Here is a 115343-nt window from a genome sequence, read left to right on the forward strand (position 1 = left end):
ACTATAATTACTAGATCGATACATTTCAAAAGTGCCTGTAAAAACAAGTTCTTCTCCAACGAAGCTACGCACTTTGACAACCGTCCGTCCCTTATCATTCTCTACGTCTTCAACGCGCGCTTTTGCAACAACACGCTCTCCTAATTTTACAGGGCGAATGTATCGAATGGTAGACTTTGCAGTTAAAGCTAATTCTTCATCAATAACCGCAACAGCTAGTGAGTTTGCTTGCGCAAACAGATGATGCCCACGGGCAATTTGATTTCTTTTAAATACATGTTCTACCTTTACTTCAAAGATAGAGATTGCATGTCTATCTAATTCAATATCAATAATTTCTCCGACAACCTCTTCTAACGGTAAAGATTTCACATCTTCTTCATGTTGCTTTGTAGCTACATGTTTAATTCTCTCTCTTAATTCAGGAATAGACAATTCCATACGATCCAGTCGTACTGTTTGTATACTCACTTGAAATTTTTCCGCTAAATCTTCATCCGTAATAAAAGGATTTGATTCGATTGTTTGTTGTAATAATTCTTGTCTTTCTTTTTTACTTCTTCTTTTCTTCATACCGCACCATCCATTTTTATGACTAGGTACTAACAGTAGTATATAATCATTAAAAGTAGAATGCAACAAAAATTTTTGTTGACTCCCTTTAATCGAGCTTCTCTCCTTGGAACACACCTGTCCCATCAAGATACGTACGCAAGGCAGCGTACTGATCATTGTGCCAAAATGCTTCTGAATCTACTAGTATCGCCGCATCTTGCCTTGCTGTTTCTAACGCTCGATAATCGTGTACCATGTCAGCAACCTTAAATTCTGGTAAGCCACTTTGCTTACTCCCAAAGAAATCTCCAGGACCTCGTAATTCTAAATCTTTTTCTGACAATACAAATCCATCATTTGTTTCAGTCATTATGCGCATTCTTTCTTTTCCTGTTTCTGATTTAGGGTCTGCTATTAATAAACAATATGATTGTTCACTACCACGCCCGACACGCCCTCTAAGCTGATGAAGCTGCGATAAACCGAAACGTTCTGCATCATAAATAACCATCACAGTCGCATTCGGTACGTTCACACCCACCTCAACAACCGTTGTCGATACAAGAATTTGCACTTTATTTTCACTAAACTGGCCCATTATCTCTTCTTTTTCCTGAGACGATAATCTCCCATGCATCAATCCAACTTGGCATTTCCCTTGGTAATGATGCGTCAGCATACTATGTAAGTCGATAGCATTTTGCACATCAAGTTTCTCAGATTCTTCAATTAGAGGACAAATAACGTATGCCTGTCTTCCTTTTTTTATTTCCTTCTCAACAAAACCGAGGACGCGATCTAACATATCATGTTTTGCCCAGTATGTTTCAATCACCTTTCTACCTGCTGGCATCTCATCGATTATCGAAACATCCATCTCTCCAAATGCAGTAATTGCAAGCGTACGCGGAATTGGTGTCGCTGTCATAAATAATACATCTGGATTTTCACCTTTCTCCCGTAAAACTCGGCGCTGCGCTACACCAAATCGATGCTGTTCATCTGTAATAACGAGACCCAACCTATGAAATATAACTTCATCTTGAATTAAAGCGTGCGTTCCAACAAGAATATCTATTTCTCCTTGTTCTAACTTCGCTAAAATTTCTCGGCGTCTTGCACCTTTAACAGAACTTGTTAGCAGTTCCACCTTCATACCAAAATGCGAAAACGTTTCAGCAAGCGACTGATAATGTTGCTCAGCTAAAATTTCTGTAGGAACCATTAAAGCACCTTGATAATGAGCTAATTTCGATGCATAAAGGCCAATCGCAGCAACAACTGTTTTCCCAGAACCAACGTCACCTTGTAATAGTCGGTTCATCCGATAAGGAGATGTCATATCTTTTAAAATTTCATCTACAACTCGGCGCTGCGCACCAGTTAATGGGAACGGCAGTGCATCGATAAATTCTTGTAATTCTACTGACGGAATCTCTTTCTTCGTCCCTTTTGAATTTTCCCTCTCCATTTTCCTCAGTGTTTGCATTTTCAGCTGAAATAAGAAAAATTCCTCATATACAAAACGGCGACGCGCTTGCTTTAAATCCTCCTGTCCTACCGGAAAATGCAAAGCCTTAAGTGCTTCATATCTTGGTAATAATTTATACCGGCCTAACAAACCATCCGGTAACACTTCGACTATAGAATCTCCATATTCCTTTAACGCTTGAGCAATAAAACGACGCATCTGTTTTACTGTAAGTTTCCCCTTTACTGAGTAAACTGGCTCCACTTCTTGTTGACGTACAACTGGCCCAAAATGAAGTTCTGATACAGCAATTGTTTGACGATGTTGATCCCATTTACCAGTAATCGTTACCGTTTCATCTAACGTTAATTTTTGCTTATAGTAAGGCCTATTAAAACATACCGCCGTAATTAAATAACGACCGACGAGAACACGAACTGTTAGACGCGATTTCTTCTTACCATAATATTGCAGCAAAGGAGCACTATGAACCTTCCCTTCAACCGTTACACGTTCATCATGCTTTACTTCAGCAAGATCTTTCATCGCATAATCTTCATAACGGTACGGAAAATGTTCTAATAGATGAGAAACTGTATAAATCCCCATCTCATGTAGTAACTCAGATGTTTCTCCTCCGATCCCCTTTACATCCGTAACAGGAACTTGTACAACATCATTCAAGATTCTCACACCCCGTCACATTATTTTCTTTATTGCATTTTATTTGAGTACCAATTAGCATCTGTAATCGCTCTCTTTCACCTTATATATTCTATCATAGGCATTCTAAGAGAAACTACTCAAATCCCTTATATAAAACAAGTAAAAAAGAGCCTCACTATTAGCAGCAAGGCTCTTTTCTCTCTTCAATATGCTAGCCTTTTGAATAAAAACTAGTAATAAACTTCATATTACTACTTCTTATCCATTAGCAAGTAAGTAATCCATTTATTTTCAAAACGAATCTTATCTTATTCTACAGAGAAGATGAAAGAATACACTGGTTGGTTTCCAGCATGCACTTCTACTTCTGCATCTTCAAATTTCTCTTCTACAAATTCAACTAACTCCGCTACTTCTTCGTCAGTTGCATCTTCACCTTGTAGAATCGTTACGATTTCAGAATCTTCATCAATAAGCGCTTCTAGTAATTGCTTCGCAGCTCCTACTTTTTCAGCATTTGTAGATACAATTTTTCCATCTGCAATACACATGAAGTCATCTTTTTGAATTGCTACACCATCAATTTCCGTATCACGTACAGCATACGTAATTTGACCTGTTTTCACATGAGATAAAGCTTCTTGCATGTTTTCTTCATTCTCTTCTAACGTTCCAACTGGGTTAAATGCTAACATTGCTGCCATACCTTGAGGAACTGTTTTCGAACGAACAACAATAACTTCTTGATCTACAACTGATGCTGCTTGTTCTGCTGCCATTACAATATTTCCGTTATTCGGTAAAATAATGATTTTTTCAGCATTTGCTTCTTCAATTGCCTTCACGATATCCTCCGTACTTGGATTCATCGTTTGACCACCTTCGATAACTTTCGTTGCGCCGATGCTCTCAAATAAAGTTTTAATACCAGACCCCATTGCCACAGTTACGATACCATATGGTTGTTTTTCTTTCGATTGAGCTGGTTGTTCAGGAACCATAGCAGGTTCATCTAATAAAGCAGTATGCTGTTCACGCATATTTTCTACTTTAATCTTAATTAAACTACCGTATTTTTGCCCGTAGTTCATAGCGTCTCCAGGATGTTCTGCGTGGATATGAACTTTTACAATTTCATCATCAGACACAACTAGTAGAGAATCACCATATACACTAATATCTTCACGGAATTTTTGTTCAGAGAAATTATGCTCTTTCACCTTTTCAGCCTCTAATTTCACCATGAACTCCGTACAATATCCATACTTAATATCTTCTGTACTCAATTGGCTTTGTACACTACGGTGATGTTCTGCGCGTACCATCTCATTCATAGATGTTTGCGTCGGTGCATCAGAAGAAATCGTTTCTCCTTTTAAGTCAGCTAAAAATCCTTCGTATACCACTACAAGACCTTTACCACCGCTATCTACAACGCCAACTTGTTTTAATACAGGTAATAAATCTGGCGTACGATTTAACGATGCGTTTGCTTCTTTTACAACGTCTTCCATAAACAAAACAAAGTCGCGCTGTTTTTTCGCAACTGTTACTGCATATTTACCCGTTTCTCTTGCAACCGTTAAAATCGTTCCTTCAATCGGTTTCATAACCGCTTTATAAGCCGCCTCTACTCCAGCTTCTAGTGCTGCAGCAAAATCAACTGTTGTTAATTCTTCTTTTTGTTCAATGGATTTAGAGAAACCACGGAACAACTGAGATAGAATAACTCCAGAGTTACCACGAGCTCCCATTAATAATCCTTTGGCTAAACTTACGCCGACTTTACCAGCATGCTGTGAAGGATTTGCTTTCACTTCACGCGCACCTGAAGTCATAGATAAGTTCATGTTTGTACCGGTATCGCCATCTGGAACTGGAAATACGTTTAATGCATCAACAAGCTGAACATTATTTGTTAAATTATTCGCTCCTTGCATGATCATTTGTGATAAACGTTTTCCATCAATTTTTTGAATTGACACAGATTTTCCTCCTTAATGCACATTACAAGTTTATTACTTTAACTCCTTGTACGTAGATGTTTACAGAATCTACTGCTAGTCCTACAGTTTGATCTAATGTATATTTCACTTTCGTCTGCACATTATGTGCCACTTCTGAAATTTTCGTACCATAGCTCACAATAATATACATATCAATATGTACTTCATCTTCATCTTTACGAACAATAACACCTCTAGTGAAGTTTTCTTTTCGTAAAATGTCTGTTAATCCATCTTTTAACTGATTTTTTGATGCCATACCTACGATACCGTAGCAATCTACCGCGGCACCTCCAGCAATTGTTGCAATTACATCTGTACTAATATCAATTTGACCGTACTTCGTTTTAATTTCAATTGACATCTCGTTTCCCCCTTCATAAATGGTGAAAGTGAGCTAGACTACTTTAGTTACTATCATATAATCTTTTTAAAGAAAATTCCATCGTTCTTTCTTTTCACTCTCATATTTTATGTTTTAAATTACACTTTTTTATGATGAGCAAAATAGTCCATTGTTATTATACAACATGTACCACTATAATATGTCAAGCAATTTTTATGGATTTTAACTTTTCTTCATTGACATATAGTGTCAAGTAAATTTTCTTGATTTCTTTTTTCTACGGTGTTGCATTCTCTTTTTAGTTGTGTTAAATTATAGTAGTGTTTTTAGCATCGCATAAAAGACTAACATTGAAAAATTACGTATGGTAAGGTATCAAGGGAGGGAAATATAAATGGCTCGTGTTTGTGCTATTACTGGAAGAAAAGCTCGTTCTGGTAACTCTCGTTCTCACGCAATGAACGCTACAAAACGTAAGTGGGGCGCTAACCTTCAAAAAGTTCGCGTACGCATCGACGGAAAAGTTCAACGTGTTTACGTTTCTGCTAGAGCATTAAAATCTGGCAAAATCGAACGTGTTTAATAATAAAAAAAAGAGCCGATAGGCTCTTTTTTTACTATAACAATGGAAAAAGCACCGGTGATAGGTGCTTTTTTTAATCTTTTTTGAAGGTATTTAACATTGCACGAACAATTCCACCAAGAAATTTAGGTAACTTAATTGTATAAAATCTCATGGTTTCCCTCCTAATCCCCATTACTCCACTTGGTCACTATATGATGTAAGGAGCAAAATTGTTTCTTCAATCAGTGCTTCTTATCAACATTAATATGCCAGAAGTAAATGAAAAAGTACCTTTTTCCTCAACGAGTTCGTTACTAATACAAAGTGTTGATCCCCACTCTATTGTTTTATTAGTAAGAGGGTACTTAAAACCAAACAATGTAATCCCTTCCACTATTTCAGTAACTGGTACAAAAGATACATAAGGAAAATTTTTATTTTCTTCAATTATATGTGTACCCACTTTTTTAACTGTTATTTCATTTTTATTGTCCACAATACACATTTCTATCTCTACTTCTAACCCTTTTAAAAGCATTTGTATATTTGCCAAACCGTGATCAAGTCTTCCACCGGTAGCACCAAAAATACGAATTAGTGCCGGCTTCTGTCCTAATGCCCAGTTGATTGCAATTTCTAAATCCGTTTGATCTTTTTCCCGCGGAACAATATGTAATTCGTTCGTTTGCTGTCCCATCCATACTAATTCTTCTTCAGTAACTGAATCGTAATCTCCAAACGCAACAGCCGGGGTAATCCCTTTCTTTAATAGACGGTATACTCCCCTATCAACCGCAGCCCACACTACTTCCTTATTCTCATATCGAGCAAAATCTGCGCAATATTCCGAAGGTCCTCCTGCCAAAATATGAATAATCATTTTTTTCCCCTTCCATTGTAAAAAGGCAATCTGCCATTCGGTAGATTGCCTTTTTACATATTTTTACCCTATCCTATGAATACCTTACTAGGATAAAAGTTCATCACTACCCACGAATTACGCGAATTGCTTCACCGCGGTCTTTTTGATTGTATACTGCTGATCCAGCTACAAGTACATTTGCTCCTGCTTCCACACAAAGTCTTGCTGTTTCAGCATTTACACCACCATCAACTTCAATTTCTACTTCTAGATTGCGCTCTTTCACCATGTCTGCAACTTGTTTAATTTTCGGTAATACAGAATGGATAAACTTCTGTCCACCAAATCCAGGGTTTACTGTCATAAGTAATACCATATCTATATCTTCTAATACATGCTCAATCACTGAAACTGGCGTATGTGGATTTAATACAACGCCCGCTTTAATACCGTGAGATTTAATTAACTGAATTGTACGATGCAGATGTGGACACGCCTCTACGTGAACAGTAATAATATCCGCTCCCGCTTGTGCGAAAGTCGGGATATAGTTATCAGGATTTTCAATCATTAAATGTACATCTAATGGTAATGATGTAATTGGACGGATAGCTTCTACAATTAATGGTCCAATCGTAATATTTGGTACGAAATGTCCATCCATTACGTCAACGTGAATGTAATCCGCTCCGCCCTTTTCTACATCTTTAATCTCTTCCCCTAATTTTGAAAAATCTGCTGATAAAATCGATGGTGCAATTTTAATCATAACTAATACCTCGGCTTTCTCTCTCTAATTTCTTCTACGAATTGTTTATAGTTCTTATAGCGATATTCTGTAATCTTCCCTTCTTCAACCGCAGCTTTCACAGCACATTTCGGTTCAGAAAGATGTGTACACCCTCTAAATTTACAGTATTGGCTCGCTTCTTTCAACTCTGGAAAACAATATGTAAGATCTTCTACTTCTATATCAATGAAATCTAGTGAACTAAAACCCGGTGTATCTGCTACTAGTCCACTCCCAATTGCAATTAATTCTACGTGTCTTGTCGTATGCTTCCCGCGTCCTAAATGGGAGGAAATATCATTTGTTTTCAGCTCTAATTCTGGACGTAGCACATTAAGCATTGAAGATTTCCCAACACCAGATTGACCCGCAACAACAGAAACACAATTTTCTAAGTATGGTTTTAATATATCAATACTTTCTGACGTATTAATAGAAGTAAATAAAACATCATAACCCATCTCACGATAATCATTCGCATAAGCTTCAACAGTTGCTTTCATCTTTTCATCTACTAAATCCATCTTGCTAATACAAATAATTGGCTTAATGTTATGATATTCAATCAGCACTAAAAATCGATCTAACAGTCCAGGATTAAAATCTGGTTCTACTGCAGAGAACACAAGGATCGCTTGATCGACATTAGCAATAGGAGGTCTAACAAGTTCATTTTTTCGATCAAACACTTCAAGCACATAACCTTCAGTTGGATTATCTGCCTGAAAAACAACTTGGTCTCCTACAAGTGGTGTAATTTTATTTTTTCTAAATACACCTCGCCCACGACATTGCGTAACCCCTTCTTCATGCTGCACGTAATAAAACCCACTTAAAGCTTTTATAATTTTTCCTTCTGGCATAGAATTCTCCTTTTTTTGTATAAGGTGATGCTGAATTTAAAAATGAATGGATTTAAATTTTCCAAATAACGATTTCAAAACCTACCATATATACTTTCGCTAATATACATTAAATTTCCCATTAAATGCAAAAAAATATTTACAGCTGCATCACTTTACTAGCTTTTTGAATCATATATTTTTGCCTGCTATACCGTCCACTTTGTAGACAGCATAACAGGCAATAATAATAAGTAGTTCACTATTATTGAGTTGGATATGGTACTTCTTTATCAATAATCGTTACTCCATCTCGTACAATTTTATAGTGTCCCTTTGAACCTTCTTGAATTACAAATTCTAAAGAAATAGTCGCTGATTCAGTAATTGTTCTCGTTTCAACCGGTCTATCCATTTTTTGCTGCATGTCTTCTTTATAAATTTCTATTGTTTGCGGCTTTTTTTCACCTGTTACAGCAGGCTCATATGGGATAGAGATATTGTCCACTTTTACCGTTTTAGTCACTTTAGGCTTTTGACCATCAGAGATAATAATAGTTACTTTATCTCCCTCTTTTAATGGTGTACCTGGTTTTGGAAATTGCGAAATTACAAGTCCTTTTTCGACTGAATCTGAGTACTCTCGTTTTATATCTGACGTTAGTTTTCTCTCATTCAAATAACCAGTTACACTATTTTCAGTCCACCCCGAAAAGTCACCTGGTCTAATTTGATAAGGACCTTTACTTACCCAAATTTTCAGTTCTTGCTCCGCTTCTATAACCATTTGATCAGGCGTCGGAATTTGCTCTACAATTTCACCTTTCGGCTTATCATTTTCAATATAATTTACTGTAACTTGTTTATATTTTTCTTCTAACTCAGCTTTTACACTCTCAAAGTTTTGCCCTGTGAAATTCGCCATCTTACTTTTCTTTTTTCCACCTGATTGATAGATAGTAATTTTAGCGTTTTCTTTTACGACTCTTCCTGCTACAGGTTCCGTTTTTATTACATCCCCAACTTCAATATCATCTGTATATACAATATTAGGCTCCGTCACCTCAAAGCCCTTTTCTACTAACGTATTTACAGCTGTCGTGTATTTCATACCAGCCACATCAGGAACTTTCACATCTTTCGGAATAAATAATCCTGGAATAACCGTAAGCGCTAATGTTATTCCTATTGCTAAAAATAAAAATGTTGAAATTAAAACTTTAAGCCACTTGTTACTCCGTTTTTTCTTCTTATCTAACTCAGCTGCTTCTGCTCTTATCGGTTCTTCCACCTTACTCCCTTTTAAAACAATCGTTTCATCACTTACATTTTCAAATAATTGTTCTTGTTGAATAATCGGAATCGCTTTCGTCGCTTCCATATCTTCTGGTATGTAAAATGGTTGCTCATTTATCCTCTCTGGATATAGCGCAGTTTCAATATCTCGCTTCATAGCATTGGCAGATTGATATCGATGAAAAGGATCTTTTGCAGTTGCCTTTAATATAATATTTTCAACACTTTGCGGAATATTTTCATTCCATCTTTTTGGTGATGGGATTTCACTTTGTAAATGTTTTAAAGCTATAGCAACAGCAGATTCGCCAGAAAACGGTTGTCTTCCTGTTAACAATTCAAACATAACTATTCCAAGAGAATAAATATCCGATTGTTTATTTGCTATCCCGCCACGTGCCTGTTCTGGTGATAAATAATGGACTGAACCCAGTACTGAATTTGTATGTGTAATTGTTGTTGCACTTGTAGCTGTCGCAATTCCAAAATCTGTTACTTTTATTATTCCATCAGCTCGAATTAAAATATTGTGCGGCTTTATATCACGATGCACAATTTCAAAATGATGGGCGTGTGCCATGGCGGATGTTAACTGCTCCATAATATCAAGAGCTTCTCCTATAGGTAACATACCTCGCTCAATTATGTATTGCTTCAATGTTTGCCCGGGTACATATTCCATGACAAGATAATATATACCATCTTCTTCTCCGACATCATACATATTCACAATATTTGGATGCGACAACGTTGTAACAGACTGCGCTTCTCGATGGAAACGTTTAATAAACTCTTCGTTATTTGAGTAGTCGAGTCTTAATATTTTTACCGCTACATCTCGGCCAAGTATATCATCATGAGCTAAATATACATTGGCCATTCCGCCACCACCAATCATTTTCAGCAGCTTATAACGGTCATTTAAGCGTTTTCCAATCAGCACGTTGCACTTCACCTACTTTCGTTTGTCGAACCCGCATAATCAATAAGAACAAGTGTGATATTATCTTCTCCACCGCGATCATTCGCCAATTGAATGAGACGCTGCCCTTTACCTTCAAGCTGTTCATTTAACTGTAAAATTTGTTGCATATCATCAATAGAAACTTTGTTTGATAATCCATCAGAGCAAAGAAGTAATTGATCATCTTCCTCAAGCACCAACGTTTTAACATCTAATCCAACTTTTTCTTCTGTTCCTAGCGCTCTTAATAACACATTCTTTTTCGGATGATACTCTGCATCTTCCTTTGAAATTTCACCATGTCTCACAAGCTCATTTACAAGCGAATGATCTTCCGTTACAAGCGTCATTTCTCCTTCTGATACCATATAGCAACGACTATCTCCTATATGCCCTATCGTCACAAAACTTGGTGTACAAACAGCTATTATAAGCGTTGTTCCCATACCATTACATTCTACATTTTGCTGAGCGTATTCATATATGCGCTCATTAATAATCCCAACACTAGTATGTAACCATTGTTCTACTTTTTTCGGTTCATTCATATTATGCGTTTGCTTCCAATAATCATGGAATAATTGAATGGCCATCGAGCTAGCTACATCACCAGCTCGATGACCTCCCATTCCATCTGCTACTACCGCTAAAACATTTCCATCTAAATTGTGAAAAACTCCTGCACTATCTTCATTATGTTGACGAACTTTTCCTTTATCCGATAGAAATACGGCTTTCATCTCGTCACCTCGTCTCTTCTTTGCGCTCCTTCGCACGCAACTGACCGCAGGCTGCGTCAATATCATGACCTTGTTCACGGCGAATCGTTACATTCACTCCACGATCTTTTAACGTTTTCTCGAACAAGAAAATTTGCTCACGTGGTGTACGTACATAATCACGTTCAGGTACGTAGTTTACCGGGATTAAGTTTACATGACATTTTACACCTTTTAAGAGCGCAGCAAGCTCTTCAGCGTGCTCAACTTGGTCATTTTCTCCTCCAAATAATCCATATTCAAAAGTAATACGGCGCCCTGTTCTATTTACATAGTATTTAATAGCTTCCATTAAATCCGGTAATTTATAAGCACGGTTAATCGGCATTAATTTTGAACGTAATTCTGAGTTTGGAGCATGCAATGAAATCGCAAAATTAATTTGTAGTTCTTCTTCAGCAAACTTATAAATTTTCGGGATAATTCCACTCGTCGAAACAGTCATATGTCTAGCACCAATATGAAGTCCTTTTTCATGGTTAGTGATGCGTAAGAATCCCATTAAATTATCGTAGTTATCAAATGGTTCTCCAATTCCCATAACAACAAGAGAACTTACACGTTCTTCTGTTTCATCAAGCGCACGCTGAACTTCTACTACTTGCGCTACGATTTCTCCAGCTTCTAGGTTTCGTTTTAGTCCACCAAGTGTCGAAGCACAGAACGTACATCCAATACGACAACCAACTTGCGTTGTTACACAAATGGAATTTCCATATTCATGTCGCATTAATACCGTTTCAATAGAATATCCGTCATATAATTGGAATAAGAATTTAATCGTTCCATCTGAAGACGTTTGTTTTACTAACGTGTTTAAAGTAGTAATATCAAAGGAATTCGACAATTTATCACGCAATCCTTTAGAAAGGTTTGACATATCCTCATAATTTTTTACACGTTTTTTATATAGCCAGTCAAAAATTTGTCCAGCGCGGAACTTCGGTTCTCCTTGTTCCTTTAACCAATCTTGCATTTCATGAAGTTGTAAAGAGTAAATTGATGGTTTCTTCGTTTCTACATTTTTCTTTTGTTTTCTTACAGTTGTTTCCATGATGCTACACCTTCTTCCTTAAACAAGCAATATAAAAGCCATCCGTTGCAAAATAATGCGGTAAAATTTGTACTTGACCTTCATTAATATACGGACTTAATTTTTCTGGCATACGCTCTTTTATCGTAGTATCCCATTCAAATTCAGGATGTTCTTTTAAAAATTTATCTATTACTTGTTCATTTTCTATTTTCTCAATTGTGCACGTACTATAAACAAGACGACCACCTTGTTTTAATAATGGTGCTATTTTTTCTAGTATCGCAAGTTGAATCGTCGATAATCTTTCACTATCGCCTTTATCTTTTCCTAACTTAATATCAGGCTTACGTCTAATTACACCAAATCCAGAACACGGTGCATCTACCAATATTTTATCAAACGTTTCATTTGCAAAGTGCTCTTGCACTTTTCTAGCATCTAGCGCTTTTGTTTCGACATTTTCTAGACCAAGTCGCTCTGCTTGCTGTTTAATTAAACGTACTTTGTGTGCATGTAAATCAAGGGACATGACCTTACCAGTTCCCTTTAATCGTTCCGCGATATGCGTTGTTTTTCCGCCTGGAGCAGCACAACTATCAAGAACTGCATCTCCCGTATTCGGTTCTAAAGCGCGTGCTACAAGCATAGAACTTTCATCTTGAATAGAAAGAAATCCTTTTTTAAACGCTTCTGTATGCGCTACATTTCCTCTTTCAATCTGAATTGCATCATCTGACAAGTCACCACGTTTTGCTTCTATACCTTCACTTGCCAACAACTCAATCGCTTCTTCTACCGTTACCTTATCAACATTCACACGTGCTGTTGGTACAGGTGGTAACATGTTTACTTCGCACATTTTCTCTGCAGTTTCTAAGCCATATGCAGAAGTCCACTCTTGTACAAGCCAAACTGGATGACTCGTCGCAATTGCAAGACGTTCTACTGGATCCTTGATTTCATCTACAGAAGGTACACCTTCTCTCTGAATCGAACGTAATACACCGTTCACCATACCAGCAATTCCTTTATGCCCGCGACGCTTTGCAATCTCAACCGCTTCATGAATAGCCGCTCTTTCTGGCACTCGGTCTAAATAAATCATTTGATATAAAGATAAGCGAAGCAATACTCTTACCCACGCCTCAACCTTCTTTTTTAAAAAAGGCTGTAAATAATAATCTAATGTGTCACGACGTTGAATCGTTCCATATACAATTTCAGTTAATAAACCAATATCTTTTCTATCAATTGCACTTTTTTCAATTAGATTATTTAAAAGTAAGTTGCTATATGCACCACTTTTTTCCACTTGAATTAAACCATCAAGAGCTAATTCACGAACATTTTGTCTCATGCATTTTCTCCTAACTTCGTTCCAATTTCAGGTTTTGTTCCACGTAAAAATTGTGAACAACTCATACGCTTTTTACCAGAAGGTTGCAATTCAGTAATTTTAACACCTGTTTCATTACTAGTTGCTACAACAAAACCATCTTCTTCGATTGCAACAATCGTACCTGCTTCAGCCGGTTCAGTTACAGGCACTTTTTCTCCCCACCATACTTTAACAACTTGTCCTGCTAAAGTTGTATAAGCAACTGGCCATGGATTCAATCCGCGAATGTGATTGTATACTTCTTCACCTGTTTTTGTCCAATCAATTTTCTCTTGTTCACGTTTTATATTGTACGCAAACGTTACTTCTTCTTCGTTTTGTTTAATCGGTTCTAACTTACCTTGAATTAATAAAGGTACTGTTTTAGATAGAAGGTGTGCTCCAGCTTCACTTAATTTATCAAATAACGAGCCTGTCGTTTCACGCTCTTCAATTTCCACTTCCACTTGCGTTAAGATATCACCAGCATCCAATTTTTCTACCATATACATAATTGTAATACCAGTTTTTTCTTTACCTTCCATAATTGCATAATGAATTGGTGCACCACCACGAAGTTCAGGAAGTAAAGAAGCGTGGACATTAATACATCCATACTTCGGTGCTTCTAAAATTTCATTTGGTACAATCTGACCAAATGCAGCTGTTACAATTAAATCTGGCTCTAATGCCAATACTTTTTCATATTCATCTTTTTCACGAATTTTTAACGGCTGTAACACAGGGATACCATGTTTTTCCGCTTCAACTTTAACAGGTGTAGGTGTTAATACTTTTTTTCTACCTACCGGACGATCAGGTTGCGTCACAACACCTACTACCTCATAGCCATCTTCAATAAGACGACGAAGCACCGGCACTGAAAAGTCCGGTGTTCCCATAAACACTACTTTTATCATTTAAAAACCGCTCCTTTTAACACCTATTCTAGTTCGTTTTCTTCATAATATCTTGTCACTTTCGATGTAAATAAAACACCGTGTAAATGATCGATTTCATGTTGAATTGCACGCGCTAAAAATCCTTCCGCTTCTAATAAAAATACTTTCCCACGGCGATTTTGCGCTCTTACTTTAATATAATCGGCACGTTCTACTTCACCATAAAGTCCCGGGAAGCTTAAACAGCCTTCGGGACCTACTTGTTCACCACGTTTTTCTAATATTGATGGATTGATTAACTCGATTTTCCCAGTATCATCATCGACATCAACAACCGCTACTTGCAAGCTTACACCTACTTGAGGCGCAGCTAAACCGACTCCGTCCGCAATTAACATTGTTTCATGCATATCTTTCAACAATTTCACTAACTTTTTATCAAAGTTAATTACTCTTTCGCATGGTGTTTCTAACACTTCATTTGGATGCTTTATTATTTCTAAAACTGCCATATTTCCCTCCGCTACATTAACATTGTTGGATTAAAATCAATTGAGATTTGTAGCTCTTTTTGCATTTCTGCTTGATAATGTTCATTTACCATTTTGAGCACGTTCTTTAAGTTTGGTTCCCGTTTGTATTTTATCATGCATTGATAACGATATCTATCTTTTATCCTTGGAATTGCTGAAGCAACTGGTCCTAACACCATTGTTTGCTGTGAGCAATGCGTTCGTAAATACGAGGCAATTTTTTCCGTCACTTGCACCGCTTTTAATAATTCTGGATGAGATACGGTTATGAGTACAACATAGTAATATGGGGGATATTGTCTTGTTCGCCTCATTTGCATTTCTTGGTCAAAAAACACATCATATTGTTGGTTCTTCGCTAACTCTATACTGTAATGTTCTGGCGTATATGTTTGAATCACAACTTCCCCTGGCAATTCATGTCTACCCGCTCGTCCACTTACTTGCGTCAATAACTGATATGTCTTTTCACTTGCCCGAAAATCAGGTAAGTGAAGCATCGTATCTGCAGTTAAAACCCCAACAAGAGTTACTTTCGGAAAATCTAATCCTTTAGCAATCATTTGTGTTCCAAGTAGTATATCTGCTTTTTCTTCCCCAAACGCCTTTAATAATTTTTCATGCATTCCTTTTCGACTTGTCGTATCTACATCCATTCGAATGACTCGCGCCTCTGGAAATAGTTTTGTAATTTCTTCTTCTACCTTTTGTGTACCTGTACCAAAGAAACGAATGTATGTACTTTGACAAGCAGGACACTCAGTTGGCATATTTTCTTCATAACTACAATAATGACATTTTAAACGATGATTCATTTTATGATATGTCAATGAAATATCACAATGCGGACATTGTACAACATACCCACAATCACGGCACATAACAAATGTAGAATGACCTCTTCTATTTAAAAAAAGTACCATCTGTTCTTTCTTTTCTAATCGATCTGCTATTTTTTCATGCAGCGCCTTAGAAAACATTGATCTATTCCCGTCACGAAGTTCTTCTCGCATGTCAACAATCTCTACCGTTGGTAAAGCTTGTTCATTCATACGTTTTTCCATTGTTAGTAGTTCATAAACACCTTTTTTCGCCCTTGCAAACGATTCAAGTGTTGGTGTCGCACTACCAAGAACGATAGGACATTTATGATATTGCCCTCTCCAGATAGCTACATCTCTTGCATGATACCTCGGATTATCTTCTTGTTTGTAACTTGATTCATGCTCTTCATCAATAATAATAATCCCTAAATTCTCAAAAGGCGCAAAAACGGCTGAACGCGCACCAACTACAACTTTCACTTCTTTTCTTAAAATCTTACGCCACTCGTCATACTTTTCTCCAACAGACAACGCACTATGAAGAACTGCAACTTGCGAGCCAAACCTACCTTTAAAACGATCCACCATTTGGGGCGTTAGTGCAATTTCAGGAACAAGAACGATAGCTTCTTTTCCTTTCTCGAGCACTGCTGCTATAGATTGTAAATATACTTCTGTCTTTCCACTTCCTGTAACACCATATAGTAAAAATGGATTATAAGTTTCATTTGTAATTGATGATAAAATCGGTGTAATAACTTGATTTTGTTCCTCCGTAAGTGGAAATGGTTTCGTTTGTTCAAAATCATCATCGTCATACGGATTTCGGTATACTTCCACATACTTTTCTGAAATGAAGCCCTTTTTAACAAGTGCTTTTATTGGAGCATCTGTTATTTGTAACTCTTCTGTAATTATTTTCAACGGTACACTTTTATAATTTTCCACAAAATAATAAAGTACATCTTGTTGTTTTTTACTTTTCAGTTCAAATGCCGCTAATTCCAATTTATCTTCTGGCAACTCCGGCTGAACAACTCTTTGCTTCTTCTTTTGTACTTTATCTTTCACTTGATAAACGACTTCAACCGTACCATTTTTAATTTCTTGTTGAATAGTCCGGTATAAATGTGGCTGCTGCTCGATTACTTCAAAATCAATTGCTTCTTTATCCTGAAATAAATATAGTATTTCAGATGCTATTTCTTCATGCTTACAAATTTGTAGACGTTTTTTATACGTTGCTTTTATCGCAGTTGGAAGCATCACTTGAAAAGCTGAAATCATGTAGCATAACGTTTCACTTGTAAGCCAATATCCAAGCTTTAATAATTCATCATTTAAAACCGGTGTTACATCTAATATTTCATGGATTGTCTTTAACTTCTTACTTTCTACATCCACCGAATCTTTAATCCCAATAATAAAACCTTGTAATTTCCTTGGCCCAAACGGAACTACTACACGCATTCCTGTCTGTACAATATCTTCCCATTTTTCAGGGATAATGTAATCAAATGGTCGATCTGTCTGACGGGCAGGTACATCAACAATTACACTTGCAAATTTCATAAACGATCATCTTCTAACATCATTTCAATTTGCTTTAATATTTCACGAGCTACCTCTTTTTTCAGTAAAAGTGGTAACTCAATAACTTTTCCATCTTTTCTATACATTGTTACAATATTCGTATCCGTGCCAAATCCAGCTCCTTGCGCTTTTACATCATTCGCGACAATCATATCTGCATTTTTCTCACGTAGTTTTTTCGTTGCATATTCCTCTACATTTGTCGTTTCAGCAGCAAAACCGATAAGTAACTGTTTATCCTTTTTCTGACCTAACGTTTTTAAAATATCCACCGTTCTTTCGAGTTCAATGACAGCATCACCATTTTGCTTTTTCATTTTATTATCATGAACATATTTCGGACGATAATCTGCAACTGCTGCTGTTTTAATGACAACGTCTACGTTTTGATAATGTTGAAGAACTGCTTCTAACATATCTTGTGCAGATTCCACTTGCACTGTCGTTACATGTAACGGTGGATTTAATGCTGTCGGTCCTGAAACGAGTATAACATCAGCGCCTAAATTCGCCGCCACTTCTGCAATCGCATACCCCATTTTTCCAGAAGAAAAATTCGTCATAAAACGAACTGGATCAACTTTTTCACGTGTTGGGCCAGCAGTTATTAATATTCTTTTTCCCTGCAATGGTTTGTGTTCTGAGAAAGCTTCCTCTAACCGTGCAATAATCGCTTCAGGTTCTTCTAGTCGTCCCTTCGCTACATATCCACATGCTAAAAAGCCTTCCCCAGGCTCAATAAATGTATATCCTAGCGTTTTCAATGTCATCATATTTTTTTGAACAATTTTATTTTCATACATATGCACATTCATAGCAGGCGCAATCCATACCGGGGCTGTAGTAGCTAACAGAGTAGTTGTAATCATATCATCCGCAATACCACCAGCTAACTTTCCAATACAATTGGCAGTAGCAGGTGCGACAAGTACAACATCCGCCCAATCTGCTAAATCAATATGAGCAATAACAGCCGAGTCTTTCTCATCAAACGTATCCGTATATACATCATGGCGAGAAAGCGCTTGGAATGTAAGAGGCGTAACAAACTTCATTGCCGACTCACTCATCATTACTTTTACAATCGCGCCAGATTGTGTCAATTTACTCGTTAACGCAGCTGCTTTAAAAACCGCAATGCCTCCTGTTACACATAGAAGTATCTTTTTCCCTTTTAGCATATGACTCGTCCTCTTTCTTTTTCAAACTTATAATACTGAAATAGAATTCCCAGCTCGTCAGTACCAATATTTCATTCCTTTCGTAAAAAAATAACAACCTACTTGTAAATAGGTTGTTACCGTTACATAGAAAATTATAAAGTCTATGTTTTATTTTGTCGAAGGCAAAGGCTTATTCAGCTACTTTATCTTCACTTGGTACGTAGCTTAATGCTTCTGCATCGATTTCTTCTAATGCTTTACCTACACATTTATGAGAAACAGGTTGCTCTACAACACAGTTATTAGCAAGTTGCATTTCACGTGCGCGTTTTGCAGCCACTGTTACTAATGTGTACTTAGAATCGATTTTTTGTAGTAATGAGTCAATTGATGGATTTAACATAATTATAGACCCTCCGTCATTTCTTTATAATATTTTGCTACCCTTTCGCGGCGGCAATGTTCGCCAACCACAATTGCTTTAATTCTATCACAAGCTAATTCAACTTGATCGTTTTCTACTACATAGTCGTAAGCGTCCATCATCTCGATTTCTTCTTTCGCTACAGTTAAACGATTTTCAATAACATCTTCAGTCTCTGTACCACGTCCGACAATACGGCTCTTTAGTTCAGATAAACTTGGAGGTGCTAAGAAAATAAATACACCTTCTGGGAAAGCTTTCTTAACTTGAATTGCTCCTTGCACTTCAATTTCTAAGAATACATCTTTTCCTTCTTGTAATGTTTTTTCAACATAGTCAATTGGTGTTCCGTAATAATTACCTACGAACTCAGCCCACTCAAGTAATCTTTCATTACGAATCATTTCCTCAAATTCTTCTCTTTCTTTAAAGAAATAATCCACACCATCTACTTCACCTTCACGCGGCTTACGTGTCGTTACTGAAATAGAGTACTGAAAACGTGTATCCTCATGGCTAAACAGCTCTTTACGAACCGTTCCTTTTCCAACCCCAGAAGGCCCTGAAAGAACGATGAGCAATCCTCTTCTACTTCTCATAAATATGTAAAACCTACCCTTCCTCACTTAAATCTTCTTTATTATTCAAACGATGTGCAATCGTCTCTGGTTGAATTGGACTTAATACAACATGCCCATCATCCATAACAATAACCGCCCTTGTTTTTCTCCCATACGTAGCATCAAGCAAAGCATTATGTTCGCGTGCTTCTTGTACTGTTCGTTTAATAGGAGCTGACTCCGGACTTACAATAGCAATAATTCGATGAGCAGATACAATATTTCCGTATCCAATATTTAAAAACCGCATGGCCATAGTTTGCGCCTCCTAGTAAGTCTATCCGATTTCTCCACCACGTATAACTTTATATATTTTTTGAAAGCTACTCAATATTTTGTACTTGTTCACGAATTTTTTCAAGGTTATTTTTCATTTCTACAACATATTTTGAAATTGTTAAGTCATTTGCCTTAGAACCAATCGTATTAATTTCTCTATGCATCTCTTGCACGATGAAATCCATTTTCCTTCCAACAGGCTCTTCAATCTGCAATGTTTCACGAAATTGCTCTAAATGACTTTGCAAACGGACTAACTCTTCATGAATATCACAACGCTCTGCAAAGATTGCGACTTCTGTTAGCAATCTTTGTTCATCTAACTCTTGATTATGTAATTCTTTTAAGCGATTTTCTAATCGTTCACGATATTTTTGTGTAACAATTGGTGCATGTGGAATAATTGCATTTACACAATTGCTAATCTCTTGTAAACGATACGCTATATCTTTATGTAATCGTTCTCCTTCGTCATCTCTCATCGTTTTCAACATATGAGCAGCTTGACGAACAGCCTCATATAAACTGTTCTCAAAATGTTCATTTACATTTTCTATTTCTTCAATTGCTGTTACTTCTGGCATTGCCATTAATTGCTCGAGTGTAATAGAATCTTGTAATTGAAACTTTCCTTTTATATCTTCCATCATCGATTGGTACTGCTCAAGAAGTGACCAATTCACACTTAATTTTCTTTCAACAAGTCCTTCACCTGCTATACTAATAGACACTTCAATGCGTCCACGTCGAACTTGCTGTGCAATTATTTTACGAATTTTGTCCTCAAATACCATCATTTGCTTAGGAAGTCGAATACTCATCTCTAAAAAACGGTGGTTCACCGATTTCATTTCTACTGTAATTTGAAAAGTATCACTTTCTACTTTCGATCTTCCAAACCCTGTCATACTAGAAATCATTTTTATCACATCCAAGCCATAAAATAACTCAATGAAAAAGGTAATAGAGACAAGGCTCTACTACCTTCTGTAAATTATATCACATTTTCATAACATTGACTATTTCAAGTTTAATCCCTTCTTATATAACATTGGCTTTTTCTTTTTCGCCTTTTTCCCTGTTAATAAAGAACCTACTAGTAAGAAAGTCGGAATTGATGACAAACCTCCAATTAATAACCAATCTCTTGCTTGTATCGGCATTGTGCTAAAAATCGGTTGTAACGGTGGATAATATATCACCACTAGCATGAGTAGTAATGAAATGATAACCGCCCCTACTAAATACACGTTCCCAAATGGATTACGATGAAAGACAGAATGCTCACTACGACAATCAAATACATGAATAAGCTGAGCAAGTACCAACGTCGCGAACGCTACAGTTTGTGCATATTTCAGTTCATTTGGATGTTGGTTATACGCAATAATAAACGCTACTAACGTCACTGCCCCAATTAAAAAACCTCGACTTATTATTTTCCACGCAAGCCCTCTAGCGAATACCCCTTCTTTCGGGTGGCGCGGCGTTCTCTTCATCACATCTCCTTCAGCCTTATCCAAACCTAATGCCATCGCTGGTAAACCATCAGTAACTAAGTTCACCCATAAAATTTGAATAGGAACCATCGGCAGGGGTAATGCAAGTAACATCGCAAATAACATAACTAAAATTTCTCCAACATTTGATGCTAATAAATATCGGATGAACTTACGTATGTTCTCGTATATATTTCTTCCTTCTTTAATCGCTGACTTAATTGTAGCAAAATTATCGTCTAGTAAAACAAGTGAAGAGGCTTCTTTTGCAACATCTGTCCCTGTAATCCCCATCGCTATCCCAATATCCGCTGTTTTTATAGCTGGAGCATCGTTCACTCCATCACCTGTCATCGCTACTATATGCCCTTGATTTTGCAGTGCCTTAACAATTTTTAATTTATGTTCAGGTGATACACGAGCGAATACATACGTATCTTCTACAACATTTTCTAATTCCTCCACATCCATATTCGCGAGTTCTACTCCTTCAACAACGCGTCCATCTGGTGGCAAAACTCCTAATTGTTCAGCAATCGCCATTGCTGTCACTTTATGATCACCTGTAATCATTACTGTTCGAATACCAGCTTCTTTACACTCTTTTACCGCCTGCGCCACTTCTGGTCTTGGTGGGTCAATCATACCTTGTATCCCAACCAACATAAAATCTTTTTCAACGTCTCTTTCATGTTCAATAGAATCCGTTATTTTTAAAGGTTTAAACGCAACTGCAATTGTTCGAAGCGCTTGACTACCTAAGCTATGAATAGCCGCCTGTACTTCTTTTCTATATAGCTCACTTAACGGCTGTTGCTTATCCCCCCATAAAATCGTTTGACTCATTTGTAAAAGAACATCCGGTGCTCCCTTCGTAACAATAAACTTTTTCCCCTCTCGATCTCGTACAATAACACTCATCATTTTTCGAGTTGAATCAAATGGAAATTCACGAATAACTTCAAATTTCCCTTTCAATGCCTCACGTGTTATCCCAGCTTTCATTGCTGCAGCTACAAGCGCTCCCTCTGTTGGATCTCCATCTAATACGTACGCCTTTTTCTTTTGAATAATATTTGCATTGTTACATAGTGAACCAAATGTAAGTAGCTGATAAAGTGCTTTTGTCTTAGCTGGATTCACTTCTTTTTCACCTTTCATAAAAGAGCCATTAGGTTCATATCCTTGCCCTGTCACTTTCCACAATTCTCCGCCTGACCACATATGTGTTACCATCATTTTGTTTTGCGTCATTGTTCCCGTTTTATCAGAACATATAACAGAAGCACAACCTAACGTTTCTACGGCTGGTAACTTTCGTACAATTGCTCTCTTTTTTATCATACGCTGTACACCAAGTGATAAAGCTACTGTAACAATTGCCGGCAACCCTTCTGGAATAGCCGCAACAGCCAGAGACACACCAGCTAAAAACATATGATATACTTCATTCCCTTGATACACACCAGCTAATACAACGAGTGCTGTCAAAATAAGAGCCACAATAATTAATATTTTTCCGAGCTGTTCTAACCTTCTTTGCAGTGGTGTTTCCATTTGCTCTGCATTTTGTAACATATTTGCAATTTGCCCCATCGCTGTATTCATACCAGTTGCTACAACGACTCCTGTACCAGATCCTCGCGTAATCATTGTCCCCATAAAAGCCATATTTTTTTGATCACCAATTGCAACATCTTGCCCTTGCAATGCTTCTACCTTCTTTTGTACAGGTACGGACTCCCCTGTCAAAGCAGACTCTTCAATATATAAACTTGATGCTTCAACAAGACGCACATCAGCCCCAATACGATCACCACTGGAAAACTTAATAATATCACCTAAAACAAGTGCTTTAGATGGTGCTTTTACCCACTTTCCATTCCGCATTACAGTAACTTGTGGAGCGGCTAGTTCCTTTAAAGCTTCCAATGATTTTTCAGCTTTTCTTTCTTGAAAAAATCCGAGAATACCATTGATAATAACAATGGCAACAATAGCAATAGAATCAATGTATTCACCTAAAAACGCAGAAACAATTGTTGCTCCAAACAAAACGAGTACCATGAAATCTTTAAACTGTGCTAAAAATACCATTAGTGCAGAAGGCCTTTTTGCTTCTTCTAATTCATTAGTACCAAATTTCTTTACGCGCCCTTCTGCTTCTTTCTCTGTAAGTCCAACCTTTACATTCGTATTCGTTCTTTCTTCCACTTCATGTGCCCGCATTCCATACCAGTTCATCCTGCCATCGACCTCCTGATTCCAGACATACTCTATTGAAAGCTTATTCAGCCTCGTCCAAAAAAATGCTATAATTAACTTTTAGTTAGAAAGGAGTGTTCATTTATGGCATTCGATGGATTATTTACAAGAGCAATTACACATGAAATTGCAAATTCTCTTTACACAGGAAGAATTTCCAAAATATATCAACCTTCAAAGTATGAGATTTTATTACATATTCGAGCAAACGGAAAGAACCAAAAACTAATTCTTTCGTCTCACCCTACATATGCGCGTCTGCACTTAACGAATCAAAACTACGATTCACCAGCAATACCGCCAATGTTTTGTATGCTTCTTCGTAAACATTTAGAAGGTGGGTTTATTGAAAAAATTGAACAAATTGACTTAGAACGTATTATTCAAATTACAGTTCGCAGTCGGAATGAAATTGGAGACGAATCATTAAAAACATTAGTAATCGAAATAATGGGCCGACATAGTAACATTATCTTAGTAGATACGAAAACAAACGTTATTTTAGATAGCTTAAAACACATATCTTTAGCGGTAAACCGCCATCGTACTGTATACGCTGGAGCTGAATATATTGCACCACCAGCACAACATAAAATTAACCCACTTCAGATTGAAACAAATGATGAATTTATTAGACCACTAGACTTTCTATCTGGAAACATGGATAAACAGCTTGTCGGCACCTTTACGGGAATATCCCCGTTATTCGCAAAAGAAGTAGTGAAAAAAGCTGGTATGGTAAATGAAAAAGCATTAGCGGATGCATTTTTCTCCATACAAAAACCATTATTAACTCATACATATTCACCAGCGATGACTACTTCAAATGGGAAAGAATTCTTTTATCTTTTCCCTCTTGCACACTTGCAAGGAGAAGATAAGACGTTCTCATCTGTTAGTGAATTGCTTGATCGTTTCTTTTTCGGAAAAGCAGAGCGCGATCGTGTAAAACAACAAGCTCATGATTTAGAACGCTTTATGCAAAATGAAAAAAATAAAAACGAGAAAAAACTCATTAAACTCGAAAAAACACTGCAAGATGCTGGAAAAGCAGATAAATATCAACTATTTGGAGAGCTACTTACAGCTAATATGTACGCTTTGAAAAAAGGCGATAAAGATATTGAGGTCGTTAATTATTACGATGAAAATGGCGGAACTGTAAAAATCACATTAGATCCTTTAAAAACACCATCTGAAAATGCACAACGCTATTTCCAAAAGTATCAAAAAGCAAAAAATTCAGTTGTTGTTGTAGAAGAACAAATTGAAAAAACCAATGAAGAAATTCTTTATTTTGATAGCTTACTTCAACAAATGGAAGCTGCTTCTTCAAAAGATATTGAAGAAATTCGTGAGGAATTAGCTGAAGAAGGTTATGTACGCAATCGCAAAACGAAAAACGCAAAGAAAAAGCCTACTAAGCCAGTATTAGATAAATATTTAGCAAGTGATGGCACAGAGATTTTCGTTGGTAAAAACAATAAACAAAATGATTATTTAACAACGAAGTTTGCCCGCCGTGATGAAATTTGGTTACATACGAAAGACATACCTGGCTCTCACGTTGTCATTCGTTCTTTAGAGCCTGCTGAAGAAACTTTACTAGAAGCTGCCAAAATTGCCGCTTATTACAGTAAAGCGAAAGAGTCTAGCTCTGTACCTGTTGATTTCACTAAAATACGCCATGTGAAAAAACCGAGTGGTGCAAAACTTGGTTTTGTTACGTACGACAATCAGCAAACCGTATATGTAACACCAGATGCTGATATTGTAATGAAATTAAAAGCGTAAATACAAAAATGCGTTGCTTATAAGCAACGCATTTTTTATATTCGTTCACACTAGTTCATATACCCATTTACTAATTCATAACATCTTGCTTTTGTCATCTTATATTTCTCTTCTGAAGCTTCTATACGCCTCATCGTTCCGTTATTTGTATCAGTACCAATTGCTTTAACTTTACTTTCTTTTTCTTTAACCCACGCAATTTGTTTCGTTTTTAACGACTGAAACGCATCAGGTGACATCGTACTTTTTAATGTACTGTAAATTTCATTTAGTTTATTATCCCACAGTTCATAATTTCCTTCTATTTCATTTACTATGTCATTATCTGACGCAACATTTGCATGTGTTTCTTGATTTTCTAGAGCAGCTAACTCATTTAAAACCTTAGTTTTGCCTATCGCTGACGAAGTTTCTTTTTTAGGTTGCTTCTCTTCTTTAGATGTAACTTGTGAACTCACACTATTTGCCTTAACCGTTTCTTGATCTTGACTATTATTTTCTCTTGCTACCTTTTCCTGTTTTTGCTCATCTAAATTATATGTAATAACCGATGTTTTTGCATCTACAGCAATTAATCTAGCATTTTCTTTAAAAATATATTTTTTGTCACCACTGTCTTCTTCTTTAACAAAATCAACATTCTTAAAGCCTTGAATTTTCAGAAATTCACTAGCTTCTTCCTTCGTAAGTTTTAAATCGCTAGGTATATGCGATGACCATTTATCTATTAACCATTTTCCATCTTTATAAACGAAAATAAATTCCCATATCTCTGCTTCATTTCCCATATCATTTGAAGGTGTGATAGTCTCAATCGTTAAAATATCTTTTTTCTGTGAATATGTTAATCTCATGTTCGGTTTAATATTAATAGGGAATGGTAACATATCCGTCTCTCTTGATCGATTAAATGTTGCAAGCGACTTAGGAAGCTGATTCTCTACAAACTTTTCTGAAACAAATCCTTTAACTCCTTTTTTAGCTGTCTCTAAATCCCCAGGATTATTTCGGCTCCATCCATTTTCTTTTTCCATCTCACTAAACGCATTTGCTATTCCATCTACACTCTTTCTTACAATCTTTTTCGCTTCTTTTTCTGTCACTTCTGGCGCTTCATCAAGCTGTTCAATCGTTTCATTTACTTGAACTTTGTGTTCGCTTGTTTCACACCCCGTTATAACAAGCATACTAGCGGTCAAACAAAATGACATTACTTTACTTAATTTCTTCATACACTCACATTCCTTAACCCAGTTTTTTTCGTTACATCTCTTTACCTATAAAAAACGTAACAATCCCTTATTATACCAATTAACTTAATTTATTTATACAAAAAATATAATATTTAAATTAAAAAGATTTTCGTTTGCGAGTTTATATTATTGTTCAGTCACATAAAAACTTACTGTAAAAATTTTATATATATTTATTTTACATTCGTCTAGTTTTTTTGACACACAGCTACCCTCTTCTCTTTTATTCTAAATAAATATACTGGCACAATTCTTGCTTTATTAATGTAAAAAGGAGGAATTAAAATGAATGTAAGAATAACTAACATCCAAAAACAACTACATAATTACGGAATCGACGGGTTACTTATTACAAAAAAAGAAAACCGTCAATACGCAACAAACTTTACAGGTAGCGCAGGCGTTGTCTTAATTGCTGCGCATAAAGCTATTTTCATTACTGATTTCCGTTACGTAGATCAAGCAAAAACGGAAATAAAAGCAGCAGAAATTATTATGCATAAAGGAAATTTAGAAGAAGAAGTTGCAAATCAAGTATCAAAATTAAACATTCAAAAACTTGGTATAGAAGACAATAATATGACTTTGCAACAATTTAAGAAACTACAAAAATATATACATACAGAAATGGTTCCAGTGTGTGAGATCATTGAAGATATTCGACTTATTAAAGACACATCTGAAATAGAAACAATGAAAATCGCAGCTACAATCGCTGACGAAGCATTTCACCATATTGTTACATTTCTAAAGCCTGGAATAAGCGAGACTGACGTTCGAGATGAGTTAGAATTTTTCATGCGAAAAAAAGGGGCTACATCTTCTTCATTCCAAATCATTGTAGCCTCAGGCGTTCGTTCTTCACTTCCCCATGGAGTTGCATCAAATAAAATAATCGAACGAGGCGATATCGTTACATTAGACTTCGGTGCACTTTACGACGGATATTGTTCCGATATAACACGTACCGTAGCAATCGGGGAACCATCGGAAGAATTCCAAAAAATATACAATGTTGTACGAGAAGCGTTAAAGCGTGGGACTGAAGCAATTAAGCCTGGAGAAACTGCGAAAAGTATCGATGATATAACGAGGAATTACATTACAGAACATGGATACGGTCAATACTTTGGCCACTCTACCGGGCACGGTCTTGGGTTAGAAATACATGAACCACTTCGCCTATCCCAAGAAAGCAAGGCAACTTTACAAGAAGGTATGGTTGTTACAGTTGAGCCGGGCATTTACATACCGAACTGGGGCGGTTGTAGAATCGAAGATGATATTGTCATCACCAAAGATGGTTATGACGTTATTACAAAATCAAATAGAGAACTAATTATAATCCCTTGTTAATATTATGAAGGTTTAAACAAAACTTTTTTTGCACATAGAATTCCTTCTCTGGAGTATTCATTTAAAGAGGGGGAATTTTAATTGAATTTTGTAATTGATAAATTGGAGGGTTTACATGTAGAATTTTCAAAGCTTGTTTCCATGATGAATTACGCTCGCTATACAACAATGCAAGCAGTGGAAAGTTTAACAATTGAAGAACTTGATTATTTATATGATAAAGAAGCAAATTCAATTGGCATGTTATTGTATCATATGGCTGCTATTGAATTTTACTACCAGATTCATACTTTTGAAGACCGTGAACCAACGGAGGCTGAATTAGAACGCTGGTTACCTGGCATTGAATTAGGCGATCTTGGACGTGAGAAAATAAAAGGAAACGCTATAGAATTTTACATAAATACATTACAAGAAGTACGTTCCAAAACAATCGAGACTTTTCAATCGTTATCTGATGAATGGTTATTTAAAACGACAGACTTTTGGTATGACAAACCAGCAAATAACTATTTTAAGTGGTTTCACGTTTTTGAAGATGAAATCAATCATCGTGGACAAATTCGTTTAATTAAAAAGATGCAAAAAGCTCATGCAGTAAAATGAGGAAATGCCACCGAATAAGGTGGCATTTTCTTTTATTCATTAACGAATAGCTTTTCGTTTACTATTTTAGTGACTACCACTGCCAACATTAAAATGCATATTAAATATAGCATTTTCGCAATAAACAACCACCCTTGAAACATTACAATTCCATCTATTATCTCATTTCCTTTCCATAACAAAAACGGAATTGTGCTGATTATAATGACAAATTCGATGCTGAAAACCATTTTCTTTTTTCGACTATATGCTTTCCATTCATTCCAGCGATACATAGGAGCAAAAATCAATACTCCTATACATAATATAACTGGTACCCATTCACTGTTAAGAAATTGTCCTGAAATAATTGATAATAGTAAACAAACTAGCACACCATAATATCCTATTTTTTCTCTCATTCGTACTCCCCCATTCTACTTCTCCTTTAATATGTAACTTGCTATACTTATAACAATTCTTAGAAAAATAACAACTATAATTACAAGATAAAGACCGTTTGCAGAAGACATCCATTCTTGAAAAATAGACATTTTCTCCATTTGTTTCTGACCCTCTATTAAAATAACCCCTGCGAACAATGAGCAAACAACGATGATACCTATCATAATTCCGATACTTTTCTTACTATATTGTTTCATACCATCCCAGTTATATAAAAGTATAAATACAAACCCGAAAACAGGTATAATACTTATCCATTCATTGTTTGTAAATAGCTTTAAAATGATTAATAGACTACAAGATATGATAAATCCCAAAAATCCAATTTTTTTGTGCATAAGCCCTCCTCTAATTCCATTTTTAGGATTAATTGTATTGTAACATCCATTTTTTATCCTTACCATTGCAGTACATGAAATTTTACCTTTTTTTCTGTTTCTTATACTCACATACTTTCCCTACTTTCATACAATAAACTACACGATTGCCTAAGGATGTGAATGTTATGGGAGTTGAATTAACGCTATTACACGCTCTCTATGTTATTTGTTTACTCACTATTATTACCTTTTTTATTCTCCGGAAAGATACTACAATTATTTGTATCGTTTTTATCTTTTTATTAGCATTAACTGCTACAAGTTCTATCCCTCTTGCCGTTAGCGGCATTTTTCAAAGTTTTATTTACGCCATTACTGAGCTATTACCAACTATATTAATCATTTCTATTATTGTATCCATGAGCAATTTACTCGTTCATACCGGTATAAATGATACAATGATTTCACCATTTACAAAGATGATCCGTACCCCTACCCTCGCCTACTGGATTATTGGCCTTTTGATGATGACAATTTCTTTCTTCTTTTGGCCTTCTCCCGCTGTCGCCTTAATGGGAGCTATTTTATTACCGGTTGCTGTACGCGTCGGTCTCCCCCCAATTGGAGTAGCAATTGCTATGAACTTATTCGGTCATGGGATTGCTTTATCCGGCGACTTCGTTATACAAGGCGCACCAAAATTAACCGCAGACGCTGCTGGTCTCCCTGTTTCCAGCGTCGTATCTGCAAGTGTTCCACTCGTTATCGTTATGGGCGTTGTGACAACTTCCGTCGCTTTTTTCTTCTTACGAAAAGAGTTTCATACAGGCTTAGCTATACAAGAATCTATTCTATCAACTGAGTCTTCTAAAACGCTCACTTCATTATCTCCTCGCACAAAGAAATGGCTCGCTATTTGTATCCCTATCGTATATATCATTGATATCCTTTGCATGATTCAATTTCAACTACAAGGAAGCGACGCAACTGCACTTATCGGCGGAACAACTGTTATTATGATTATCATCATTTCTCTCATCGCCTACAAAGGTAATGGACTGAATAAAACGACCGATTATTTCATAGAAGGGCTCCAATTTGGCTTTAAAATTTTCGGACCAGTTATTCCTATCGCTGCACTCTTTTATTTAGGAGATAGTGGCTTTGTGAAAATTATCGGAGACTATTTACCGAAAGGTTCACACGGAATCATTAACGACTTAGGCATCGCTTTATCTCAAACTGTTCCTTTAAATCAATATGTATCGGCAGGGACATTAACCATCGTGGGTGTCATTACCGGCTTAGATGGATCAGGTTTTTCAGGTATATCACTTGCTGGTTCCATTGCCAATCTTTTTGGAACAGCACTTGGCCATGGAACAGCTACATTAACAGCACTCGGGCAAATTGCAGCTATATGGACCGGGGGCGGGACGTTAATCCCTTGGGCACTTATCCCTGCTGCTGCGATTTGTAAAGTCGATCCATTTGAACTTGCACGCCGAAACTTTTTACCGGTTGTTATCGGTTTAATTGTCACCACGATCGTTGCGATGTTTATCCTATAACGTAAGCAAGTGTTCTCTTGCTTACGTTTTTTGCTTGTAAAATTCATCATGAATTATCAGTTTTCAAGAGGGATTCGTTATTACTTAGCGAAATTATATTAGGAGAGTAATTATTTCAAAACGTTTACGAGAAACAGATTACTGCAATTAGAAAAGGGGACATACCTATGAATGAATTGATTTTCGTCTTATTAATTTGTCCATTATTTATCTTTATCGTATCTGTTATTGGAACACGCAAAACGAAAACGTATTACGTAATGCCGATTGTAACGTTTGCTAGTTTTTTAATAATAGGTGTTATCGCCTTTACTCCAAAATTTTTCTTTTGGGTTGGCATGTACAGCATCTTCTCGTTTATCGTTTCTTATATGACGCTATTGTTTGTGAAAGGATATGAGGTTGCTGAAAACGCTAAATAGTTGTTAGCAAGGAGACAGCAATATGATTTTCTTTGATATTGATGGAACTTTACTTGATTATGAGGCTGCTGAAAGAAATGGTATTATAGATTTTTTTCAAATATATAATACTATTTTTTCAGGCAATGAATTAGAGGCAACGAAAGTCTGGCATGAATTATCAGAAGAATATTTCAACAAATTTTTATCCAGGGAATTATCTTTTCAAGAACAACAAGTAATGCGAATGTATCATTTATTTAAAACATATGGAGTAAACCTATCTACCAAAGAATCTCAGCATAGATTCAATCAATATATAGAACTATATAAGAACAACTGGACCGCGTTTGAAGATGTACACTATACATTACAGAACTTGCAGCAAGGCGGTCACTCATTAGGTATCATTAGTAATGGTGACTATGAACAACAAGTCGAAAAATTAACTGCCCTAAACATTTTAAAACATTTCAAATATATATTTACTTCTAGTGAACTTGGTATATCGAAACCAGATCCTGAAATTTTTCACAGAACCGTATTACAATCGAACCTTGAAATGAAAGATTGCTATTATATTGGCGATCGATTAGAGACTGATGCGATTAGTAGTACAGCAGCTGGGATGCAAGGGATATGGTTAAATCGAGATAACTCACAACTCAAGTACGATATTCCTACTATCTGTTCTTTACATGAAGTTTTAACAATAATATAAAAAACGACCGCGTTCCCCCGCGGTCGTTTTTTTCATGTTACGCTGTAATCCAAGCTTCGTTAGCTGGATTTTTACGCCACTCTTGTAATTTTTTCGTTTCAGCTTGTCCGATCATACCTTTTTCTGCTGCAACTTCAGTTAATGCACTGTAATCACTTAAAGAATATGATGCTACGTTAGCTGCTTCTAGCTTTTCTTTTCCTGCTTCTAGCTCGTATGTGAAGATTGATACGATTCCTAATACTTCACAGCCAGCTTCGCGAAGTGCTTCTACACATGTAATTGCACTTCCGCCAGTTGAAATTAAGTCTTCTACTACTACAACTTTTTGACCTTTTTCAGCTTTTCCTTCAATTTGATTCCCTTTACCGTGGCCTTTTGCTTTACTACGTACGTAGCACATTGGTAAATCCATACGATCGCTTACCCATGCAGCGTGCGCGATACCAGCAGTTGCTGTTCCTGCAATAACTTCTACAGTTGGGAAGTGCTCTTTAATTAACTCTTCTAATCCAGCTGCAATCGCTTGACGTACTTTTGGATAAGATAAAGTTAAACGGTTATCACAATAAATTGGTGATTTCATACCTGAAGACCATGTGAATGGATCATTCGGTTGTAAAAATACTGCTCCAATTTCTAATAAATGCGATGCGATTTCTTTTTTCATACTGTTACACCTTCCCACTGTTGTTTTACTGTTTTATACGCTTCAAGCGGATTTTCTGCTTTTGTAATGCTACGTCCAACTACGATGTAGCTTGAGCCAAGTTCCCTCGCACGTTTCGGTGTTGCTACGCGCACCTGGTCATTTACATCATCGCTTGCAAGACGAATCCCCGGTGTTACTGTTACAAATTCATTTCCGCATACTTCACGTAATTTTGGAACTTCAAGCGTTGAGCAAACAACGCCATCAAGTCCACTTTCTTTCGTTAGTTTTGCATAATGAGCAACCGCTTCTTCTAACGTCTTCTCAATGCCGATCTCTTTTTTCATCATAGCTTCCGAAGTGCTTGTTAGTTGTGTAACTGCAATACAAATCGGTCTCTCTTTTCCTTCTTGCTTACCTTCCTCTAATCCCTCAATCGCAGATTTCATCATGCTGCTTCCCCCAGCAGCATGAACATTTACCATATCAACATCTAGACTAGCTAGGCTACGCATAGCGCTTTTTACTGTATTCGGAATATCATGAAGTTTTAAATCTAGAAAAATCTTATGTCCTTTTTCTTTTAAGTACGTAATAATTGCAGGGCCTTCTTTGTAAAATAACTCCATACCAACTTTGACAAATAACTCTTCCCCTTCAAAGTGGCGCAAGAATTGTTCTACATCTTGTTTCCCTGGAAAATCTAGTGCAACGATTAACGACTGTGACATGTTTGCTTCCAGCTCCTTCCTTGACATTCCGAAATGTGATCAAATCCTAATTCATCTAGTAATGCTGGTAACTCTTCAATAATTGTCGGACATACGAACGGATCGATAAAGTTCGCTGTACCTACTGCAACTGCGCTTGCGCCAGCGTAGAAGAATTCAATTACATCTTCCGCTGTTTCAATACCACCCATTCCGATAATTGGAATGTTAACCGCTTGGCTTACTTCATGTACCATACGAATTGCTACTGGCTTAATCGCAGGACCTGATAATCCGCCTGTACGGTTTGCTAAAATTGGTTTAGCTGTTTTTAAATCTAAACGCATACCAAGCAATGTATTAATCATCGTTAAACCATCTGCACCTGCATTTTCAATTGCTTTTGCAATTTCCACTATGTTTGCCACGTTTGGTGACAACTTCACGTATACAGGTACTTCAGAAACCTCTTTTACTCGCTTCGTTAAATCAGCAGCAATTTCAGGATTTGTACCAAAGGCGATACCACCTGTTTTTACGTTCGGACAAGAAATATTTAATTCTAGTGCATGGACATTAGGCGCTTTAGAAATTTCCTTTGCAACCGCTACATAATCCTCAGCTTGTGAGCCTGCAACGTTCGCAATGATTGGAAGATCAAATTGTTCTAACCATGGTAATTCAGAATTCATTACTTTTTCTAACCCTGGGTTTTGAAGTCCGATCGCATTTAACATGCCGCCCGGTGTTTCAGCAACACGAGGCGTTGGATTTCCATAGCGTGGTTGTTCTGTCGTCGCTTTAATCATGATTGATCCTAGTACACTTAAATCGTAAAACTGTGCATATTCACGACCAAATCCAAAGCATCCAGATGCCGGTATAATTGGATTTTTTAATGATAATCCTGGTAATTCAACTTGCAATCTGTTCATAGTACAACCTCCCCGATTGGAAATACTGGTCCGTCGCTACACACCTTCTTGTAAGAATGTCCACTTGGATCTTCTTGTAAGTGGCATACACATGCGAAACAAGCTCCAATACCGCAGCCCATACGTTCTTCTAATGAAATATAGGCTTTTTTCTCTTTGTAACGTCCTTCTAATGCACGAAGCATCGCTAACGGACCACATGAATAAAGAATATCAAAGTCAATTCCGTAATTATCAATTACATCTGTGACAAATCCTTTTGTACCGTGTGTACCATCTACTGTCGCAACGTACGTATCACCAAGTTCTGCAAATTTTTCTTCATAGAAAACTACATCTTTCGTTTGAAAACCTAAGATGTGAATTACACGTACACCTTTTGCAACGAGGCGCTGTGATAGTTCATAAAGTGGTGGTACACCAATCCCCCCGCCTACTAGTAAAGCTGTTTGACCAGCTTCTGCTTCTTCTACAGGAAAACCGTGTCCTAGTGGTCCTAGTACGTCTACCATTTCACCTTGTTTTCTAGTTGCTAATGTTTTTGTCCCTTGTCCTTCCGCACGATATAGCATTGTAAATTCGTTCTTCTCTTGATCTACATTACAAATACTAATCGGGCGGCGCAGAAGGGGCGCAATGCCCTCTGCTACCTTAATGTGTACAAACTGCCCTGGTTCGTTCATTTGCTGTACTAAAGTTCCTTGAAGCACTAACTCGTAAATGTTTTTTGCGATTTCTTTTTGATTAACGACGATCATATTTTGCTTTTGCATCATGCATGTACCACCTCGTGACGCTTTGTTTGCGTAATTTCTTTCATTGAATGAGCTGAGAATGTCATAGATTCTAATACTCGTAAGATTGCTCTTGTTGTATCAAGTGATGTTAAGCAAGCCACACCATTTTCTACTGATTCACGGCGAATGCGGAAACCATCACGCGCTGGTTGTTTACCTTTTGTTAATGTGTTAATTACAAACTGTGCTTTTCCTTGACGGATAATATCTAGTAAGTTGTAGTCTTCAGAATCAATTTTGTTTACAACTTGTACTGGGATATTTTGCTCTTCTAATGATTGTGCTGTTCCAGCTGTTGCTAATAAGTTATAGCCGATTTCGTGGAAACGTTTTGCAATTTCCATCGCCTCTTCTTTATCTTTATCCGCTACAGTAATGATTACTGATCCGTGCGTTGGGATGTTAATTCCTGAAGCAACTAATCCTTTATATAATGCTTTTTCAAGCGTTAAGTCTTTACCCATTACTTCCCCTGTTGATTTCATTTCAGGTCCTAATGTTGTATCAACTGAACGTAGTTTCGCGAATGAGAATACCGGAGCTTTTACATATACTTCTTTCTCTTCTGGGTGATAGCCCGTTCCGTATCCTTGCTCTACTAGGTCTTGCCCTAAAATAACTTTCGTTGCAACATTCGCCATCGGTACGCCTGTAATTTTACTTAAGAACGGTACTGTACGGCTTGCACGTGGGTTTACTTCAATTACGTACACTTGATCTTTGAATACTACGAACTGGATATTTAGTAATCCAACAATGTTTAATCCTTTTCCAAGTGCAATTGTATGTTCAATGATTTGTTCTTTTAGTTTTTCAGATAAACTTTGTGGTGGATATACTCCAATTGAGTCACCAGAGTGAACTCCAGCGCGTTCAATATGTTCCATAATACCTGGAATGAATACATTCTCACCATCCGAAATTGCATCTACTTCAATTTCTTTACCAACCATGTAACGGTCGATTAATACTGGGTGATCTGCATGAACTTTAACTGCATTTTTCATGTAGTGCAGCAGTTCTTCTTGGCGATATACGATTTCCATCGCACGTCCACCTAGTACGTAAGATGGTCTTACTAATACTGGATAACCAATTTCTTCTGCGATTGCTACTGCTTGTTCTACAGTCGTTGCTGTTTTACCAACTGGTTGCGGGATACCAAGTTTTGTTAAAGCAGCTTCAAATTTATCACGATCTTCTGCACGGTCTAAGTCTTCAAGTGATGTTCCTAAGATTTTCACACCGTGAGCCTCTAATTTCGCCGCTAAGTTAATTGCCGTTTGTCCACCGAACTGAACAATAACGCCTTCTGGTTTTTCTAAATCAATGATGTGCATTACATCTTCGATTGTTAATGGTTCAAAGTATAATTTGTCAGAAATACTGAAGTCTGTTGAAACTGTTTCTGGATTGTTATTAACAATGATTGCCTCATATCCAGCTTCTTTAATTGCCCATACAGAGTGAACTGTTGCATAGTCAAACTCAACCCCTTGACCGATACGGATTGGACCAGACCCTAGTACAACAACACTCTTACGATCTGTTATAACCGATTCATTCTCATCACCATATGTGCTGTAGTAGTATGGTGTTGCAGATTCAAACTCTGCCGCACAAGTATCTACCATTTTATAAACAGGAGTTATATTGCTTTCTTTACGCATATCGTAAATTTCACGCTCCGTTTTGTTCCAAGCAGCTGCAATGTAGTGATCACTGAAGCCCATTTCTTTCGCAGCTTGTAGTACTTCCATATTTCCTACATTCGCTTTTACTTCGCGTTCCATATTTACGATGTTTTCAATTTTTTGTAAGAAGAAGAAGTCCATTTCACACCATTCGTTGATTTCTTCTTTCGTTACACCTTGACGAATTGCTTCTGCTACAATAAACAGTCGCTCATCGTCTGCTTTAATAATGCGTTTTTTCATTGTTTCTTTATCAAGTTCTTTTAAGTGGTCTAATTCTAAGTGATAAATGCCAAGCTCTAAAGAACGAACCGCTTTTAATAATGATTGCTCTAAGTTACGTCCGATTGACATAACTTCACCAGTTGCCTTCATTTGTGTACCAAGTGTTCTGTTTGCTGATTCAAACTTATCAAATGGCCAGCGTGGAATTTTTGAAACAACATAGTCTAATGCTGGCTCGAAGCAAGCGTAAGTTTTTTGTGTTACTGGGTTTATGATTTCATCTAATGTTAAGCCGACTGCAATTTTCGCTGCTAATTTTGCAATTGGATATCCAGTCGCTTTAGATGCTAGTGCAGATGAACGACTTACACGTGGGTTTACTTCGATTACATAGTATTGGAAGCTATGTGGATCTAGTGCAAGCTGAACGTTACATCCACCTTCAATTCCTAATGCACGAATAATTCGTAATGAAGTGTTTCGTAACATTTGATATTCACGGTCGCTTAATGTTTGGCTTGGTGCTACTACGATAGAATCACCTGTGTGAACCCCAACTGGATCGATGTTTTCCATGTTACATACTACAATCGCGTTATCATTCGAATCACGCATTACTTCATATTCAATTTCCTTACAACCAGCAATGCTCTTTTCTAATAAACATTGTGTTACTGGACTATGTTTTAATCCACCGGATACGATTTCAATTAGTTCTTCTTCATTACTACAAATTCCGCCACCTGTTCCTCCCATTGTAAATGCTGGGCGAACAATAACTGGATAACCAATTTCTTTTACAAATTCATGTGCTTCTTCCAGCGTATGAATGATCGTACTAGATGGAATTGGTTCATTTAAATCCTGCATTAATGTACGGAATAAATCGCGATCCTCCGCTTGCTCGATGGCTGATAATTTCGTTCCTAAAATTTCAACTCCGCATTCTTCAAGTATGCCTGATTTCGCAAGTTCAACAGCCATATTTAACCCTGTTTGACCACCTAATGTTGGTAAGATTGCATCTGGACGTTCTTTACGAATAATACGGCTTACGAATTCTAATGTTAATGGTTCGATATATACTTTATCTGCTGTTGCAGTATCTGTCATAATTGTTGCTGGGTTAGAGTTAACAAGGATTACTTTGTAACCTTCTTCTCTTAGAGATTGACAAGCTTGTGTACCAGAGTAGTCAAACTCCGCTGCTTGCCCAATTACAATTGGTCCTGATCCGATTACTAAAATTGTGTTAATATCTAGGCGTTTTGGCATAACTCTTCCCCTTCTTTCTTGAAGTTTTCAATCATTGCTAAGAAATCTTCGAATAAATCATTTGCATCTTCAGGTCCTGCTGAAGCTTCTGGATGGTATTGTACTGTAAATGCTGGGAACTTCTTATGACGAAGACCTTCTACTGTTCCATCATTTAAAGCAACATGTGTAATTTCAAGCTCTGTATTTTCAACTGATTCTTCTTCTACTGCGTAACCATGGTTTTGAGATGTAATTGCTACTTTTCCAGTTGCAAGATTTTTTACTGGATGGTTTAAACCACGGTGACCGAATTTCAACTTACTTGTATTTGCACCAGATGCTAGAGCGAACAATTGATGTCCTAGGCAAATTCCGAATAAAGGAACTTTACCGATAATGTCTTTTAACATTTCAATTGCTTCTGGTACATCTTTTGGATCCCCAGGTCCGTTACTTAACATAATTCCATCTGGGCTAAGGCGTAAAATTTCTTCTGCTGTTGTGTTGTAAGGAACTACAATTACATCACAGTCACGCTTATTTAATTCTCGTAAAATACCATGTTTCATTCCGAAGTCTACAAGTACAACTCGGTGTCCGCGTCCTGGACTTGGGTATGGATCTTTCGTTGATACGCGTTTCACGTGATCTGTAAATACTGTCGCTTTTAATTGGCTCACGATGTATTCTACATCTGCATCCATGTTACAAAGGCGTCCGCGTAATGTACCGTATTGACGAATTTTTCTCGTTAATTTTCTCGTATCAATTCCTGCTAATCCCGGGATGTTTCTTTCTTTTAAGTAATCATTTAACGAAATTTCATTACGGAAGTTTGATGGATGATCACAAATTTCGTTTACGATTAAACCATTTACAGATGGGTGAATCGATTCGAAATCGTCACGGTTAATGCCGTAGTTTCCGATTAATGGGTACGTGAATGTTACGATTTGACCGCAATATGATGGATCAGATAATGTTTCTTGATATCCAGTCATTCCTGTTGTAAATACAACCTCACCTGACTTTTCGGTTTCTCCTCCGAAACCTTTTCCAATTAATACTGTTCCATCTTCTAAGATAAGTTGTCTTTTCATACTAATGCACTCTCCTTTTGCCATGCGATCTTACCACCAACGATTGTCATTACCGGCCATCCTTGGCATTTCCAACCTGCGAATGGTGTATTTTTTCCTTTTGATAAGAATGTTGTTGGATCAATCTCTTCTTCTTGTTCTAAATCAATGATTGTAATATCAGCTGTTCTACCTTCTTTCAGGCGACCTGCTTCTAAGCCGAATGTATCAGCTGGCTTTTCTGTTAAATATTGAATTAATTGTTCTAGCGTAATAACTCCTTTTTTCACAAGGTTTGTGTATAGAAGCGGGAATGCTGTTTCAAAACCAGTAATTCCGAATGGTGCTCTTTCAATTCCTTGTGCTTTCTCTTCCGCTGTATGCGGTGCATGGTCAGTTGCGATCATATCGATCGTTCCATCTAATAAACCTTCAATTAATGCTGCATGGTCTTCTTTTCCACGAAGCGGTGGGTTCATTTTAAAATTAGGATCAGCTGATGGGATATCATCTTCACATAACACTAGGTGATGTGGTGTTACTTCTGCTGTTACTTTAATTCCAGCGCGTTTCGCATCACGGATTACACGTACTGAACCTTTCGTACTTACGTGACATACGTGATAGTGACAATCTGCTGCTTCCGCAAGCAATATATCCCTTGCAATATGTACAGATTCACATACTGATGGGATACCGTTTAATCCGTGTTTCTCAGAAAACTTCCCTTCATGTACACAACCTTTATTAATAAGCGTATTCTCTTCACAGTGCGCAACTACTGCCATATTTAATTTTGCTGCACGTTTCATAGCCGCTAACATCATGCTCGCATCTTGTACGCCTACGCCGTCATCTGTGAAAGCAAATGCTCCAAGTTCTTTTAATGTTTCGAAATCTGTCATTTCAGAACCAGCTTGACGTATTGTAATTGCTCCGTATGGTAGTACGTTGACATGTGCTTTTTCTTTAATACGATTTTGCAAGTCTTCCATATGTTCTCTGCAATCTGGTACTGGACGTGTATTTGGCATTGCACAAATTGTAGTGAATCCACCTTTTGCCGCTGCTAGTGTACCTGTTTCAATTGTTTCTTTATGTTCACCACCTGGTTCACGAAGATGTACGTGTACATCTACTAATCCAGGTGCGATTAACTTTCCGTTCACATCGATTACTTCAGCATTATCTGCCGTAATATTTTCTGCTACCTTAGCGATTTTACCGTCTTGTACGAGAAGATCTGTTGCTACAATTTTTCCTTCTTCATTCATATAACGACCATTTTTAAACAAGTAATTCATGTTTCATTCCTCCTAATACATTTGGTAAGGCGCGTTTTAGTACAGCCATTCTTACGTAAACTCCATTTTCCATTTGTTTAAATATGCGTGAACGCTCACACTCAACAAGTTCACTTGCAATTTCAACATCACGGTTTACGGGAGCTGGATGCATAATAATGCTTCCTTCTTTCATACGCTTTTCTCTTTCTACTGTTAATCCGTGTTTCTCATGATATTCTTTCATAATGTCTGTTTCATAATGATCATGACGCTCATGTTGTACACGGAGTAACATCATTACATCCACTTCTGGAACAAGTTCATCTAATGGTTTGTATGTTCCAAATGTGTTGTCTTCACCTTTCCACTCTTCTGGACTTGCAAAGTAAATTGTTGCACCAAGCTTCGTTAATGCTTCTGCATTAGAACGTGCTACTCGGCTATGACGAACATCTCCTACTATTGCAATCTTCAAACCTTCAAATCTTCCAAACTCTTGTTTAATTGTAAGAAGGTCGAGTAGGCACTGCGTTGGGTGGTTTCCACATCCATCTCCAGCGTTTAAGATCGGGATATTCACCTGATCTTTTAGTTCATCGAAGTAGCGATCTTGCTCATGGCGGATGACCACTGCTTTTGTTCCGATTGATTCTAGTGTTCTTATCGTATCGTATAAAGTTTCTCCTTTTTGTACGCTAGATGCATCAGCTGAAAAGTTTAAAACATCTAGTCCTAATCTCTTCTCAGCAACTTCAAAGCTAAATCTCGTTCTCGTACTATTCTCAAAGAACAAGTTTGCAACAAAAGTTTGCTCTGTCGTTTTGCTCTCTTTTCCATTCGCAAAATCTTCTGCGTCTTTTAGGATTTCTGAAATTTCTACTTCCGATAATTCACTCATCGTTAACAAATGGCTCATCGTCATCCCTCATCTTTCTGATTTTTATGTTACCACTTTTGTATTTTTATAACAACCTTTGCATAAAAATACCCTAGTCATGTAAGACTAGGGTGCAAGGAAGAAGCCACCCTTTTCCGTCTCACAGGACTGAATTAAAAGGTTATTTTTATGAAGCAATCTGCTTAGATTGTTTTGTATGTTTTTCTTGTTTTGTTTCTGGTAGTAGTAGATTTAACAGTACACCTACAATTGCTGCAAGCGCCATTCCTTCGACTTGGAATGAATCCCCTACGTGAAGTACCGCTCCACCAATACCGATTACTAGTATTACTGATGCAATCATTAAGTTTCGTTTGTCACTTAAATCTGTTTTATCATCTACCATCATGCGTAATCCGCTTGATGCGATTACACCGAATAGTAAGATTGATACCCCGCCCATAACTGGTGTTGGGATCGAATGAATCAGTGCAGAAATCTTACCGATAAATCCGAACATGATTGCGAATACTGCTGAACCGATGAATAAGTATACACTGTATGCTCTCGTAATTGCTAGCACACCGATGTTTTCACCATACGTTGTATTCGGTGGCCCACCGATTAGTGATGCAATTAATGTTGCTACTCCGTCACCAAAGATCGAACGGTGTAAACCTGGTTTTTCAATTAAATCTCTTTTAATAACATTTCCAAGTACAATTTGATGTCCGATATGTTCTGATATTGTTACTAGTGCAACTGGTACCATCAAGAGTACAATCTTCCATGAAAACTCTGGTGTGTATGTTACAAATGGTACTGTGAAATCTGGTACAACAAACCATTTTGCCTCAGCTACCGGCTTTAAGTCTACTAGCCCTTGGAAGTAAGCGAAGATATATCCGCCGATAATGCCAAGTAACACTGGTATGATACTGAAAAATCCTCTTCCGAATATCGAGCAAATGATTGTAATTGCTAATGTTACTAATGCTACTGAAAAATGTGTAAAGCTGTATTTGCCATCCGCACCGTTCATCGCCATGTTAACTGCTGTATGTGCTAAAGCTAGACCGATTACCATTACTACTGGACCAACTACGATTGGTGGTAGTAGTTTCATAATCCACTCTGATCCTGATTTCTTAATTCCGAGTGAGATTAAGATGTACACAAGCCCTGCTAGCAAACCACCAAGCATTGCTGCTCCCGGCCCACCTGCCGTTTTCGCTGTTATAATCGGTGCGATAAAGGCGAATGATGATCCTAAATATGCTGGTACTTGACCTTTCGTTATAAGAAGAAACGCTAGCGTTCCTAATCCACTTGATATTAATGCTACTGATGGATTCAATCCTGTTAAAAACGGAACAAGCACTGTTGATCCAAACATCGCGAACAAATGTTGTATACTTAAAAATAACCATTTTCCCGGTTTCGGTACTTCATTAACGTCTAACACTGGCTTTTGTTCCATTGTTACATCCTCCTTCAGTTTAAATCTTTGCAATAAAAAAACTCTTTGTGCCTGTGCACAAAGAGTCCTATACTTTCGTATGCCAAATTTGACATATGAAAGCCAAGACCCTTTGGCAGCCTCACAGGACTACATTTAAAAGGGCTTTACTTATCGTATATGCTTACTCGATCTTGTTGATCTGTCTCTTGCAAATCAACTTCGATACGCTCTTCACTTGATGTTGGAATGTTCTTTCCTACATAATCAGCGCGAATTGGTAATTCACGATGACCTCTATCAACAAGAACCGCCAATTGAATTTGAGATGGTCTACCTAAATCCATAAGAGCATCCATTGCTGCTCGAACTGTTCTTCCTGTATATAATACGTCATCAACGAGGATAACTTTTTTCTTCGTAATATCTACAGGGATATCAGAACCTTTTACAAGTGGTTCTTTATTTTTGGATTGTAGTGTTAAATCATCACGATATAACGTAATGTCTAACTCTCCAACTTCCATTTCTTTTCCTTCAATTTGACCAATTCGTTCTGCCAAACGTTGTGCAATAAAAATTCCACGAGTTTTAATTCCGACAAGAACACAATTATCGACACCTTTATTTCGTTCCACGATTTCATGACTAATTCGTGTTAAAGCGCGGCGAATCATTTGGTCATCTAAAACGACAGCTTTCTCTTGCATGCTCTACACCTCCAAGCTTTTTTTCTTGCGTGAGAGTAATGGTATAAAAAAAGTCCTCTCAGCGTGTGCGAGAGGACTTTTGAAAAAAGGGTACAACATACCCTAAGTATTTCAAACCGTTACCTTCTCAACCTCACGGGGCTGTGTTAAAGGATCATTATTTAACTGTTGTCAGTATCTCAGTTTTCTTATGATTTGTCAATACTATTTTCGTAAAATATTTAATGCGTCTTCAAACACTTCTGGAATCGGTGCCTCAAACTGAATATATTCACCAGTACGAGGATGATCAAAGCCTAAAATACCCGCATGAAGTGCTTGTCCATTCATATCTAATGTTTTCTTCGGACCATACTTCGGATCTCCTGCAAGTGGATAGCCAATATATTTCATATGAACACGAATTTGGTGCGTACGTCCCGTTTCTAAGCGACATTCTACAAGTGTAAAGTCTTTAAAACGTTCTAACACTTGGAAGTGCGTAACAGCGTTCTTACCATTTTCATCAACTGTCATACTTTGACGCTCTTTCTTATCACGACCAATTGGTGCATCGATAGTTCCCTTATCATGCGGAATCACACCGTGTACAATCGCTTTGTAACGTCTCGTTACTGTTTTGGCTACAAGCTGATTTACAAGCGATTCATGTGCCATATCATTTTTAGCAACCATTAATAGTCCAGATGTATCTTTATCAATACGATGCACGATACCTGGACGCATTACACCGTTAATGCCTGATAAGTCTGTACAATGGTGCATAAGGCCGTTTACAAGTGTACCACTTGTATGCCCTGGTGCTGGATGTACAACCATGCCACGTGGCTTATTTACAACAAGCACATCTGCATCTTCATAATAAATTTCTAAATTTAAATCCTCTGGTTGAATATCTAGCGCTTCTGGCTCAGGAATCGTTACTGTAATTTCATCCTCTTCTTTTACTTTATAATTCACTTTTACTGCTTTCCCGTTCACTGTCACAACATCATCTTTAATCCATTGCTGTACTTGTGAACGTGACCATTCGTTATTTATCCCTGTAACGAATTTATCAATTCGCTCGTTTTTTTGCTCTGCTGCAACTGTTACTTGTACTACTTCACTCATTCAATTACTCCTTCGCTTTCTTGCCTTCTAATAATGTTTGAATAATAATTAATACAACACCAATACATAATGCTGAATCAGCTATATTGAATACTGGATAGTTGTACGAGAAAATATACACGTGAATGAAATCCACTACTTCTTGTCTAAATACACGATCAATAAAGTTACCAATTGCCCCGCCCAAAATTAGACCTAACGAAATACCTAGAAGCTTGTCTGTTTTCGCATACTTTTTCATATAAAATACGATAAACACTACAAAAACAACTGTAATAATGTAGAAGAACCACATTTTATTTTCTAAAATACCCCAAGCAGCGCCTCTATTTCGATGTGATGTTATGTATAATACATTGTCGATAATCGGAATACTCGTACCCAATTCCATGTTCTTTACAATTAACCACTTCGATATTTGATCGATAGCAATGACAAATAACGCTATTACATAATATATCATTTTCATTTCCCCCACAAAGACAGTGTACCTCAAAATTTTAGCATAGCTGCTACCTTTTCACAATGAACCTTTATAGAAGAATAAAATAAATTAAAAAAAGGTAATATAATATCGTTGTGCGTATTCATACATTTACCTTTTCATAGAAGAATTCATGAATCGTACGAGCAGTCGGCATTGTCTTCATTTGCTTTGTCGAAATTAATCTCCCCGTCTCTTCACAAATACCGTACATGTCTATTTCCATTTTAAATAATGCGCGTTCTACATCCTTTAAATCCTCTTTTATATCATGTAATAGCAATTTTTTCTTTATCTCTTCCTTAATTTCATATCCAAGCTCTTGGCTGAACTCGACATCATATTTGTGCATTACTTCTTTAGCTAGTCTCTCTTGCAACTCTTTTCTCATCAATTGCAATTCTTCTTTTATTTCCATGTAAATTTCATTCACGTGTACATTCCTCCTAGCTGTAATGTACAGTTAGTGTGTCCGAAATTTATTTGCTTACCTCACACACATTTTTCCTTCACAGGAAAGAGTCTGAAAAGTTTTTTTGATATGCCATCAACAAAAAAACTGACTGCATGAATAGCAGTCAGTTTTTTATTATTTTACATAGTTTTCTTTAACAACTGTTGCACAACGCTCACATAATGTTTCATGTTCAGCATCTTTACCAATTGTTTCTGAAACTACCCAACAACGTTCACATGTTTCACCAGTTGCTTGAGCAACAACAACCGCTGTATGTTCATACTTCGGTGCATCTGCTGGCGCTTCATCCATCATACCACCAAGTTTATACTCAGAAACGATGAATAATTGCTTTAAGTCTTCGCTAATAGACTCTAACATAGCTTTCATTTCTGCAGTTGGATATAGCGTAATGCTTGCATTTAATGACTTACCGATTACTTTTTCATTACGAGCTACTTCTAGTGCTTTTAACACGTCATCACGTAATGTCATAAATGCATCCCATTTTGTTTTTAACGCTTCCGCGTCATCTAATTGTACAGCTTCTGGCATATCAGTTAATTGTACACTTTCTTCTGTTACGCCTGGAATGTATGGCCATACTTCATCAGCTGTATGCGGTAAAATTGGTGTTACAAGTTTCGTTAACGCAACAAGAACATCATATAATACAGTTTGAATTGCACGACGATCTTCGTGATTTGCACCTTCAATGTATAAAATGTCTTTTGCAAAGTCTAAGTAGAATGAACTTAAATCAATTGTACAGAAGTTATGAATTGCATGATACACAGCAGCGAAGTCGTATGTCTCATATGCTTCTTTAACTTTTGTAATTAAGTCATTTAATTTCACTAACATGTAACGATCTACTTCACGAAGTTCAGCTACAGCTACTGCATTTTCACTTGGCTTAAAGTCGTCTAAGTTTCCTAATAAGAAACGGAATGTGTTACGGATTTTACGATACACTTCTGCTACTTGTTTTAAAATATCATCTGAAATACGTACGTCAGATTGATAGTCAACAGAAGATACCCATAAGCGTAAAATGTCTCCGCCTAATTGATCCATAATTTTCTTCGGTACGACGATGTTTCCAATCGACTTACTCATTTTACGTCCTTCACCATCTAGTACGAAACCGTGACTTAATACGCCTTTATATGGAGCTTTACCTGTTACAGCAACTGCTGTTGATAATGAAGAGTTAAACCAACCACGATACTGGTCAGATCCTTCTAAATATAAATCAGCTGGACGCTGTAAATCTTCGCGCTCTTCTAATACCGCTTGGTGAGAAGAACCTGAATCGAACCATACATCCATGATGTCTGTTTCTTTACGGAATTCGCCATTTGGGCTACCCGGATGTGTAAATCCTTCTGGTAATAGATCTTTCGCTTCACGCTCGAACCATACGTTAGAACCGTGTTCACGGAATAAATCTGCTACATGGTTAATTGTTTCATCCGTAATAATTGGATCACCATTCTCAGCATAGAATACCGGAATTGGCACACCCCATGCACGCTGACGAGAAATACACCAGTCACCACGGTCACGAACCATATTATGAAGACGAGTTTCTCCCCATGCTGGTACCCATTTCGTTTCCGCTACAGCTTCTATTAATTCTTTACGGAATGCTTCAATAGATGCAAACCACTGTGCTGTCGCACGGAAAATAATTGGTTTTTTCGTTCTCCAATCATGTGGGTATGAATGTGTAATGAATGTTAGTTTCAGTAACGCGCCTACTTCTTCTAATTTTTCTGTAATTGGCTTGTTAGCTTTATCATAGAATAAGCCTTCAAATCCAGGTGCTTCATTTGTTAATACACCTTTATCATCGACTGGGCAAAGTACTTCTAATCCATACTTTTTACCAACAACGAAGTCATCTTCCCCGTGTCCTGGTGCTGTATGAACACAACCTGTACCTGCATCTGTTGTTACGTGATCTCCTAGCATAACTAATGAATCACGATCGTAGAATGGATGTTTTGCAACTGTGTACTCAAGTTCGCTACCTTTTACTGTTTTCACAACTTCAGCATTTTCCCACTCTAACGTTTTTGCAACTGTCTCAAACAGCTCAGAAGCAATGATATATTTCTCATCATTTACTTTTACAATACTATATTCAAGCTCTGGGTGAACAGAAATACCTAAGTTTGCAGGTAATGTCCAAGGTGTTGTTGTCCAAATGATGTACTTTTCATCACCTTCTAATACATTCTTTCCATCTTTTACAGGGAATGCTACGTAAATAGATGCTGATTTTTTATCTTGATATTCAATTTCAGCTTCTGCTAAAGCAGATTCACTCGTTGGAGACCAGTAAACTGGTTTTTGACCTTTATAGATATAACCTTTTTTCGCCATGTCACCAAACACTTTAATTTGTTGTGCTTCATAAGCTGGCTCTAAAGTAATATATGGATTATCCCAATCTGCACGTACACCTAAACGCTTAAATTGTTCACGTTGACGTTCTACTTGTTCATATGCATACTCTGCACATAACTTACGGAACTCAGCAACTGTCATTTCTTTACGTTTTACGCCTTTATTTGTTAAAGCTTGTTCAATTGGTAAACCGTGCGTATCCCATCCTGGAACATATGGCGCACTAAAACCAGTCATTGATTTATAACGAACAATAAAGTCTTTTAATACTTTATTTAATGCATGTCCCATATGAATGTCACCATTCGCATATGGAGGTCCATCATGCAATACAAATAAAGGACGACCTTTTGTATGTTCTTGTACTTTTTCGTAAATATTCATTTCAGCCCATTTTTCTTGCATTGCAGGCTCACGTTTTGGTAAGTTCCCACGCATTGGGAACTCTGTTTTCGGCATCAGTAATGTATTTTTGTACTCCATGCTCAATTCCTCCTTACATGTATAAAAGAAATACTTAAAAAACGGAATAAAAAAGAGACTTTCTCATCCCAAAAAGGGACGAGAAAGTCTCCCGCGGTACCACCCTAGTAGATCATATACATATGTATAGAATCCTCTTTATATTCTTAACGCGAATACACGCCTACGCTTACTCTATTTATTCAGCGCGGAACTCCAGGGTGATATTCCCACTATCTCCTTATCCTGAGCTTACACCATCCTCAGTTCGCTATATAAGGTTTGAAAAGGTACTTATCCCTATCTTCGTTTTTCTTAATAAATATGTTGTTTAAAATTATATGTAATAATGAGAAAAACGTCAAGCTTACACTGTTTCTTCTTTTTTCAACAGTTCATCTACTTCGTCTTCTAACTCAATTAGTTTATCCCAATCATCGTTGTTTAACATTTCAAGCTGTGTTTCTAATAACATACGGAAACGAGTTCGGAATACTTTCGCTTGTTTCTTTAGCTCTTCAATATCAAAAGCAACTTTTCTTGATTTTACTAATGCTTCGTTAATAATACGATCAGCATTCTTTTCAGCTTCACGCACAATTAATTTCGCTTCTTTTTGCGCATTACGTTTTACTTCTTCCGCTGCTTCTTGCGCAACAACGATAGATTTGTTTAACGTATCTTCAATATTAGAGAAATGATCTAACTTCCCTTCTAACTGCGCAACTTTTTCTTCTAAAGCTTTTTTCTCACGAATGACCAATTCATAATCTTTGATAATTTGATCAAGAAACTCATTTACTTGATCTTCATCATAGCCACGGAATCCGCGACCAAATTCTTTGTTATGAATATCTAATGGTGTTAACGGCACAACGCCACCTCCAAGTAGTTATCTAAATTTCCTCTTTCAATTATATCTTTTCTTCGACAAAATAGGAGGATTTCCTTCTAAAAAACCAATCATTTTAGTATACCATACAAAATTCTCCATTTGTCGCGTTTTGTTCTACCTTCTACAGAAAATAATTTACTTCGGCCATATCCTCTAACAGAAAAAACGTCTCCTGGATAACATTCATAAGAAGTTTGCTCCACTGTTTTCCAATTGACTTTTACTAAACCATTTTTTATGAAAGGTTGTACTTTCTGTCTAGATAAATGTAACATTTCAGCTAACATAACATCTAAACGAAGTGAAGAAACCGTTCCAGATTTCTCCCCCCACGTTTCATGTATTTGTAGAATTTGTTCTCCTTGTACTGCTGATAAGGAGACTTTTACTTTTCCTATTGCTTGTAAGTTCATCTCAATGTACGATACGATTTCTTTCGCAACTACAATTTGGGCACGATTTTCTTGCAGCAAAATATCACCACATTTTTCTCTCGTTAAACCAAGAGACATAAATGTACCTAATATTTGCCTATGTTCTAGCGTATAAAACTTGGAAGGATAGTCAATTTCTAATACTTCTACTTGAAATTCTTCTTCATTTAATTCTAGATAGTCTGGATAAATGAGAGCTCTTTTACGCTCTGCATTAGGCGTTGCACCACCAAATTGTACAGCGACATCTCCTTGTCCAATTACCATAGAAACAATTTGTTGCTGTCTTGGATCAAGGAAATCTGTTAATTTCACTTGATGGTACTCCGCTGTTCGCTTCCACTCCAGCACTTTATCTACAAAGACCTCTTCATCAGGCCTAAAATGTTCGTAAATGCTCATGTATTTAACCTCTTACTATAAGAAATAGCTGAACAAACTGAACAAACCACTTTTAGCAAGTTTTAACGCAAAAATCGCAACGAGTGGAGAAATATCAATCATACCAAGCGGCGGAATAAATCTGCGGAATGGTTCTAAATACGGTTCACAAATTCGCGCCAAGAACTCTCCAAAAGATGATTCCTTTGCACCAGGAAACCATGATAGGAGAATGTAAATAATCAGTGCCCACGAGTAAATCTCGATAGCAGAACTTAACACCATTAAAACTGTTGTCATGGCGTATTACCACCTCTTTATATTTGTTTCTTCTTCTTCACCGAATAACTCTGAAATTGCCCCAACAATATCAACATTTTCAGGTGTACACATAAATGTTTTCGGTCCTATTTTTTGAATGTCCCCGCCTATAGCGTATACAGTACCACTTAAAAAGTCAACGATACGTACCGCTTGATCAGTAGACATTCTCTGCAAATTAATTACAACAGCTCGTCTACCTTTTAAGTGGTCCGCAATCCCTTGTGCTTCCGAATATGTGCGTGGTTCTAATAAAACAACTTTTGAAGATTGTTTTGCTGTTTCAATACTCACAACATTTTGCTTCGGTTGCGCTTTTGGAAACGTAACATCTTGTTGTTCTGGTGGATCTTGCTGCTTTTTCATGTCTGTTTGCTCCTTTTCATAACCATATTGAGCTGCTTCTTTTTCTTCCGGTGTATCAAAAAAGAAGTATTTTACTTTTGACCAACTCATAATAAGATTCTCCTTCCTTTTACGCTTTTCCTACTAAAATCGTTCCCAAACGAATATATGTAGCCCCTTCTTCAATTGCAATCGTGTAATCGTTGGACATTCCCATTGATAATTCTTTACATGGCGCATGTAATAACTCTAGCTCCTGCACCTTTGTTTGCAACATACGTAATTCCTTAAAACAGCGTCTGATTTCTTCCTCTTCTTCTGTAAATGGAGCCATCGTCATTAGTCCAACCACTTCAATTTTATCGAATTCTTGCAAACTTTGAATAAAAGAAACAACCTCTTCTATTGCTAATCCTTGCTTCGATTCTTCAGATGAGGTTTTCACTTGAATAAAGCATTTCACTTTCTTATCAGCACGTTTCTGAATTTCTTTCGCCAGGGAAAGACGATCTAACGAATGTAAATAATCAATTTCATTAATGATTTCTTTTACTTTTCTCGTTTGTAATGAGCCAATAAAGTGCCAATTAACTTTTGAACCGAAATGCTCATATTTCTGTAAGAAACCTTCATTTCTATTTTCACCTAAATCGATAATTCCAGTTTCAATTACTTCGTTTGTTTTTTCAATCCCTACAGTTTTTGTCACTGCAACAAGTTTAATATCTTGCAACGAACGTCCAGCTCGAACGCAAGATTCTTTAATAGCTTCGTTTACAATTACTAAATTTTCTTGTACTGTCACTTGCTTCCTTCCTCCTTAAAACCTATGAAACTCAACATTCTTCCTGTCTTACCTTGATCACGACGATGAGAGAAAAATAGTTGCTCTTCACAGCTTGTACAAAGAGATGACATTACAATATGCTCTTCTTTTATGCCTGCTTGTACACATAATATACGATTAATTTCTTTTAAATTAATTGCGTACTGCCCGTCAGAAATTTTTTGATGAGGAACAGCACCGTTAATTACTTTCTGTGCTGCTGTTAATACACGATCATCCACAACATAACAACAAGATCCAATCGACGGTCCAATTGCAACATGAATTTCATCACTTGAAATACCTTCCGCATTCCACTTTTGAATCATTTCCTTTGCAATCTCTTGTACAGTGCCTTTCCATCCAGCATGCGCAAGTCCTATCATACCATGTGATGGTGCATAAAAATAGAGCGGAACACAATCCGCGTAACAAGACGTTAACAGAACATCTTCATTACTCGTATAAATGCCATCTGTTTTTGAAATGCCGTCCTCATATGAATAAACGCCACTCCCTTTTTCCTGTTGCCCTACTTTTTCAACATGATGATCATGAACTTGTTCAGAGCAAATCCAGTTTTCTAATGGTTTTTGTAACTTATTTGCTAAAATGCGTCTGTTTTCATGAACGTTCTCCACGATATCATTCACATGTAATCCTAAATTCATCGCATGAAAGGAGCCCGTACTTATCCCACCATCTTTTGTCGTAAATCCAGCAGTAATGTTTCCAAGTTCTTTCCACGCTTGTAAATACAGTATACCGTCCACATATTTAAATGGTTCTCTCATAATAAAGCGGCTCCTTTTAATTAAAATAACAGAAAAAAGCATGGTACTTCCTGTCTATTTTACCATACTTTTATTTTTTCATAATCCTAACAGAAAAAAAAGAGGAATTTGTAATATTCTTTATGAAATTGTCGGTGTTTGTATTGATTCTGTTACAGTATTAACAGGATCTACTCTTACAAGTATGACATCCTCCCCAATTTTCACAATTTCCTTCCAAGGAATTACAATCTCAACATCTTTTCCAAAAATACCTAGCATACGTGTCTGTTTGGAAATAATAACAGAACAAACTTGCCCTGTGTTCATATCAATTTCAATATCTCCAATATTCCCAATCCTTTTTCCATCTGAAATATTTATAACATCCTTCATCTGTAACTCTGAAATTCGTATCACCATTTTTACCCTCTCCCTTATATGACGAATTGGAAGCTGTTTCTCATATTTACAGGAAGCCACCTATACGAAACACCATGCTAGTTTCATTATATGAACACTAATCCCCTACTATGAGCACAAACCATATTACATATAAAAAGGTCTCACCATAATTGGTGAGACCTTATCCTTGAATCGTTTTATTCATTTGTTTAATGGCTGACTTCTCTAAACGTGATACTTGAGCTTGGGAAATCCCAATTTCTTCTGCAACTTCCATCTGTGTCTTTCCTTGGAAGAAACGTTTTCTAATAATCATTTTCTCTCGATCATTTAAACGCTTCATTCCTTCTTTCAATGCTAGTTCTTCAACCCACTGCTCGTCCTTTTGTTTTTCATCACTTAACTGATCCATAACAAAGATAGGATCTCCTCCATCATTATAAATCGGTTCAAATAATGAAACTGGATCTTGAATTGCATCTAAAGCAAATACTATCTCTTCATGAGTTACTTCTAGCACTTTTGCAATATCCATTGCTGTTGGTTCTTTTGAATTTTCTGCAATTAACTTCTCTCTTACTTGCAAAGCTTTATACGCAATATCTCGCAATGAGCGCGATACGCGAATCGGATTATTATCACGCAAATATCTGCGTATTTCCCCAATAATCATCGGCACAGCATACGTTGAAAATTTTACATTTTGGCCTAAATCAAAATTATCAATTGATTTCATAAGTCCGATGCAACCAACTTGGAATAAATCGTCAACATATTCTCCTCTGTTATTAAATCTTTGGATGACGCTCAGTACAAGACGTAAGTTTCCATTCACTAATTTTTCTCTTGCGCTTATCTCTCCACTTTGCATTTCACGAAATAATTTACGCATCTCTTCATTTTTTAATACTGGAAGTTTAGCTGTATCAACACCGCAAATTTCTACTTTGTTTCTCGTCAAAGTGTTCCCTCCTATCGGGAGTTGCTGTACAGTGTAAAGTATTTCCTTTGAAGGGGATTTTATGCATATGGTTTTTTCACGATTTTTCATTTAAATTATCTTTCCTAATACAACTAAATAGAATAAGACCAGCCTACATAACGGCTGGTCTTATTCTTCACACCATTTTATTAAATTCTTTTCGTAATCTTTTTATAATTCTTTTTTCTAAACGCGAAATGTATGACTGTGAAATCCCAAGCATATCCGCCACATCTTTTTGCGTCTTTTCCTCTCCTCCAGCAAGCCCAAACCGAAGTTCCATAATTTGTTTTTCACGATCATTTAATTGGTGTAATGCTTTCATTAAAAGGTGACGATCTACAGTAGCTTCTAAATCTTTTGTAATAATATCATCATCTGTACCTAACACGTCAGACAACAATAGTTCATTCCCATCCCAATCAATGTTTAGCGGTTCATCAAAAGAAACTTCCGAACGATTTTTGTTATTCCGACGTAAATGCATTAAAATTTCATTTTCTATACAACGCGATGCATATGTTGCTAATTTTATTTTCTTTTCTGGATTAAATGTATTTACCGCTTTAATAAGGCCGATTGTTCCTATACTAATTAAATCTTCAATATTTATCCCTGTATTTTCAAACTTTCTTGCTATATATACAACGAGCCTTAAGTTGCGTTCAATAAGTAATGACCTTGCTGCCTGATCTCCTTTTGGCAATTTATTCAAAAGAACTTCCTCTTCTTCTTTCGTTAACGGTGGTGGCAACGCTTCACTTCCACCAATATAATAAATTTCATCGGTCTTAATTCCTAATTTCAGCAATACTTTATACCAAAGGTATACTAAATAAAATTTTAATTTCATCATATTATCCCGCCTCTCATTATTAAGCGATCACCATTTTTTGTGAAATCAACATTTTGGGATGCACAATACATTGATACTCCCCATTAGTAGACAGTTGTTGTGTATTTAATCCAATTAATACTTTGTTTACAACAATAGAACTACCTTCATGATCAACTTGCACACTGTCAGGCTTAATTGCCCACAAAAATTGACTTTCTACTCCTACTGCACGGAAAGGAATTAAACGTAATTTTGTCGCCCAACCAGAATCATTTTCTGGTATTTGAGGAATTTCTGTTTTGGAATAAATTTGTTCTGTTAACCAAGATGGTAAGCAATGTTCTAATGATGAAACATGCATAATCATAACGGGTGTTTTTGTTAATGGGTCGTAAAGTTGGTTCCCACTGTCAATAAGACCTGCCAGTTCTAGTTCTTCTTCTGCTAATTGAATTTTTACTTTCACAATTTGGTCATAGTGTATTTTCGTGACCTCTACGCTTTCAATACGCTTTTTAGAAAAATAATAAATTACCGGAAAACCAAAAATAACAAATAACCAACTAATTGGATCGCCGTAAGAAATTGACTGAGATTGAACCAATCCATTTACCATTTCATTCGTTTGCAAAAAGAAATGAGTTCCAATTAATCCTCCGCCAACCATAAAGGTTACAAAGTAAAAAGTAAAAACAGTTTGTGCATAATTTCTAAATGTTGTAAACCCAAATGCTGTATACACAATAAGTAACGAGTACAGTAGTTTCATAATTGGATGTGTCATCATAGAAGCAAAAGGAGTAAAGGCAAAAATAACAATAGTTGAACCTATAAATGCCCCTAACACAAGCCTCCATCTTTTGATCTTCTTTTTTAACACGGTAGCTGTTAATAAAAGCAAAAGAAAATCAATGCAGGCGTTTAACAACCAAACAACGTCGGCGTAAACAACCAAACAATTCACCTCTTTTTTCAAGTTGAGACTAGTATAATGCATATCCAATAGGAAAGTGTGTCAATTTGCGGAGGTGTTTTTTTGTTATTTTGTGATTTCTAGACATAATCTGTCGGTAAAAAATAAAAGTACAAATTCATAGAATGATATACTCTTATTTTCACCAACAAAATATATTGAAATATACGAAATAAAAAAAGACCTGCTTAGCAGGTCTTTTCCATTTAAAAAACAAAAAAGGAGCATGAAAGCTCCTTTTTTTATCGTCTACGACGGTTACGTAAAAATGCTGGAATATCGATATCATCTGAATCTGAATGACGCTCATGTACAACTGGCTCTTCACGCTTCATTTCACGTTTTACTTCACGTTGTTTTGAAGGTTGAGCTACTGGTTGTTGCTGTTGTTGCGTGTGGTTCGCATTCGGACGAATAATTGGTTTTGGTGGTTGAGTTGCAATGCTATCATCAAAACCAGTTGCAATTACAGTTACAACGATATCATCTTTTAATCCTTCGTTAATAACAGAACCGAAGATCATATTTACTTCTGGATCTGAAGCTGAAGCTACGATATCTGCCGCTTCTTGTACTTCATATAAGCTTAAGTTAGCGCCACCCGTAATGTTCATGATAACACCTTGAGCTCCATCAATAGATGTTTCTAGTAATGGACTAGAAATCGCTTTTTTCGCAGCTTCTGCAGCACGATTTTCCCCGTTACCAGAACCAATACCCATTAAAGCAGAACCTCTATTAGACATAATTGTCTTTACGTCTGCAAAGTCTAAGTTAATTAAACCTGGCGTTGCAATTAAATCCGAAATACCTTGAACACCTTGACGTAATACGTTATCAGCTTCACGGAATGCTTCTAACATTGGCGTATTTTTATCAACAATCTCTAATAAGCGATCGTTTGGAATTACAATAAGAGTATCTACATTTTCTTTAAATGCTGCAATACCAGATGCTGCTTGCGTCGCACGCTTACGTCCTTCAAAAGTAAATGGACGTGTTACAACACCAACTGTTAAAGCACCTAATTCTTTTGCAACTTGAGCAACAACTGGAGCTGCACCAGTTCCAGTTCCACCGCCCATACCGGCAGTTACGAAGACCATATCCGCACCACGAAGTGCTTCTTGGATCTGTTCTTTACTTTCTTCTGCAGCTTTTTTCCCTACTTCAGGGTTTGCGCCTGCACCAAGTCCACGCGTTAATTTTCCACCAATCTGCATTTTCGTTTCAGCTTTTGATAGATTTAATGCTTGTGCATCAGTGTTCACAGCGATAAAGTCTACACCTTGTACACCGTGTTCAATCATACGGTTTACAGCATTGTTTCCGCCACCGCCGACACCGATAACTTTTATATTCGCTAATTGATCTTGAGTAGTATCAAACTCTAACATGTCGAAATCCCCCTAGAACCTCATTTTTCGTGTCCAATTTTAATCCCATAAATAACGGAATACACGTTTTACTTTTGACATCATGCGGTCATCATTTTGATTATTATTGTTTTGATTACGAGTTTTTTGTTTTGCAGGTTGCTGTTGTACCGGCGTTGGTGCTGGTGCTGGTACTGGTTCAAAATGCTCTTGCTTTTCCTGCACATTTTTCCCACGTAATTTAGCTTTTTGATAAGAATGTTTAATTAATCCAACTCCACTTGTATATTGGGGCTCACGCACACCAATATAATCAGGAGTTGCTACACGAACATTTTCATGTAAAATATCATATGCAAGGTCAAGAACACCTGGCATAGAAGCAATTCCACCAGTTAGTACATAACCAGAAGCCACTTGCTTTACTCCTAACTTACGCACTTCATCTTGAACAAACATTAAAATTTCCTCTACACGAGCCTCTATTATATCCGATAATTCCAACTGAGAATATTGTTCTGTTTGATCACTTCCCATAATAGGAACCGTAAACATCTCTTCTTCAGATGCTGTATCATAAAAAGCATGTCCATATTTCAACTTAATTTGATCTGCATTTTCTGTTGAAGTTTTCAACCCAATCGCAATATCCTTCGTTATATGGTCTCCACCTAATGGTAATACGCTCGTCGCTTGTAACTCTCCATCTTTAAAAATAGATAAAGTTGTAGATCCTCCCCCCATATCAACAAGGGCTACTCCTCTATTTTTTTCATCTGAAGATATAGCAACTGTTGCAGCCGCTAAAGGTTGAAGACAAATATCAACAATTTCAAGACCTGCTTTTTCTACACAACGAAGTAGGTTATGTAGTAAAGTTCTCGAGCCTGTAATAAGTGTACCTTCCATTTCTAATCTTACACCGATCATCCCGCGTGGATCGTTAATCTCGTCAAGACCGTCTACGATGAACTGTCGAGGTACCACATCAATAAACTCACGTTCTGGAGCAATTGACACAACTTGTGCTGCATCTAGAACGCGTAAGACATCTTCATTCCCGATTTCACGATCTTCATTTGAAACAGCGACTACTCCGTGACAAGGAAGTAGCTGTACCTGGTTTGCATTGACACCTACTACAACTTGCTCAATGTGGATTCCCACCATGCGCTCAGCTTGTTCAATTGCTTTTTTAATTGATCGAACAGTCTCGTCTATATCAACTATCGATCCCTTCTTTAAACCATTTGATTTTACATTTCCAACACCAATAATGTTTAAGCTGTCATTAACCATTTCACCAATGATGACTTTAACATTGGATGTACCGATGTCAAGACTAACATATATTTCATTGCTGTTCATTCTTTGGCACCTCCTTCTTTATTTATACCATACAACTCAATATATGGAACAACAATCGCAACTTTACTATTTATAAGAAAAATATTCAACGTCTTTATACGTTTCCCTTTTTTAACCCTATATTTTTCTTATTTTTATTTAGCATTCAATTAAGAATATCGCAGTAAACTATGAATAACTGCTTATCTTGAAATAATTCTATTTCGAGTGTAAAGTTTACCGCCAAGTATAAGTCTACACTAAGATGTACTCATAGAAAAGTGAAACTTGTACCAATACTAGTATGAATCTAAGAATTTTTACATATTTTTCATCAAATGAACCATTCTTCTAAATTCGTATACATATAATAGAACATTCGTTTTGTTTTTTCTGCTATAATCAACGAAAACTACCATTCTATTCTTTTTTTTCTTCCGCACCTAATTCTTTCGTATATGCACCTACTTCTAAGTCAATTAATACCTTCTTACCTGGCTCAATTGTTTTTAAAATAAGCGGATAGGCTTCCATACGTTTTGCAAAATTTTGAATCGTAGTGCTCACTTCATAACCTTCATTCATATATAAAGTAAGATGATCTTCATTCGCATTCGTTGGTGAATAGCGAATCTCCGAAATAGATTTTAAAATAGCTGGTGTTAATTTTTCTAGTTCAGCGATTAACTCCTTCATTTTCTCTTCTTTAAAAGGTTCGAAAATCGGTGCTGCAACAGGAAGTTTTCCATTAGGTAGTACATCAAGCGTTTTTCCATTTTCTAATAACGGTTGTAATTTTCCCTCTTTATTTATATAACCAATCGTTAAATATTCTTCGATATGAATATCAATCTTGTTTGGAAAACGTTTTTTTACATTTACTGCTTTAATTTCTTTTCGCTTCGTTAAGTTTTCTTCAGCTTTATGTGCTGTCACTCGGAAATAACTTGTATCATATGTCACGCCTGAATCCTTCATTACTTGCTCATCCGTCATATAGTGATTTCCAAACACACTAATCTTTTTTATATTACTAAGCGGAGACCGAAAATAAATTAAAAAGAGCACTAATAAAAATAAAATTGATATGTATAAAATCAATCGATGATTAACATTTTTTTTGTTTTTTTTCTTTTGATTTTTCAATTTTGGTACACGATCTTGTAGTTTAATCACTTTACTATTATTCATGTACGATCCCCCTATGTAACATAAAGAACGGCATGTTCCTCATGCCGTTCTTATCTTCTTATTATAACATAAATGATAATGAGCGGAACGAATAACCGTTATCTTCCAATGATTTCTACTTCTGTATGCATATCTACATCAAATTTATCCTTAATTGTATGTTTTATTAATTCAATTAAGGACAATACATCTTGCGCTGAAGCTCCCCCGGTATTAACAATAAAATTGCCATGCATTTCAGAAATTTGAGCTCCACCAATCCTATAACCACGAAGCCCTGCTTTTTCTACTAAATCTCCTGCAAAATGTGGGATTGGATTCCGAAATACACTTCCTGCACACGGGTGATTCCATGGTTGCGTTTCACGGCGGTAATCTTTATTATTTTGCATGCTACGTACAATTTCTTCACGTTTTCCCGCCTGTAATTGAAACTCCGCCTCTAAAACAATACCAGGACGTTTCGTTTGCAATACAGATGCCCGATAAGAAAACTCCAGTTCTTTATTCATTAACCAGTCAATTGTACCGTCTTCAAACAGAATGAGAGCCTTCGATAATACACTCGATATATCCGATTTATGTGCACCTGCATTCATATATACTGCACCACCGACACTTCCTGGAATACCGCTTGCAAACTCCAATCCAGCTAACCCTTGACGACTAAGTAAAGTTGACAATTTAATAAGAGGATATCCACTACCAACTCTTACCTTATGTTTTTCGACCTCTAAGTGATCTAATCCTTCTCCTAAACGAATAACAACACCTTCTATGCCTTGATCAGATACAAGAAGGTTTGAACCGCGCCCAATTACAGTCCACTTCGTTTTGTATTGCTTTACTAACTGTAATGTTTTTTCAATACCGGCTACATGCTTTGGCACAATTAAAATATCCGCTGGTCCACCTATTTTCATAGTTGTATAACGTGCTAACAACTCGTTAACTAAAACACGACCAACGTCTGCTTCTATAAGCTCATTTACTAATTGTTCCATAGACAATCTCCCCCATATTAAGTCTCCTTATGACAATAATATGCAGGGCGTTCACCTAACGTTATCCCTCTATTTACGGGCAGTACAGCTCCTAAATCAAAATTCGGCGGTAACAAAGAAGTTAGGCGAGAATCGGGATGCCAGTAAACATCCGATTAGTGAAAGGTAATAATCAACGAGAAAGAATCACTCCCCACCGATTAAAGCCTCACTTTATTTTTTTACAAGCTTATTCATTACTTCATACAGCTTATTTGCTGCATCTGGAATACCTAGTTGCTTAGCAGCTAGCTTCATATTTTGTAATGTTTGTGCATCCAATAAAATCTCATCAATATCACGAATAAGCGTTTCAGCTGTTAAATCTTTTTCAAGTAACATTTTTGCCGCTCCTTTATCAACAACTGAACGTGCATTCTTTTCCTGATGATTATTTGTTACGTACGGACTCGGTATTAACACACTTGGTTTTCCTAACGCTGTTAATTCTGCAAGTGTTGTTGCCCCAGCCCTTGAAACAACAAGGTCTACACCAGTTAGTACCTCTGGCATATTATGAATGAACGGCTTAATAATAACATTGTTCGGGTTCCCTTTTTGCTTCACGGCTTCCATCACTTTGTCATAATGCACTTCACCTGTTACATATAGTATTTCGTAGCTTTTGTTCCCAAACTGTTCAATTGCTTCAACGAAGGCATCGTTAATCGGTCTAGCTCCACGACTTCCACCAAATATAAGTACAGACTTTTTAGGAAGAGAAAGCCCAACTGAACGTTTCCCTTTCATTCCATTTTGATCCATTACCTCTGATGCTCGCGGATTACCTGTCATTACCACTTTTGACTCTGGAAAATGCTCTGTAGCTGCTTCAAAACAAACAGCAACTTTATCAACATAACGACTTAAAAATTTGTTCGTTACACCTGGTACACTATTTTGTTCATGTACAATAGTTGGAATACCTAATTTGGCTGCAGCGTATACAACTGGTCCACATACATATCCACCCGTTCCAATTACGATATCCGGATTAAAACGACGAATATATCGTTTACTATCCTGTACACCTTTTAGAAAACGCATTACTGTTTTCACATTATCTAATGATATTTTTCGTTTAAATCCACTTATAACAATAGACTGAAATGGTATACCTGCTTTTGGAACGATTGTACTCTCTAGTCCATTTTCCGTACCAATATATAAAAATCTTGCTTCTGGATTTAACTTTTTTATTTCTCTAATTAAAGCAAGAGCTGGATAAATATGACCACCAGTACCCCCACCACTAACTAATACACGCACTACTAACTCCTCCGCTTCTCTTTTCTTATTTCCATTATATTTATTTCTATATACATATTGCATTTTTACACACATACGAAAAACCCTGTCTTATAAACAGGGTTTAGTAGCGAGAATGGCGACTTATATTTAATAATACACCTACTGCCATTAACATTAATGTCAAACTTGATCCACCATAACTTAAAAACGGCAAGGTAATACCCGTAACAGGCATCAGTCCTGTTACAACACCAACATTAATCATTACTTGAATCGCAATCATCGCCACAATACCTACTGCTAAAAACGTACCATATAAATCTGGCGCTCCTAATGCGATACGAATCCCGCGCCATAATAATAGACTAAATAATAATAACACAAATGAACCACCAATAAAACCTAATTCCTCGGATAAGATCGCAAATATAAAGTCAGTTTGTGGTTCAGGTAAATAAAGAAATTTTTGTCTACTTTGTCCAAGTCCAAGCCCAAATAATCCACCAGGTCCAATTGCGAGTAATGATTGGATAATTTGAAATCCACTTCCAAGCGGATCTGACCACGGATCTAAATATGATGTAATGCGTTTCATTCGATACGGTGCTGATGCAATTAATCCTACAAATCCCGCTACACCAATCAAACCAAACATTGCAAAGTGAAAGACCCTCGCTCCCGAAATAAATATCATAATGATACATGTCCCAACCATTACCGTTCCTGTCCCAAGGTCTGGCTGTAACATAATCATCCCAAAAGCAAGAAACACAAAACTAAGAGCCGGTAATAAACCACGTTTAAAAGATGTGATCAATTTTTGCCGTTCCGCTAAAAACTTTGCCAAGAAAATAATCATCGCAAACTTCATAAATTCTGATGGTTGAATCGAAAATGCTCCGATCCCAATCCAACTTCGTGCTCCTCCTCGAACAAGACCTACTCCAGGAATAAGAACGAGAATAAGAAGAATGAAGCAAACTAGCAAAATTACTTTTGAATACGTACGCCACACCCAATAATCAATTTTCATAATAAAAAACATAGCTACTACACCAAGACCCGCAAACAGTAATTGTCTTTTTGCAAAAAAGAATGAGTCCCCCATTTTATAAGAGGCCCAAACTGCACTCGCACTATAAACCATAATCATTCCGATTGTCAACAACGAAAGTGTTACGATGATGAGCATAAAATCAGGCGTTTTCTTCATTACCCACAAACACCACCTCTTTAGGCAGAACCTTTTGCCCTATGTAACAAAACATCAGTAGGTGTTAGCCTACTGATGTTTTGATTTACTTTATATAAGTTTATGCACAGCTTGTATAAAAATGTCTCCTCTTTCTTCAAATGTTTTAAATTGATCCCAGCTTGCACACGCTGGAGAAAGAAGAACAACATCACCTTCTTTAGAATGAGCATAAGCTTTCACCACTGCTTCATCTAAAGTATCGACACTTTCAATTATATCTAATCCCGCTTTTTCTGCCGCTCTTACTAGTTTGGGAGCTGTTTGTCCAAATGTTACAATCGCTTTTACATTTTTGAAATACGGAATTAAATCATCGAATTCATTTCCGCGGTCAAGCCCACCTGCTAGTAACACAATCGGTTGTGTAAACGCAGATAGTGCTTTCTCAGTCGCTAACATATTCGTTGCTTTTGAGTCATTATAAAACTTACGGTTGTTAATCGTTGTTACATATTCTAAACGATGTTTTACACCCGTAAAACGTTTTAACACGACCGTAATTGCTTCATTAGAAGTACCTAATAATTTCGCAATACTCATCGCAGCTAAAATATTTTCTAGATTATGTTGACCAGGTAAAACGATATCGCTTACTTCAACAACTTTTTCACCTTTGAAATAAAGAGCGTTATCTTTTATACACGCGCCATCTTCAATTTCTTTCGTTGTCGAAAACAAGATTTTTTGACCTTTAGTATCCGCAGATAAAGCCATCACATCTGCATCATCCGCGTTTATTACACTATAATCGTTTTCTGTTTGGTTTTTAAAAACATTTGCTTTTGCTAAACCATATTCCTTCTTCGTCCCATGATAATCTAAGTGGGCTTCAAATAAGTTTAAGAACGCTGCAATTTTAGGTTGGAACGATTCTACTCCCATCAATTGGAACGATGAAAGTTCTGTAACTACAACTTCATTTTCTTTTGCATCCTGTGCTACTTCACAAGCTACAGTTCCTATATTCCCTGCAATAACAGGATGCTTTTGTCCTTCTTTTAACATTTCAAATGTCAGCATTGTTGTCGTCGTTTTACCATTAGATCCTGTAATTCCAACAAATGGCGCTTTTGAAATACGATATGCTAATTCAACTTCCGTAACAATTGGAATTTGCTTTTCTTTCGCAGCAACTAATATTGGATTAGAATACGGGATTCCTGGATTTTTAACGACAAGAGAAATATTTCTCTCTAATAATTCTAAAGGATGGCCACCGCATACAACGTCCATTCCTTTTGCTTGTAATTCTGCAGCAAGTACATTGTCTGCTAAAGGCTTTCCGTCATTTACAATGACATTCGCCCCTAACTTTTGTAACAATGTAGCTGCTGCATAACCACTTTTTGCAATGCCTAATACAAGAATATTCTTATTTTGAAATTCAGTTACAGTTTTCAATTACATCCACACCCCGATATAAATTCCTAACACAGCTAATAAAAATCCTGCAGACCAAAACGTCACAACAACACGCCACTCTGACCAACCACATAATTCATAATGATGGTGTAATGGACTCATTTTAAAGACACGTTTTCCTGTTGTTTTAAATGAAATGACCTGAATAATAACCGATAAAGTTTCCATGACGAATACTCCGCCAATAATTACAAGTAGCAATTCTTGTTTTAATAAAATCGCTACAGCTGCAATGGCTCCACCTAAAGCTAATGAACCTGTATCTCCCATAAACACTTTTGCTGGATTCGCATTGAATACTAAGAATCCAAGTACAGCTCCTACCACTGCCATACAGAATATCGCTACTCCAAATTGCTCTTGTGCCACAGCAATAATACTAAATGCTCCAAATGCAATAGCAGCTGTTCCTGATAATAAACCATCTAAACCGTCAGTTAAGTTAACTGCATTTGATCCACCAATAAGCATAAATAGTACAAGTACAAAATACGCCCAACCTAATTCAAACTTAACATCCGTTCCCGGAATCATGATGTATGTGTGGAACGCTTGCCCTTTTCCAATTAAAAAGAATGCAATAGCAATAACAAGCTGCCCTACTAATTTTTGTTTTGATGTTAAACCAAGATTTCTCTTCTTAACTACCTTTATGTAGTCATCTAAAAATCCGATTAATCCGTAACCAAACGTCACTAATAGTAATAACGAAACCTCTGCACCTAAATAATTAAACTTAATCGCCATAATAAGTGAAGTTACCATCATAGATACGTATATGACGATACCACCCATTGTCGGTGTCCCTGATTTTTTTTGATGTGACTTTGGTCCCTCATCACGAATACTCTGTCCGAACTTTAATTTTCTTAAAAATGGAATAAACAATGGCGAAAGGGCAACAGAAATTAAGAATGCTACCCCAGCCGTTACTAATAAACCTTGCTCAAGCACATGTAGTCCTCCTCTCACGTTGTTACTCTTCGTTGTTTAAACGCCCTGTAATTGCTTCTTTCGCAACTTCTCGATCATCAAAATGATGAACTTCTTTACCAATAATTTGATACGTTTCATGACCCTTACCAGCAATAATAATGATATCATCTGCTTTTACTTTAGTGATTGCATGGTGTATCGCTTCTTTTCTATCAATAATCACTTCATAATTATTTCCACTTGCACCATGTACCATATCATCTAAAATAGCCGCTGGATCTTCACTTCTTGGATTATCTGATGTGTAAATTGCATGAGTTGCATATTTTGTTGCAACACTTGCCATTATCGGTCTCTTCGTTCGGTCCCTATCGCCACCACAACCAACGATACAATACACATCACCTTTTGCAAATTGTTTTGCAGTTTTTAATACATTTTCTAAACTATCCGGCGTATGTGCGTAATCAACAATAACTGTATAATTTTGTCCTCCATCAACAACTTCAAAACGCCCTGGAACCCCAGCTAGTTCCTTTATAACAGCAATGATTGTTTCTAATTTCACACCCGAAACAAGTCCTGCTGCTGTTGCTGCAAGTACGTTATATACATTAAATTTACCTATTAATTTCATCGTAACATTTACACTTTCATACGGTGTGACAAGGGTAAATGTAGTTCCGCCACTCGTCATAACGATATTTTTTGCCATAATGTCACTTGTTGTATCAATACCATATGTTACAACAGTTGCTGCAGTACTTCTCATATACTCTTCTGTTACATTATCATCGCTATTCAGCACAGCGTACTTTTCACGATTATGATTATAACTATTGCCAAGCTGTGCAAATAGTAACCCTTTTGCATGTTTATATTCTTCCATCGTTTTATGATAGTCTAAATGATCTTGTGTTAAGTTCGTAAACACCGCTACATCGTAATCACATCCGTGTACACGACCAAGATCTAACGCATGTGACGAAACTTCCATTACCGTGCTGTCCACACCTTGTTCAACCATTTTTGAAAACGTCTGTTGAAGTGTTAGTGCATCTGGTGTTGTATTTTTCACCTCAAATGTTTCATCACCGATTTTCATATTAATCGTTCCAATTAGCCCTGTTTTATGACCATGTGCTCGCATAATCTCATCCATAATATGCGATGTTGTTGTCTTTCCATTTGTACCTGTAATTCCGATTAAATGTAACTTGTGTGTCGGTTGACCATAAAAATAATCAGCTAAAACCGCTAACGAACGAAAAGTATTTTTCACAAGTACAACTGGAACGTCAACATCAATTGGTCTTTCCGCAACAATAGCAGCCGCTCCTTGTGCCGCTGCTTGCTTAGCAAAATCATGGCTATCAACCGTATATCCTTTCATACATACAAATAAGCTTCCTTCTTTCACTTTACGTGAATCAGCTTCTATAGATGTGATTTCTGGATTTTCTTTTGGAACAACTGGAAAATCATGCAAACATGATAAAAGTGTATGCAACTTCATTTCACTAAACCCTCTCTACATTGTTTATTTATCTTTTTTTCAGTAAGCAACACATTACCTCCTATATAAGGAGGTAAGTGCTACTGGCCTATTTATGACTGAGACACTTATTGTCTCAAGTTAAGTAACTGTTCTATAAAGAACTCACTTCCACCAATTGTACCATAAAACGTACTATGTTACCTTTAATTCCCGAAGTAAATTCTAATTTTTGAGCCTTCTTTTACTTTAGCTCCCGCTTCTGGTGATTGCTTAATTACTTTCTCTCCATCTCCACTTATATCAAGCTGCAAATCGACGAGTTGTGTTTGTAAATCTTTCTTTTTCATTCCAATTAAATTCGGAACTTCCACAGTTGGTGTATCGCCCCATTTATATTCTTTTTCAACTTGTTCTTTTCTCGGTTTCACTCCCATAACAGGAAGCGCATCTCGAAGGATATTCCCGACAATTGGAGCTGCTACCACTCCACCAAACTGTGTAACCCCTTTTGGATTATCAACAGCAACATACACAACAATCTCTGGATCATCCGCTGGAGCAAATCCGATAAAAGATACAATATAATTATTCTCTAAATATTTACCATCTTTCACCTTTTGAGCAGTACCCGTTTTTCCACCTACACGATATCCATCAATATAAGCACCTTTACCAGAACCTTTCGCTACAACATTCTCTAATGCATAACGAACTTTTTCTGAAGTTTCCTTGGAAATAACTTTTCTTTTCTCAACAGGTGTCTTTTTACTAACAACTTGATTATTTTTCGGATCAATAAACTCCTTAGCTATATACGGCTGATACAATGTTCCACCATTTACAGCCGCCGCTACAGCTGCTACTTGTTGAATTGGTGTAACAGAAACCCCTTGGCCGAATGAAGTTGTCGCTTGCTCTACTGGACCAACTTTATCTAAATTAAATAAAATCCCACTGCCTTCACCTTGCAAGTCAATCCCAGTCTTCTGCCCAAAACCAAAATTACGAATGTATTTAAATAATCGGTCTTTACCAAGGCGATCACCAAGTTCAATAAATCCCGGGTTACATGAGTTTTGAACGACTTCTAAAAACGTTTGACTGCCATGACCTCCTGCTTTCCAGCATTTCAATCTAGCTCCACCGACTTCAGCTGCTCCATCATCATAAAACGTATCCTTCTCTAAGTCTACTAAATTTTCATTCAATGCTGCAGCTAGTGTAATGATCTTAAATGTTGAACCAGGCTCATACGTACTCCACACAGGTAGATTTCTGTTATACACTTCTGGAGAGACACTTTGAAAATCCGCTGGATCAAAACTCGGCCGACTAGACATCCCTAAAATTTCACCATTTTTAGGGTTCATTGCAATTGCAATCATACCGTCTGGATTATAAGTTGACTCCGCAATATTCATTTCTCTTTCCATAATCCTTGTAATACGCGCATCGATTGTTAATCCTAAATTTAAACCGGCTTCTGGTTTTTTGAAATCATCACCAACATTAGGCATCCTTTGCCCTTTCGCATCTGCAAAAAAACGCACATGACCTTTGTCTCCATTTAGCTCTTTATCATAATATTTTTCTAGTCCCATAAGACCTTGGTTATCGCTACCTGCAAAACCTAATACATGTGATAAAAAGTTTCCAAATGGATAGTACCGGATAGAATCCTCTGCGATATACACGCCCTTCAAACTTAATCCTCGTACTTCTTTCGCTTTGTCATGTGATATTTTCCTTCCGCCTTTATCTAACCTTACAATCGATTCTTTTTTTGTAATTCTTTTATAAATCTCATCTTTTTCCACACCTAATACTGCAGCTAACTTCTCTGCAGTCTCTGCTGGTTTTTCAATTTGCCTTGGTACAACAAAGACAGTTGGAGCACTTTTATTCGTGGCAAGTTCCACACCATTTCGGTCTAAAATTTTCCCACGTTCGGGTTCAAAAGTAATATTACGACTCCATGAATCTTTCGCACGATCCGTTAACATATTCCCAAGAAAAAATTGCACATATCCAAGACGAATATCGATAATAGTGAAAATAAGTATACCTGATATAAGTATAAAAATAAGTCGTTTTCTAACTGTTACATTTGATACACGCATATCGGAACAAGCCTCCCTTACGCCTAGCTTGTTCCAATATATGCTTGTACTTATTTAATTAGAACTTCTTCTCTTTTACCATTACGGCTTTTCTGCTTCTTGTTGTGGTTCGAGTGGCGGTACGAGTGTGACACCTAATTCTGTACCAGGTTGTAATAATGTTCCTTCCGCCACACTTTGTTCTGTTACGTATCCTGTACCAGAAGGTTTCAAGTTAAGCTGTAATGTCTTCGCTAAATTCATAACATCACGCAGTGCCCATCCTTGTATATTTGGCATTGTAGGCTTATCTCCTACCAAGAAGACTCGGTCGCCTTTTAATGTTTGTTCAGTCGCTTTTGGTACTTGTTGCTGTACTTTCCCTTCACCTAGTACGATTGGACGAAGTTTTGCTTTATCAATCGCTTTCCCCGCTTCAGCCATCGTTTTACCAGTTACATCTGGAACAGTAGTTTGTTGTTCTTTCAGATGTTTTTTCGGATCTTTCACTTCATTTGGCTTAATCTTTAAATACTCTAAACTATTTTTTGTTACATATTTAAAAATATCAGCTAAAGGTTGTGCGCCGTTCTCATCATCTTTTAATTTCGGCTGTTTAACAGCTACATACACAACAAGTTGTGGATCGTCCATTGGTGCCATACCTAAGAATGAGAATATATAATTCTGTCTTCCTGTCATATAGCCGCCTTTTCCATCCGGAATTTGCGCTGTACCTGTTTTACCACCAACTGAATATCCATCAATTTTATAAGCTGTCCCTGTACCTTTCGGAGATGTAACAACACGTTCTAATAACTGTCTTACTTGCGCTGCTGTTTCCTTTGTAACAGGTTTTCCTACTTCTTCTGGCTTATGTTCTAATTTTACTTTGTCTGTTATTGGATCTACAATTTTATCAATTGCATAAGGTTTCATCATTTTCCCATCATTTGCAATGGCCGTTGCAGCTTGTACAAGCTGAATTGGTGTTACAGTGGAACCTTGTCCAAAAGCTGTTGTCACTTGTTGTATTTGCTGATCAAATAAAATTGTATTCGATCCTTCACCTGATAAATCAATGTTCGTTTTTTCATCTAATCCAAAACTATGAATATATTTTCGGAAACGTTCTGGACCAAGTTTTTGATCTCCTAAAATTGCAAACGCTACGTTTGAAGAACGCTCTACCCCTTCATCAAACGTGATAGAGCCCCAACCAGCACCACCGTTATGATCTTTTATTTTCCTATTTCCGACTTGATATGTCCCGGACTGATAATAATCTTGCCCTTTGTACACACCTTCATTAATAGCTGCCGCTAACGTGAAAATTTTCATTGTTGATCCCGGTTCAAATGCATTGGCAATTGCGTCATTGAAGAAATATTTAATTTGACGATCATTAGGGTCATAACTAGGTTTAGTAGACATCGCTAATATTTTTCCGGTTTTCGGATCTGCAACAATCCCTATTAAACTTTCTGGCTCATATTGCTTACTTGCTGCTTTCATCGCGTCTTCTAAATAACTTTGGACACGTTGATCAATTGTTAAATAAGCGTTATCTCCATTTTTAGGTGCCTTTACATTAACTTTTCCACCATCAAGGGATACACCTTTACGATCACCTGTATACGCTACTTCTCCATTAGAAGCACTTAAGTATTTATCCAAGCTTTTTTCTATGCCAAATTGACCTACCGAGGTTCCATTCTCATTTGGTTTTGCATGACCTATAACGTAAGATGCAAAATCACCGTTTGGATACACCCTTGCATTTTCTGTAATAAAAGATATTCCCGGCAATTTCAACGCTTCTATTTGTTCCTTCTTTTCTTTCGTCAAATCCTTGCCTAACGTTCCAAATTCGACTTGACTTCTACCTTCCTTATTTAAAGAAGCTAAAATATCCTCTTCGCCTTTTCCAAGTACTCCTGCAATTTTCTTTGCAGTATCTTCTTTATTCTCAACAGAGTTAGCACCTTTTAGCGCAGCTACTATTTTATAAGAGTTTGCGTCTTGTGCTAACACATGACCGTTTTGATCATAAATGGTTCCTCGGTTCGCTTCAAGAACTCCTTTTTTACTATGCTTTTGTTTAGCAAGTGCATCTAAATCCTGATTATGAACTGTTCCTGTTGATTGTATGTAAAAAAATCGGGCTAATAACAGCAAAAAGAGCAGGAGGAAAAATATCATAAAATAACCTGCTCCCTTATTGGTATGAAATTTAGTCATATTCTTCTTCATCGTTCCTTCACACCTATTGCCTTATTTGAGGCCTTTCACATTATTCGCATTAATTTCTAGCCCATGTTTTTTTGCAACTTCAGCGATTCGTTCATAGCGACTTAACTTCTCTACTTCAGCTTGTAATTCTTGATTTTCTTTTTGCTGCTGTACAATTTTTTCTTCTATCGTCGCTGCTTCTACATTAACTTGATAAAGGCCTGCTTTATTTCCAATAAACGCGACACAGGCATACAATAAAAAGCCAATAAACGCTACATACAACAGTTTTTCGATTCTTGTAATTTTCGCTTTAACCTTCGGCTTAGCCATCTGCTGTGGGGGCGTTTGAATTTGCACCTCTTCTTGCGCTTGTTGTTTGTACTTTACAGCTAAATTAGTCATACCTCTCTCTCCCTTTTATCGTTTTTCAGCGATTCTCAACTTCGCAGAACGCGCACGATTATTTTCTTCTAGCTCTATATCAGAAGGTAAAATCGGTTTTCTTGTAATAAGCTTTAATTTCGGCTTAAATTCATCAGGAATAATCGGTAATCCTGGTGGCAATTGTGGCGTTGTACTATTTCGCTTAAACGTTGTTTTACAAATACGATCTTCCAATGAATGGAATGTTATAACACTAACCCTTCCACCTGGCTTAACCATCTCAATAGCAGATTCCAATGCTTCTTCAAATACTTTTAATTCATCATTTACAGCTATACGAATTGCCTGAAACACCCGCTTAGCAGGATGCCCACCAGTTCTACGAGCAGGAGCCGGAATACCTTCTTTAATTAGCTCTACTAATTCTCCTGTCGTTTCAATAGCTTTATTCTCACGATAAGCTTCAATTTTTCTTGCAATTTGTTTTGAAAATTTCTCTTCACCGTATTGGAAGAAAATCCTTACAAGTTGTTCATATGACCAGCTATTTACAACATCATATGCTGTTAATGGGGCATCTTGATCCATCCGCATATCTAACGGTGCATCATGATGATAACTAAAGCCTCGCTCTGGTGTATCTAATTGTGGGGATGAAACACCTAAATCAAATAAAATACCGTCTACTTCTGTTATACCTATTTCTTGCAGTTTTTCAGCTAAATAACGGAAGTTACTCTTTACTGTTATAAACTGTTCACCGTATGAAGAGAACTTTTCTTTCGCGTTTTGAATCGCTATCTCATCTTGATCAAACGCTATTAATTTTCCACCTTCAGTTAATTGAGATAATAAATAAGAACTATGTCCTCCTCCCCCCAGTGTACAATCTACATATGTACCATCTGGCTTTATATCTAAGCCGTCTACTGTTTCCTTTAAAAGCACTGTTACGTGTTTAAACATTGTTGCACCTACTCTTTTTCCAATTAATTATGTTGAATGTATCCCTTCCTCTAAGCACATATTTCACGCTTAGAGAATGAAATAATACGAAAGAACGACTCATTTAACTTACCAACAAAGGCAACATACTATACAAATCGCTATTTTCTTTTATTATATACTAAATTTTATCATCTTTTGCGGGAATTTAAATAAAAAACTGTCGAAAAAGCGAATAATACGTTTACATTTTGTGCTATTTTGTCATATATTTAAGTATCCAACACAATTACCATATCCAACACTTTTTTGATTGATAATTCAGAAAAAAATCACTTCACAGTAAATTCAACGGAATAAAAATAAAATCCTGCTCCAAAGAGCAAGATTTTATAGTTTTATAACATGATGTTTTCCGTCCCAAGAAAAAGGGTTTTCCATTACACGATCAACGAAATCCAAACCAAACTGATTTAAATAATAACATACATTCCACACACGTTCTTGCGGCGCACCTAATGGACGAAGTGCGAATTGTATACGGCGGAATTTATTTAGCTGAACCTCATACTTTTTCTCAACATTTCTTTTCAACATTCTTTCCAGCAGTTCAATTTGTTCATTAATTTTCAATTCGTTTTTCCCTGCAAACGCACCTAATCCTGGCTCTATTTTCTTTACAAATTGCTGTAAAGATATATGAATATCGGCAATTTCTTTTTTCGCCTTTTCAAAATGATCATCAATCGGTTCCTCTACTCGATTAGACAACCAGTTTTCACGCAGTTTATCGACATCATTTAAAAACGGATCACTTTCTCTCAATTGCAGATCGAATAAATCTGTCGCTATATCTCTCTCCACATAAGTAATTGTAAGACGAGGAACGACAGGTGGCATTTGAAAACCGACAGTATGGAATACTTGTTGTAATTCACTCCAATAAGCTAATTCCCCTGGACCTCCAATAAATGCGAGCGTAGGAAATACATACTCTTGCATAAGAGGACGCGTTACAACATTATTACTAAAACGTGCCGGATTTCTCTCCATTTCTTCAATCAACTCTTCATATGAAAAGGAATGCGCCCCATCCTTTCCAACAAACTTACCTTGATGCTCTTCAAGCAATACTCGTTCATTATCTATTTCCATGAATATATGCACTGCATGAGACTTCGTTTCAATAATCGGTTTGTATCCTAGTTCTTTAATTACTTCCTGCTGATTACGAAGCCCCTCTTGCACCTCTTTATACTTACTTATAATTCGCTTAAAAAATGGAATTTCTAACTTTCTTAATTCAGGATGATGTGAATCAACAAGGATTAAACCAGAATTAGCAAAGATTTTCGTAATAAGATGAGCAAAGAAATCTACATACGTATTCGATTTTTTCAAAGCATCATCAACAAATTTTAATACATCCTTTGTAAAATTTGTTTCTGGGTATGTTTTAAAAATCTCTTCAATCCAACTTCTACAATCTTCAACAGAAAGTTCAGACTCAGAAGCACTCGCCTTTTTCGGATTACGATCATAAAAAATAGTTTTTTTCATCTTTTTATTTTTCGCTACAAAAGTATGGTTAATCTCATCCATATCATGATCTTCACCCGCAATCCAGAAGACAGGGACAACTTTAACCCCTAAACTTTCTTCCTTTTCCTTTGCAAGCTGTAAAATTGAAATAACTTTATGAATTGTATAAAGCGGTCCAGTTAATAACCCCGCTTGTTGTCCAGCTATAACAACATATGTATTTTCATCTCCAAGCGCTTTTACATTTTGAAGTGTAGATTCTCCCGCTTGTAATTTTGTATTATATTCTAATAAATGCGCTACTAAATCTTGGCGGAAAAACTCCCTTTCACGCAAATCATGTAAACGTTGTTTAAAAGCATCTTCTGTTAACATATAATCAAAACATGACTGTATCTCTTTTTTACCGTTCATATAGTCCGCTACAACACCTTGTTGCGGAACAGAGATTTCTTTTATCTCCATATAATTCTTCCTTTCGTATCCAGTTCTCTCACCAATCCACATTGTAGTCAATGTTTCACTTAAAAGCAAAGAATAACACTTATACTCTTGTTTCTAACCCCTTTATTGCATCGAACAAAAATTGAAGTGTCGGAACTGGTCGTTGCTGTTTCTTAGCCTCTTCTAATACATACCCAACAATCGCATTAATTTCCGTCTGTCTATTCGCTCTTACATCCGCTAACATAGAGGATGTATTACGAGACGTTCCTTCACACACATTTCGTACCATTTGCCATACCATTTCTTTTTCTCCTCTAATAAGAAATGCGACCTCCTGAAACACTTGCTCCATCATTTGATAAAAAAAACGATTCGTGATTAATTCACCATTCTTTACTCCCAATAACGCTGTCAACGGATTGATACATACATTTACTACTAATTTTTTGCGCATAATCTCTTCCCAATCTGTTTCTATTTGAACTGGAAAATAAGCAACAGGAAAAGAATGAAATATTTTTTTAAAATGTATAGATTGGCCACAAACCACTCCAAATCTCGTTACACCTACTCCAGTATGATGAACGATGTGCCCTCCCTCTTTTTTCGCACCATGTTCTACAATACCAACAGCTATATTTTCACTCCCTATTTGCAGCATCTTTGGGAGATGCGACATTCCGTTTTGCAAAAAGATTAATGATGATGCACCTTCCACAAACGGTAGTATGTCATCTATATGATATTGCTTCACAGCAATAAATATATAATCTAAATTTTGCGCTACCATACTTTCTATCGGTAAAACAGGCGGATATACTGTTTCCCATCTTCCATCTCTAATACAAGTTACACCTGTTTCATTTAATTCTTCAGCCTGCTTAGCTGTTCTTGTAAACAACGTAACATCTTGGTTACTTTTTTGTAAATAAAATGTATACAATAGACCAATAGCACCTGGTCCGACAATTCCAATTTTCATTTTCACACAAGGGATTCACATTAAGTGCCCTTGCCTCCCCCCTTTTTCATATCTTTTTAAAGTACATGAGCACGCCCTATAATTTCGTTGTCCTCTGCCAAACAAATACACTCTCATTTTTCACTATGTATATACTGCCTATTAATACACTTATACTCTTAGTTTAGCAAATCCTCAAAAAAATAATAAAAGAAATATACTATCTTCTTCATAAAAATAAAAAAATGAGTTATACTATTATTATAAATATTTTTACTTTTCTGCATTCAACGAGATAAGAAAAGGATGTGATGTAATGGGATTCCCAAAAGTTGAGCGCTTGCTCATCAATTATAAAACGTTAGATGAATTCAAAAAATTTAAAGGGTGCGGAGCCCAGGAACTATCTATGCTGGAAGAATTGCAAGCAAACATTATTGAAAACGACAGTGAATCTCCATTTTACGGTATTTATTATGGCGGATCACTAATCGCACGTATGAGTCTATATATGAAAAGAAACGGCGGAGAACCATTCGAAATTACAGGTCCTTACCTAGAACTTTATAAACTTGAAGTATTACCAACTTTTCAAAAACAAGGATTCGGACAAATGCTTGTAAATCATGCGAAACAACTGCAATTTCCTATTAAAACGATAGCGCGTATTCATTCAGCTGGTTTTTGGGATAAATTAAATTTCAGCCCCGTATCAGTAACTGATGGAGATTTTTATATTTGGCATCCAGAAACAAATTTGAATGCGGTTACAAATGAAGAATCGGCTTAAGAAATAAAAAAAACAGCTGTATAACAGCTGTTTTTTTATTTCTTAAGCTTCTCTAACTTCTCAGTCGAGCGAGCATTGTTTCTTTCCGCTACCATTACACTTCTTTTTTGATCGATATAATCAAGCAATGTTCTATACTCTTCCTCATATACTGATAATCGCTCCAGAAGACGCTCTCTTTCTGTTTGTAATGATTCAACTTGTTGTTGCAACACCGTTAAAGAGTTTTCATCTTTATAATTTTGCAAGAAATCAATAACATCATTCAACGTAATTGACGTAGGTTCTAACACTTTTGTCTCTTTCACTTCATAATTTTCTACTTTACGAAGTTGCTTCGCTTCCTCAATACGTTCTTTATATTGCTTTCTTACGTAAGAATTCCACCTAAATCCACATGCTGCTGGTGTACGAGATAAATTTTTCCCCACTTCCTTAAAGGCAGAAAGTTGTGTTCCACCTTCTCGAATATGCCGGAGTACTACTTCTGCCAGAAGCAAATCTTCATCATCAGTCCAAGCATCTTGTCTTGTTGTCGCCATTTCTCTAGTCCTCCCTATGCATTTTTTATTAAGCATATGCAGTTACTAGAAAAGATAGAATACAACAACTAAAGATTAAGACAAAAAAAATAAACGCAGAAGATATCTTCTGCGTTTATTTCCCTGCAATTACTTGCTGATTACTTCTTTACCTTTGTAAGTACCGCATGCTTTACATACACGGTGAGCTAATTTCGCTTCACCACAGCTTGGGCACTCTACCATACCAGGTACTGATAATTTGAAATGCGTACGACGCTTTCTTTTTACTGTTTTAGAAGTTCTTCTAAAAGGTACAGCCATTCTTCCCACCTCCTTAAAAGAAATAGTTATTTTCATATGAAGGCCTGAACCAGTCTTCCGATTATTTGTCAAAAAACTTTGCAAGTCCTGCCAATCTTGGATCAACAGTCTTTTCTTTGTCTTCTTCCGAAATCACTTGCCAGTCTTGACCTTGCGTCGGTGCTCCACCAGAAACATCATCACTGAAAATTTGCATTGGAATCTCCAAAAGTATATTTTCCTTGATTACGGGCAGTAAGTCAAGTACTTCTCCTTCTAAACAATGAATTTCAGCTTCAGTTTCAAATTCTTCTTGTGAAGTTTGGAACACCTCAGTTGTTTTAATGTCAAATGGTAATGTCACATCTACTAAAGAACGAGAACATGGTAAAACCATGCTTCCAGTTATGTGTAGATGAAACGTAAACTTACCGGAGCCAAAATCAACTCTTCCCGTTACATGAACAGGATTAATTTCACGAATATCTTTCTCGACCTCTTTTAGCTCACTTACATCTACCATCTCATCCAATGTCAATCCTTTATTTCTCAATTTATTCAATTGATGGATGGACCATTTCATATCATATCACCTCAAGGCAACAAACAAAATTATAGCTAGCCATTTTATATTTGTCAATGTTTTTTCTTTACACTATAATGAAGTCATCATAGTAAATAATATATAGAGTATCACGTTTTTCAAAAAGATGCTACATCGAAAGGAGAGATTACCATAAAAGCTGGTGGTATTGTTGTTGAATATAACCCTTTTCATAACGGTCATCTTTATCATGTGCAAGAGACAAAAAAGTTAACACAATCCGATATAATAATTGCCGTTATGAGTGGTCCTTTTTTACAGCGTGGTGAGCCCGCACTCATTTCCAAATGGTATCGCACTAAAATGGCCTTAGCAAACGGCGTAGACCTTGTTGTAGAGCTTCCATACGTCTTTGCAACACAAAAGGCTGAAACCTTCGCAAATGGTGCTATTTCCATTTTAAATGCCCTACGTGTTTCTGAAATTTGTTTCGGTAGTGAGGATGGACAAATCGAAAATTTTTATAATACCATCTCCGTACAAAAAAACGAAGAAGAGACTTTTAACTGCCTTGTAAAACAATTCATGGACGCTGGAAATAGTTATGCAAAAGCAACATCGGATGCTTTCTCACACATTTTAACATCCGAAAAAAACATAGATATGTCACAACCAAATAATATTTTAGGCTTCCAATATATTAAAGCAATTCTGTCACAAAATAGCTCTATACAAGCTCAAACTATAAAAAGATTCGCCTCTCATTATCATGATGAAACATTTAATGACCAACATATTGCAAGCGCGACAAGCATTCGGAAACAACTCTTTAGCGAAGAAGGATCATTTACAACAATTGAACCTTTTCTCCCACAGGCAACCACTTCGCTTTTAGCAAATTACAAACAAAACTACGGGATATTACATAATTGGGAACAATACTTTTCATTTTTTAAATATAAACTCATGACGATGTCTTCAGGAGACTTACGACATATATATGAAATAGAAGAAGGTTTAGAGCATCGTATTTTATCAAAAATACAAAACAGTTCCTCCTTCTATTCATTCATGGAAGCATTAAAAACAAAACGCTATACATGGACTAGACTACAAAGAGCTTGTACACACATTTTAACAAACACAACAAAAGAGGAAATACGTAGCGCAAATATAGAACAACATGCACCATATATCCGCCTGCTAGGCATGTCACAAAAAGGACAAACTTATCTTTCAAAAAACAAGAAAAAAATCGAACTTCCAATCCTTACTCATACAAAAACATTTGACCATGCTGCTTTAGATATAGAGAAAAAAGCAAACTCTGTATATTTCTCCATCATGCACGAACCGTTACGCACGCAACTATTAAAACAGGATATAACACACCATCCTATTCGCTATGATGAAACAACTACAAAATTCCTATAAAAAACCTCTCTATTTCAGAGAGGCTTTTTCCTTATCCATCTTTTCTAAATATGTTAACGCATCATCCAGCGTATCCACTGGTACAATTTTCATTTTTGTTTTAATGTCCTTTGCAGTCTCAAGTGCATCTTTATAGTTCGATTTCTCCGCTCCTTTTTCATTTGGCGCAAAGAACACCTCAGCCCCAGCATCGCTAGCAGCCACCACTTTTTGATTTATACCACCAATCGGGCCAACTTCTCCTTTTTCATTAATTGTACCTGTTCCAGCTATTTCATGTCCTTTTGTTAAGTCTTCTTCCACAAGTTGATTATATATTTCTAATGTGAACATTAAACCTGCGGATGGTCCACCAATTTCATGAGAATTAATTTTCACTTTCGGATCGACCACTAATTCTCTTTCCGTAACGATAGAAACACCTATACCGACACGTCCATTCCCATTAGGAATCGTCTTTACATTTAAATTTTCTTTCAATTGTTTTCCATTTCTCATGTACTCAATACTTACAGCATCGCTTTCTTTTTTCCCAGTCATATATTCAATAAATTGCTCCGTCTTTTCAAATGTTTTTCCATCAACAGCTATAATAACATCACCAAGCTTAAGCTTTCCTTCTGACGGCATTCCTTTTGCCACACCAGCAACTAATACACCTTTATTTTCAAAAGAAACGGAGCGATTTGCACGTTTATATGCATTATAAATTGCTGCATTTTGTGAATCTTTCATCGCATAATTTTGGCGAAATTGATATTCTTCATTACTCTCACCTTTTTGCAATATTTCTTCCGCTTTTGAAATATGTGTATATTTATTAAACTGTGCCGCTATTAAATTCACCACATTTGCTGGTCCCATTGAAACCGTAACAAGCATAAAATCACCAGATTCTTTCGTTCCACCCTCAACTTGAACGTAAGGCTCTAATTTGGCAGCCATTCCTGGTTTTGTTACATAATACGGTAAACGCACGTAAACAAGTAACATCGCCAATATAACCCCTATTAAGATTGCATATATAAACCGAAAACGCTTAAACATTATGTTTCTCCTTCCACTGCTCAATTAATAAATAAATATTTGAAACATGTTTTTCCGCTTCTACTTCTCCAACTCGAATAATGTCTTCAATGTTTGTAAAAGCACGTGAACTAAATTGCTCTACAGCTGGTCGCATCATTAAATCCGATGCAATTTGCCGATTCATTACAAGCTCATGCTGCATAATTTCTATACTTTGCATGATTACGTCATAAATGGACGTAACATCGCCATTCACCTTAATTGGAGACACATCCACAGCGATAACAATATCGGCCCCTAATTCTTTCACAACCGATACTGGGATACGATCAATAACCCCACCATCCACTAATAATCGTCCATCTATTTTTTCTGGTACAAACACTCCAGGAACAGATATGCTAGCCCTCACCGCATCTGCAACTGGTCCACTTGTAAAAACCACTTTTTCCCCCTTCAATATGTCAGTAGCCACAACAGCCGTTGGGATATCTAACTCTTCTAAATTTTTATTATATGTAAACATTTTAATCATATCTTTGACACGTTTTCCAGCAATAAATCCCATTTTCGGTACCGTGAAATCTAAATAATACTTCCGCTTGAAAACAGATGCCAATTTATACAATCTTTCAACGTTACTACTTGCCGCATAAAACGTACCTATTAGTGCCCCCATACTACTTCCTGCAATCATATGAATAGGGATACCAGCTTCCCTTAAAACCTTTATTACACCAATATGAGCAAACCCTTTCGCTCCTCCAGACCCAAGTGCTAAACCAATCTTTGGTTCTTTCATTTTTCTCACCCTTTAATTTTTTTCATTCCTTTTTCATACTTATGGTCTAAATTCACTACGTATCCACGTATACTGAAATGAACGTTTTTTGGGACAAAGGGGGATTTACTTACATGTATGAAAAATGGAAAACCGCTTTCCTTACCATATCAACGCTTTTTTTAACCTTTTCTCTTGTACTCCACCCCCAAGCCGCTTTACAAGCTTCTATTCGCGGGTTAAATATATGGTGGGAAGTTGTATTCCCTTCACTACTACCGTTTTTCATCATTGCGGAACTTCTAATTAGTATCGGTGTTGTAAAATTTATTGGCGTTATATTAGAACCACTCATGCGCCCACTTTTTCGCGTTCCAGGGATAGGTGGATTCGTTTGGGCAATGGGAATGGCTTCAGGTTTCCCTGCAGGCGCCAAACTAAGCGCTAGACTACGAAAAAGCAACCTTTTAACTCAGATTGAAGCGGAGCGCCTCGTTTCTTTCACAAATTCTTCTAATCCACTTTTTATTTTCGGTGCTGTGTCTATCGGTTTTTTTAATAATCCGAAATTAGGGATTATATTAGCGGCTGCCCATTATTTAAGTAACTTTGCTGTCGGATTAATTATGCGTTTTTACGGCCATAATACCGCTTACAAAAATAATACACACACTACAAAAAAACGCCGCTTTCAAAACCCTTTTTTAATTCTTCACGAGACACGCTTACAAGAAAAAAGACCAATCGGTAAATTACTTGGGGATGCTATCGTTTCTTCTATTCAAACATTACTTATGATTGGCGGATTTATTATTTTATTCTCTGTGTTAAATAAAATGATTACTGTATTCCACATTACAGCAGCTCTTTCTTTTATTATGCAACATATTTTATCATTCTTCCAACTAAGTACAGATTTTAGTATACCTATATTATCAGGTGTTTTCGAAATGACACTCGGAAGCCAAATGATTAGTCAAATAAATGAAACACCCCTCTTACAACAAGCTATGGTAACAAGCTTCATTTTAGCATTTAGCGGTCTTTCTATTCAGGCACAAGTTGCTAGCATATTAGCTGAAACAGACATCCGATTTAAACCCTATTTTTTCGCACGAATTATTCAAAGTATTCTTGCCCCTATTTTTACATTTATATTTTGGACACCATTTTATGAGAAAGTAAGTTCTTTCTCACCTATGCAAAAAGATATTCCTGTATTTTTATCCAAGCATCCTTCTATACTACATGAAATTTGGACATCTTTTATACATTACGGACCAATTTTCACATTATTTTGTCTATATTTATATGTTATTTTATTATTTTTTCGCACGTATAAAGAAAAACCCCGTTCACTTTAACGGGGTTTGAAACTTTTCTTTTAAAGCACGCTCTACAATAGGAGGCACAAGATCTACTACACTGCCTCCATACCTCGCAACTTCTTTCACAATACTCGAGCTTAAAAATGAATATTGGTTGTTTGTCATAATAAAAAATGTTTCAATATTTTCATCTAATTTTCGATTCATAGAAGTAATTTGCATCTCATATTCAAAATCAGAAACTGCTCGTAAACCACGTAATATTGCATTTGCATTACGCATTTTTGCATACTCTACTAACAGCCCACTATGCGAATCTACTTTTACATTCGGGATATCCTTTGTCGCTTCTCGAATTAGTTCTAATCGCTCTTCAACTGAAAAGAATGGTTTTTTAGATGAATTGTTTAAAACGACTACGTACACCTCATCAAATACTTTTGCTCCCCTTTTAATAATATCCAGATGCCCAAGGGTAATTGGATCAAAACTTCCTGAAGAAATAGCTATACTTGTCATTCTGTCCCCTCACCTTCATACTTATAAATCGATATTGCAGTAATCCCATAATTCTCAGCTCGTACTTTTACAAGCTTTCCTATTGAATCAGGTAAAACCACATCATTACCATGCTCTGCCATAATTAATCCATCACTATGTAGCAATCCATGTTGATCCATTACACTAATTAAAGATACAATTTTTTGCTCTTTATATGGTGGGTCTATTAATATAAGATCGAATGACATTTCACGTTTTATAAGCGCCTTTACTGCACGTTCCGCATCATTTCGATATACTTCAGCTTGTTCCTGTATTCTACAACTTTCTAAATTTTGATGAATTACTTTTATCGCTTTACTATCCCTATCAACAAAAATCGCTTTATCGATCCCTCTGCTCAAAGCCTCAATTCCAAGGCCACCACTACCACCAAATAAATCAAGGGCGATACCACCATCAAAATAAGGACCTATCATATTAAAAATAGATTCTTTTACTTTATCTGTCGTTGGACGTGTTGTATTACCAGGAACCGCTTTAAGTGGGTGTCCTTTACATTTTCCTGAAACTACTCTCATCTGTTGTCACTACCTTTATTTCAATCTATCGAGCGATTATAGAAAGCCATTCCCACTTCGGTAACCGTTAACAAATTACATTCACCAAAATATTAGAAAACTTAGCATCAAATAACCACTCATTATTTTTATGTATTCATCTCATCATTCACTAATATGAATCCAATATGTATATTAGTTCCACTTTATCTTTTTTATCCTATCACAAAATAAAAAAAAGAAAAATAAAAAGCCTGACATAAAATTTAATTTCATTATGTATATCTTCATTTAGATTGGACATAAATAATTATAACAACATCACCTTCGATGTTGTTGCCAACCGCGGAGAAGACTTACGTTTCCCCATAAGTTCTTCCTCCGGTTTCTCCTCTCCCTTTGCCTTCTTACTAGTACATGCTAGTATAAGAAGGGCCCTGCTATGCAGGGTTTTTTTTCTTTGTGTGCTTTTCATTTAAAAAGTGAAATGGTACAGTAAAAGAAAGAGGAGGAAAAAATATGATTCAACGCTTTATAGAACTCGGAGAAGGCTACTCTGATTTATATGAATTACTTGAAATTGCCAAAACAAATCAAGAACGTATAGCACATATGTTACAATTTGAAACGATAAAAAACGATAAAAAAGTGTGTTCGCTTGTTGTAATATTAAAACCAACTACTACTGGTGATTTCCAACCATTATACATATGTCGTGAAGGCATTCCTGTATTTGAAAATAAAAAAAGTAAACGTGTCATTTTATTTGAAGAAACGGCAGAGCAACTCGGAAAAAAAGTGGCTACTTTTACTGTAAAGCCATCTACAACTTTCCCAGAAAAAGAACTATTTTTTAATCATTTAATTGGTATTTTACGAATGAACAATTTCATTCCTCCGATGAAATAACACTTTATTTCAATTAAAAAATCCCCCGCTAAATTTAGCAGGGGATTTTTTCTATTAGCTATAATCGTATTCTTTTGCTCGATCAGGACGGGAATTTTCAAATTCCGTTTTTAAATACGGGCGATACGACTGTTCTATCTTTTTCACAAAAGGAAGTTTGTTCAATTTATGCATCATATGCTCAATTTGTTCCATGTCACAATATACTACAGCATATTTTAATCGTTTTGATATGTAATGTATGTTACCATATTTCCTTAAAATCTTGGCATGTTTCAATGAATGTAAATAAACAATCATACTTTGTCGTTGCCCGAACATAATCTTCTCCATCTTCTCCTTTTAAAAACATATATTTTATATTCTATGAAAACCAATCAGAAATTTATAACATTACAGGACAAACTCTGTATACGTTTTCTTCCAACTTCTAAAAAACGGGGTACATCACCCCGTTTTTTTACAACCACAACCTCCGCCAGTACCACAACCTCCACCACAGCCACCAGCATCAAAGAATGGATTCCCTGTTGGCACTTTAATGGAAGAAGACACTTCCGAACCGATTGCTACACTAACTTCATCTAATAACTTCTGCAAAGCAGTTTCTGCTCTTTTAAAAGCTGCAACCTTATCATGTAAGTCCACAGAACGCTTTAATTCTCTCATTTTCATCGATACGGTAGTGTAGTCAGGATGGTATTTTCCAAAACGCTGTACTTCCTCATACCGTTCTTTCATCGCTGTAAATTGCTGAATTAACGTCTGAAGTTCCATATCTTCATGTAATTCTCTATAATACTTACGATAATCTTCTGCTATATCTGAACAGATAATCGCTTTTGCAAGCTGCTCTGCCTTATCTAATATTAATACGCTTTCTAGCGTCGCTACAATCATGAGAGACACCTCCGAGTATCCATCATACCACATTTAGATTAGAACTACTAATTGAAGTGACTTACTCAAAAGAAAGATATAATGAAACTATTTTCACACTATATCCGTACACACTTATACATTAATATGTTCCGCTATATTATATTTAAGAACATCCCATTTCCCACTATTTTGTTTCACATAACTAATACACGCATTTTTTAATGGTGTCTTAAATGTAATTTCATCTGGTTCAATGGCATGTAAAATTGCTTTTATCGCGTGTGAGTGAGCAACAATAATAATACGTTTGCCAAAATGAGTTGTTGCAACATCTTCTAAAGCAGCAAAGCAACGAGCTACAATCTCTTCATCTTGCTCCATACCTTCTACTTTACCCTCAGCAATCAACTCTCTAACAGTAGCAACTGGCTTCCCTGAAGCTTCTCCAAAATTCCGTTCAACAAATCGATCATCTAATAAAATCGATTGTAATCCAGCCGCCTTTGCGATTTCATTAGCCGTTTCTTGCGCTCTAATTAACGGGCTACTTATAATGATATCCCACGTTTCTTCTTGTAAAGCAGCTGCACTTTGACTCGCTTGCTTCTTACCAACTTCATTAAGCGGAATATCTTCTCGCCCCTGAATAATTTCTTGAAAATTCCAATCAGTTTGTCCATGTCGTACTAAACAAATTTCCGTCATGCTGCAACTCCTTTTTAAATAATCAATCTCTATTGTAACAAAAGTTCTGCATGACGGACATATTTTTCACTTGTAATTAGGTTGCATTTTGTTGCTTCATATACTGAAACATATCAATCATGATCGAAGCAACAGCCAATTGATTTTGAAATTTTTCCACTTTATCTGGTATTGTTTTTTTGAAATGTTGCATCGCCGCTAACTCAAAAGCCTCTTTTTCCTCAGGATTTCGTGTTAATTTTCTATACCAGTACGGTTGCTCTCTAATATAGCGAGATAAATCCTCATCAGCCTTTATAAACTCCATAATTTCTGCTCTCATCATCTTTCCCCCTAATCCTTTTGAAAGAAAAACGGGTTATTTTCTGAAGTACTTTGTTCTTGCTGCGTACGGTTACCTTGAAATTGCTGAATAACTTGTTGCACGCTCCCAATAGCACTCGTCACATTAGCTAAATGGTTCTGCATTTGTTCCACGTCCAACTTTTTAAAAAAAGAAAGCATTTGCCCCATCACATCAGCAGTTTTTTCCTCTTCAGTTCGATTATCTTTTTCTTTTTTATTTTCTTTTACCGAAGAAAACACAGGCGCTCCATCCGGTCTATAAGTTGCCCATATTGGATCTTCTTCACCAAGTAAGTACCATTCTTCATAAAATTGTTGCCAAGTTTTGTGACCACTTCTAACCTCATGAACCATTTTAGGGTGATGGTTTACAAATTCTTTAAACTGTTGAACCGATGGATGTAACGGCCCTTTTGTTGTTGGCATAATCCTCACCTCTCCATGTATATCTACTATATAGTAAGAAAAAAAAGGCGCATGGTTCGCCTATTTTTAGACGATTCATGCACCTTTTTTTCTGCTATTTGCATACGGTCAGATTCCCACCTACAATTCAGTGAATACGAAGTAAATAATTAGGTGATGTAACACCCCATTGCTTACAGTTTCGCTTTATTTTCGAATAAAGTTTTGTGTATAAAATTTATCGTATACACCAACACCTAATCCTGTAAATTGTTCATTTAATAAATTCTTTCTATGCCCCTCACTATTTAACCAACCTTGCACTGCCGCAATTCCATCACTATGTTGCGCCGCTATGTTCTCACCAGCAAGTTGAAATCCTACTTTCCCGCGCTGCAAACGATCTCCTAGCGTACCTAATGTAGGTGAGTCATGAGAAAAATAATTATTGTCTTTCATATCTTTACTATGACCAACAGCAACATCTGCCGTTTCCTGATCCCATGTTAATAATGGTAATTTATGACGATTTCGAATGATATTTGTTAAATCAAAAATTTGTTGCATATTCCCATTTTCTACTTGTTTTATCTTTTCTGGAGTCAATGGTTGTTCTGCTATTAATTCACCTGAATAAACGAGCTGATATGGTCTTTGGCGTAATAAAGTTTCATCATCCATATAACGAACACCCACAAGCTCATGTGTAAATTGATCAAAATACAATTGCGCCCATCCATCTTCTACAGGTATTAACGGTTGTTCCATGACTTCGGTATCAGATAGTTCAAATTGATAACTATTTTTCCCTCTTTTTAATGAAATTTCATGCGAAAGCGGACTTTTTTTATATACTTCTTCATATTTTTCATTTATATAATAAGGTGGAACCTTAACTTGTTCACCAGCAGCGTACGCCGTTATAACTTTACGTTCAGAAACTCCGAATTGAACATACTGAGTTAAATCCTGATTGTATACCCACCATTCATATCCGTATGCAGATGGCTCTATTCGAGAGGGTTCTCCCCACTTCGCTAATAAATTTTCAGAGTCTTCACCAATCATATTTAAAACAGTGTCTGAGGAGTCTTCCTTAATTTGCTTTTTCTTTTTCACAATTTTATTTTCTTGCTTTGATTGAGATGGGGTTAATATATATTGTGAAACGAGTAATTTCCCGTATAAATCAACAGCTAAAATTAAAATTGTAATCATTACGATACGCAATAATTTCTTCAAACGATATACCTCCTGAACAAAACATAAAATTGAGATATACACAAATCCTTTTCTTTCTTTTTGTGTGTACCGTACTCTTTTCACTATATCATATTTTTGTGAAAAAAGTCTGGATTATCCCTTTTCTCTCAATATGAATTGCACTTTCTTATTATTCATACTATTATAAAAATAATGGTGTAACATTAAAAAAGGAGGTATTATATGCAATTTACAAATACGAAATTTAATGGAGCCGTCGTTGAATTAACTCTTTTAACTGAAATCATGGAAAACAACCACTTCGTACTTGCTGGACAGTGGGATTATGAACGGGTTACATACGATTATAAATTTGAAATATTAAATGATGTTTATTATTTGCGAGTGCAAGGAGTTGCTGTTGAAGGTGACATCGGCAGTAGACACGCTGAAGTAAAACTACTCCCTCCCTTATTAGGAAAACATTATTATCCTCACGGCGTTGAATATGGCGATGATGAGACTTTCCCAACGAATGTACTTCAAAAAAGTGAACAACTCCTACAAAATGTCGAAAAAGAGTTAAAAGAACTTCAAATTATTGATTAACAAAAACAAGCGCATCAATATGATGCGCTTGTTTTATTTCCCTTCCCTAAGAATGAATCGTTTTTTTTACTGGATATCCATAAATAGATCCATCTTTTACTTTAATCTCATCTTCCCAAGGAACCTTATATTTACCTTCAGCTAAATCTTTTACAAACGTATATGGGTTTTCTTTCACCCCACCAGGAGTTGCTACATATCCTCTTGAACCTAGATTATATATATTATTTTCTAATCCCCATCCTAATCTAGCCTGATCTGCTAGTTCTGGATATACTTCAGCAGTAACAATCTCCCAAGGATTTCGATGCCCCTGTACTAAAGTAGTCCCATCAAAATTACATACTTGTCCTTCACCAAAGTAATAAAATACACCATCATAACCCGCTAAGTTTACCGACAATGTATACATTAAATTCTGCCATGCATTTGAACGATTGGTTAGCATCCATTGTTCACTAACTTGTGTGCTATACCCAGAAATACGAATCAAGACATTTGCACCTTTATAGGCTGCTTCACGAGCTACTTCAGGGAACATGCCATCATGACAAATACAAACAGCTAATTTACTTCCTCCAGGTCCATCACAAACAGGTAAGCCTAAATCTCCAGCTTTCCAAGGCTCGACTGGCACCCAAGGATTTAGCTTACGATACTTCAAAATCATTTCACCTTGTGGATCAATAATAACTGCTGTATTATATGGCTCTCCACCATCAGGGTTTTTTTCCATTATTGAAAAAACACCATATAATTTAGATTCCTTACATGCCTCAGCAAATAAGTCTGTTTCTGGCCCAGGCACTGTACATAAAAATTCTTCTGTAGTCCATTTTTTTGTATTGAGCCCTTGTGTACTATATTCAGGAAATACTATCAATTCTAATCCTGGGTAACCTGATTTGGTCGAATGAATTGTTTTTATGATTTGTTGAATTTGTTTATCAATGTCTGCACGTGACTCTACTACTGGTACTGGATATTGAATTAGCGCTGTCAAAAAACCACTAATCGGCTTTACCATACTTCCACTACTACCCATTTAAATTCCCCCTTAAAATAGTTCGTATTTATTAAAGATAACAATATATATTTGTAACTCTCTAAAAAACTTGCACTACATATGGAATTATTACGTATGAAAGCTAGTAGTAAATTTTATATCCACTTTTAGTACACGCCTACACTAACTTAACATAAATAATTAGAAAATTCAATCTTTTGTAAAAAGCTAAAACTAAAAAAGAAAAAGCGTATGGAATCCCATACACTTTTTTTACTTAGTTTGTAAATACGGCGGCAATTGTTGTAACTGCTCCTTATCCTTTTCACGTTCTCTACGTGCCCATCTAAAGAATACATAGCCTATAATTGTACCGTACACTATTTCCTGGACAATTTTCATTATGATACCACCAGTTTGCTGGTCTTGTACTACTGGCATCCAGTGCAAAAATTCCGGTCCCGTTATATTTAAATCTGATAAAGTGCCCGCTGGTACACATAGTTCCATCGCTTTCATCCAAGCAGCCGGATCCGTATACGTTGCAAATAACGGGGCTGTCGCAAAAATTATTAACGCACAAGCTGGCGTTAATAATATACCATTAGCAAACATGTAACCAAGTTTCTTTATATCACTTAACGTTTGATATTCTGGTAATGGATTTAACATCGGCCACCACATCATGATTGCTGTAAAAAACAATATAGCGAGACAAATAGGATGAGCAATTTGACTTTGTTTTACCGTATCAAAAACAACTGGTAAATGATAAAAAGAAAACAGGCCGTTAAATACAAACAACGCAATAAGTGGTTTAGCAAATACCTTTAATATAATTTGAACGAACTTAAAAGAAGTAATGTAACGATATAACCAAGTTGGTATACCAAGCAACAGTAACGGTGGAACTGCAATATACATGACTGCCATTTCAAACATATGAGCACTAAATATAATATGGCCAATTAAATCAATAGGCCCTCCCTTTACAAAATACAAAAGAACAATACCAGTCGTAAAATAAAAAATTTGCTTCTTACTTACCTTCGTCGCATTTTCAAATCGCATTCTATAAGGTCCAATAATTAAGAAGTACCCAATAAGAATCGAAAGCATAAATAATAAAAAAATTGGACTCCATAAAGCCTGAAAACCAAATATCCACAAGTTACTCATTTTCACACCTACCTTCGTAAGGTTATCCCATAATATGAAGAGGGAGCTGTGACAACACAAGCTCCCTTATATTTCACTTTTCAAATCCACACAATTGTCATAAAAGCTAAAATTGTAATTAACCCTATTAGCAGGCCAGAGTAAAGAAAGAAACTTGCTGCTTCATGTCCTTTATGGCTCATATGCATAAAATAATACAATTGAAAAATTACTTGTACCACTGCTAATAGTAAAATAAATGGCACAGAGAAAGTCGGACTAAAAGTTTTTGGGTACGCCACTGCTACAAATGCAACTAATGTTAAAAAAATCATTAATGCAAACGTAATAACTTGATGCTTCATTTCCTCCGCACTTTTTCTCTTCCGATAAACAAGATCAACTTTAGGATTATTCGTTTGCTTTATCGCCATTGTTTATCCCACCATTCCCATTAAATATACTACAGTGAAAATAAACACCCAAACTACGTCAATAAAGTGCCAATAAATTGATGCAACATAAAACTTCGGTGCATTGTATAAATTTAGACCTCTCTTCGCATTTCTAAAGATTAATGTTAAAATCCAACACAACCCAAACAATACGTGGAGTCCATGTGTACCAACAAGAGCATAAAATGCAGAGCCAAACGCACTACTTCTCATAGTATGCTTAAATTCATGTGTATAATGATAAAACTCATATATCTCAAACCCTAAAAATCCTAAACCTAGCAATACAGTTACTAGTAACCAAAGTTGCATTTTCTTAAAGTTAAAGTTTTTCATGTGATACATCGCATATACACTTGTTAAGCTACTCGTTAATAAAAGCATCGTCATAATGAAAACGAGTGGCATTTGGAACATTTCTTGAGATGTTGGTCCACCATTTGTAGAATTCTTTAATGCTAAATATGTTCCGAATAAGGAAGCGAACAACACTGTTTCGCCTCCAAGAAATAACCAAAAACCGACAAACTTATTTTTCCCTTCAAGGGTTGCTTTTTCAGGCTCTGCTGGAAATGTTTCATTCGTTAATTTTTCATCTACATGCATTATGCCTTGCCCCCCTTATCATCTAAATCTTCCTTATGAATATGGTATCCATGATCATCGATTACTGAACGTAGGAACATTGCGCCAAATGTAATGATTAAACCAATAATTGCTACTAATAACCAGAACTTATCTTTTCCGCCCTGCATATACATTGCACCAAATGCCGCTATAAACAATCCGAAAGAAATGACAAATGGTGAAAACGAAGGATTTGGCATATGAATATCACCAATTGGTTCCGCTGCTGTCATCTCTTTATTACCTTCACGTTTTTCAATCCAAAACGGATCTAATCCGCGAACAAATGGTAGTTGTTTAAAGTTATATTCTGGTGTCGGTGCTGGCATCGTCCATTCTAATGTACGTGCATCCCACGGATCACGACCAGCTTTTTCTTTTGATACTGTCGTTTTAATTACATTGAATAGAAGAACAATCGTCCCAAGAGCCATAAACACCGCTCCGATAGAACTAATCATATTCCCCATTTCCAACCCTTGCCCTTCAAGATATGTGTAGTAACGGCGTGGCATACCAATCAAGCCAAGGAAATGCTGAATAAAGAACGTTAAATGGAAACCGATAAAGAATAGCCAAAACGTTATCTTTCCTAATGTTTCATTTAATACTTTATTAAACATCAGTGGCCAATAATAATGAGCTCCTGCAAGTAAACCAAATACAACACCGCCAACGATTACATAATGAAAATGTGCTACTACGAAATAGTTATCATGAAATTGATAATCAGCTGGTGCAGATGCTAGCATAACCCCTGTAACTCCCCCCATTACGAATGATGGAATGAAAGCTACTGCCCACATCATCGGTGTCGTAAAACGAATATTTCCGCCCCACATTGTAAAGAGCCAGTTGAATATTTTGATACCAGTCGGAACCGCAATCGCCATTGTTGCAACTGAGAAAATAGCATTAGCAACTGGACCAAGTCCAACAGTAAACATATGATGCGCCCATACCATAAATCCTAAAAATCCAATTAATACAGTCGCAAACACCATCGATGAATAACCAAACAATCGTTTTTTCGAAAATGTCGCGAAGATTTCTGAGAATATTCCGAAAGCTGGGAGTATAAGAATGTATACTTCTGGATGACCGAAAATCCAGAATAAATGCTCCCATATAATTGTATTCCCACCCAATGCTGGATTAAAGAAACTTGTTCCAAATAAACGATCTAACATTAAAAGTCCTAATCCTACAGTTAACGGTGGAAAAGCGAATAATATAAGCGAAGATGTTACAAATGTCGTCCATGTAAACATCGGCATACGCATATACGTCATTCCTGGCGCACGCATATTAATAATGGTGACAAGGAAGTTAATCCCTCCAATTAATGTACCAATACCTGAGATTTGCAAACCGAGTACATAGAAATCAACACCATGACCTTTAGAAGCTAAAGCTAAAGATGCATAAGATGTCCATCCTGCATCAGGTGCTCCACCTAAAAACCAACTTAAATTTAAAAATACTCCACCAAAGAAAAATAACCAAAATCCGAGTGAATTCAAAAACGGGAACGCTACATCACGTGCACCAATTTGAAGTGGTACAGCGGCGTTCATAAATGCAAACACGAGTGGCATAGCTGCGAGGAAAATCATTGTTGTACCGTGCATCGTCAATACTTGATTATAAGCATCCCCAACAAGAAAAGCGTTGTTAGGAATCGCTAATTGAAGGCGAATAAATAGAGCTTCTATTCCGCCTATTACAAAAAACAATCCACCTGCAATTAAATAGAGAATGGCAATCTTTTTATGGTCTACTGTCGTTAAATAATCCCATATGACAGCACCCATCCCCTGTTTTTTTGCTACAGAACTCACGTTTTCAACCTCCCCTTCGCGAATAATCCCTCTTTACTTTTCAACTTTTAACGTTTGTAAGTACGCATTTAATGCATCAATTTGATCATCCGTTAAGTTGCCATATTTGCCAGTCATTTTGTTTCCTGGCTTCATATTTTCAGGATCTTTCAGCCATTTTTTTAAGTTTTCTTCATTGTTTTCGGCAATACCGGCAACCATATCGCGATCCGCAAAGTTTGCTAAGTTTGGTGCGATACGAGCGGAAGGTGGTCTACTATCATTAGATCCAACTGCGTGACAACCAATACAGCTTTTATTAAATATTTCTTGGCCCTCTTGCGCCTTTGTTGAAGCTACTTCTTTCTTCCCATCAATCTTCTTCATATCAGCAAGCCAATTTTTGTATTCGCTTTCATCTAAAGCTTTCACTTTAAATTGCATTAAAGAATGTGATGGGCCGCAAAATTCTGTACAAAAACCATTATAAGTGCCCGATTTATCTGCCTTTAACCACATTTTGTTCACATTGTCTGTATTTGTATCCATTTTCCCAGCTAAAGATGGAACCCAAAATGAGTGTTTAATATCGGCACCCTTCAAATTTAAATACACTTTCTTACCTGTGGGGATGACTAAATCTTGCGAAGTTACTATCTTTTCTGATTTATAAGAAAATTCCCACCAATAAAGATTCGCTGTTACATCAACAACGATAGTATCTTTATCAATATTCTTTTTCTCCATCGCACTTACATCAGCAAGTTTGAATGTATATGTAACCGTTGGAACAGCTAAGATTAGTAAAAGAATAATCGGAATAACTGTCCATATAATTTCTAGCTTGTGATTTCCTTCAACTTGCTCTGGAATATAATCTTCCTGACCTTTCTTTTGTCGGAAACGCACAATTACATACAAGAAAATAATAGTAACTACTAGTACTACTCCTACCATGATTGCACTCGCCAGTAGAAGTAAATCATATTGCATTTTTGCTACTTCTCCTTGCGGAATTAAAGTAGATTGAAAGGCTTTACCGCATCCCCCTAACAGTAAAGCCAGCAGTGAAACGAACGAAAGCAGTCGCCACTGTTTCTTCATACAAACAACCCCCACTTTCCTTGTGAATTAGATTGTACTTTATAGTTAAGTAAAGTAAATCTCAACGTAAAGAAATCCAATTATGTCGTTGTCTTAGAAGAATGTAACTACAATCATTGATACAAATAAGATTGTTAAATAATTTAGGGAATAAACAAACATTTGCACGGACCATTTTATGTCATCTTTCTTACGGAATCCATAAAATCCTAAAGCGATCCATCCGATGTTAAGCAGTGTTGCAATTACCATAAATGTTATCCCTAGTCCACTCATATAAAATGGTAGTGGTAATAAACATACTGTCCAAATCATAATTTGGCGTTTCGTAATTTCAAATCCATGAACTACAGGAAGCATTGGAATTCCTGCATTTCGATATTCATCAACACGTTTCATCGCTAATGCAAGGAAATGTGGGATTTGCCAAATAAACATAATTAAAAATAACATCCAAGCAATTGGATGACCTAAAGATGGATCGATTGCTGCCCATCCAATTAAAGGTGGAACTGCACCAGATATACTACCTACAACAGTATTTAGTGTATACTTTCTCTTTGTCCATAAACTATATAGAACAACATATGTGAAAGCACCAATAAATCCCATTAAGACTGCCATTGGTGTTGTTAATAATAAAAATACAAAACCAAGAAGTAATATGACTAGTCCAAATGTAAGTGCAAATCCTGGTTTATACTTTCCAGTAACCGTTGGACGGGTCTTTGTTCTTTCCATTAATGGATCGATGTCTCGATCAATGTAGTTGTTTAAACAACATACCCCTGCCATAACTAATCCAGAACCAACGATTGTAAAGAATAACTTATCCAGATTGTCCATTACACTTAATCCATTAAAGTGTAATGCCAACCAAAATCCTGTAAATACAGTAAGTGTATTTGAGTTTACAATCCCCATTTTAACGAGTGCTTTTAAATCTTGTATCCGAGTTGTTTCCGGTACACTTGTAACAGCGGACTCATCATGCAGCTCACTTGTTGCATGGTTCATCACTCTAACCCCCTCTTAAAACTTTCATCTTTCTTTTTGCGCCTATTTCAAATGAAATAATTCGCTTCTATATAGCAATATTATTACAGTAGAAACATTGTTAACCCATTCTACTACTAATCTACGCCCATACTCCAATATATTAAATCATATTTCCCGAACATTTTGTGAAGAAAACATGAACTTTTTGTGTCGAATATAAAAAACTTCATTCTGACTTGTCCTTATCATAACATGATGTTACCTTCTATAATAAACTATTTTATCCTATTTAACACGTATTCTCCCCATTTCTTTTCAAAATAGCCTATTTTCCACCTAAATTTTTCCTTAGGAACCCTGTTTTTACACCTATTTTCTCCCCCTTTCCTTTCCCCTCCATTTCTTTGCTATTTTATTATTTTTTATATATCATAGGAACTAGCGCGTTTTATTCTATACATAATGGAATGAAAATATTTCGCAATAACTTCATAGCAGAAAGATGGTGAAAGAGATTGCAACGCTTTATTAAATGGTTAGCAGTCATTACAAGCCTTGATTTATTAATAGTTTTATTAGGAGGCGCTTTAGTTACAAAAACAGGTTCTGGTCAAGGTTGTGGTAAATCATGGCCACTTTGTAACGGTGAATTTGTTCCATCTAATTTATCAATGGAAACTATTATTGAACTTAGCCACCGATTAACATCAGGATCAGCCGGAATTCTTGTCACTCTCCTTTGTATTTTGTCCTGGAAATATTATAAACATGTGCGTGAAACAAAAACGTTAGCAATTTTATCCTTCGTATTTTTAGTTGCACAAGCATTAATGGGAGCAGCAGCAGTTGTTTGGGGACAAATGCCAGCTGTACTTGCTATCCATTTCGGTATTTCCTTAATTTCATTTGCTTCTGTCATTTTATTAACGTGTCTTATCTTTGAAATTGACCAAAAATTTGATGCACGTTCTCTTATTATGGACAAAAAAATGAAATTTCATATTTATGGTGTAACAATTTACAGTTATATCGTCGTCTACACAGGTGCTTTAGTACGTCACGAACGAGCTAGCTTAGCCTGTCCAGACTTTCCTTTATGTAGCAAAAACAGACCTATGCCAACTCAACTACATGAATGGGTTCAAATGGGCCATAGAGTTGCAGCAATGTTAATTTTCGCTTGGATACTTTACGCAATGATTCTCGCTATTCGTCATTACAAACAGCAACCTGTAGTATATTGGGGATGGATCATTTCATTTATCCTTGTTACACTTCAAGCTGTAGTAGGAATTTTAGTTGTATTTACAAACGCTAGTTTAGCAATGGCATTGTTACATTCTCTATTCATTTCTTGCTTGTTTGCCGTACTATGCTATTTAGTTATGTTAGGAACAAGAAGTAAAGTGAATGCAAAAGAAGCCGGATCAACTTCTAAACAAACAAAATAATTTAAAACTAAAATCCCTTGCCAATTCGGCAAGGGATTTTTTGCAATAAAGAAAAGAGCTGTATTTACACAGCTCTTTTTTTATTTTAGTGATCTAATTCAATAAGTAAATCTCCCGTTTGAATTGCATCACCATCGTTAACATATACTTTTTTCACTTTACCATTGAACGGCGCTTGAACTGTCGTTTCCATTTTCATCGCTTCTGTAATTGCCATAGAATCGCCTTTTTTCACTTCATCGCCTTCTTTTACAACTACTTTAATTACCGTTCCTGGCATTGTTGCACTAATGTGATTTGGATTTTCACGGTTTCCTTTCACACGTTGTGCAACTGTTGCTTTCACACTCTCGTCTTTCACGACAATTTCACGTGGTTGACCATTAAATTCCAAGTAAAGGACACGATTTCCATCCGGCTGTGGTTCTCCAATTGATACAAGTTTAACCATCAATGTCTTACCTTGTTCAATTTCCACATCAATTTCTTCACCTAGTCTCATACCATAGAAGAATGTCGGTGTATCAAGTACAGATACATTTCCATAAAGCTCAGCAACTTTTTCATAGTCCATAAATACTTTTGGATATAATGCATATGCAACTACATCAAAAATTGTTACTTCGCGTCCAAGTTTATGGAATAATTCTTCTTTTAACGCGTCGAAATCTACTGGCTCTAGTAGTTCACCTGGTCTTACTGTTAACGGCTCTTTCCCTTTTAAAATAATCTTTTGCAATTCTTTCGGGAAACCACCGTACGGTTGACCTAAATCACCAGAGAACATTTCAACAACAGATCCAGGGAAGTCCAAAGCATGTCCACGCTCTAAAACATCTTGTTCTGTCAGGTGGTTTTGAACCATAAATAACGCCATATCGCCAACAACTTTTGATGACGGTGTTACTTTTACAATATCTCCAAACATGTCATTCACACGACGGTACATTACTTTCACTTCATCAAAGCGATCTCCTAAACCAACCGCCTTCGCTTGTTGCTGAAGATTACTATACTGTCCACCTGGCATTTCATGCATATATACCTCTGTGTGAGGTGCATTCATACCACTTTCAAACGGTGCATAGTATTTGCGTACATCTTCCCAATAATGAGATAGCTTTTCTAAAGAATCGATATTAACATCTGGTTGTCTTTCATTTCCACCTAGTGCATAGAATAATGTGTTCGCACTCGGTTGTGACGTTTGACCAGCCATAGAACTCACTGCTACATCGACAATATCAACACCTGCTTCAATTGCCTTCGTATACGTTAATATACCATTTCCACTCGTATCGTGCGTATGCAGGTGAATCGGAATCGATACCGTCTCTTTTAATGCTGAAACTAAATCATATGCTGCGTTTGGTTTTAGTAGGCCAGCCATATCTTTAATACCTAAAATGTGAGCTCCCGATGCTTCCAACTCTTTTGCTAAGTTTTTATAATAATTCAAATCATATTTACTACGTAATGGATCATGAATATCTCCTGTGTAGCACATTGTTGCTTCTGCAATTTTACCAGTATCTCGTACAGCATCAATTGCAACTCTCATACCTTCTACCCAGTTTAAACTATCAAAAATACGGAACACATCAATGCCTGCTTGAGCAGAACACTCCACAAATTTTTGAATTAAATTATCTGGATAGTTTTTGTAGCCAACTGCGTTTGACGAACGTAGTAACATTTGGAATAAAACGTTCGGCATTTTTTCACGAAGATCTAGTAATCGTTCCCATGGATCTTCTTTTAAGAAACGATACGCGACATCAAACGTTGCACCGCCCCACATTTCAGCTGAGAATAGGTTTGGTAACATTCTCGCTGTTGGCTCTGCAATTTGATGTAAATCTTTTGTACGAATACGAGTTGCAAGTAATGACTGATGTGCATCACGGAATGTTGTATCCGTTAAAAGTACACGGTTTTGATCCTGTACCCATTTTACTAATCCATCTGCTCCACGCTCGTCCAAAATTTGTTTCGTTCCATTTTGGATTGGCTCTGAATGTTTTAAACATGGAATACGAGCATCTGGGAATATTGGCTTTTCTTTTTTCCCTACTCCTGGGAAGCCATTTACTGTTACTGAACCAATATAATTTAACATTTTCGTTCCGCGGTCTTTACGTTTCGGGAATAAGAATAGTTCAGGTGACACATCAATAAACGAAGTATCATATTCTCCTGATAAGAAGTTTTTATGTTTTACTACATTCTCTAGGAATGGAATATTTGTTTTAATACCACGAATACGGAATTCTTTTAAGTTACGTTCCATTTTTGCAGCAGCTTGCTCAAAAGTAAGTGCCCAAGTTGTAACTTTTACAAGTAAAGAATCGTAGTATGGTGTAATAACTGCACCTTGGAAGCTATTTCCTGTATCAAGACGCACACCAAAACCACCGCCTGATCGATACGCCATAATTTTTCCTGTATCCGGCATAAAATTATTTAGTGGGTCTTCAGTTGTTACACGAGATTGGATTGCAAATCCGTGTACAACCACTTCCTCTTGCTTCGGAACACCTACTATTTTACTATGTAATGCATGTCCATCAGCTATTAAAATTTGTGATTGAACGATATCGACTCCTGTGATCATCTCTGTAATCGTATGTTCTACTTGAACACGTGGATTTACTTCAATAAAGTAAAACTCATCATCTTTTACAAGGAATTCTACTGTTCCTGCATTTAAATAGTTTACATTTTTCGTTAACTTCACAGCAGCATCACAAATACGCTGACGCAGATCATCTGAAAGTGATACACTCGGTGCTATTTCTACAACTTTTTGATGACGACGTTGTACAGAACAGTCACGCTCGTATAAATGAACAACATTGCCTTCTTCATCTGCTAAAATTTGTACTTCTATATGTTTAGGTTTTTCAACGAATTTTTCGACGTAAACTTCATCATTACCAAAGGCTGCTTTCGCTTCTGATTTTGCTCGATTATATGATTCTCCTAATTCCTCACTAGTACGCACAATACGCATACCACGACCGCCACCACCAAGGGACGCTTTAATAATAATCGGGTAATCATACTTTTCAACAAATTTTTCGACTTCTTCTAATGAATCTACTGGACCATCACTACCAGGTATAACTGGAATTTGTGCTAGCTGCGCTTGTGTTCTTGCTTTCACTTTATCTCCAAACATATCTAAATGCTTACTTTTCGGACCGATAAAGATAATTCCTTCTTCTTCGCAACGTTTCGCGAATTGAATATTTTCTGACAAGAAACCATATCCAGGGTGGATTGCATCTACATGATTACTTATTGCAATCTCAATAATGCCTTCAATATCTAGATAAGCATCAATTGGTTTTTTTCCTTCCCCAACTAAATAGGACTCATCGGCTTTATAGCGATGATAAGAACCACTATCCTCTTTCGAATAGATTGCAACTGTTTTTAATCCAAGTTCCGAACAAGCTCGAAACACACGAATTGCAATCTCTCCACGGTTAGCTACCAATACTTTTTGAATACGTTGCAGCTTTGTCATGATTTTCCCCCTCTACTTTCCTACCACTCTAGAGATAAAATATATACACACCTTAAAAAGCGTGAAGTTCTTCACTTTCCACATTATATTATACTTAGAAAGCTTCACTTTATTTTTATCCATCATACCTTATTTTTTAACAAATGATAAGTTTTCTGTGCAATTTGTTTCACAAAAATAGTATAGCATACCTCTTCCTTTTCTAACAACTTAATTGTATATCACATTTAAACAAATGTGATATATCTTTTAACTGAAAGAGAAATTAATACATCATATTTAAAACTACTTGAAAATAAAAAACACATCCTGCTCTAAAGCACGATGTGTTTTTTATTTTACAACTACAAGATGTGGTCCATTTTGTTCTCTTTCTTTTATTACCTCATTCTGCTGTTTTTCTTCTCGTTTTACATGACTAGCAATATTAAGTAGTATTCCCATCGCAAGTAGATTAGCTATTAAGGAACTCCCGCCATAACTAATAAACGGTAAAGGTACTCCCGTAAGCGGTATTAATCCAGACATACCACCAACATTAACAAAAGTTTGTACTCCCATTAAACTTGCAATTCCGATTGCAATTAAACTTCCAAACGGATCTTTACATTTTTGAGCAATCCTGAATGAACGAATAATAATAAGTAGCAAGCAAATTAAAATAATAGCTACACCAATAAAACCTAACTCTTCAGATATAATGGCCATAATAAAATCTGTTTGCGGTTCTGGTAAATATCCATATTTTTGCACACTATTTCCTAATCCTCGACCGTTTAGCCCTCCTGAAGCAATTCCAATAAAAGAATTTACCAATTGGAATCCATCATTCTGAGGATCATTGAATGGATCAAGAAAAACTGAAAAACGGGCCTTTTGGTACCCACTTAATTTATAATTAGCCAGAAAATATAGCGCTGGAATCCATACTATAGAAGTTAAAACAATTCGTTTAATCCATAAATTAATCCGTACTCCTGAACAAAGAAACATAATTCCTACTGTTCCTGCAATTAACAAATCGGTACCTAAATCATTTTGCTTTAAAATTAAAAACATTGCCATTCCAACAAAACCAAGTGTAAGTCCCGACCCTTTAAAAACAGGTGTATTTGTCTCTTGTCTTCTTGCAAAAAAGCGAGCTAATATAATAATAATCGATAGTTTAACAAATTCAGCGGGCTGTATACCTAATATCCAACCTTTTGCACCATTTATTTCCTTACCAAAAATCAAGGCTGCTGCTAGTAAAGCAATACTCCCTAGCCCCATCGCCGATAAAATTATTCGTTTCCTCCAAAACTTATAAGGTAACGAGGCTACAATTACTAACAATACCGTTCCAATAGCTAAAGTTATTAATTGTTTTTTAAAAAAGTAATTTGCCGGCCAGTTATGCCTCGAAATCGCAACAATGGAACTAGAACTATATACCATTATTACTCCCAGCACACATAAGATAACAAGAGGAAGTAATAATGAATAATCCATTGATTTCCATACTTTTTTCATTTCATTTCCTCTTTCTGTTTCAATTTAATTATTGTTGTATTCCATATGTACATTGATTCTTCCTGCTTTATTATACAAATAAAAAGCTCAAACTAATTTAGTTTGAGCCCCCTTATTTGAACCCGTTATTGTTGTTTGTTTGTAAACGCTTCATGAAGTGCAGATAACTCACGTTCGAGCTCACCTAACATTGCTTTCCCTTGTTCTTCTGCAATAAGACCAAGGCGAACTGCAAAATCGACCTCGCGGGATAGTCCAAACATTTGTGTGTCTAACACTTCTTCATATAATGGACATTGCGGCATTGTAAGATGGTCCATTTGCACCTTAATAAGTCTTAAAATCTTCTCTGCATCCGCTTGTAGAAGGGCTAGTGCCTTTTCCTGATGATTTGCTACTGTCTCAGACGCCAAATTGATTCCCTCCGTTTCCGTCCTACTCTCCTCTATCCTATCTATTAATATTAGCGATAGTTTTAATAAATTGCAATAGAAACATTTTTTGTGACAACAGTGTCTAATGCTATTATACTGAAAAGTGGGAGTATAACACAAATGGGGGAACAACAATGAGCGAAATTTTATTTATTAACGGAAAAGTACGTTTTCCAATCACTATTGATCCAACTGTTTGGATCTTTGATGATCGAAAAGTAGATTTGACAACTTACTTTGATGAAACTAGAGAAAACACGTCTGAACTAGAAACTTATTTAAAAAACACTTCAGAACATTGGGATCGTGAAATTCGTGATGGTGCTGCCTTCCCGCCGATACAACAAAGTGTAAAGAAATATAAAAAAGAACAGCTAATTACTGGAACATTTGGTATACCATTTCATCCATTCCTTGCTAACGCTGAAATTTTAGAGGACGCTACGCAAGTTGAAATTGAAACTGTAGATCATACAATGACACTTCCATTAGAAACTGTCAAAAATGCTATACTAGGTTTTTCAAAAGAAGGAAAGCCATTAAAAGAAGACGGACCTGTTCATCTCTATTTCAATGATGGATCTAATCGACAAAATCCAATCCGGAACATCCGTAAATTTACAATTATTTAAAGAAAAGGAGTGAGCTTAAGCTCACTCCTTTTTACAATAAATCTGCTGCTAGTTGAGCTAAATTAGATCGCTCCCCTTTAACAAACTTCACATGACCACTAATGCGCTGTTCTTTAAACTTCTCTACAACATACGTTAAGCCATTATTATATTCATCTAAATATGGGTGATCAATTTGCTGAGGATCTCCCATCAATACAATCTTACTCTTTTCCCCTACCCTAGTTAGTATCGTTTTCACTTCATGCTTTGTTAAATTTTGTGCTTCGTCAATGATAATGAACTGATCTGGAATACTTCTCCCGCGTATATAAGTAAGGGCTTCTACTTCAATCGAACCCATTCCAGCTAAAATAGCATCTAACTCTCCTGGCTTTTTCGTATTAAATAAATACTCTAGGTTATCAAAAATTGGTTGCATCCATGGTCTTAACTTTTCTTCTTTTTCTCCTGGTAAATAACCGATATCTTTTCCGACTGGGACAATTGGTCTTGCAACGAGTAATTTTTTATATAACCCTAAGTCTTCTGTTTGCATAAGTCCCGAAGCTAACGCAAGTAACGTTTTTCCTGTGCCGGCTTTCCCCGTTAATGTTACGAGCGGAATATCTTCACGAAGCAACAATTCTAATCCCATAATTTGCTGCACGTTTCGTGGTCGTATCCCCCACACTTGTTCATTGTGAAAAATAAGTTTCTTTACCTTCTTACCTAAGTGATCCACAATGCCAAGCGCAGAACTAGAGCCCCCTAATGCATCTTTCATTACTACAAATTGATTTGGGTAAAAAGGGTGATTCGCAATTTCAGATAGAGGCAATTCACCTTTCTCATAAAAATAATCCAATTGTTCTTTTGATATATATCCTTCTAAAAAGCCAGAATATATATTTTCTACTTCAATTACGCGATCACTTAAATAATCTTCAGCCTTCAAACCAATTGCATCAGCTTTTACCCTTACGAGTACATCTTTACTTACTAAAATAACAGACTTCCCGTCCTCTTTTTCCTGTTCTTCTAAAGATAGATTTTTTGCTACAGCTAAAATTCGATTATCATTTGTTTTTTCTACAAAAATATCTTGTAGTTGCACAAATGAACGATGGTTTAATTCAATACGAAATGTTCCGCCATTTTCTAGCGGGATACTTTCATGCAGCTTTCCTATTTCACGAAATTTATCTATTAACTTAGATACATAACGAGCATTTCGTCCTACTTCATCCATATAACGTTTTTTCGAATCAACCTCTTCTAATACAACTGCTGGAATCACTACTTCATTGGTTTCAAATGAAAAAATAGATAAAGGATCCTGCAAAAGTACATTCGTATCTAACACATAAATTTTATCCAACCTGTTACCCCCTGACTCCACTTTTAAATTTGTAGAACAAGGGTTTCATCCATAAAATATGGACGAACCATTGTTATAATTATATGTACCGTGTAAACGAGGTAGAATCGAAAATCATAGTCATTAAACCTTTTATTTATTCTTTATTCATTTCTATTCAATATATTACTTTTTATTATAATTATTAACGTTAAATCACAATAACCGATTACAAAAGTGAATAAACGAATTTCTTATTTAGCACATTTATAATTCTCTTATTCCTACTAGTACTTCGTTATCCAGCTTTTTGGCCGCCCGAAGATCGTATGTTTTTTCATATGTTGGTTCAATTGCAAGTTTCGCTCCATAAAACATAACATCACGTACTTCTTGCACATTAACTTCTATTACAGTTAATTTCAAAGAAATACCTTCCATTCTATCTGTCAAAATTTCACCTGCACCACTTATAGAAAATACGGATTCATTCGCCATTATAGTCAATACTACACCTGTATTATGCCTTATATTTTCCACAATACGTGAACGTTGATCTACTGCAAATCGAATACTAGTTTTGCTCACTGCATACACCCAAGAAATAGCACTTACGTTAGGAACTTGTTTTTCGAAATCTGTCGTTGCTATCATCACAATACACTCTTTACGCAACGTTTGTACTAAACCCTCTGTTAAAGTAGGCTCTACTACATTCGCCATATTTTCACCTCCAAACATACTTGGTATATCCTTATCATAACTTATTTTTTGAATTGCGAAAATATTATTTTTTCCCACTATTATTCAAAAACATTATACTTCCATGATATACTTATACTGATAGAATTCGTATTGAGGTGACGAAATGAGAGTCAAATGTATGATTTGTGATAAAAAAGATATGTTAGATGATGAAAATCCTATGGCAAAAAAACTGCGTAATCGCCCTATTCATACATATATGTGCATGGAATGTTCGGAACGAATTGCAGAGCGTACAATGGAACGTCATGCAAGTGGTAATTTCCGATTATATCGTGATAAAAAAGTCGAAGACGATTGGTAAAATGTAAATAAGTCCTTACTCATATAGATAAGGACTTATTTATATTTTTCAGGCTCACGATTCATTTGATCCAAGAAACAATCAATAGCTTCTAATGGAAACCTTGCAGATTTCCTTTCCCCTTTCATTTCATATGTAATTAAATACATTTCCTCGTTCTTTTTAACTTCCACATTTTTTAATTTATGTTCTTCATATATCATATTTTGAAATAACAAATACGTTTCTTTTGCAGCACTATCATCCGGACGTGCTTCCGCAACTGTTTTAATTGTTAACCAATTATATAGTGCATCTTGTACTGAACGCATAAAACTTCGCCCCCTCACCCTGCTTTTTGTTGTTTCGCTTGACGCAAACGCAATCTATAAATTCCAAGTACAATTGCCGCTACAACAAGTCCTTCTCCAACAGGTAAAAATACAGCAAAAAAGGTTAATACTGTACATCCAATTGCTAATGATATGTATATTACTATATTTTTTAGTACAGACAACTTTCTAGCAAATCCTAAATTATAGACGAGAGCACTTAATATAATAATCGTCCCATAAAGTAACCACATTCCTAACTCTGGATTTTCATCAACTTTACATAATTTCGCAAAAAAAGACATTCTTTCTAACACTATTTATCCCCCCTTCTCATAAAAAACAAAATTTCTTTATGTACTTAATACAAGAGTAACCTGCGAAAAAAATACTGTCCACTAAAAAGAGTAAATATTCTAAAAAATAAACATAAAAAAACAGCTACCTTAAAGGTAGCTGTTTTATTTTTTATGCTTCTACAGATTTCTTTTTCTTAGCAGCTCTTTCACGTTCGCTCTTATCAAGAATCTTTTTACGTAAACGAATTGATTCTGGAGTTACTTCACAGAACTCGTCATCGTTTAAGTACTCTAATGACTCTTCTAGAGTCATTAAGCGTGGTTTTTTCATTGTTGAAGTTTGATCTTTCGTTGCAGAACGAATGTTAGTTTGTTGTTTCATTTTCACAACGTTAACTGTTAAGTCGTTCTCACGAGTATGTTCTCCTACGATCATACCAGCATATACTTCTGTACCTGGTTCAACGAAGATTACACCACGGTCTTCAACTTGCATAATACCGTATTGTGATGCTTTTCCTGTTTCAAGTGAAACTAGAACACCTTGGCGACGTCCACCCACTTGTCCAGCATGTACTGGTTGGTAGCAATCGAATGTATGGTTTAAAATACCGTAACCACGAGTTAATGTTAGGAATTCTGTTGTGTAACCAATTAAACCACGTGCCGGAACCATGAAAGTAAGGCGAACTTGACCGTTTCCGTTATTCACCATATCTAACATTTCACCTTTACGTGCACCCATTGATTCCATAATAGAACCAGTGTATTCTTCAGGAACATCGATTTGTACGCGCTCTACAGGTTCACATCTTACGCCATCGATATCTTTAATAATTACTTCAGGCTTAGATACTTGTAGTTCATAACCTTCACGACGCATGTTTTCAATTAAGATAGATAAATGCAATTCCCCGCGTCCAGATACGATCCATGCATCAGGAGAATCTGTATTATCTACACGTAAACTTACATCTGTTTCTAATTGTGAACGAAGACGCTCTTCAATTTTACGAGATGTAATAAATTTACCTTCACGACCTGCAAATGGGCTGTTATTTACAAGGAATGTCATTTGTAGCGTTGGCTCATCAATACGTAATAATGGTAAAGCCTCTTCATGCTCAACCGGACATACCGTTTCACCTACGTTGATGTCTTCCATACCTGAAACAGCTACTAAATCTCCAGCTTTTGCTTCTTCAATTTCTTGACGTTTTAATCCAATGTAACCGAATAATTTCGTTACGCGGAATTGTTTTACACTTCCGTCAACTTTCATTAAAGCAACTTGTTGTCCAACCTTCATTGTACCGCGGAATACGCGTCCAACTCCAATACGTCCAACGTAGTCGTTGTAATCAAGAAGTGCTACTTGGAATTGAAGTGGCTCTTCGCTGTTATCAACTGGTGCTGGAATATGTTCGATAATTGTATCGAATAATGATTTCATATTCTCTTCTTGATTTGCCGGATTTGAATCCAAGCTTGCTGTTCCGTTCATTGCTGATGCAAATACAACTGGGAACTCTAATTGATCTTCGTTTGCACCAAGTTCGATGAATAAGTCAACTACTTCATCAACTACTTCATCAGGGCGAGCGAAGTCACGGTCAATTTTGTTTACAACAACGATTGGAGTTAAGTTTTGCTCAAGAGCTTTCTTTAAAACAAATCGTGTTTGTGGCATACAACCTTCATATGCATCAACAACAAGTAGAACACCATCAACCATTTTCATGATACGTTCTACTTCTCCACCGAAGTCAGCGTGACCTGGTGTATCTAAAATGTTAATTCTTTTATCTTCATAGTGAATCGCTGTATTCTTCGCTAAAATTGTAATACCGCGTTCTCTTTCTAGATCATTTGAATCCATTGCGCGTTCTTCAATATGTTCATTCGCACGGAATGTCCCCGCTTGACGTAATAACTGGTCAACAAGTGTTGTTTTACCATGGTCAACGTGGGCAATAATTGCTATATTACGTAAATCTTGTCGTTTTTTCAACATGTCCAACTCCTAATGTCTTTTTAATCCTTCTCTATTATAAGAGCGAAGGGGATACAATAGCAATTAAAATAAAAGCAAGAATGAAAATATAGTTGTATTCTTACTTTTGTGAAAGTAAAATGAGATTGGAGGGTGAAGAAATGGAACACATTCAATATCGCTTTTTATTAACCGCAATTATCGGTGTTATTTTCTTAATCGGTATCGGCATTATGATTGCTGAAAATAGTCCAATCGGTATTATTATTTGCATTATCGGTACATTTGTTGCAGTTGGATACGGTTTTGTAACAAAAAGAAAAATGCGCAAATCACAATAACGCTAAAAAGTAAGAAGCTTATACATAGCCTCTTACTTTTTTTGTGGCTCTGATATAAAAGATAACACTTCTTCATACACTCCTGGTTTTGCAACTAGCACACTGCTCTTCTCTATGATAGAAAGTGGCGCTCCAGAGAATGTCGTTACCTTCCCTCCAACTTCTTCTACAATTATCTGTCCTCCGCCAAAATCCCATGGTGATAATCTCGGCGTTACATATGCATCTATTCTTCCAGTTGCAACGTACACCATCTCTAACGCTGCACAGCCATACGATCTCGTGCCCCTTGCTTTCTTAACAAGTGCCATCATACTTTCCATATTAAGCAATGGATTATCTGTAAGCCATACCGCATTTAAAGCTACAATACCTTGCTCTACAGTTCCTTTTTCCAATGGAGGAATTGATATATCATTACAAAAAGCTCCAGATCCCTTGACTGCATGATATAGTTCATCATGTACTGGATCATAAATAAGTCCAATCTTTCCGATACCGTTCTTATAAATCCCAATTGAAATTGCAAAATTTCTTTTTTGATGAACAAAGTTCATCGTGCCGTCAATTGGATCAATTAACCAAACAACCCCGTCAGAAGACGTTATCTCGTCTCCATAACCTTCTTCTCCTAAAATATTATGATTCGGGAATGTTTCTTTAATTTTCCCAATTAAAAACTGTTCTATCTCTCGGTCCATATTTGTAACTAAGTCAGCTGCATTGGATTTTGTTTCTATAATAAGTGCTTTTTTCATGGATGCCATTAAATGCTCTCCTGCATCCCGAATCCACCGTTTGGCGTGTGCATCGATGTCTTTCCATACTTCTTGCATGTTTAAACACTCCGATCTTTACTGTTCACAGAAAAAACGAACCCTTTATAAGGTTCGCACCAACTAATTTTTTATACATATACTATTATTACGCTTCTAAACGAATCATTTCAAGTCTTAACACTTCTAACTTTTGTACACACTCTTCTTTTTTCTGTTTATCATCTTCCATCATCGCATCATATAAAGTTGCTAATTCATAATCTAGCTCCAAACGTAGCACCGGTATTCTCTTTTCGGCATCTGTTCTCTTTAACGCATTAATCACCTGTCTCATATTATTTGCCTCCTCCCAATATTCGTCTGCCCTCGGACTAGAATTAATTCAATTTTCTGATTTTTTGTTTTATACTATACTATGTTGGATAAATCATCTATGCAACAAAATTATATTTTTTTATTTAAATTTTTTTGTGCTGTTTTTTTTATGAATAGTACAAGCTATGCTAAAATAAAAGCAAAATAGGAGTTGGAGGAACAATCATGACAATACAAACATTCAAGTCAACTGATTTTGATGTCTTTACAGTTGATGGTCTCGAAGAACGAATGAGTGCAATTAAAACGAACATTCATCCTAAGCTAGAAGCTTTAGGGGAACAATTTGCAGAATACTTATCCCAACACACTGATGAGAACTTTTTTTATCATGTTGCAAAACACGCACGTCGCAAAGTCAATCCACCAAACGATACTTGGGTTGCTTTTTCAACAAATAAACGAGGATATAAAATGCTACCGCATTTCCAAATCGGCTTATGGGGTACTCATGCCTTCATATACTTTGGTTTAATCTATGAGTGTCCACAAAAAGTTGAGACGGCTCATGCCTTCTTAGAACATTTAAATGATTTAAAAACAAATATTCCAAATGACTTCGTTTGGTCCATTGACCATACTAAACCAAGTGTGAAATTACATAAAACACTTGAAACCGAAGACTTACAAAAGATGATTGAACGACTAGCTACTGTAAAAAAAGCAGAATTATTAGTTGGTATTCATATATCACCAGAGGAGTTTTCAGCAATGACCAACGAACAATTCCTTGCTAAGATTGAATCTACGATGCAATCACTCCTTCCTTTATATGCACTTTGTAATCGATAGTAGAAAACGGACAATTTATATTGTCCGTTTTTAGTTGTTATCACATTATATCACTTCAGTTTTTATTTTTCAAAATATTTTTTACATTTTTACAAGCTTTTGTTCTTCGACTTCCTTTGCTCTTTGAATAGCACGATATATAGAGTATCCACTTACTTCTTGAAACTCTTTATCAATTTTCTTTTCTTCTGCTTTCGATGGAACAATCTCTTTAAAACGACGATATAAACCCATTAATTCTTCTCTTATAATTCCTTTTTCATAAGCTTTCTCAATTGCTTCATAAAACTTCACAATTATAACCATTTCCTCATTTGACCAATCATAATCTAACGGATATTGATATTCCATTTCGCACCTCATTTATCATTTCTTCTTGTTTCATTATGCTATCTTAAAGAGAATGTTTTATTCTTCATTATAGCCACTCTGCATTATACACTATTTATTCATTTTAATGGAATTGTCTTCCTCCATTCATTAGTTGAGGCTAACTATTAAACATACTCACCTTAAAAATATTTTTTTCTATACATCTATAATTATTGGTGATATAATGCTTTTGTTTTATAGAAAATAAAGTGAAGCTACCATCTCAAAACCGATTTTTTGAATGGCAGAAAAACAAGCCTCATTCTAAAAAAAAGGACTTACCTTTTTTAGAGCAGGATTATATAAAACAAATTAAATATTATGAAGAAGAAGGGGTGTATAGATTGTCCCAATACGAAACACCATTGTTTACCGCTTTAGTTGAGCACAGTAAGCGAAATCCAATTCAATTCCATATTCCTGGTCATAAAAAAGGACAAGGCATGGATCCTACATTTCGCGAATTTATTGGGCATAATGCATTAGCAATTGATTTAATTAATATTGCGCCACTCGATGATTTACATCATCCAAAAGGTATGATTAAAGAAGCACAGGATTTAGCAGCCGCTGCATTCGGTGCAGATCATACTTTCTTTTCTATTCAAGGTACAAGTGGCGCTATTATGACAATGGTGATGAGCGTTTGCGGTCCTGGTGACAAAATCCTAGTACCACGAAACGTGCATAAATCAGTAATGTCAGCTATTATTTTCTCAGGTGCAAAACCGATTTTCATGCATCCTGAAATCGATCCAAAACTCGGTATTTCTCATGGAATCACAATTCAATCTGTCAAAAAAGCACTTGAAGAGCACTCAGATGCAAAGGGCTTACTTGTTATTAATCCAACGTACTTTGGATTTGCTGCAGACTTAGAACAGATTGTACAATTAGCACATTCTTATGACATCCCTGTACTAGTCGACGAGGCTCATGGTGTTCATATTCATTTTCACGATGAATTGCCGATGTCAGCGATGCAAGCTGGTGCAGACATGGCAGCAACAAGTGTTCACAAATTAGGAGGCTCTTTAACTCAAAGTTCTATTCTTAATGTGAAAGAAGGCTTGGTGAATGTAAAACATGTCCAATCTATTATTAGCATGCTTACAACTACATCAACTTCTTACATCTTGTTAGCATCACTTGATGTTGCGAGAAAACGTCTTGCTACAGAAGGAACAGCACTCATAGAACAAACAATACAATTAGCTGAACATGTTCGTGATGCTATAAATTCTATTGAGCATCTTTACTGTCCTGGAAAAGAAATGTTAGGTACAGATGCTACCTTTAACTATGATCCTACAAAGATAATTGTATCTGTAAAAGATTTAGGTATTACCGGCCACCAAGCTGAAGTATGGCTTAGAGAGCAATATAACATTGAAGTAGAACTCTCAGATCTATACAACATACTATGTCTTATCACTTTAGGAGACACAGAAAGTGATACAAATACACTTATTGCAGCATTACAAGATTTAGCAGCAACATTTAGAAATAGGGCAGATAAAGGTGTTCAAGTACAAGTAGAGATTCCAGAAATTCCAGTGCTAGCACTTTCTCCTCGAGATGCTTTTTATTCGGAAACAGAAGTCATTCCATTTGAAAATGCAGCGGGTCGTATTATAGCTGATTTTGTTATGGTTTATCCGCCAGGGATTCCAATCTTTACTCCGGGGGAAATTATTACACAAGAAAACTTAGAGTATATTCGTAAAAACTTAGAAGCAGGTTTACCTGTACAAGGTCCTGAAGATATGACATTACAAACATTACGTGTTATTAAAGAGTACAAGTCTATCAGTTGATAGGCTTTTTTTTCACCTTTTTTCCTTTTCTTCATACGATACTAAAGAATGTAACGTATAGGTGGGGATACTATTATGATTGTAATAGGCCGTTCTATTGTACATCCTTATATTACAAATGAATATGAGCCATTTGCAGCAGAGAAACAACAAATTTTATCAATAATGGCAGGAAATCAAGAAGTTTATTCCTTCCGAACAGCTGATGAACTCAGCTTTGATCTCAATTTACGAGTTAATATTATTATCTCTGCACTAGAACTTTTTCAAAGTGGATTTCAGTTTCGCACATTTCAACAATCCTTTTGCAACCCCCAGTATTGGAAAAGAACATCCCTTGGAGGATTCGAGCTTCTTCCAAACATACCACCTTCTATTGCCATACAAGATATTTTCAAAAACGGAAAACTATATGGAACTGAATGCGCAACCGCTATGATCATTATTTTTTATAAAGCTTTATTATCATTGTATGAGGAAGAAACTTTCAATCGTCTATTTGCAAACCTTTTACTTTATACATGGGACTACGATCAAGATCTAAGGCTCATAACAAAAACCGGTGGCGATCTTGTTCCAGGTGACCTCGTTTACTTTAAAAACCCACAAGTGAATCCAGCTACGATTGAGTGGCAAGGAGAAAACACAATCTATTTAGGAAATTTCTTTTTTTACGGACATGGCGTAGGTGTAAAAACAAAAGAAGAAATTATTTATTCATTAAATGAACGACGAGTCCCTTACGCTTTTATTTCAGCTTTCTTGACCGATACTATTACCCGTATAGATAGCCGTATAATGAGCCAATACGCTTCTTCTAGTACACCACAGACATCCATAAGCTTTATTCCAATTAGAGATGATGCAATCGTTGCAACAGTTGGCCATACAACTACAATTTATTAAAAAAGCGCCTACACATGTAGGCGCTTTTTCTTATTATTAAGCTTTTGTATGTTCTTTATGGTCACATTCGCAATGAGATCCACATTTCCCGTATAGTACTGTTGATTTTTCATCTTCAAAATGTCCAATTGTTCCTTCACATACTTGGCATACGATTGTTCCCATTTTCATTTCCCCCTGAGTTTTAATAGTAATCTATTTATCTATCATTAAGCTTTCGCATTATCTTTTCTAGCACAGTCACAATTTGTTCCACATTTTCCGTAAAGTACTGTCGTTTTCTCATCTTCAAAATGTCCGATTGTTCCTTCACATACTTGGCATACGATTGTTCCCATTTTTCATTTCCCCCTAAGTTTATGGTCCTAAAAACTTTTAGCTGTCCATTTCCTATCAATTATTGGGCTTTTGTATGCTCTGTGTGATCACATCCGCAAGATCCACATTTCCCGTAAAGTACCGTTACTTTCTCATCTTCGAAGTGTGCAATTGTACCTTCACAATCTTGACATACGATTGTTCCCATTTTTCATTTCCCCCTAAGTTTATAATCCCAAAAACTTTTTTGTAACCGCTTAACTTTCTGTCTTTATTTTAATATGTTATACTTTTTACGTCAATAGGTTTTTAGTATAACACATTAAATATTTTAAATTTTAATTAGTATGCGATATTCAAATAAAAAACAGCCATATTTATAAGTACGACTGTTTCACATTAATTATTCTTCATATTCCGCATGTAAAGAAGTTGACGGAACTAGAAATTTGAAAAACTGAGCTAACTCCTTCGCTTCCTCTTCTGATCCTAATTTAAAAATCTCCTGTATATATTGAACATTCTCTACATCATCTCTTCCGAGTAAAGTAGACCTTCCTGTTTGCATACAAACAATGAGCGGTTTTCCAAAAAACATATTTGTATAAATAACACCAAAATCATAACGTGTATCATGTGTCATAAACCCTAAAAATCGTACCTTCACACTTTCATGCTCATCATACAATTTTTCAAACATTGGTTTCCACCTTTCTACATCACGTTTCATTAATAGTATATTAAACAAAACATGTAATACTCCTTTTAATTGTCAAAAAATTCAGTAGGATGTAGAATGATAGTATTCTACTAAGTTAGGGGGAACTTATATGCAACACGCCTTTATTACGCTTGTACCTAAATCCAACCAACAATCTGTTTCAATAGATGATATAAAACAACTTTTTCATTATTATAAAACAGTTACTTCTAAAACTGGGGCCCAAATTAATTACACGTATACAAATACCGCTTTTCCTTATGAAATTTTAGATACATCTACAACGACATTAAAACTTCAATCCAATCATGACCGGTATGACTCAATTTATATTGGTGTTGGTATAGAAAATGAACAATCTTTCATCCAAGTTTCTTTACCACCTAATGCAATATATGGTGACAAAGGGAAAGCAAATGAATTTTGCCGTTTTTTAGCGAAGAAATTAGAAGGAGAGTTACAATTATTTAATGGAAGAACAATGTATTTTT

The 115343-nt window shown here is 36.3% G+C and carries 118 protein-coding genes and 1 other annotated feature (2 of these 119 only partly in view); of the genes, 20 read left to right on the forward strand and 98 right to left on the reverse strand.

Annotated features, from left to right (window positions below; all coding sequences use genetic code 11):
- The 4 genes from fapR to ACS2FK_RS00865 all read right to left on the reverse strand — a co-directional run.
- On the reverse strand, positions 1–573 hold the 5' portion of the coding sequence (fapR, locus tag ACS2FK_RS00850; RefSeq protein ID WP_000747349.1) for a transcription factor FapR. The gene continues 21 nt to the left of window position 1, outside the view; 573 of the gene's 594 nt are visible here — the first part of the coding sequence; the start codon lies at positions 571–573; its stop codon lies beyond the left edge, outside the window.
- 88 nt (positions 574–661) lie between these two features.
- Positions 662–2710: an ATP-dependent DNA helicase RecG gene (gene recG / locus ACS2FK_RS00855; protein ID WP_063548489.1), complete on the reverse strand. Its 2049-nt coding sequence runs from the start codon at positions 2708–2710 to the stop codon at positions 662–664.
- A 290-nt stretch (positions 2711–3000) separates the two neighbouring features.
- Positions 3001–4677 carry a DAK2 domain-containing protein gene (locus tag ACS2FK_RS00860; protein ID WP_000027131.1) on the reverse strand — a complete coding sequence of 559 codons (1677 nt, stop codon included), beginning with the start codon at positions 4675–4677 and terminating at the stop codon, positions 3001–3003.
- A 22-nt stretch (positions 4678–4699) separates the two neighbouring features.
- Complete coding sequence (locus ACS2FK_RS00865; protein ID WP_000021109.1) at positions 4700–5062, reverse strand: Asp23/Gls24 family envelope stress response protein; 363 nt, start codon at positions 5060–5062, stop codon at positions 4700–4702.
- 376 nt (positions 5063–5438) lie between these two features.
- On the opposite strand from ACS2FK_RS00865, the gene rpmB reads away from it, so the two are divergent.
- A complete protein-coding gene (rpmB, locus tag ACS2FK_RS00870) occupies positions 5439–5627 on the forward strand; it encodes a 50S ribosomal protein L28 (RefSeq protein WP_000124776.1) in 189 nt (62 codons plus the stop codon).
- A 73-nt stretch (positions 5628–5700) separates the two neighbouring features.
- Here rpmB and spoVM read toward each other — a convergent pair whose 3' ends face one another.
- From spoVM to ACS2FK_RS00955, 17 genes are all read right to left on the reverse strand, one after another.
- Positions 5701–5781 carry a stage V sporulation protein SpoVM gene (gene spoVM, locus ACS2FK_RS00875; RefSeq protein WP_001213599.1) on the reverse strand — a complete coding sequence of 27 codons (81 nt, stop codon included), beginning with the start codon at positions 5779–5781 and terminating at the stop codon, positions 5701–5703.
- 66 nt (positions 5782–5847) lie between these two features.
- Positions 5848–6489 carry a thiamine diphosphokinase gene (locus tag ACS2FK_RS00880; RefSeq protein ID WP_063548491.1) on the reverse strand — a complete coding sequence of 214 codons (642 nt, stop codon included), beginning with the start codon at positions 6487–6489 and terminating at the stop codon, positions 5848–5850.
- Between the two features lie 106 nt (positions 6490–6595).
- Positions 6596–7240: a ribulose-phosphate 3-epimerase gene (gene rpe / locus ACS2FK_RS00885; protein ID WP_000589974.1), complete on the reverse strand. Its 645-nt coding sequence runs from the start codon at positions 7238–7240 to the stop codon at positions 6596–6598.
- A gap of 2 nt (positions 7241–7242) precedes the next feature.
- The gene (gene rsgA / locus ACS2FK_RS00890) at positions 7243–8124 is read right to left on the reverse strand and encodes a ribosome small subunit-dependent GTPase A (protein WP_001113932.1); all 882 of its coding nucleotides are present in this window, start codon (positions 8122–8124) and stop codon (positions 7243–7245) included.
- Between the two features lie 244 nt (positions 8125–8368).
- The gene (gene pknB, locus ACS2FK_RS00895) at positions 8369–10342 is read right to left on the reverse strand and encodes a Stk1 family PASTA domain-containing Ser/Thr kinase (protein ID WP_000904746.1); all 1974 of its coding nucleotides are present in this window, start codon (positions 10340–10342) and stop codon (positions 8369–8371) included.
- Positions 10343–10350: 8 nt separating this feature from the next.
- Positions 10351–11103 (reverse strand): Stp1/IreP family PP2C-type Ser/Thr phosphatase, encoded by a 753-nt coding sequence (locus ACS2FK_RS00900; RefSeq protein WP_000648708.1) that lies wholly within the window; start codon positions 11101–11103, stop codon positions 10351–10353.
- Between the two features lie 4 nt (positions 11104–11107).
- Positions 11108–12196 carry a 23S rRNA (adenine(2503)-C(2))-methyltransferase RlmN gene (gene rlmN, locus ACS2FK_RS00905; protein WP_000450550.1) on the reverse strand — a complete coding sequence of 363 codons (1089 nt, stop codon included), beginning with the start codon at positions 12194–12196 and terminating at the stop codon, positions 11108–11110.
- A 4-nt stretch (positions 12197–12200) separates the two neighbouring features.
- Positions 12201–13535 carry a 16S rRNA (cytosine(967)-C(5))-methyltransferase RsmB gene (rsmB, locus tag ACS2FK_RS00910; protein WP_001249664.1) on the reverse strand — a complete coding sequence of 445 codons (1335 nt, stop codon included), beginning with the start codon at positions 13533–13535 and terminating at the stop codon, positions 12201–12203.
- The gene (gene fmt, locus ACS2FK_RS00915; protein WP_000598805.1) at positions 13532–14476 is read right to left on the reverse strand and encodes a methionyl-tRNA formyltransferase; all 945 of its coding nucleotides are present in this window, start codon (positions 14474–14476) and stop codon (positions 13532–13534) included. The genes rsmB and fmt overlap by 4 nt, the downstream gene beginning before the upstream one ends.
- 23 nt (positions 14477–14499) lie before the next feature.
- The gene (gene def / locus ACS2FK_RS00920) at positions 14500–14970 is read right to left on the reverse strand and encodes a peptide deformylase (RefSeq protein WP_000279455.1); all 471 of its coding nucleotides are present in this window, start codon (positions 14968–14970) and stop codon (positions 14500–14502) included.
- Positions 14971–14981: 11 nt separating this feature from the next.
- Positions 14982–17387, reverse strand: a complete 2406-nt coding sequence (gene priA, locus ACS2FK_RS00925; protein ID WP_023522849.1) for a primosomal protein N' — start codon at positions 17385–17387, stop codon at positions 14982–14984.
- Positions 17384–18589, reverse strand: coding sequence for a bifunctional phosphopantothenoylcysteine decarboxylase/phosphopantothenate--cysteine ligase CoaBC (gene coaBC, locus ACS2FK_RS00930; protein ID WP_000911748.1), 1206 nt, complete (start codon positions 18587–18589; stop codon positions 17384–17386). Before coaBC ends, priA begins: the two co-directional genes overlap by 4 nt.
- A gap of 172 nt (positions 18590–18761) precedes the next feature.
- Positions 18762–18974 carry a DNA-directed RNA polymerase subunit omega gene (gene rpoZ, locus ACS2FK_RS00935; protein WP_000933961.1) on the reverse strand — a complete coding sequence of 71 codons (213 nt, stop codon included), beginning with the start codon at positions 18972–18974 and terminating at the stop codon, positions 18762–18764.
- A gap of 2 nt (positions 18975–18976) precedes the next feature.
- Positions 18977–19594, reverse strand: a complete 618-nt coding sequence (gmk, locus tag ACS2FK_RS00940) for a guanylate kinase (RefSeq protein ID WP_001257742.1) — start codon at positions 19592–19594, stop codon at positions 18977–18979.
- Between the two features lie 13 nt (positions 19595–19607).
- Positions 19608–19871 carry an extracellular matrix/biofilm regulator RemA gene (remA, locus tag ACS2FK_RS00945; protein ID WP_001251456.1) on the reverse strand — a complete coding sequence of 88 codons (264 nt, stop codon included), beginning with the start codon at positions 19869–19871 and terminating at the stop codon, positions 19608–19610.
- Positions 19872–19938: 67 nt separating this feature from the next.
- Complete coding sequence (locus tag ACS2FK_RS00950) at positions 19939–20814, reverse strand: YicC/YloC family endoribonuclease (protein WP_000625865.1); 876 nt, start codon at positions 20812–20814, stop codon at positions 19939–19941.
- Positions 20815–20913: 99 nt separating this feature from the next.
- Positions 20914–23637: a calcium-translocating P-type ATPase, SERCA-type gene (locus ACS2FK_RS00955; protein WP_001104774.1), complete on the reverse strand. Its 2724-nt coding sequence runs from the start codon at positions 23635–23637 to the stop codon at positions 20914–20916.
- Positions 23638–23742: 105 nt separating this feature from the next.
- Between ACS2FK_RS00955 and ACS2FK_RS00960 the strand changes: the two genes are divergently transcribed.
- Positions 23743–25452 carry an Rqc2 family fibronectin-binding protein gene (locus ACS2FK_RS00960; RefSeq protein WP_000863271.1) on the forward strand — a complete coding sequence of 570 codons (1710 nt, stop codon included), beginning with the start codon at positions 23743–23745 and terminating at the stop codon, positions 25450–25452.
- Between the two features lie 50 nt (positions 25453–25502).
- On the opposite strand, the gene ACS2FK_RS00965 is transcribed toward ACS2FK_RS00960, so the two are convergent.
- Entirely contained in the window at positions 25503–26684 is a 1182-nt protein-coding gene (locus ACS2FK_RS00965; RefSeq protein ID WP_063548493.1) for a lysozyme inhibitor LprI family protein, read from the reverse strand.
- Positions 26685–26990: 306 nt separating this feature from the next.
- On the opposite strand from ACS2FK_RS00965, the gene ACS2FK_RS00970 reads away from it, so the two are divergent.
- Positions 26991–28061, forward strand: a complete 1071-nt coding sequence (locus tag ACS2FK_RS00970) for a M24 family metallopeptidase (RefSeq protein WP_001102865.1) — start codon at positions 26991–26993, stop codon at positions 28059–28061.
- A gap of 81 nt (positions 28062–28142) precedes the next feature.
- Entirely contained in the window at positions 28143–28667 is a 525-nt protein-coding gene (locus ACS2FK_RS00975; RefSeq protein WP_016080505.1) for a DinB family protein, read from the forward strand.
- Between the two features lie 32 nt (positions 28668–28699).
- Here ACS2FK_RS00975 and ACS2FK_RS00980 read toward each other — a convergent pair whose 3' ends face one another.
- The gene (locus ACS2FK_RS00980) at positions 28700–29068 is read right to left on the reverse strand and encodes a YoqO family protein (protein WP_063548495.1); all 369 of its coding nucleotides are present in this window, start codon (positions 29066–29068) and stop codon (positions 28700–28702) included.
- Between the two features lie 15 nt (positions 29069–29083).
- Complete coding sequence (locus tag ACS2FK_RS00985; RefSeq protein ID WP_142321521.1) at positions 29084–29515, reverse strand: YoqO family protein; 432 nt, start codon at positions 29513–29515, stop codon at positions 29084–29086.
- 101 nt (positions 29516–29616) lie between these two features.
- Here ACS2FK_RS00985 and ACS2FK_RS00990 point away from each other — a divergent pair, with 101 nt between their 5' ends.
- The 3 genes from ACS2FK_RS00990 to ACS2FK_RS01000 all read left to right on the forward strand — a co-directional run bounded on the left by ACS2FK_RS00990 (position 29617) and on the right by ACS2FK_RS01000 (position 32124).
- The gene (locus ACS2FK_RS00990) at positions 29617–31002 is read left to right on the forward strand and encodes a membrane protein (RefSeq protein WP_000537906.1); all 1386 of its coding nucleotides are present in this window, start codon (positions 29617–29619) and stop codon (positions 31000–31002) included.
- 167 nt (positions 31003–31169) lie between these two features.
- Positions 31170–31424: a YbeF family protein gene (locus ACS2FK_RS00995; protein WP_001003915.1), complete on the forward strand. Its 255-nt coding sequence runs from the start codon at positions 31170–31172 to the stop codon at positions 31422–31424.
- A 22-nt stretch (positions 31425–31446) separates the two neighbouring features.
- Positions 31447–32124, forward strand: a complete 678-nt coding sequence (locus ACS2FK_RS01000) for an HAD family hydrolase (protein ID WP_063548499.1) — start codon at positions 31447–31449, stop codon at positions 32122–32124.
- A 37-nt stretch (positions 32125–32161) separates the two neighbouring features.
- On the opposite strand, the gene pyrE is transcribed toward ACS2FK_RS01000, so the two are convergent.
- From pyrE to panE, 39 genes are all read right to left on the reverse strand, one after another.
- The gene (gene pyrE / locus ACS2FK_RS01005) at positions 32162–32794 is read right to left on the reverse strand and encodes an orotate phosphoribosyltransferase (RefSeq protein ID WP_000711449.1); all 633 of its coding nucleotides are present in this window, start codon (positions 32792–32794) and stop codon (positions 32162–32164) included.
- Positions 32791–33507, reverse strand: coding sequence for an orotidine-5'-phosphate decarboxylase (pyrF, locus tag ACS2FK_RS01010; RefSeq protein WP_063548501.1), 717 nt, complete (start codon positions 33505–33507; stop codon positions 32791–32793). The genes pyrE and pyrF overlap by 4 nt, the downstream gene beginning before the upstream one ends.
- Positions 33492–34421: a dihydroorotate oxidase B catalytic subunit gene (gene pyrD / locus ACS2FK_RS01015; RefSeq protein WP_001081057.1), complete on the reverse strand. Its 930-nt coding sequence runs from the start codon at positions 34419–34421 to the stop codon at positions 33492–33494. The genes pyrF and pyrD overlap by 16 nt, the downstream gene beginning before the upstream one ends.
- Positions 34418–35197: a dihydroorotate oxidase B electron transfer subunit gene (gene pyrK, locus ACS2FK_RS01020; RefSeq protein ID WP_000983359.1), complete on the reverse strand. Its 780-nt coding sequence runs from the start codon at positions 35195–35197 to the stop codon at positions 34418–34420. The genes pyrD and pyrK overlap by 4 nt, the downstream gene beginning before the upstream one ends.
- Complete coding sequence (gene carB / locus ACS2FK_RS01025) at positions 35194–38412, reverse strand: carbamoyl-phosphate synthase large subunit (RefSeq protein ID WP_001126128.1); 3219 nt, start codon at positions 38410–38412, stop codon at positions 35194–35196. The genes pyrK and carB overlap by 4 nt, the downstream gene beginning before the upstream one ends.
- The gene (locus tag ACS2FK_RS01030) at positions 38397–39494 is read right to left on the reverse strand and encodes a carbamoyl phosphate synthase small subunit (protein ID WP_063548503.1); all 1098 of its coding nucleotides are present in this window, start codon (positions 39492–39494) and stop codon (positions 38397–38399) included. The genes carB and ACS2FK_RS01030 overlap by 16 nt, the downstream gene beginning before the upstream one ends.
- Positions 39491–40777: a dihydroorotase gene (gene pyrC / locus ACS2FK_RS01035; protein ID WP_063548505.1), complete on the reverse strand. Its 1287-nt coding sequence runs from the start codon at positions 40775–40777 to the stop codon at positions 39491–39493. The genes ACS2FK_RS01030 and pyrC overlap by 4 nt, the downstream gene beginning before the upstream one ends.
- A complete protein-coding gene (gene pyrB / locus ACS2FK_RS01040) occupies positions 40761–41675 on the reverse strand; it encodes an aspartate carbamoyltransferase (RefSeq protein WP_000018860.1) in 915 nt (304 codons plus the stop codon). The genes pyrC and pyrB overlap by 17 nt, the downstream gene beginning before the upstream one ends.
- A gap of 148 nt (positions 41676–41823) precedes the next feature.
- Entirely contained in the window at positions 41824–43116 is a 1293-nt protein-coding gene (uraA, locus tag ACS2FK_RS01045) for a uracil permease (protein WP_053563749.1), read from the reverse strand.
- Positions 43117–43262: 146 nt separating this feature from the next.
- Positions 43263–43805, reverse strand: coding sequence for a bifunctional pyrimidine operon transcriptional regulator/uracil phosphoribosyltransferase (gene pyrR / locus ACS2FK_RS01050; RefSeq protein ID WP_001156491.1), 543 nt, complete (start codon positions 43803–43805; stop codon positions 43263–43265).
- 204 nt (positions 43806–44009) lie between these two features.
- The gene (locus tag ACS2FK_RS01055) at positions 44010–44918 is read right to left on the reverse strand and encodes an RluA family pseudouridine synthase (RefSeq protein WP_000005832.1); all 909 of its coding nucleotides are present in this window, start codon (positions 44916–44918) and stop codon (positions 44010–44012) included.
- A 4-nt stretch (positions 44919–44922) separates the two neighbouring features.
- Positions 44923–45381, reverse strand: a complete 459-nt coding sequence (gene lspA, locus ACS2FK_RS01060) for a lipoprotein signal peptidase LspA (RefSeq protein ID WP_000642180.1) — start codon at positions 45379–45381, stop codon at positions 44923–44925.
- Between the two features lie 124 nt (positions 45382–45505).
- Positions 45506–45835 carry a molecular chaperone DnaK gene (locus tag ACS2FK_RS01065; protein ID WP_001002956.1) on the reverse strand — a complete coding sequence of 110 codons (330 nt, stop codon included), beginning with the start codon at positions 45833–45835 and terminating at the stop codon, positions 45506–45508.
- Between the two features lie 156 nt (positions 45836–45991).
- A complete protein-coding gene (ileS2, locus tag ACS2FK_RS01070) occupies positions 45992–48757 on the reverse strand; it encodes an isoleucine--tRNA ligase (protein ID WP_000455951.1) in 2766 nt (921 codons plus the stop codon).
- Positions 48758–48828: 71 nt separating this feature from the next.
- Positions 48829–49052: a binding site (T-box leader), on the reverse strand.
- Positions 49053–49103: 51 nt separating this feature from the next.
- A complete protein-coding gene (gene divIVA / locus ACS2FK_RS01075; protein ID WP_001131611.1) occupies positions 49104–49610 on the reverse strand; it encodes a septum site-determining protein DivIVA in 507 nt (168 codons plus the stop codon).
- Between the two features lie 89 nt (positions 49611–49699).
- A complete protein-coding gene (locus tag ACS2FK_RS01080; RefSeq protein ID WP_000029713.1) occupies positions 49700–50467 on the reverse strand; it encodes an RNA-binding protein in 768 nt (255 codons plus the stop codon).
- Positions 50468–50482: 15 nt separating this feature from the next.
- Complete coding sequence (locus tag ACS2FK_RS01085; protein ID WP_000214324.1) at positions 50483–50746, reverse strand: YggT family protein; 264 nt, start codon at positions 50744–50746, stop codon at positions 50483–50485.
- Between the two features lie 6 nt (positions 50747–50752).
- Positions 50753–51223, reverse strand: a complete 471-nt coding sequence (locus ACS2FK_RS01090) for a cell division protein SepF (RefSeq protein ID WP_000119129.1) — start codon at positions 51221–51223, stop codon at positions 50753–50755.
- A gap of 19 nt (positions 51224–51242) precedes the next feature.
- Positions 51243–51917, reverse strand: coding sequence for a YggS family pyridoxal phosphate-dependent enzyme (locus tag ACS2FK_RS01095; protein WP_000218011.1), 675 nt, complete (start codon positions 51915–51917; stop codon positions 51243–51245).
- Entirely contained in the window at positions 51914–52732 is an 819-nt protein-coding gene (pgeF, locus tag ACS2FK_RS01100) for a peptidoglycan editing factor PgeF (protein WP_001209012.1), read from the reverse strand. Before pgeF ends, ACS2FK_RS01095 begins: the two co-directional genes overlap by 4 nt.
- Positions 52733–52852: 120 nt before the next feature.
- Positions 52853–53134: a YlmC/YmxH family sporulation protein gene (locus ACS2FK_RS01105; RefSeq protein WP_000236749.1), complete on the reverse strand. Its 282-nt coding sequence runs from the start codon at positions 53132–53134 to the stop codon at positions 52853–52855.
- Between the two features lie 163 nt (positions 53135–53297).
- The gene (gene sigG, locus ACS2FK_RS01110; protein WP_000197755.1) at positions 53298–54077 is read right to left on the reverse strand and encodes an RNA polymerase sporulation sigma factor SigG; all 780 of its coding nucleotides are present in this window, start codon (positions 54075–54077) and stop codon (positions 53298–53300) included.
- A gap of 157 nt (positions 54078–54234) precedes the next feature.
- A complete protein-coding gene (gene sigE / locus ACS2FK_RS01115; RefSeq protein ID WP_000976948.1) occupies positions 54235–54954 on the reverse strand; it encodes an RNA polymerase sporulation sigma factor SigE in 720 nt (239 codons plus the stop codon).
- 19 nt (positions 54955–54973) lie between these two features.
- On the reverse strand, positions 54974–55891 hold the full coding sequence (gene spoIIGA, locus ACS2FK_RS01120; RefSeq protein WP_000261975.1) for a sigma-E processing peptidase SpoIIGA: 918 nt from the start codon (positions 55889–55891) through the stop codon (positions 54974–54976).
- A 260-nt stretch (positions 55892–56151) separates the two neighbouring features.
- Positions 56152–57306, reverse strand: a complete 1155-nt coding sequence (ftsZ, locus tag ACS2FK_RS01125) for a cell division protein FtsZ (RefSeq protein WP_000888984.1) — start codon at positions 57304–57306, stop codon at positions 56152–56154.
- Positions 57307–57345: 39 nt separating this feature from the next.
- Positions 57346–58653 carry a cell division protein FtsA gene (ftsA, locus tag ACS2FK_RS01130; protein ID WP_001087557.1) on the reverse strand — a complete coding sequence of 436 codons (1308 nt, stop codon included), beginning with the start codon at positions 58651–58653 and terminating at the stop codon, positions 57346–57348.
- A 399-nt stretch (positions 58654–59052) separates the two neighbouring features.
- A complete protein-coding gene (gene divIB, locus ACS2FK_RS01135) occupies positions 59053–59823 on the reverse strand; it encodes a cell division protein DivIB (protein ID WP_001065789.1) in 771 nt (256 codons plus the stop codon).
- A 98-nt stretch (positions 59824–59921) separates the two neighbouring features.
- Complete coding sequence (murB, locus tag ACS2FK_RS01140) at positions 59922–60827, reverse strand: UDP-N-acetylmuramate dehydrogenase (RefSeq protein WP_023522862.1); 906 nt, start codon at positions 60825–60827, stop codon at positions 59922–59924.
- A gap of 213 nt (positions 60828–61040) precedes the next feature.
- Positions 61041–62135, reverse strand: coding sequence for an undecaprenyldiphospho-muramoylpentapeptide beta-N-acetylglucosaminyltransferase (murG, locus tag ACS2FK_RS01145; protein WP_024927913.1), 1095 nt, complete (start codon positions 62133–62135; stop codon positions 61041–61043).
- A 103-nt stretch (positions 62136–62238) separates the two neighbouring features.
- Positions 62239–63330: a stage V sporulation protein E gene (spoVE, locus tag ACS2FK_RS01150; protein WP_000753524.1), complete on the reverse strand. Its 1092-nt coding sequence runs from the start codon at positions 63328–63330 to the stop codon at positions 62239–62241.
- Positions 63331–63420: 90 nt separating this feature from the next.
- Positions 63421–64773, reverse strand: coding sequence for a UDP-N-acetylmuramoyl-L-alanine--D-glutamate ligase (gene murD / locus ACS2FK_RS01155; RefSeq protein WP_000860103.1), 1353 nt, complete (start codon positions 64771–64773; stop codon positions 63421–63423).
- The gene (gene mraY / locus ACS2FK_RS01160) at positions 64774–65748 is read right to left on the reverse strand and encodes a phospho-N-acetylmuramoyl-pentapeptide-transferase (protein ID WP_000893060.1); all 975 of its coding nucleotides are present in this window, start codon (positions 65746–65748) and stop codon (positions 64774–64776) included. It abuts the gene before it with no gap.
- A 22-nt stretch (positions 65749–65770) separates the two neighbouring features.
- Entirely contained in the window at positions 65771–67246 is a 1476-nt protein-coding gene (gene murE / locus ACS2FK_RS01165) for a UDP-N-acetylmuramoyl-L-alanyl-D-glutamate--2,6-diaminopimelate ligase (RefSeq protein WP_000766289.1), read from the reverse strand.
- A gap of 185 nt (positions 67247–67431) precedes the next feature.
- Complete coding sequence (locus ACS2FK_RS01170) at positions 67432–69348, reverse strand: stage V sporulation protein D (protein ID WP_001266235.1); 1917 nt, start codon at positions 69346–69348, stop codon at positions 67432–67434.
- An 81-nt stretch (positions 69349–69429) separates the two neighbouring features.
- Positions 69430–71580, reverse strand: coding sequence for a penicillin-binding protein (locus tag ACS2FK_RS01175; protein ID WP_000739955.1), 2151 nt, complete (start codon positions 71578–71580; stop codon positions 69430–69432).
- Between the two features lie 21 nt (positions 71581–71601).
- Positions 71602–71964, reverse strand: a complete 363-nt coding sequence (gene ftsL, locus ACS2FK_RS01180; RefSeq protein ID WP_000182804.1) for a cell division protein FtsL — start codon at positions 71962–71964, stop codon at positions 71602–71604.
- Positions 71965–71979: 15 nt separating this feature from the next.
- On the reverse strand, positions 71980–72912 hold the full coding sequence (gene rsmH, locus ACS2FK_RS01185; RefSeq protein WP_000472508.1) for a 16S rRNA (cytosine(1402)-N(4))-methyltransferase RsmH: 933 nt from the start codon (positions 72910–72912) through the stop codon (positions 71980–71982).
- A 369-nt stretch (positions 72913–73281) separates the two neighbouring features.
- The gene (gene bshC / locus ACS2FK_RS01190) at positions 73282–74898 is read right to left on the reverse strand and encodes a bacillithiol biosynthesis cysteine-adding enzyme BshC (protein ID WP_000403042.1); all 1617 of its coding nucleotides are present in this window, start codon (positions 74896–74898) and stop codon (positions 73282–73284) included.
- A 79-nt stretch (positions 74899–74977) separates the two neighbouring features.
- Positions 74978–75862, reverse strand: coding sequence for a 2-dehydropantoate 2-reductase (panE, locus tag ACS2FK_RS01195; RefSeq protein WP_014482115.1), 885 nt, complete (start codon positions 75860–75862; stop codon positions 74978–74980).
- A 295-nt stretch (positions 75863–76157) separates the two neighbouring features.
- Between panE and ACS2FK_RS01200 the strand changes: the two genes are divergently transcribed.
- A complete protein-coding gene (locus ACS2FK_RS01200) occupies positions 76158–76631 on the forward strand; it encodes an N-acetyltransferase (protein WP_000506690.1) in 474 nt (157 codons plus the stop codon).
- A 35-nt stretch (positions 76632–76666) separates the two neighbouring features.
- On the opposite strand, the gene ACS2FK_RS01205 is transcribed toward ACS2FK_RS01200, so the two are convergent.
- The 3 genes from ACS2FK_RS01205 to ACS2FK_RS01215 form a co-directional block, all read right to left on the reverse strand.
- Positions 76667–77173, reverse strand: a complete 507-nt coding sequence (locus ACS2FK_RS01205) for an RsfA family transcriptional regulator (RefSeq protein WP_000246469.1) — start codon at positions 77171–77173, stop codon at positions 76667–76669.
- Positions 77174–77302: 129 nt separating this feature from the next.
- Entirely contained in the window at positions 77303–77476 is a 174-nt protein-coding gene (rpmF, locus tag ACS2FK_RS01210) for a 50S ribosomal protein L32 (RefSeq protein WP_001984764.1), read from the reverse strand.
- Between the two features lie 61 nt (positions 77477–77537).
- Positions 77538–78038, reverse strand: a complete 501-nt coding sequence (locus ACS2FK_RS01215) for a YceD family protein (RefSeq protein WP_000872146.1) — start codon at positions 78036–78038, stop codon at positions 77538–77540.
- 213 nt (positions 78039–78251) lie between these two features.
- Here ACS2FK_RS01215 and ACS2FK_RS01220 point away from each other — a divergent pair, with 213 nt between their 5' ends.
- Entirely contained in the window at positions 78252–79433 is a 1182-nt protein-coding gene (locus ACS2FK_RS01220; RefSeq protein ID WP_063548507.1) for a nucleotidyltransferase, read from the forward strand.
- Positions 79434–79442: 9 nt separating this feature from the next.
- Here ACS2FK_RS01220 and ACS2FK_RS01225 read toward each other — a convergent pair whose 3' ends face one another.
- Both ACS2FK_RS01225 and ACS2FK_RS01230 read right to left on the reverse strand, forming a co-directional pair.
- Entirely contained in the window at positions 79443–80480 is a 1038-nt protein-coding gene (locus tag ACS2FK_RS01225) for a SepM family pheromone-processing serine protease (RefSeq protein ID WP_000476314.1), read from the reverse strand.
- Positions 80473–81264, reverse strand: coding sequence for a patatin-like phospholipase family protein (locus ACS2FK_RS01230; RefSeq protein ID WP_000662590.1), 792 nt, complete (start codon positions 81262–81264; stop codon positions 80473–80475). The genes ACS2FK_RS01225 and ACS2FK_RS01230 overlap by 8 nt, the downstream gene beginning before the upstream one ends.
- A 113-nt stretch (positions 81265–81377) precedes the next feature.
- On the opposite strand from ACS2FK_RS01230, the gene ylbJ reads away from it, so the two are divergent.
- Entirely contained in the window at positions 81378–82607 is a 1230-nt protein-coding gene (ylbJ, locus tag ACS2FK_RS01235; protein ID WP_000273089.1) for a sporulation integral membrane protein YlbJ, read from the forward strand.
- Here ylbJ and coaD read toward each other — a convergent pair.
- Positions 82599–83090 carry a pantetheine-phosphate adenylyltransferase gene (coaD, locus tag ACS2FK_RS01240; protein ID WP_000200601.1) on the reverse strand — a complete coding sequence of 164 codons (492 nt, stop codon included), beginning with the start codon at positions 83088–83090 and terminating at the stop codon, positions 82599–82601. The two genes, ylbJ and coaD, sit on opposite strands and share 9 nt — an antisense overlap.
- Positions 83087–83653 carry a 16S rRNA (guanine(966)-N(2))-methyltransferase RsmD gene (gene rsmD / locus ACS2FK_RS01245; RefSeq protein ID WP_001266976.1) on the reverse strand — a complete coding sequence of 189 codons (567 nt, stop codon included), beginning with the start codon at positions 83651–83653 and terminating at the stop codon, positions 83087–83089. Before rsmD ends, coaD begins: the two co-directional genes overlap by 4 nt.
- Before the next feature lie 498 nt (positions 83654–84151).
- On the opposite strand from rsmD, the gene ACS2FK_RS01250 reads away from it, so the two are divergent.
- Positions 84152–84541 carry a DUF7147 family protein gene (locus ACS2FK_RS01250; protein ID WP_000616017.1) on the forward strand — a complete coding sequence of 130 codons (390 nt, stop codon included), beginning with the start codon at positions 84152–84154 and terminating at the stop codon, positions 84539–84541.
- A 54-nt stretch (positions 84542–84595) separates the two neighbouring features.
- Here ACS2FK_RS01250 and ACS2FK_RS01255 read toward each other — a convergent pair whose 3' ends face one another.
- The 6 genes from ACS2FK_RS01255 to ACS2FK_RS01280 all read right to left on the reverse strand — a co-directional run bounded on the left by ACS2FK_RS01255 (position 84596) and on the right by ACS2FK_RS01280 (position 88120).
- Positions 84596–84862, reverse strand: coding sequence for a YlbG family protein (locus tag ACS2FK_RS01255; RefSeq protein ID WP_002082261.1), 267 nt, complete (start codon positions 84860–84862; stop codon positions 84596–84598).
- A 126-nt stretch (positions 84863–84988) separates the two neighbouring features.
- On the reverse strand, positions 84989–85441 hold the full coding sequence (locus ACS2FK_RS01260) for a YlbF family regulator (RefSeq protein ID WP_000634366.1): 453 nt from the start codon (positions 85439–85441) through the stop codon (positions 84989–84991).
- A 114-nt stretch (positions 85442–85555) separates the two neighbouring features.
- Complete coding sequence (locus ACS2FK_RS01265; RefSeq protein WP_000134944.1) at positions 85556–86128, reverse strand: histidine phosphatase family protein; 573 nt, start codon at positions 86126–86128, stop codon at positions 85556–85558.
- 76 nt (positions 86129–86204) lie between these two features.
- Complete coding sequence (locus tag ACS2FK_RS01270) at positions 86205–86450, reverse strand: YlbE-like family protein (RefSeq protein ID WP_001200990.1); 246 nt, start codon at positions 86448–86450, stop codon at positions 86205–86207.
- An 11-nt stretch (positions 86451–86461) separates the two neighbouring features.
- Positions 86462–86899 carry a YlbD family protein gene (locus ACS2FK_RS01275; protein WP_053563738.1) on the reverse strand — a complete coding sequence of 146 codons (438 nt, stop codon included), beginning with the start codon at positions 86897–86899 and terminating at the stop codon, positions 86462–86464.
- A 186-nt stretch (positions 86900–87085) separates the two neighbouring features.
- Positions 87086–88120 (reverse strand): CAP domain-containing protein, encoded by a 1035-nt coding sequence (locus tag ACS2FK_RS01280; protein WP_063548509.1) that lies wholly within the window; start codon positions 88118–88120, stop codon positions 87086–87088.
- A gap of 204 nt (positions 88121–88324) precedes the next feature.
- Between ACS2FK_RS01280 and ACS2FK_RS01285 the strand changes: the two genes are divergently transcribed.
- Positions 88325–88690 carry a YugN family protein gene (locus tag ACS2FK_RS01285; protein WP_001160949.1) on the forward strand — a complete coding sequence of 122 codons (366 nt, stop codon included), beginning with the start codon at positions 88325–88327 and terminating at the stop codon, positions 88688–88690.
- Between the two features lie 46 nt (positions 88691–88736).
- Here the strand turns inward: ACS2FK_RS01285 and ACS2FK_RS01290 are convergent, their stop codons facing one another.
- The 7 genes from ACS2FK_RS01290 to ctaB form a co-directional block, all read right to left on the reverse strand.
- Entirely contained in the window at positions 88737–89735 is a 999-nt protein-coding gene (locus ACS2FK_RS01290) for a formamidase (protein ID WP_063548511.1), read from the reverse strand.
- Between the two features lie 234 nt (positions 89736–89969).
- Positions 89970–90875: a cytochrome c oxidase assembly factor CtaG gene (gene ctaG / locus ACS2FK_RS01295; RefSeq protein ID WP_000069031.1), complete on the reverse strand. Its 906-nt coding sequence runs from the start codon at positions 90873–90875 to the stop codon at positions 89970–89972.
- Between the two features lie 80 nt (positions 90876–90955).
- Entirely contained in the window at positions 90956–91288 is a 333-nt protein-coding gene (ctaF, locus tag ACS2FK_RS01300; RefSeq protein ID WP_000985703.1) for a cytochrome c oxidase subunit IVB, read from the reverse strand.
- Positions 91289–91291: 3 nt separating this feature from the next.
- A complete protein-coding gene (ctaE, locus tag ACS2FK_RS01305) occupies positions 91292–91915 on the reverse strand; it encodes a cytochrome c oxidase subunit III (RefSeq protein ID WP_000557861.1) in 624 nt (207 codons plus the stop codon).
- The gene (ctaD, locus tag ACS2FK_RS01310; RefSeq protein ID WP_170924972.1) at positions 91915–93750 is read right to left on the reverse strand and encodes a cytochrome c oxidase subunit I; all 1836 of its coding nucleotides are present in this window, start codon (positions 93748–93750) and stop codon (positions 91915–91917) included. The genes ctaE and ctaD overlap by 1 nt, the downstream gene beginning before the upstream one ends.
- Positions 93751–93810: 60 nt before the next feature.
- On the reverse strand, positions 93811–94860 hold the full coding sequence (coxB, locus tag ACS2FK_RS01315; protein WP_000745273.1) for a cytochrome c oxidase subunit II: 1050 nt from the start codon (positions 94858–94860) through the stop codon (positions 93811–93813).
- 93 nt (positions 94861–94953) lie between these two features.
- A complete protein-coding gene (gene ctaB / locus ACS2FK_RS01320; RefSeq protein WP_001015053.1) occupies positions 94954–95877 on the reverse strand; it encodes a protoheme IX farnesyltransferase in 924 nt (307 codons plus the stop codon).
- Positions 95878–96374: 497 nt separating this feature from the next.
- Between ctaB and ctaA the strand changes: the two genes are divergently transcribed.
- Complete coding sequence (ctaA, locus tag ACS2FK_RS01325) at positions 96375–97310, forward strand: heme A synthase (protein ID WP_001188740.1); 936 nt, start codon at positions 96375–96377, stop codon at positions 97308–97310.
- Between the two features lie 85 nt (positions 97311–97395).
- On the opposite strand, the gene pyc is transcribed toward ctaA, so the two are convergent.
- The 3 genes from pyc to ACS2FK_RS01340 form a co-directional block, all read right to left on the reverse strand.
- Complete coding sequence (gene pyc, locus ACS2FK_RS01330) at positions 97396–100842, reverse strand: pyruvate carboxylase (protein ID WP_063548513.1); 3447 nt, start codon at positions 100840–100842, stop codon at positions 97396–97398.
- 333 nt (positions 100843–101175) lie between these two features.
- On the reverse strand, positions 101176–102354 hold the full coding sequence (locus tag ACS2FK_RS01335; protein ID WP_000758410.1) for an FtsW/RodA/SpoVE family cell cycle protein: 1179 nt from the start codon (positions 102352–102354) through the stop codon (positions 101176–101178).
- 125 nt (positions 102355–102479) lie between these two features.
- Positions 102480–102767, reverse strand: coding sequence for a YlaN family protein (locus ACS2FK_RS01340; RefSeq protein WP_000135694.1), 288 nt, complete (start codon positions 102765–102767; stop codon positions 102480–102482).
- A gap of 155 nt (positions 102768–102922) precedes the next feature.
- On the opposite strand from ACS2FK_RS01340, the gene ACS2FK_RS01345 reads away from it, so the two are divergent.
- Entirely contained in the window at positions 102923–103420 is a 498-nt protein-coding gene (locus ACS2FK_RS01345; protein WP_001289810.1) for a hypothetical protein, read from the forward strand.
- A 31-nt stretch (positions 103421–103451) separates the two neighbouring features.
- On the opposite strand, the gene ACS2FK_RS01350 is transcribed toward ACS2FK_RS01345, so the two are convergent.
- On the reverse strand, positions 103452–104780 hold the full coding sequence (locus ACS2FK_RS01350) for a PhoH family protein (protein WP_000358083.1): 1329 nt from the start codon (positions 104778–104780) through the stop codon (positions 103452–103454).
- Positions 104781–105026: 246 nt separating this feature from the next.
- Complete coding sequence (locus ACS2FK_RS01355) at positions 105027–105482, reverse strand: pyridoxamine 5'-phosphate oxidase family protein (protein WP_000024600.1); 456 nt, start codon at positions 105480–105482, stop codon at positions 105027–105029.
- 145 nt (positions 105483–105627) lie between these two features.
- On the opposite strand from ACS2FK_RS01355, the gene ACS2FK_RS01360 reads away from it, so the two are divergent.
- A complete protein-coding gene (locus tag ACS2FK_RS01360) occupies positions 105628–105828 on the forward strand; it encodes a YlaI family protein (RefSeq protein ID WP_001995040.1) in 201 nt (66 codons plus the stop codon).
- Positions 105829–105863: 35 nt separating this feature from the next.
- On the opposite strand, the gene ACS2FK_RS01365 is transcribed toward ACS2FK_RS01360, so the two are convergent.
- From ACS2FK_RS01365 to typA, 3 genes are all read right to left on the reverse strand, one after another.
- On the reverse strand, positions 105864–106139 hold the full coding sequence (locus ACS2FK_RS01365; RefSeq protein WP_001258141.1) for a hypothetical protein: 276 nt from the start codon (positions 106137–106139) through the stop codon (positions 105864–105866).
- Between the two features lie 14 nt (positions 106140–106153).
- A complete protein-coding gene (locus ACS2FK_RS01370; protein WP_000893662.1) occupies positions 106154–106456 on the reverse strand; it encodes a YlaH-like family protein in 303 nt (100 codons plus the stop codon).
- A 151-nt stretch (positions 106457–106607) separates the two neighbouring features.
- Positions 106608–108452: a translational GTPase TypA gene (typA, locus tag ACS2FK_RS01375; protein ID WP_000914752.1), complete on the reverse strand. Its 1845-nt coding sequence runs from the start codon at positions 108450–108452 to the stop codon at positions 106608–106610.
- A gap of 140 nt (positions 108453–108592) precedes the next feature.
- Between typA and ACS2FK_RS01380 the strand changes: the two genes are divergently transcribed.
- Positions 108593–108772 (forward strand): DUF5325 family protein, encoded by a 180-nt coding sequence (locus tag ACS2FK_RS01380; RefSeq protein WP_000400123.1) that lies wholly within the window; start codon positions 108593–108595, stop codon positions 108770–108772.
- A 32-nt stretch (positions 108773–108804) separates the two neighbouring features.
- Here ACS2FK_RS01380 and ACS2FK_RS01385 read toward each other — a convergent pair whose 3' ends face one another.
- Together ACS2FK_RS01385 and ACS2FK_RS01390 are read right to left on the reverse strand one after the other, a co-directional pair.
- Positions 108805–109608, reverse strand: a complete 804-nt coding sequence (locus ACS2FK_RS01385) for an inositol monophosphatase family protein (protein WP_001158706.1) — start codon at positions 109606–109608, stop codon at positions 108805–108807.
- An 88-nt stretch (positions 109609–109696) separates the two neighbouring features.
- Positions 109697–109885: a hypothetical protein gene (locus tag ACS2FK_RS01390; protein ID WP_001250164.1), complete on the reverse strand. Its 189-nt coding sequence runs from the start codon at positions 109883–109885 to the stop codon at positions 109697–109699.
- A gap of 206 nt (positions 109886–110091) precedes the next feature.
- Between ACS2FK_RS01390 and ACS2FK_RS01395 the strand changes: the two genes are divergently transcribed.
- Positions 110092–110718, forward strand: coding sequence for a YktB family protein (locus ACS2FK_RS01395; RefSeq protein ID WP_000155318.1), 627 nt, complete (start codon positions 110092–110094; stop codon positions 110716–110718).
- Positions 110719–110799: 81 nt separating this feature from the next.
- Here ACS2FK_RS01395 and ACS2FK_RS01400 read toward each other — a convergent pair whose 3' ends face one another.
- On the reverse strand, positions 110800–111069 hold the full coding sequence (locus tag ACS2FK_RS01400) for a UPF0223 family protein (protein WP_000456546.1): 270 nt from the start codon (positions 111067–111069) through the stop codon (positions 110800–110802).
- Positions 111070–111434: 365 nt separating this feature from the next.
- On the opposite strand from ACS2FK_RS01400, the gene speA reads away from it, so the two are divergent.
- Positions 111435–112907, forward strand: coding sequence for an arginine decarboxylase (speA, locus tag ACS2FK_RS01405; RefSeq protein ID WP_063549362.1), 1473 nt, complete (start codon positions 111435–111437; stop codon positions 112905–112907).
- A 75-nt stretch (positions 112908–112982) separates the two neighbouring features.
- The gene (locus tag ACS2FK_RS01410; protein ID WP_000635339.1) at positions 112983–113813 is read left to right on the forward strand and encodes a protein-glutamine gamma-glutamyltransferase; all 831 of its coding nucleotides are present in this window, start codon (positions 112983–112985) and stop codon (positions 113811–113813) included.
- Between the two features lie 36 nt (positions 113814–113849).
- On the opposite strand, the gene ACS2FK_RS01415 is transcribed toward ACS2FK_RS01410, so the two are convergent.
- The 4 genes from ACS2FK_RS01415 to ACS2FK_RS01430 form a co-directional block, all read right to left on the reverse strand.
- Entirely contained in the window at positions 113850–113978 is a 129-nt protein-coding gene (locus ACS2FK_RS01415) for a GapA-binding peptide SR1P (RefSeq protein WP_000536796.1), read from the reverse strand.
- A 44-nt stretch (positions 113979–114022) separates the two neighbouring features.
- A complete protein-coding gene (locus tag ACS2FK_RS01420; RefSeq protein ID WP_000536803.1) occupies positions 114023–114151 on the reverse strand; it encodes a GapA-binding peptide SR1P in 129 nt (42 codons plus the stop codon).
- A gap of 59 nt (positions 114152–114210) precedes the next feature.
- Positions 114211–114339 carry a GapA-binding peptide SR1P gene (locus ACS2FK_RS01425; RefSeq protein ID WP_000536778.1) on the reverse strand — a complete coding sequence of 43 codons (129 nt, stop codon included), beginning with the start codon at positions 114337–114339 and terminating at the stop codon, positions 114211–114213.
- Positions 114340–114534: 195 nt separating this feature from the next.
- Positions 114535–114831, reverse strand: a complete 297-nt coding sequence (locus ACS2FK_RS01430) for a DUF3055 domain-containing protein (protein ID WP_000462038.1) — start codon at positions 114829–114831, stop codon at positions 114535–114537.
- A gap of 130 nt (positions 114832–114961) precedes the next feature.
- Here ACS2FK_RS01430 and ACS2FK_RS01435 point away from each other — a divergent pair, with 130 nt between their 5' ends.
- A protein-coding gene (locus ACS2FK_RS01435; RefSeq protein WP_063548515.1) for a DUF1885 family protein crosses the window boundary here: on the forward strand, positions 114962–115343 show its 5' portion. The gene runs 11 nt beyond the window's last position; 382 of the gene's 393 nt are visible here — the first part of the coding sequence; it begins with the start codon at positions 114962–114964; its stop codon lies beyond the right edge, outside the window.

The organism is Bacillus cereus group sp. BceL220, from assembly GCF_051776965.1.
GTDB lineage: Bacteria > Bacillota > Bacilli > Bacillales > Bacillaceae_G > Bacillus_A > Bacillus_A cereus.

What these genes read in the sequence shown, in the direction of transcription:
- ACS2FK_RS00865 (WP_000021109.1), bottom strand. Translation starts at nt 5,062, where the DNA reads ATGTCAATTGAAATTAAAACGAAGTACGGTCAAATTGATATTAGTACA.
- rpmB (WP_000124776.1), top strand. Translation starts at nt 5,439, where the DNA reads ATGGCTCGTGTTTGTGCTATTACTGGAAGAAAAGCTCGTTCTGGTAAC.
- spoVM (WP_001213599.1), bottom strand. Translation starts at nt 5,781, where the DNA reads ATGAGATTTTATACAATTAAGTTACCTAAATTTCTTGGTGGAATTGTT.
- ACS2FK_RS00880 (WP_063548491.1), bottom strand. Translation starts at nt 6,489, where the DNA reads ATGATTATTCATATTTTGGCAGGAGGACCTTCGGAATATTGCGCAGAT.
- rpe (WP_000589974.1), bottom strand. Translation starts at nt 7,240, where the DNA reads ATGATTAAAATTGCACCATCGATTTTATCAGCAGATTTTTCAAAATTA.
- rsgA (WP_001113932.1), bottom strand. Translation starts at nt 8,124, where the DNA reads ATGCCAGAAGGAAAAATTATAAAAGCTTTAAGTGGGTTTTATTACGTG.
- ACS2FK_RS00900 (WP_000648708.1), bottom strand. Translation starts at nt 11,103, where the DNA reads ATGAAAGCCGTATTTCTATCGGATAAAGGAAAAGTTCGTCAACATAAT.
- rlmN (WP_000450550.1), bottom strand. Translation starts at nt 12,196, where the DNA reads ATGGAAACAACTGTAAGAAAACAAAAGAAAAATGTAGAAACGAAGAAA.
- rsmB (WP_001249664.1), bottom strand. Translation starts at nt 13,535, where the DNA reads ATGAGACAAAATGTTCGTGAATTAGCTCTTGATGGTTTAATTCAAGTG.
- fmt (WP_000598805.1), bottom strand. Translation starts at nt 14,476, where the DNA reads ATGATAAAAGTAGTGTTTATGGGAACACCGGACTTTTCAGTGCCGGTG.
- def (WP_000279455.1), bottom strand. Translation starts at nt 14,970, where the DNA reads ATGGCAGTTTTAGAAATAATAAAGCATCCAAATGAAGTGTTAGAAACA.
- priA (WP_023522849.1), bottom strand. Translation starts at nt 17,387, where the DNA reads ATGAAATTTGCAAGTGTAATTGTTGATGTACCTGCCCGTCAGACAGAT.
- coaBC (WP_000911748.1), bottom strand. Translation starts at nt 18,589, where the DNA reads ATGCTAAAAGGGAAAAAGATACTTCTATGTGTAACAGGAGGCATTGCG.
- rpoZ (WP_000933961.1), bottom strand. Translation starts at nt 18,974, where the DNA reads ATGTTAAATCCATCAATTGACTCATTACTACAAAAAATCGATTCTAAG.
- gmk (WP_001257742.1), bottom strand. Translation starts at nt 19,594, where the DNA reads ATGAGAAGTAGAAGAGGATTGCTCATCGTTCTTTCAGGGCCTTCTGGG.
- remA (WP_001251456.1), bottom strand. Translation starts at nt 19,871, where the DNA reads ATGGCCATGCGGTTTTTAAATATTGGATACGGAAATATTGTATCTGCT.
- ACS2FK_RS00950 (WP_000625865.1), bottom strand. Translation starts at nt 20,814, where the DNA reads ATGATTTCTAGTATGACAGGGTTTGGAAGATCGAAAGTAGAAAGTGAT.
- ACS2FK_RS00955 (WP_001104774.1), bottom strand. Translation starts at nt 23,637, where the DNA reads ATGAACTGGTATGGAATGCGGGCACATGAAGTGGAAGAAAGAACGAAT.
- ACS2FK_RS00960 (WP_000863271.1), top strand. Translation starts at nt 23,743, where the DNA reads ATGGCATTCGATGGATTATTTACAAGAGCAATTACACATGAAATTGCA.
- ACS2FK_RS00965 (WP_063548493.1), bottom strand. Translation starts at nt 26,684, where the DNA reads ATGAAGAAATTAAGTAAAGTAATGTCATTTTGTTTGACCGCTAGTATG.
- ACS2FK_RS00970 (WP_001102865.1), top strand. Translation starts at nt 26,991, where the DNA reads ATGAATGTAAGAATAACTAACATCCAAAAACAACTACATAATTACGGA.
- ACS2FK_RS00980 (WP_063548495.1), bottom strand. Translation starts at nt 29,068, where the DNA reads ATGAGAGAAAAAATAGGATATTATGGTGTGCTAGTTTGTTTACTATTA.
- ACS2FK_RS00985 (WP_142321521.1), bottom strand. Translation starts at nt 29,515, where the DNA reads ATGGTAAGGATAAAAAATGGATGTTACAATACAATTAATCCTAAAAAT.
- ACS2FK_RS00990 (WP_000537906.1), top strand. Translation starts at nt 29,617, where the DNA reads ATGGGAGTTGAATTAACGCTATTACACGCTCTCTATGTTATTTGTTTA.
- ACS2FK_RS00995 (WP_001003915.1), top strand. Translation starts at nt 31,170, where the DNA reads ATGAATGAATTGATTTTCGTCTTATTAATTTGTCCATTATTTATCTTT.
- ACS2FK_RS01000 (WP_063548499.1), top strand. Translation starts at nt 31,447, where the DNA reads ATGATTTTCTTTGATATTGATGGAACTTTACTTGATTATGAGGCTGCT.
- pyrE (WP_000711449.1), bottom strand. Translation starts at nt 32,794, where the DNA reads ATGAAAAAAGAAATCGCATCGCATTTATTAGAAATTGGAGCAGTATTT.
- pyrF (WP_063548501.1), bottom strand. Translation starts at nt 33,507, where the DNA reads ATGTCACAGTCGTTAATCGTTGCACTAGATTTTCCAGGGAAACAAGAT.
- pyrD (WP_001081057.1), bottom strand. Translation starts at nt 34,421, where the DNA reads ATGAACAGATTGCAAGTTGAATTACCAGGATTATCATTAAAAAATCCA.
- pyrK (WP_000983359.1), bottom strand. Translation starts at nt 35,197, where the DNA reads ATGATGCAAAAGCAAAATATGATCGTCGTTAATCAAAAAGAAATCGCA.
- carB (WP_001126128.1), bottom strand. Translation starts at nt 38,412, where the DNA reads ATGCCAAAACGCCTAGATATTAACACAATTTTAGTAATCGGATCAGGA.
- ACS2FK_RS01030 (WP_063548503.1), bottom strand. Translation starts at nt 39,494, where the DNA reads ATGAAAAGACAACTTATCTTAGAAGATGGAACAGTATTAATTGGAAAA.
- pyrC (WP_063548505.1), bottom strand. Translation starts at nt 40,777, where the DNA reads ATGAATTACTTGTTTAAAAATGGTCGTTATATGAATGAAGAAGGAAAA.
- pyrB (WP_000018860.1), bottom strand. Translation starts at nt 41,675, where the DNA reads ATGAGCCATTTGTTAACGATGAGTGAATTATCGGAAGTAGAAATTTCA.
- uraA (WP_053563749.1), bottom strand. Translation starts at nt 43,116, where the DNA reads ATGGAACAAAAGCCAGTGTTAGACGTTAATGAAGTACCGAAACCGGGA.
- pyrR (WP_001156491.1), bottom strand. Translation starts at nt 43,805, where the DNA reads ATGCAAGAGAAAGCTGTCGTTTTAGATGACCAAATGATTCGCCGCGCT.
- ACS2FK_RS01055 (WP_000005832.1), bottom strand. Translation starts at nt 44,918, where the DNA reads ATGAGTGAAGTAGTACAAGTAACAGTTGCAGCAGAGCAAAAAAACGAG.
- lspA (WP_000642180.1), bottom strand. Translation starts at nt 45,381, where the DNA reads ATGATATATTATGTAATAGCGTTATTTGTCATTGCTATCGATCAAATA.
- ileS2 (WP_000455951.1), bottom strand. Translation starts at nt 48,757, where the DNA reads ATGGAGTACAAAAATACATTACTGATGCCGAAAACAGAGTTCCCAATG.
- ACS2FK_RS01080 (WP_000029713.1), bottom strand. Translation starts at nt 50,467, where the DNA reads ATGAGCATTTACGAACATTTTAGGCCTGATGAAGAGGTCTTTGTAGAT.
- ACS2FK_RS01085 (WP_000214324.1), bottom strand. Translation starts at nt 50,746, where the DNA reads ATGACAACAGTTTTAATGGTGTTAAGTTCTGCTATCGAGATTTACTCG.
- ACS2FK_RS01090 (WP_000119129.1), bottom strand. Translation starts at nt 51,223, where the DNA reads ATGAGTTGGTCAAAAGTAAAATACTTCTTTTTTGATACACCGGAAGAA.
- pgeF (WP_001209012.1), bottom strand. Translation starts at nt 52,732, where the DNA reads ATGAGAGAACCATTTAAATATGTGGACGGTATACTGTATTTACAAGCG.
- ACS2FK_RS01105 (WP_000236749.1), bottom strand. Translation starts at nt 53,134, where the DNA reads ATGGTGATACGAATTTCAGAGTTACAGATGAAGGATGTTATAAATATT.
- sigE (WP_000976948.1), bottom strand. Translation starts at nt 54,954, where the DNA reads ATGATGAAATTAAAATTTTATTTAGTATACCTTTGGTATAAAGTATTG.
- ftsZ (WP_000888984.1), bottom strand. Translation starts at nt 57,306, where the DNA reads ATGTTAGAGTTTGATACTACTCAAGATCAATTAGCGAATATAAAAGTT.
- ftsA (WP_001087557.1), bottom strand. Translation starts at nt 58,653, where the DNA reads ATGAACAGCAATGAAATATATGTTAGTCTTGACATCGGTACATCCAAT.
- divIB (WP_001065789.1), bottom strand. Translation starts at nt 59,823, where the DNA reads ATGAATAATAGTAAAGTGATTAAACTACAAGATCGTGTACCAAAATTG.
- murB (WP_023522862.1), bottom strand. Translation starts at nt 60,827, where the DNA reads ATGGAACAATTAGTAAATGAGCTTATAGAAGCAGACGTTGGTCGTGTT.
- spoVE (WP_000753524.1), bottom strand. Translation starts at nt 63,330, where the DNA reads ATGAAGAAAACGCCTGATTTTATGCTCATCATCGTAACACTTTCGTTG.
- murE (WP_000766289.1), bottom strand. Translation starts at nt 67,246, where the DNA reads ATGAAGTTGCATACACTTTTATCATGTTTGCATGATTTTCCAGTTGTT.
- ACS2FK_RS01170 (WP_001266235.1), bottom strand. Translation starts at nt 69,348, where the DNA reads ATGCGTGTATCAAATGTAACAGTTAGAAAACGACTTATTTTTATACTT.
- ACS2FK_RS01175 (WP_000739955.1), bottom strand. Translation starts at nt 71,580, where the DNA reads ATGAAGAAGAATATGACTAAATTTCATACCAATAAGGGAGCAGGTTAT.
- ftsL (WP_000182804.1), bottom strand. Translation starts at nt 71,964, where the DNA reads ATGACTAATTTAGCTGTAAAGTACAAACAACAAGCGCAAGAAGAGGTG.
- rsmH (WP_000472508.1), bottom strand. Translation starts at nt 72,912, where the DNA reads ATGTTTAAACACGTAACAGTGCTTTTAAAGGAAACAGTAGACGGCTTA.
- bshC (WP_000403042.1), bottom strand. Translation starts at nt 74,898, where the DNA reads ATGGAGATAAAAGAAATCTCTGTTCCGCAACAAGGTGTTGTAGCGGAC.
- panE (WP_014482115.1), bottom strand. Translation starts at nt 75,862, where the DNA reads ATGAAAATTGGAATTGTCGGACCAGGTGCTATTGGTCTATTGTATACA.
- ACS2FK_RS01200 (WP_000506690.1), top strand. Translation starts at nt 76,158, where the DNA reads ATGGGATTCCCAAAAGTTGAGCGCTTGCTCATCAATTATAAAACGTTA.
- ACS2FK_RS01205 (WP_000246469.1), bottom strand. Translation starts at nt 77,173, where the DNA reads ATGGCGACAACAAGACAAGATGCTTGGACTGATGATGAAGATTTGCTT.
- rpmF (WP_001984764.1), bottom strand. Translation starts at nt 77,476, where the DNA reads ATGGCTGTACCTTTTAGAAGAACTTCTAAAACAGTAAAAAGAAAGCGT.
- ACS2FK_RS01215 (WP_000872146.1), bottom strand. Translation starts at nt 78,038, where the DNA reads ATGAAATGGTCCATCCATCAATTGAATAAATTGAGAAATAAAGGATTG.
- ACS2FK_RS01225 (WP_000476314.1), bottom strand. Translation starts at nt 80,480, where the DNA reads ATGTTTAAGCGTTTTCGGTTTATATATGCAATCTTAATAGGGGTTATA.
- ACS2FK_RS01230 (WP_000662590.1), bottom strand. Translation starts at nt 81,264, where the DNA reads ATGAAAGAACCAAAGATTGGTTTAGCACTTGGGTCTGGAGGAGCGAAA.
- ylbJ (WP_000273089.1), top strand. Translation starts at nt 81,378, where the DNA reads ATGTATGAAAAATGGAAAACCGCTTTCCTTACCATATCAACGCTTTTT.
- coaD (WP_000200601.1), bottom strand. Translation starts at nt 83,090, where the DNA reads ATGACAAGTATAGCTATTTCTTCAGGAAGTTTTGATCCAATTACCCTT.
- rsmD (WP_001266976.1), bottom strand. Translation starts at nt 83,653, where the DNA reads ATGAGAGTAGTTTCAGGAAAATGTAAAGGACACCCACTTAAAGCGGTT.
- ACS2FK_RS01250 (WP_000616017.1), top strand. Translation starts at nt 84,152, where the DNA reads ATGATTCAACGCTTTATAGAACTCGGAGAAGGCTACTCTGATTTATAT.
- ACS2FK_RS01255 (WP_002082261.1), bottom strand. Translation starts at nt 84,862, where the DNA reads ATGTTCGGGCAACGACAAAGTATGATTGTTTATTTACATTCATTGAAA.
- ACS2FK_RS01260 (WP_000634366.1), bottom strand. Translation starts at nt 85,441, where the DNA reads ATGATTGTAGCGACGCTAGAAAGCGTATTAATATTAGATAAGGCAGAG.
- ACS2FK_RS01265 (WP_000134944.1), bottom strand. Translation starts at nt 86,128, where the DNA reads ATGACGGAAATTTGTTTAGTACGACATGGACAAACTGATTGGAATTTT.
- ACS2FK_RS01270 (WP_001200990.1), bottom strand. Translation starts at nt 86,450, where the DNA reads ATGAGAGCAGAAATTATGGAGTTTATAAAGGCTGATGAGGATTTATCT.
- ACS2FK_RS01275 (WP_053563738.1), bottom strand. Translation starts at nt 86,899, where the DNA reads ATGCCAACAACAAAAGGGCCGTTACATCCATCGGTTCAACAGTTTAAA.
- ACS2FK_RS01285 (WP_001160949.1), top strand. Translation starts at nt 88,325, where the DNA reads ATGCAATTTACAAATACGAAATTTAATGGAGCCGTCGTTGAATTAACT.
- ACS2FK_RS01290 (WP_063548511.1), bottom strand. Translation starts at nt 89,735, where the DNA reads ATGGGTAGTAGTGGAAGTATGGTAAAGCCGATTAGTGGTTTTTTGACA.
- ctaG (WP_000069031.1), bottom strand. Translation starts at nt 90,875, where the DNA reads ATGAGTAACTTGTGGATATTTGGTTTTCAGGCTTTATGGAGTCCAATT.
- ctaF (WP_000985703.1), bottom strand. Translation starts at nt 91,288, where the DNA reads ATGGCGATAAAGCAAACGAATAATCCTAAAGTTGATCTTGTTTATCGG.
- ctaE (WP_000557861.1), bottom strand. Translation starts at nt 91,915, where the DNA reads ATGCATGTAGATGAAAAATTAACGAATGAAACATTTCCAGCAGAGCCT.
- ctaD (WP_170924972.1), bottom strand. Translation starts at nt 93,750, where the DNA reads ATGGGTGCTGTCATATGGGATTATTTAACGACAGTAGACCATAAAAAG.
- coxB (WP_000745273.1), bottom strand. Translation starts at nt 94,860, where the DNA reads ATGAAGAAACAGTGGCGACTGCTTTCGTTCGTTTCACTGCTGGCTTTA.
- ctaB (WP_001015053.1), bottom strand. Translation starts at nt 95,877, where the DNA reads ATGAACCATGCAACAAGTGAGCTGCATGATGAGTCCGCTGTTACAAGT.
- pyc (WP_063548513.1), bottom strand. Translation starts at nt 100,842, where the DNA reads ATGACAAAGCTGCAACGTATTCAAAAAGTATTGGTAGCTAACCGTGGA.
- ACS2FK_RS01335 (WP_000758410.1), bottom strand. Translation starts at nt 102,354, where the DNA reads ATGAAAAAAGTATGGAAATCAATGGATTATTCATTATTACTTCCTCTT.
- ACS2FK_RS01345 (WP_001289810.1), top strand. Translation starts at nt 102,923, where the DNA reads ATGAGCGAAATTTTATTTATTAACGGAAAAGTACGTTTTCCAATCACT.
- ACS2FK_RS01355 (WP_000024600.1), bottom strand. Translation starts at nt 105,482, where the DNA reads ATGGCGAATGTAGTAGAGCCTACTTTAACAGAGGGTTTAGTACAAACG.
- ACS2FK_RS01360 (WP_001995040.1), top strand. Translation starts at nt 105,628, where the DNA reads ATGAGAGTCAAATGTATGATTTGTGATAAAAAAGATATGTTAGATGAT.
- ACS2FK_RS01365 (WP_001258141.1), bottom strand. Translation starts at nt 106,139, where the DNA reads ATGCGTTCAGTACAAGATGCACTATATAATTGGTTAACAATTAAAACA.
- typA (WP_000914752.1), bottom strand. Translation starts at nt 108,452, where the DNA reads ATGTTGAAAAAACGACAAGATTTACGTAATATAGCAATTATTGCCCAC.
- ACS2FK_RS01380 (WP_000400123.1), top strand. Translation starts at nt 108,593, where the DNA reads ATGGAACACATTCAATATCGCTTTTTATTAACCGCAATTATCGGTGTT.
- ACS2FK_RS01385 (WP_001158706.1), bottom strand. Translation starts at nt 109,608, where the DNA reads ATGCAAGAAGTATGGAAAGACATCGATGCACACGCCAAACGGTGGATT.
- ACS2FK_RS01390 (WP_001250164.1), bottom strand. Translation starts at nt 109,885, where the DNA reads ATGAGACAGGTGATTAATGCGTTAAAGAGAACAGATGCCGAAAAGAGA.
- ACS2FK_RS01395 (WP_000155318.1), top strand. Translation starts at nt 110,092, where the DNA reads ATGACAATACAAACATTCAAGTCAACTGATTTTGATGTCTTTACAGTT.
- ACS2FK_RS01400 (WP_000456546.1), bottom strand. Translation starts at nt 111,069, where the DNA reads ATGGAATATCAATATCCGTTAGATTATGATTGGTCAAATGAGGAAATG.
- ACS2FK_RS01410 (WP_000635339.1), top strand. Translation starts at nt 112,983, where the DNA reads ATGATTGTAATAGGCCGTTCTATTGTACATCCTTATATTACAAATGAA.
- ACS2FK_RS01415 (WP_000536796.1), bottom strand. Translation starts at nt 113,978, where the DNA reads ATGGGAACAATCGTATGCCAAGTATGTGAAGGAACAATTGGACATTTT.
- ACS2FK_RS01420 (WP_000536803.1), bottom strand. Translation starts at nt 114,151, where the DNA reads ATGGGAACAATCGTATGCCAAGTATGTGAAGGAACAATCGGACATTTT.
- ACS2FK_RS01425 (WP_000536778.1), bottom strand. Translation starts at nt 114,339, where the DNA reads ATGGGAACAATCGTATGTCAAGATTGTGAAGGTACAATTGCACACTTC.
- ACS2FK_RS01430 (WP_000462038.1), bottom strand. Translation starts at nt 114,831, where the DNA reads ATGTTTGAAAAATTGTATGATGAGCATGAAAGTGTGAAGGTACGATTT.